The sequence below is a fragment of the Methylobacterium brachythecii genome, from assembly GCF_014196345.1.
GTDB classification, from domain to species: domain Bacteria; phylum Pseudomonadota; class Alphaproteobacteria; order Rhizobiales; family Beijerinckiaceae; genus Methylobacterium; species Methylobacterium brachythecii.
In genome coordinates this window covers 1-110,505 of the sequence record NZ_JACIDN010000010.1, presented here as the reverse complement: position 1 = coordinate 110,505, position 110,505 = coordinate 1, and the positions used below count along the sequence as shown (strand labels likewise).

The following is a 110,505-nucleotide window of genomic DNA, read 5'->3' as shown; positions in this document are numbered from 1 at the left end:
CTTCTGGATCGTCTGGCCGGCCTGGTCCTGGCTCACACGTGGGCCAAGGGCCGAGCGCGCCTGCGAGAGCGCCACGCCTTCCGGCGTCTGCGCGACGCCGGCCTGTGCGGCGGCTTGGACGTCAAAGCCGAGCCCGGTCGGATCGAGGTTCTGCGGCGCGATCTTCTCGAACCCGGCGCCACCGACGTTCTCGATCGAGGCGGGCCGTCCGGCATAGAATTCGTTCATGACCCGGCCGCCCTCGCCGCCGGAATTGGCGACGACGCGGGCGAGCTGCGAGGCGCGCGTGGCCTGGCCGCCTGTGACGGCGTTAAGCGCCTCGTCGAGCGTAAGGTTCACGCCGCCGCCGGGCAGGCTCTTGGCCTGCTCGATCAGGAACTGGGCCGAGGCGAGATCCTTGTCGGAGATCCCTTCGAGCGCCTCGTTCACTGCAGCATTGCCGCGACCGCGCGAGGTGAAGGCGCGGACGCCCGCGCCGACGAGCTTGCCGACAGCAGGACCGGCGACACCTAAGCCTGCGCCGATTGCCGCGCCGGCTCTGGTGGCGGTCCCATCGCCATCCGACCTAACGGCGCTGTCCGCGCCGCCTAGCACACCACCGGAAACCCCGGAGACCAGCATTCGCACTGGCAACGAGCCCGCCCCAGCTCCGAACGCCGCCGGCGCGGCCGCGACGAGCGGCGCAGAGCCCACAACGCCGCCCGCGAGTTCACCTCCGATCGTCGCGCCGGGATGCTCCTTCGCGGTGTTCTCGCCGAAGGCCTCGACCTTGCGCAGCTCGTCCGGGAAGGTCGTGCCGTTCTGCAGGGCGCGGACGGCCGCGACGCCGCGGTTCACGCCGCCGAGAATGTAAGGGCCGACGACCGGCACGCCGTCGATCAGCCCACGGCCGACGGCTGCGACGTCATCACCGGGAACGCCAGCAGCCGCAGCATCGCTGATCTCTCCACGCTCGGCCGCGGCCTTCAGCTTCGGATCGACGGGCTTCTGCTTCTGCCCGGTGATCAGTGCGGTGATGCCGTAGGGCGCCACCCTGTCGCCGCCGGATGACGACTGCACGGGACTCGCCTCAACCGGCGCCTCATCGAGGAGATGGTCGAACAGACCACGCTTCGAGCTGCTGGAGGAGGCCTTCGGGGCAGCGTCAGCCGCCGGCGCGCTCTCTTCCAGGAGATGGTCGAACAAGCCGGGCATCAGTCGAGCCTTGCCGGGTCAATACCGTAGGAACGCAACTGCTCAGAGACCTGCGCCTTGAGCTGCGGGTTTGCCTTCACGAAGGCTTTGGCTTCAGCGAGTGCGGCGCCAGCGCTCATCCCGTCCGGGATAGCGGTACGCTGATCACCCTTTGCCACCACCGCCTTCGGGGAAGCCCCGTCCTTTTTGTAGTACGTCCCGCCGCGCAGATCCTCGGCGCGGGCACGCTCGAACGCCAGTCGCTTCTGCATCGCCAGCTCGGCGCGCTCGTAGATCTTGGCGCGCACCGCGGGCGACTGACTGCTCGATCCCTGGATGTCCAAGAGGATCTTGCGCTCGCCCTCGGTTGGAGCTGCACCGAACGTAGCCTTCAGGCTGTCGAGCGCCTGGGCGGTGATGGTGTTGTCGAGCTCCTGCGTTTTGTTCGCACCGTCGAGACCCACGATGCTGCCGAGATAGCCGCGCGTCGACGCGAAGGGACCGCTGTAGGCCTCCGGGCTGAGTTCCCTTGCCTTCTTCAGCGCCGTCAGGGTGCCCTCGATGCCGAGCACCTTCTCGTCCGCTTCGAGGATCGCCTTCTTGTCGGTCGCGGAGAGGTCCTGGTCGCGGCCGATCTTGCCAGTGCCGACGAAGGATGACCAGGCCGGCGTTCCCTCCTTCAGCCCCAGACCAGCGGCCTGTGCCTTGCGGGCATCGATCTGGGCGGTGATCTTGGCGCCCTCGTCTTTCTCCGCCGCCGGCGCCGTGAACACCGGTTGGCGTGTCTGAGGATCGAACAGCGTGGTGCCGGCGGCGACGCTCTGCAGCTTCGTGTTGTCCCGGTCTGGCGCCTGATAGATCAGCTTGCCGTCGGGGCTCACCAGTGAAGTGCCGGGGGAAACGGTCTGCGCCTTGCCCTGCCCGATGGCGATGTACTTGCCGCTCTTCGTGTCGAGAAGAACCGGCTGATCGCCGATCGCGCTGATCTGAAAGTTCTGGTCTTTGCCCGTCAGCATCGACGAGAACATCGAAGCCGCAATGGATCGGGTCTGCGGATTCTTCCAGGCCGCGTTGAGCGCAGACTGGATTTCCGGCGTCATCCGAGAGGCGCCGGACCCGAAGCCTGCGAAGCCTTGAGCCGTCGTTGGTGCTGGTCCACCATCCTGACCGGGCACGACGAAGCCGGCGGGCTGAGCACCCGGTGCGGGGATGTTGGCGGCATCCGGCTCGGCTGAAGCGACAGCCGTCGGCGCCTGCGCAGCTGACGGCGTGCCACCGAGTTTCTGGACGTAGGCCTGCGTCGAGGCCAACCGCGCCGCGTTCTCACCGCCCGGACGGTTGTACCCGGCAAACTTCCAGGCGTTTGCCATGAGGCTGTTCGCCTCTTCCGGGCTTCTGGCGTTCTGCAGCGCCATCGTGAGCTCGGGATTTTCGGTCAACGCGAACTTGGCCTGAGCCTCGACCGGGTCAGCAGCACCGGCGGTCAATCGGCGCATGTTCGCAAAGCGATCGCCGCGCCAGGACAAAATACCGCCGGACGTGCCGGGCGCACCGCTCTCGCTCGGGTCGGACCACGACCCGTTGATGTTCGAGCCCTTGAAGCCCGACTCGTGGTTGGCATAGGCGGTCATCGCCGCGAGGCCATTCGGGTTGGTCAGGCCGCCAGCCCTAAGCGCATCGACGAACCGAGTTTCCGTCGCTCCACCGCTGCCGGGCGCACGCATGACGGCGCCTCCGCCGGCGAAAGACGGGACCCTCTGGGCTGGACCGGTATCGCCAACGGCAGGCGCAGCCGATTGGCGGATCGAGGCGGTAAAGGGATCAGAACCGCCGCGCGAAGCCGAGAACGCCGTGGCGAGGTCAGCGAGGCGCTGCGGAGCCTCCTCCTCCTGTCGCTGGGCCCGGGCGGTCTTGTAAGCGTCGCTGAACGCGTCGCCGAGGCCGCTGACCATCGCGTAGACTTGCGCGCCGTCCATGTCCGTATCCGTTGTGCGAGCGAAAGTGAGGGGCGGGCGCGATCAGCCGCTGCCCCATCCGCCGCCACCAAAGATGCTGTAGCCACCACCGCTGCCGAAGAGGCTCCCGGCGCCCTTGGAGGCGAGGTTTCCGACGCCGAGGATGCCGCCGAGCAGGCGGCCCGCGCCGTCTTCCTGTGCCTTGGCAGCCTGCATCTGAACGGTGGACTGGTTCTGTGCGGTCGACGATGCGAGTCCGGCTTTGGCCGAGCCCGTGCCAAGGGCGGCCTGCCCGATCGCGCCAATGGTGCCGGCCTGACCCGCAACCGCCTGATCGCGCTTCGTATCGATGTTGCCGAGGTTATTCAGCCAGTTCCCGTATTCCTGGCTCGCGAGTCCGGAAGCGAACTTCATCGCGTCAGTGTCGGCACCGCCGCTTGCTAGCGTGCCATTTACGGCGCGAGCCCGGTCGAGTCCCTGCATGCCCTGATCGAGATTGACCTGATAGGCGGGCGAGAACGTGAATTGGCCTTGTGCCGCTTTCGCCGCGTCGACGCCGTTGGCACCGGACGCGTCGAGATAGAGCTTCGAGCCGCCGGCATACTGCCCGGCGAGGTTGCCGAACAGGTCACCAGCCCTGCCGTACTGGTCTGCGGCAGTGTTGTAGCCGGTGTCCAGATCGGTGTTGCCCTCGGTCTTAGCCTGATCGAGGCGCGCGATGCTGGCTGCGGCGGCCTTCTTGCTCGCCTGCCCTCCGAAGAGGTCGCCGAAAAAGCTCATGGGGCGTTCTCCAGGGCGGTGATGCGTTCATCGAGCGCCTGCAGCGCCGTGAAGAGGAACAGGAAGAACTTGAACCACTCGGGTGAGAGGTTGCCGTTGCCGACGGCGATCGGCGCTTGGGCCGAGGGCATGCCCTGCTTCGTCATTCGGACCTCACATCGGGAGCGACGGCGCCGCCCAGCAGCGCGCAGTAGACCGGGTCCGAGACGTCGATCCGCCACGAGCGCCCCTGTGGCCCGGAGAGCCCGGTGCGCAGCACATTGATGCGGGTGCGGGTCGCGCCCCGGCGGCCGAGCGAGCGGGAGAGCGGGTTCGACCAGGTCGAGCCGCCATCGTCCGACCAGGATACCAGCGCGCGCGGATCCGAGAGGGTCGGATCGCTTGACAGCAGACCGGTGCCGAACGCGAAATCGAGATCGACGCGCGGGAAGGCGATGCGCTGCGGGAAGGCTTGGCCCGGCAGGCTCTCGACACGGAATCGCAGCGGCGCGCCGGCCTCGGTGAAGACGTCCTCGCGGACTTCCAGGAGGCCGGTGCCGGCCGTGTCTCCGACGAGCCAGCGCCCGAAGGCCTTCACACTCTGCGAGGCCCGCCAGCGGGAAGCCTGATGGCTCGCCCGTTCGTGCCACTGGCCTGTGGTCAGGTCGTAGACCCAGGTCCGACCCGGCATCGATACGACCCAGCAGGCATGACCCGCCACCAGGTGGACCGAGGCCTCGATCTGGGTCGCGTCGACCTTCGCGGCCGCGGCGAGATCGCGCTCGACGTCATGGGTCGAGAGGCGGACCGGGGAATAGCCGGACAGCTTGTAGACGACAGCATCGTCGCCCACCCAGATCATCTCGTTCGACCACCCTTCTTCATGGCCGGCGACGGCCCAGGGGCCGATCAGGCCGCGCGGAATGCCGGTGATCCGTGCGAGCGGGAAGCCATTCTGCTGCGCCGTACCGCCGTAGACGCCGATGCCGGACGGTCCGAAGAGAAACAGCTCGTCGCGGAACGGAATCGGCCGCAGGAGGCCGCCGGGGCGGGCCTGCTCGACAGTGTAGTCGAGGGTGTTGAACGTCGTCGCATTCAGCCCGGAGGCGAAGCACGTGCCGTTACCGGCCGTGAAGAACAGGAAGCCGAACAGCTCGCAGCAGGCGTTCGGCGCAGGCAGGGATCCGGGAATCGTCAACGGCATCGGCGCCGTGTCGATGGAGAGCTTGTAGGCTCCGTATTGCGTGACCGCGACGACGTCGGGGGCGGGCTGCCGATTGTTGTGCGCGATCGTGATGCGCTTCGAGCCAGGCAGGGAGCCGAGCGGCGTCACGGTCCGATCCTCGGTGACCTTCACGAGCATGTCGCGATAGGCGCCGAGGACCACCGGGCCGATCGCGCGCAAACCGCGTGGGGTCGACAGCGCCGTATCCGCGAACAGGCCGAGACCGGGCACGCGCCGACGCGAGACCGGCGCACGCGCGCCGTCTCCGAGCTTCTCGACCATCGCGTTGATGAGTCGTCCCGCGCCCTCGGCCTCGGTGAGGCCCGGGCTGGACGACAGAGGCCAGCTGATTGCCGCCATCAGCAGATCCGGCCGCAGCGGCGGCCCCAGAACCGATCCGGTCGCATCGGCGGCCGTGCGTCATAGACGCGGTAGGCGAGCTTCAGATCGGACTTGGCCTTTTCGGCCAGGGCCTCAAGGTCGGACGCCTTCTGACCACCGATACCGAACGGCACCATTGCGGCCTCGGTGACGATCGCGGCGAGCGGCAGGTAGGCCGCATCGTCGATCTCATCACCGGTCAGCTTGGCGACCCCGTCGTCGAAGAGCTTCGCGCAGACGGGATCGATCAGGTCGTCGACTTCCGCGCGGTCCTCGTCCGACGGCGACTGCCCAGCCGCCAACACGCCGAGGTTCTTGAGAACCCGAGCGATGAGCTCCTCGCGGGTCTTCACGTCACTTCGCCTTGGCAGGAGCCTTCGGGGCTTCGGTCGGTGCCGGAGCCGGAGCCGTCGCCTGCTCGAGTGCGGTGTGCGCCTCGACAAGGTCGGTCGTTGCCTTGGCCAGATCTGCCGTCAGGGTCTCGACCTTCGCGAGGGCGTTCGCCTTGTCGGTGGTTTCAGCCGCGAGCAATTCGCGGAGCGAGATCAGCTCGGTCGTTGCGGTTTCGACGGCAGCCTCGGCAGCCTCAATCTCGGTGATGAGCGCATCGTTCTGCGCCTGGCCGCCACGGATGATGTCGGTCAGCCGATCGATCTCGGCCAGGGCGTTGGCGAAAGCATCGGGATCGACGGCCGGAGCGGCGGCGTCGGTCAGGACGTCATGACCGGCATCGGCGGCCGGCTGCAGGTACGTGCGGCCTTCCGCACGAGCAGTCAGCGCGTCGGCTGTGGCAAGCTCGGGATTGGTGATGCAGGTCGGCGAGGTCTCCCAGCCCGCAGGCAGAGTTTCGCCAGCCGAGAGGTCGAAGATCTGGGCCGAGCCGTCGGGCTTGTAGCCCCAGGTCGGAAAGGTGGTTGCGGCGTCCATGACGGCTCCGGCGCGAGAGAGGGTCCAGAACGACGAAGGGCGCCACGAGGGCGCCCTTTCGTCAGATTGCAGCGTGAGAGGCGCTTAGCCGCTGACGCGGGTGCCGAGACGCGGATCGATGGCGGCGACGCCGTACAGGACGTCGAGGCGCCAGTTGGAGATGCGGTTCGTGCCGTCGAAGTACGGGACGAGCATCAGGCTCATACCCTTGTAGGTGTGCATGCCGATCTGGTCGGTCGGCACACCCGCGGGCTTCTCGAAGGGCACGACCACCAGAGCCAGCGCGTTCTTGTGGAACATGAGGTTCTGCTGGAAGGTCGTCGAGGCAGCGCCGTTCCAGGTCACGACTGCACCGGCGGCCGGCGCCGCCGAGACGGTCTGGTAGGCGCCGGTGGTGATGATCGCCGGAGCGATCTGCACCGCCGCATTGCCCGAGCCGTCAGCAGTGGCAGTCGCAGTGGCAACGAACTGCTGCAGGTAGGGCAGAACCTGCTTCGTCACCGGGTTGACGGCAAAGACGCCGGCGATGCTGAACACCTCACCCGCACGAACGGTCGCGGCAGCGCCGAGCCCGGCCACATTGAGGGTCTGGCCCCAGGAGTTCGCCTGCGCGCCGGAGTAGGTCACAGCCTGACCAGCGCCGTTCACGGTGCCGTTGGTGCGCGTGCCCGTGGTCAGGGTCGGCGCGTTCTGGGTCATGAACGGCTCGACGCCGGCGAGACCACCGAGCTTCGCCTTGCGGTAGGCGTCCGAATTCGCGCCGTCGATGTAGAGCTGCGACTGGGCACCGAGCAGGGCGACATGGTCGGCCGGCGACAGGGCGGAGGACCGCTCGTCGGTCGGAACGGCCATCTCGTTGAGGCGCTGCACGCCTGCGAGGAACTTCGTGTAGCTCGAGATCGTGTTGCCGGGCGTACCGACCCAGTTCCAGAAGTTCGTCAGGGCGCAGGCGTGGATATCCTGGTCAATCTGGTTGGCCACCGGCACCATGGCCGGCTTGATCACGCGCTCAGACAGATCCGCGATGTTGAGAGCGAGGTCGGTCGAGGAGAACGAGAAGTCGACGCCGGCGACCTTGTTGACCGTGATGGCGGTCTTACCCTCGATGACGTCCTGGTTGGACGCCACGAGGCCGGTGCGGACGCGAAACTGGGCGGGCTTCCGGATGTTGACGGTGTCACCGACCTTGTAGCCGTTCACGTTTTTCGAGAACTCTTCCTCGTAGCCGCGGTGGACGCGGGAGCCCATTCCGAGCTCGTTGTCGAGGATCTTCACCGCCGCCTTGGCGATGATGCTGGCAGTGTTCAAAGTATTGGGCATGGAGAGATGTCCTTAGATTGATGCGGTCAGCCGTATTTCTTGGCTAGCCACGCATCGAGATCGCTGTCGGGGGACGCCGGCTTGGCCGAACCGGAAACCGGCTTGGCGGGAGCGGGGGCGGTGGTGGCTGTCTTCGGTTTCGCCAGGGTGAGGCGATGCTCGAGCGCGCCGACGGCCCGTGCGGCCTTCAGCGGGCTCATTCGGTTCAGCTCCTCGAGCTTCCCCGGGGTCTTTGCGAGGTAATAGGCGAGCAGAGCGCCCTTCTCGCTTTCGAGCACAAGCTCGCTGACGTGCTTTTCGATCTTCCGATCAGCGGCACTCGCGAGAACCTTGTCGAAGTCCGCGATCTTCTCGCGGGCCGCGTCCTTCTGGTCCTCGAAGGCCTCGATCATCTCCTCCTGGACACGGGCCTGCCGACTGGTGTTGGCGGTCTCCTGGTCCTTGAGGCGCTGGTCGGCGAGGGCCTTGGCGATACGATATTCCGCCTTGGCATCCTCAAAGGCGACGAAGTCGTCGAAGTCGGCCTCTTTCGGAGGCGCACCGATCTCCTTTTCGATCAGGGCTTTCCGATCGGCGCCGGCGGCAGGAGCCGCTCTGCGGGAATCGGAAAGCTCCGCCTCGAGGCGCGAGATCTTGTCCTGCATCCGCTGGATGCCGGAGCGTTTCTTGGGCTTCTCCGGTTCGCCGTCGTCCTCGGCCTCACCCTTCGGGGCATTGGGCTTCGGAGCGTCGCCGGCCAGTTCGTCCTGCTCATTCCCTGGCGTTGCGCCGGTCTCGGTACCCTCGGTCGTTTCGACCTCGAGAACGTTGGCCGCCGCGTGCGAGTCTTCGCCGCCTGCCGCTGGCGTGTCCGCCTGCGCGCCCAGCACGATCAGATCCTCGTCCATATGTCTTTGGTCCATAGAAAAACCCGCCGCGTCGGAGACGGGCGGGCGGTTCATCATCGCGGCCTGCAGCTCATCCGCTGGCCAGCGTGATCGGGGAGGGCGCGAAGAGCGCCGAATGATATTGATGCGGTCCGTAGGTACAGACGATCTGAATGGGTATTGGCTGAAGCCGCAGGGCTCCTGGTCCTACGGAAGTCCCGAGCCCTTTTTCCCGCGCGACCGAGGCCAGCGCACCGCATCAAACTGCTGTTGGTGAAAGTCGGAAGCGGAGCTTTGCTCGCACGCCTGCCGACGCTGGTCCTTTCGCCGGGTTTGCCCGACGGGTCAAGAGTTCGGAGTGTCTGAGGTAGCACCGAAGAGGAAATGACGCCGGACTCGAGCCTGCCTACCGTGAGGGGTCACCTCGGTTGCCTCACGATAGGTATCCGGATGACCGGAGCCGGCAGAACCTTTCCCTCACAAGCGCTCTGCCGGCTCTACGCTCTCAGGTTACCTGAACCCACCCATCGGTCATGTCGTACACGGCCTCGAACGTGCCGCCGGTCAGGATGGAGATCGGCGTTCCGAGGTTGATGTTGAGCACCTGCAACGTGCCGAGGATCGAACCCAAGCTGGTGCGATGTTTCAGCCGGAACGAAGCGCCCGGGAAGGCCAGTGTCGGCGAGAGCGTCAGCTTCCGGGTCGCGCCCAATGCGATGGTGCCGTCAAGGAGAAGCACCGACGGCGTCTTGAGCGCCGTGAGCGTCATGTCGGCCGTGATCGTTTGCTTGGCCGCGTAGACCGGCCGCACCGGCTGCCAGAAGGCGACGCCGTTGACGATCGAGGCGAGCACCAGGTCGCGCTTCACGCCGAACAGGTCCGTGACGCGCGCGTATCGGTCAAGGTTCGCAGCTGGGTCCGGTAGCGTGTCGACCGTGAAGGAGCCGTCCAGGATGGCGGACGAGCTGGCCACAGCCGCAGCGGCAGCCTGGCTCACCTGGGAGACGGTGAGCCCCGTGCTGTAGCCCGACATCAGTCGCCGGTGCCTACAGTGATCTCGACATCGGGCGCGCCCGAGGCGACGGCGAACGAGACGAAGCGCTGGTTCTGCTGGAGCGTCTGGAACTCCACAGCGCCGGGCGCGAACCCTTGGCTGCCAGGTGTGCCGGCGGCCGGGATCACGGCCTGAACGGTCGCTTTGTCCCCGAACTCTATGGAGACGTCGACGGTGCCGCGATTGCGGATGCGCACCTGGGATCCGCGACCATGAGGAAGCGGAAGCGCAACGCCGGCACCGGCCGCAGTGAAGCGGAACGTCGCGAAAGGATCCGCGCGGAAAGGAAGGACTTCGGACATCAGGGTGCGCCCATCATCGGAGCGGCGGGCTGGCCCATCGCGCTCGGGTCAAAAGAAAAGGCGCCCGGAGGCGCCTCGCTGGTCGGACCGGGCATTGCGCCCGGCGGCATGTCGATTGGCCCAGGCGGCCCAGCCTGTGGATCGGGCGGCCCATCCGCAGCGGGAGCGCCGTCGCCGCCGCCCAAGGTCTCCATGATCATCGAGACGACGTGCGCGAGGTCCTGCAGGCCGTTGGCGATCGCGTCGATGCGCGGATCATCACCGCCGGCTGGCGCACCGGCAGGATCGGCCGGACGGTTGGCCTCGGCCATGCGGGCCTGGTGGTCGAGCGCGGCGCGCTGGATCTCGCCTTGGATCTTGGCCATCTCGGCCTGGATCTTCTGCTGCTCGACCTGCAGCTTCTGGCCCTCAAGCTGGTGCTGAGCCTCGGCGAGCTGCTGCTGGCGCTGCTGCGCCGCCATCTGAGCCTGCTGTTCAGGTGATGGCGGCGGCGGTGCCGGCATCGGCTCGCCGCTCTCTTGCGCCTCCTCCGCCTGGATCTGGGGCGGCAGCATGGTGCGGATGCGCTTGGCGATCTTATCCGCCATCGGCCAGTCCTGCGCCTTGGCCAGCAGGTCGAGGATGAGGGGCGCCAGCTGCGGCGCGGCCTGGACGAGGGCGATCATGCCGTCGAGCGCGGCCTCGCGGCGCGTGGTGTAGCTCGGACCCATCTCCATGGCGACGTCGTAGGCGCCGACCGTGACGTCGTTCTGGATCTTGTCGAGCGGCTGATCCTCATCCGCGAGGCCGCCGACCTTGTTGATGTCGACGAGATCGACCTTGCCGTCCTCGCCCACGATCCGGAGCGTGCGGGCCGTGTCGTAGACATGAGGGATCATGCCGGTGACGATCGCGCCGGTGTGGCGGATCGAGCGGCTGAAATTCACGATGTAGACAAAGGAGCCGACGTCGCCTTCCTGTTGGCGGGCCTTGATCGCCTTGCCCGAAGTCTCGTTCGAGCGGGCGCCGAGGCTGGCATCGTAGACGCCGGTCGTCGCCTTGATGTCCTCGGCGGCTTGGCGCGCGCACTGGGCCGAGGCGGCGTTCGGCACCGGCGGCTGGGCGCGCTGCGGAGCACCAGGCGCCTTCGGATCGGGGTTGTAGGGCAGGAACGGGTGATTGGCGGAGTTCGCCGTCTCCCAGATGTGCTCGTAACCCTTGAACTGCGCCTCGGTACCGACGAACCCGGCCTTGGGCTGCAGCGCCTCGGTCTCGACCTCGGTCGAGCGGCTGTAATTGTAGGCGCGCTGGCCGTCCTTCGCCTTGCGCACCAGGCCGCGACGGACGCGCTTCTTACCGATCGTGATCTCGATGCCGATCGCGGGCACCACGGGGATGAAGCGACCGGGAATCTCGTCAGGCCCCTCGAGGACGGCGGTCGCGCTGACCACGAAGCGCTCGACCTTCACGCCCGGACGCTTCTCGACCCGAACTCGACCGCCTTCGCGCTGGACCGCGACGACGCGCGCGAGCTTCTCTGGGTGCTCCTCGTCGCCCTCGTCCGTCAGGTCGAGGATCTCGCCATCGGGCATCAGCGCGAGCGTCTTCTGCACCGGCGTCTTGGTGAAGTACTCGGCGACCCGCACCATGTCGGCGGTTGCCCAACCGCCCATGCCGGTCGCCGAAAGCCGCTCATCACCGATCTCGGCCGCCGGATGATCCGGATAGGTCTCCTCGTAGACGTCGCGGCTCATGTCGACCGGGACGAAGCAGAACTTGCCGTCCTCGCGCGTGGGCAGCACAGCGTCCGGGTCCCAGCGCACGCCGATACCGTCGGGCACTGGTACGATGCGGATCTCCTGCTCGAAGGTGGAATCGGAGCCGTACTCGGTAATCACCTTCCAGTGGCCGATACCGGCGGCGACCTGCTGGTCGGCGGCGGCGAAGTAGGCGGCCGGCGCGTCCGAGCGGTTCTCGACGTAGCGTACCATGCCGGCGATGACGTCGGCAGTGTCGGGATCACCGCGGCTGTCGACCGGCACGACCTTGATCGCGGGCCGCATCTGCCGGATGTCGCCAGTGACCTGCAGGATGGCCGTGCCGAGCCGATCGAACTCGAGGCAGGGCCGGCCGTCGTCTTCGCGGATGGCCTTCGCCTTCGGGTCCCACTGCGCGCCAGGCACCTCGACGAATTCGAGGTCCTCATAGGCCAGCTCGCGGTTCTCGCGGTCGCCCTCGTCCGCGCGACGCCAGCGCTTCATCGCGAGCTCGTGCACCTTCGCGTTGGCGTCCGGCTTCTCGTCGGCCGCGCGTGCGGGCTCGGCGGCTGTCTCGGGAGACGCCGCGCGTTTCTTTCGGGTTTGAGCCATCAGGCGCCCTGCCAACCGCCGCGGCGGCGAGATGAAGTGGAGAGTTTGAGCGGAGCGGTCTCGATGACCGGCTCCGCGAAGGTCAGCGCGACGGCGTCCCAGCAGTCAGGCGACGGGATGCCCATCGAGCGCATCTTCTCTTTCGACCAGAGCTGGATCTGGCCGCGGGAATTGTGCGTGTAGCCGGTCGAGCAGGCATCGGCCTGGATCTCATCTTCGTCCGGCAGGTCGACGCCGGCGGGGTCTTCGAGCCAGTCGAGCGAGTCCATCCAGATCTCGGCGCGACGGTTGAGCGGGCCCGGGAGCGCCTCGCCCGTGGTCGGCGAGTAGCGTTTGTCCTGAATCGGAGCGCCGCCGAAGTTCACCGGCACCACGATGCCGCGACCGGGTGTGCCGTAACCGCGCTCGACGAGAATATCGTAGACGCCGGCGCCGTAGCCGCCCGTGACGTCGATGAAGGCCTTCACCGGGTTGTCCCGGTCGATCTCGCCGGCAAGGTAATTCGCGCTTTGCGGAATCGAGAGCCCGGTCGGACCGCCCGCCGAGAGAACCTTGCGGCCGCGGCGCTTCGCGAGCGCGTGGCGGTCGCCACCCTGATGCGCAGGATCGTATCCGAACACGAGCGGGCCCGAAGGCTCGACCGTGCGCTTGCGAGCCGCCATGACCAGCTTCGCGCTGATCAGGCCGTTCGTATTCGCCATCTGGAAGGCCTCGGCCGCGGTCGCGGGGTATTCCTGGCGGAACAGGCTCTCGCCCAGATCCGCGATCTTCAGCCGGCGCCAGTACATCTGCGCCGAATCGAGGCCATGGACCTCGGCGTAATCGGTCTCGGACTCGCCCTGCTCATCCGGATCGGTGCCGAGCACGAAATCGGCTGGCGCGGGCTTGCGGTATTCGTCCGACCAGAACCAGGGCACGAAGATCGCCTGGAAGGCGCTCTCGCCGCGCTCGGCCTTCCGCCACTGCTCGTGGAAGTAGTTTCCGACCCCGTTGGCCGTGCTCTCGATGATGACCTCGGTCCCGTCCTCGTCCGCGATCGCCTGCAGGATGCCCGAGGCGTGGCTTCGCGCGTGAGGCCAGAACCCGGCCTCGGACCCGTGGAACATCTGCAGCGTGTTGCCGCGCCCGACCGCTTTCGAGCCGGCCGTGCCAACCTTGTAGCCGCTGTCCAGGCGGTCGAAGAGCAGCTCCTTCGCGTTGGCCGCGCCGGTCGATGGCTTCACGAGCGGCGGGCAATGCTCGTGGTACCGCGAGACCATCTCGAACAGCGCGGCCGTCGAATCGTCCTGATGCGTCAGGATGAAGGTCCGCACGCCGCGCCGGTGCGTCGTCTTCCAGAAGAACCGGCCGCCGATATACGTCGATGCGCCCTGCTGCCGGCCCTTCAGGATCAGCGCCCGGACGCTGCCGGTCGTGCGGAGCTGCGCCTCGAGGCGCTCGTGAATGTAGAGCTGAGCCTTGTTCAGCGTGAAGGGGACGATCTTGCCCGACTTCGTCCGGATGCGCAGGCAGCGCGGCGCGTAGTGCTCGAAATCCTCCCGCAGGCGGCGGCGGATCGCGAGCTCGCGATCACTCAAGGGCGCTAAGAGCGTCCTCATGGCTGCGGACGGTGTGGCTTGCATCGATCCGCTGGCGGTTGGTGAAGACGTCGCCGACTTCCTTCGCCGCCTGCATCACGAGCTGCGCCGCGAGACCGATGTTGCCCATCGTCTCGGCGCGCGTGGCCAGGCGGTCGAGCGTGCGCAGACGCGACACACGGTGCGAAATGCCGATCGAAGCCGTGTCCTCGAGGAAGCGCTCGCGGGTCGCCCGGAAAATCTCCCGGTATTCCTCCGAGAGGTTCCGCCCGGCCCGGCGCTCGGGATTGTAGGCCTCGGCCTGCTGCGGCGTGACGACGAGGTCGAACTGATCTTTGACCGCCTTCACGACAGCCGAGGGCGGGTCGAAGCACGCAAGCTGTTGGACGATGAAGGTTTTCACCTCATCGGAAAGCGCGCTCACGGCCTGGTCCTTATCAAATGATGGTCAAACGTCGCCCGCAGGTCCCGCAGGCGCCGGCGATGTCGGCCTCGCAGACGATGGGGGCGCGGTTGGCGGCCTCGACGAGAGCGGCGGTCTGGCCGGCTCCGTTGCCGACGCCGTACCGAGCGACGATCGACACGAACTCCTCGACGTCGTGTCCGCGCATCGAGAAGATCGGCTTGCCGGTCTGCTTCGAGAACCGCGGCTGGCCCCAGACGTCCTTCGCCTGTCCGCAGTGGAGCAGCTCGTGCTCGACGAGCGAACAGAAGCCCGCGTCCGAACACTGGTCGGCGTAATCGGCGTGGAGCGTGATCAGGAAGTCCGGCAGGCGGCCGAACCAGCCTTCGATCTGCATCTCCTGCCGGGCCTTCGACCACTTGCCGCCCTGCAGGGACAGCATCTCGGCCTGGCCGACGACGGCGTTCATTTGCCGGGCGTTCGGGATTGCGCACCATAGGAAGCCGAGCGTGGCGTCTCTCAGGTGCATGTGCTCTTCGTTGAGGAGCGGGGCGTCGTCGTCGATGAACGTTGCGCGAGCCCAGGCTTCGAGCTCGGGCGCGGGCACGAATGGCGTCGGCGTGACGGTGCCTTCCTGGCCGAGCAGGTGCTCCGGCGGGCGAGGGCGCGACAGCATTAGCTCTTCCGCCGCTCACAGATCAGCTTGTGATAGCCGCCGGCGGGCAGATCGAGATGCGTCGCGAGGACCTGCGCGACCTTCGGGCAGTCGGTCTCACCGGCCGGCGCTACCACAATGTCGAGAGCGGTCTCACGCGAGCAGTCCGAGCCTGCGATCGATCCGGAGCAGGCGAGGGCCACTGCGAGCCGAGGCTCAGCCGCGCGGCCGGTGGCGATACCGCCGCCCATCACGGCGAACGGCACGATTAGGAAAGGCAGGGCGATGCGGAGCATCAGTGCCGCGCCTCGGAAGGGCTGCGCATAAGCAGCAGCCGAAACTCGTCCGATGACAGCCGCCTCGGCAGATTCGCAACCTGAGCATCAGGCCTCACGAGGCGACGGGGTTTCCGTGGACGCCGCGCGGAGATCGCGACGCCGAGCAGCACGAGGAGGGCGGCGAGGCGGGGCATCAAGCAGCCACCGCCGTCGGCCGGCCCGGGCCCGTGTCGCCGCGGAGAGGCGCGCGGCCGTAGAGCTGGCGCGCGCCGGCGGTCAGCTCGTCGCGCAGGCGGCGAAGGCGCCGAGCCTCATTCCCGATCTTCATCGGCAAGACGGGTGCGGCCGCGACGCGATCGCGGAACGCGCCGATCTTGCGATCCAGGTCGATGATCTCGCGCAGGATGCCCGGCACGCGGGCGCGTTGCTCGTCGGTCATCACAGGCGGAACCTCTGCAGAAGCGCGCGACGGACCTCGCGCTCGGCCGCCGCGACTTCCTGCGCGGGCGAGGAGACGGGCGCCGGGGTCGCCGGCGGCAGGCTAGGCGTGCTCTTCATCGGGAAGCGGGACCTCGGAGATGCGGGCGCTGCCGCCCGATGTGAATTCGAGACAGAGCCAGCGGCCTGGGACGCGCTCGGCGTTCGCGACGAGCCCGAGGGCATCGACCCATTGCTCGGCAGTCGGGGCGCCGCGCTGGACGTTGAGACCGGCGAGCAGTCGGGCGACCGCGGGGCGGGTCACAGCCGACGCTCCGGGATGACGCGCTCGCCGCCGGCCTTCACCGCATCGAGCAGTGCGCGGACCTTTTCGTGCTCGCGCTGGATCGGGCACATGCCGTTGCGCTTCTCGCGCAGGTAATCGCCATAGGCGGACGCGGCCGGATCCTGGCCGAGGCGGGCGACGGTGCTCACAGGAACTTCTTTCCGGCGTGATCGTCGAAGGCCCGGGCCCGGCGATCGTATTTCTGCAGCGTCGTCACCTGGGTGTGCCGGGTGACGTGCATGACCTTCAGCACGTCGGCGCCAGCAGCGAGCGCCGAGGTGACGAAGCCGGCCCGCAGCGAGTGGCCGGAGAAGAGCGTGGCATCGAGGCCGGCTGCTGCGATGTGGTGCTTCATGATGTCGGCCACCGAGCGATCGGTGAGACGCTCGGACGAGATCGCGCCGCCCTTGTTGATCGACCGGAACACCGGGCCGGTGATGATGCGAGCTGCGGCGAGCCAAGCGTCGAGCGCCTCGCAGACCTTCAGCTTCGAGCCGCGCGGGACCGCGATCTCCTGGCCGGCGCCATCCTGGTCTGTCTTCGACCGGCGGATATGGACGATGATGCCGTCCGGCACCCGTTCGAGATCGGCGACGTCGAGCGCCACGAGTTCGGATCGGCGCAACGCCGCGGCGAATCCGAGCAACAGAAGCGCCCGATCGCGCAACCCGGTGGTGGTGTCCGGGACCTTCCGCAGGACCTTCTTCAGCGTCTCGGCGGTCGCCGGCGCCTTACGGGTCTGCCGCGTGCCAAGCGCCCGGCGAGCGCCCCGTACCGTGGCCTTCACCGCCTCGGCGCCGGTCGGCGGTTCGTGGCCACCGGCCCGGTGCACGGCCGCGATCGCCGCGACATGCAGGTTGATGGTCGCTGCCTTCCGGCCACTGTCCGCGAGGTGCGCGACGTAGGCGGCGACGGTTGGCGCCTCGGCCGGCATCGGGTTGGCACCGACGCTCCGGCACCAATTCACGAAGCCGGTGAAGGCCGACGAGTAGGCCTTGCGGGTCCGCTCGGCTCGAGCCTCCGCCGAATAGGCAATGGCGCGAACCAACGAGACTGGTGTGAAGTTTGCCGGTGCAACCGGCACCGGCAATGGAGACATATTTTGAACTCAGGTTCGCGAAGGGCTGCGGCAGCGCTTCTGGCTCGGTTGAAGCAAGGCGTTGAAGCCGGCAACGACCAGTTCGTGATCCGCCTCAACGAGCTGGCTGAGGCCTACGGGACCGGGGCGAAAAAAGAGATCCTCGAAGATCTCGGCACCGGATGGGAAGCGCGTACTGACGAGGAGGGATTGATCGTTAGTCGCAACATCCCGAAGGAAGTAGCGATCGAACAACTCGGACAACGACTTGGCGATTTGGTAGGCAGCCTTGGATAGGTTCCGACAACACAATTTAGCGGAAGCGCTGCCTATGGCAGATCGACCATAAATCCGGTCTCAGGAGACCGTGGAAAGCGCCGTCGAAAACGGAACTGAAAGACTTGTTGCCGCCTATTTCGAAGACACGCTTTCGACGGGGGGATCCGATGAAGCGCAACTTCGTGGTGACGGTGAAAGAGCGGGACCCGGGACAGCCCTGCTTCCTGGTGTTCGAGGTCTCCGAGGATATCGGCCTCGGCGAGAAGACGATCATGCTCCAGATGCCGGAGCAGACCGATTTCGACGACGCCAGGACGATCGCGCTGGCGATCAATCACGGCGTCGAGAAGGTCGCGCTCATCGACGCTTAGGCGCTTTGCCGGCCTCGGCTGGCGGAACGCTCGGCGAGCTTGCGTGGGATCTTCGCGACGACCTCGAACGAGCGACCGCCGAACGTGCGCCGGCCAGTGCCGAACGACAGCATCTCGGGCACACCGATCTTCGGACGGAGCTGACGGACGAGCGACCGGATGCGCGCGCAATGCGCGTCCTTCGCCTCAAGGTACTCGGCCTGGTCGCGGAACCGCAGATTGCGGAAGGCCGAGACTTCCTGCTCAATCGCGGTGGCGATCGCGTGCGCGCTCATCGAGGACCGATCATATGTGAAATCGTGGCCCACGTCGTCACGCTTCAACGCCAATGCTGTTGAGCGGTTCTTGCGGCTGAAAGGGTGCCGGCTGTTCCGCCCGGCTGCGGGCCCCACGGTTCTTTATGCAGGTCGGGGATCTGTAAGCCTGTCGGCTCCTGCATCAGCGGTCGCAGCGGGCAGGTAGAGGCCACCCCGCCGGTTCCAGAAACGACAACGCCCGCGGCCGGATGGGGCAGCGGGCGTTCGTCTCGCGACGTTGTGGCTATGCAGAGATTTGCCCGACGGGTCAACGGGGCAAGTCGAACATCTCAATGTCGAACAACGGCCGATGAACCATCGGGCGCGCACCCTCACAACCTATCTTAGCCTCAAAAGACGGCACCGGATCCCCCGCTTTGGCGTGCACCGGCATCCAGCCTTGATGTCCGTCGCGCGAGAAGGTCACAGTGATGTTTGCCATATGTCTCTCAGTACCGGGATGAACCACGTCATCGGCGCCCCCGAAAAATGAAATCGTCCCGTCTCTTTCCTGCATCCTCAACGGTTGAGCCGGATCGTGCTCGATCCCATTAGTCGGGTGGCATCCTGACATATTTCTCAATATCAAATAGGGGAACTTTGCAATATAATCAGATGTATTTGATGAATATACTTGCAATACATATCTACGCATAGCGCCAACGCCAAAAACGTAGCCGATTTTTATGTTGATATCTATTGTGGGAACGCCATGCCTCGCAAAAGCATCGGCAAGATCATTATGTTCCATGACGTAGAATGAAGAACCGTGCCGCTTATAGTAAAGCTTCTGCCCTTTGGCCTCGGAACGATGCGGTCGGCGTTCAGATTGCTGGACATAAACAAGAAGATATCCGGAACCTGGTTCACGCCGCGAGTCGATAGCCGCTATCGCGACGCCGTCGAGGCGAGGCTGAATTAGCTGACCGATCTCATTATTTGCGTCTGCTAAAAATCGTTCGATCCCCATGATAGGAAACGGAGCTTGAGCACAGTCGATCTGGTCATCTCCGGGCCTAGCATCGATCCCAATGATGAGAAGACCGCCAGCAGAATTTGCAAAGCCGGATAGCGCCTCGGCAAGCATACGACGATCTTTCGTCGAGAACTCGCCGTTGCGGTCGACCTCCTTACGTTTAAAGTCTAGCTCCAAAAATTCTTGGGTTCGTTCGCCAATAAGGCGATCTATACCTGCCTCGCCCTCTGCCAGAAGTTGGTCGTACAGATCGCGCATGCTCGCCCTCCAAAAGCGAGCGTACAGAACAAGACCGCGATTCCGCTAGGCTTTGCTAGTTATCGCCCGTAACCCGATGCCGCGCGCCGACGATATCCCGAACCCGAGCCGTGCGACCGACGAGCTGCCGAGCCTCGTCGTTCATATGTCGCGCGTACCGCGATTCCTCGCCGCCCCAGACGTGGCCGTGACCTTTGGGAACGACGCGCCCCTTCTCGTCCGTCGGCTCTGAGCTCGGCTCGGCTCGGAAGAACCATTCCCGGGTGACGTCCTTCACGCCCTCGGCAGCGAAGGCCTCGTCCAGGTACTCCATCAGGATCCGGAAGTGGTTGGCGACGCCGGCGGTGCCGCGCTCGCCGCTACGGCCGCGGGCGGCGGCGTATTGCGCAAAGGTTTTTCCTCCGACCAGGACCTCGGCAAGGAAGCGGGCGCCAGGCGTGCCGACCGCTCGGACGATCTTGTCCTTCAGCTTCGCAACGAGCCGGGCGTCCTCGATGGCGTAGATCACGGCGAGCTCGTGCGCGATCGTCTGGTCGCGTGAGCCCGAGATGTCCCATCCGGAGGAGCCGAGCCGGGCGCCGGATGCGCGCTCGAGGATAGCCTGGACCTGTCGGCCGGTCTCGTACTCGGAGACCTGGATCCGGCCGTGACTACGCTCGACCTCGAGGATGTCGACGTTGCGGTTCACCGAGACCTGTAGCCGCCTGGCCGGGTCGAACGGATCGGACACCGCGCACACCGACGTTTGGACGGCTTGGCGCCGCACGGGTTTGCCGACGCCGGCGCCGTGCTTGTAGGCGCCCGAGCGATTGTAGCGATCGCCGCGCGGATCGGCGGCACGGCTGCGGCGCGCATCTTTCGCGCGGGCGGCGGAGATATCGAGGAGGCCTGAAGCGGTACGGGCGGCCGGCGCGGTCACGGGAAAGCCTGTATTCAGATTGCGAGAATTCGCCGATCCGGGGCTATCGCCGTCACCGTCAAGCAAAATCTTTGGCAGGGCTTGCGCCTTGAGGGCGCATGGCTTGGTCTCTTACAAGATCAGACGCGCAACCGGTCCAACTCGGTTCCAATCTCATCTCGGATGACGAGTGTCCAACCTTCGTTTCCGGAAAGTTCGCCTGCATCCCGGAACTCCCTTAGGCAAATTTCGGCTTGCTCGATTGCGGACTCGATATCGGTCGCTTCAACACCATCCATATCCCGGATAATTTCGGCATCCTTTACTAGGTCGAAATGAAATCGCGCAGGCAAAGGCTCCTCCCGATCTTGTTTTTACGCTTTTTGGGCGCATTTGGTTTTATAGACTGAATAAGATGTCGCTCCTAAGGCACATCCAAGTTTTCGCGTTTCAGCGGCCGCCTGCGTAGTCAATGTCCGCTTGCTTTTGCGGGAAATAACGACTTACAACTAAGTCCATCCAGCGGAGTATGACGTCGTGTTTCAGGCAGGCGAAGACGACGTTTTAGACCGGTTGGAGGCAACTCCCCAACCTTCGGATTCGGTGCGGAGCCATATTCGGAAGGTTCTGCAAAAGCTTGTCGCGCATCTTGACGGAAAGCGCCGTGGTGGCGGTAATCGTTCTTAATCTTCATTTTCGAAAGTTACCAAATCGTTAAATTTGCGGGAGCTGCAACGGCACAAAAGCAGTAGCCGCTATTTTCTATTATACCCCCTCGGCTAAATGGTCAGTTGTGTTCGCGGTTTAGCGACTGAGCTCCAGCGCCATCGTTGTTGAGCGCAAGCACAAGGGCCGTCAGCGAGCGATCAACGTTTCGCTCCGCCGTCTTTTCCGACCAGCCGTGCCGCTTGCAGGCCTGCGCGAACGAGAGATCTCGGTCGGCCGGATTGGCCTTGGCGGTGCACCAGGCGCCAAGCTGCCTACGATGGATCGAGTCGGCAACGCAGGTCTGCAGCAACGTCCGGAACGCGACATCTGCCTCCGGCTCGCGCTTCGCCGCCATGATCGGCGAGGCTGGCAGGGCAGGCTTGTAAGCATTCAGCAGCGCAATTGCCCAGGCCGTGACGGCGCGGACCGTGTAGCGAGGCGGGTAGACGGGGACGATGGGTCGTTGGGCGTTCATCGCCGTCGGGGCAGCTCATCCAAATGCGCAGGAACAGGATCGATCGGTTTCGGCTATTCCCCCGGCGCTGAAACAACCGACGAACGAGCAGGACGACATTGCGCCCGGATCACGTCTCGATCATCGAAGCCGCCGCCTTCACTCTCGGCTGTCTCACGATCCACTTCCTGCGCCCGCACGCCGCGAAGGTGACGATGGCACTCGGCGTCGCGCTGATGCTGTTGGCCGGGATGGTCGCCGTCAGCTTCGTGGCGGTCGAAGTCGCTTCCGCCGCAGGACATGCCCCGGCGGGGACGGAGCTTAAGATCGATTGGGGCGATGCGACTGCCATCGGGTACGACTGAGCTCCGCCGCTAGTGCGCCGTTGCGCTGAATTCGGCCAACGACACGCCCTGCTGGGTCGCGACGAGAAGCCGGGCCTCGTCGATGACCTCCTCGGGGATCGTGCAGTCCGGGTGCCCGGGTCGCATCTCGTTCGGCCAGCCATCCGAGAAATGGCCACGAAAGTGCTCCGCCGCAAAGCGGATCTGCACGCGCCGGATCTGGGCGGGGCTGGGCAGCGGGCGGGGCTTCCCACCGATCGTCGGTGCCGGCGGCGAACCGTCCACATCGAGCCGATCCTTCGCGGCGCGCCGAATCCATTTCTCGAAGTCTCCCCAGGCCCTTGGCCGGGTTCGACCACGCTCCACAAAGGCGCGAATCCCCTGCTCGACGTCGTCGAGTTCGAGGCCTTCAGCCAGAAGCTTTCGGATGGGGGTCAGGTCTGGATCGACCGAGACGGGCAGGCTTCCGACCAGGGGGCGCAAACGTGCCCCGAGTTCGTCCGAGCCTGATCGTCCCGCGCTTCGCGCTGCAGCAGTTTCTATTCCCTGTCCCTGTCTATTCCCTTTCGGCAATGCTCCCGGCATGCTCCCGCATTGCTCACGCATCGGTTCAGCATTTTTCGTTTCCAAGGCCTTCGTCCCCAAAGGCTTAGCGTCGCTCGCCGCGGCCTCGTCACCGCCCTGACCCTTGCCCCAGCGTGCTTCAGCAGCTGCACGAGCCTGCTCAGCGCGCGCGTTGCTGCGCTGGCTGAACTCGCTCTTCTTCTCCCAGGCTTCGAGCGCCTTCTCGGCGATCACAGGGTGGTAGAGCCGGCCGTCGGAGCACTCGATCCAGCCGTACAACGCGCCGCCGGCGACCTTCTCCCACTCGGCGATTACGCGCCCGTAGCCCGCGAACTTCGAGAGCTGCTTCGGATCGTTCGGTAGCGAACCAGCCGGCACCTGATGCCAGGACGCGCACCACAGAAGGATCGCGGCCCGGAACTCATCACCGGAGATCTCGTCGACGATCGCGGAATCGCGAAGCCGCGCGACGTCGAGCGGCATGAACGCGAACTCGCGCACGTCGACATGGAGAGGAACAAGTGGCTCACGCATGGCTCTAGGACCCGTGCTGAAGGTTGCGGACAGCGTTGAGAGCCGGGTCGATCCAGGCGCGCACGATGTGGTTCGCGCGCCCGGCCCGGTTCTTTTCGATGATGATTTCGAGGTCGTACTTGCAGCCGTCGTACTCGATGTGCGCCTCGGTCTTGCCGTTACGGAAGGCGCTCGAACGCTCGACGTAATAGGCCGGCCGATAGAGGAACCCGACGACGTCCGAGTTCTCCTCGAACGCACCGGCGCCGCGCAGATCCGCCAGCGTCGGCCGGCGCTCGTCCTGCGCCCGGCTCTCCGTCTTCCGGTTGAGCTGGGCGAGCAGCAGGACCGTCGTGTCGAGGTGCTTGGCGAGTTCGAGGGCGCCGTCGGCGACCTCCTTCAGGCCCTCGTCCTCACGGTTGAAGGACCGGCTCGGCTTCACGATGTGCGCGTGATCGATGATCACGGTCCCGAGCGGGATGCCGCGGCGGGCATACGAGTTCGCCAGCCGATCCGACGCGGCAGCGATGTCGCCGATGGTGCGGCCGCCGCCGTCCTCGATGTGGAAGTGCTCGCCGCGCATCTTGTAGACGGCGTCGCCGACAAGCTGCGCCTGTGCGTCCGACAGCCCGTCCTCGCGCATCATCTGCTCATACGGGATGTCATGGCTACCGTGGGCGAAAAGCCAGCTCGAGGCGCGCCGGGCCGCGATCTGCTCGCGCGACATCTCGAGCGAATGGTAGATCGCGAGCACGCCCTGCCGCCCGACGTTGCTGCCGACTTCGACCCCGACGATCGACTTACCCATCGACGTGCGGGCGCCGAGCGTGATCAGGAACGACTTCTGAAGGCCGCCGCCGATCTCCCGGTCGAGCATGTCGATGCCGGTCTTCGGGCGGCGCTCACCGTTGCCCTGGAGAGACTTCTGGATCCGCTCCATGAGCGCATCGCCGGCCTCACCGGCCGTGGCCGATTTGACCTTCCGGTCGATGAAGGACGCACGGACGGAATCGACGCGCGCATAGACCTGAGAGAGGAGGGGGCCGGGCACGTAGCCCGCGGCCTCGCCGGCGCGTGACGTCGCCGCGTGGAGCGCCCGGAGCTGCCAGTATTGCTGGATCGTCCGGGCGTGCTCGTCGGCGCCGATCGGCGTGCAGCCGCCGCCTGCGCACTGCACCAGGTACACCATGCCGGTCTGGCCGTTGCCGAGATCCCGCTTCGTGAAGGCCGGCCCCAGCGCCGCCGCGACCTTCAGCAGGTTCGGCGTGTCGCCGGCCGCCGTGACCTCGGCCATACCCTCCCAGATCGCCTGGTGGATCGGCTCGGCGAAGTGCTCGCTCGCGACGAGGTGCTGCACGAGCGGGAAGACGTGCGGGTTCGTCAGGATGCAACCCAGCAGGCCCTGCTCGGTCTCGACGCTGGCGATCGGGTAGATGTCGCCCGGGGCAGCGCCCGGACGAGCCTGGACGCCCGCCGGCGGCCGCCGCAGTGGCACGACATCGCTGTAGTCCGGTTCGAAGCGCTCGTTCATGCTGCGGCCTCATCGGAGGCCTCGGCGGGCGTGTGCTTCTCGATCGCCCGGTTCAGCAGGTCGATCACATACTCGTCGCTCGTCAGAGCTGAGAGCGTCGCGAGTCGGTCGAGAGCATCGGCGCTCTCGGCCAGCGCGATATCGCAGTCGAACCACTTGGACTGGTCGTCACCGCGGTAGCGGGTGAACATGTCCCAGTACCGGGACGCGGCCTCGCGCACGACGGTGGCGCGTCGGGACAACGGCACCGGAGAGGACGGACGCTTGATGTCGTAGGAGGAGGGGCCAGACATCGGCCTACTCCGCCGCTACGGCGAGGGGAGCAGGATCGAACTTCGTCGCTTCGTTCCCGAAGGCTTCCCAGCCGTGCCGGGTCTCGCGAGCGAACAGGTCCGCGCGACGGAATAGGCGCGGGCACCGATCATCGACGAGGGAGTAGAATTCGTCAGGCTTGCGCGAATGCTCGCGGCGGATGCCGGAGAACAGGCCAGGGAAGGCTTTGTGCCGAGGCTCGCCGATAGTCGCGAGCAGAACCGGCTCGCACATTGAGCGCACGCGATAGCCGGTGCCGATCGCGGACTTGCCGCTTGCGAACACCTTCTCCCAGACGACAACAGACCGGAACGTGAAACCCCAGGCGCGAATGCACGCGAGCTGCCGGTCAAACAGCGGCCACGTGCCGAAGCAGCCCAGCAGGCAGTTGCCCCCGGCAAGAAGATGGACCGGGAAGAGCTCCCCAATCTCTTCAGGCTGCAGGCAGGAGTACTGCGCGGCAGCACCCTTCTTCTCGCCGCGCTCGCTGTACGCCTCGTACTTCCACGGCGGGTCAGCAACGATAAGATCGTAGGACAGCGGGCGCAGGTCACCGAAGGCCCATGTCATGCCGCCACCTGCTCAGCGGCAGCCGAAACGATCACGGGAACCCACGGCTCGACCGTGACGACGAGCTCGGGCTCGTCCGAATAGTATTTCTCGACCTGGCCGCTCACGACCGCCGCGTCATCGCCCCACACGATGCCGTTCAGCGCGTCGCAGACCTTGCCGAGGTTGTCCCAGTCCGGCTTCGTCACCGGCCGGATGATGCGGTTGCGAGCCTCGCGTTTCTGCGACTTCGACCACGACGCCGGGATCGGCATGAAGGCGAAGACGACGACGCGCAGCGGGCCGGACAGCGGCTCCCGGCCGATCATCTCGGCCTTCGCGACGCCCGACAGCGCAGCCTCATACTGCTTCGTCTTCGGATCTGGGTATTCCTGCGCGAAGGGCGCGCGGCCGGGCATCGCCACCACACGCGTGCGGTGACGGCCCTTGCCGCGGGGCGGACCTTCCAGAACGATCGTGATGCGGTCCGACATGGCGCCCTGCCTCAGTGGACGGATTCGGGCGTGCGGGACGGGGCGTCGGCCGCCTTGGTCTCGGGCAGAGCATTCTTCGAACGCCGCCGAGGCTTCGCAGGCTCGTCGAGCGGCTTGATGCCCTTCGCCAACTCCTCGATCGGGAGGCCGGGCGTGCTGGTCGGCTTGCCCTTGCGCGCGTTCTCGGCGTCCTGGGCGCGCTTTGTCGCCTCAGCGATCTGCTCGCCGATATCGTCGAAGAGATCGGATTGCTTGCCCCAGCCCATCATGTCGTGGGCCATCAGCAACTCGCGGATGAAGTCCGTGCGCTTGATATCGTCCCAGTCGTGGAGCTTCAGAACGAGGCCGAGAACAGGGTTCGAGAACCCGCTCTTCTTCGCATACTCACCGAGCGCTGTAGCCTTATTGGCACCGGCATTCTTGGCCCGCAGCTTAGCGCCGGCAGCATCCCGGATCGCGTCTTGTAGGCCAGAGGATGTGGCCTTAATTACTTTCGGGCTCGCGCCCTTCTTCTTCGTCGCCATGACGATCTCCACGGATGGTTCGAGGGGAGCGGAATTCGCCGCCCGGACCTCGCTTTTGCGGAGGGGGTCCGGGCGGTTCGCGTTTGGGGGCTAGGCGGCCTGCTGCGGCGCCTCGGTCTCGGCGGCAGCAGCGGCGGCCGGCGGCTCGGGCGGAGTGATGCCGAGACCCTTCTCGATCGCGACGATGCGCGCCTCGAACTTCGCCTCGACAGCGTCGACGGCGCTGCGGATCTCGGCCTCAACGTGCTCCTCGACGCCCTTCACGGCATCCTGGACGTGTTCGAGCGGCGCGCCGCTGATCTGCGTGCGAAGGAACGAGAGCAACTTGGACAGGGGATTTGACACGGGAGGTCTCCGGTTTCGCGGGGTGAAGCTCAGGGGTGAGGGCGGCCGGCCGGCAGACGCGGATCGCGGGCCGGCGCATGGCGCGGCACCAGACGGTCGCCGGCTGGGATCGACATGGCCGGCGAGGGTGCCCTCGGATCGCCGACGAACGAGTGCAGCGCCCGAAGCTCGTCCTGCTCGCGCCGCAACTCGGTCAGTTCGGACAGGATTGCGCCGACTCGCTTGCTTTGCCGCTCTTCGAAGCTGCGCAGCTCACCCTGCGTCCGAGCCTCGGAGGCGTGGATCGCCGAACCGACGCCGCGCAGCGAGTCGTGGACCAGCGCAATCGAATAGTGCGCAGCCCAGCGGCCGATCGCGCGGAGGGGGTTGAGCGAGGCGAGCGAGACGCGGCGCATCGGTCAGGCAGCCGCCGAGAGCGTGTTCTTCAGCGCGTAGGCTTCGAGCGCCCAGATCTGACGGAAGGCATCGTCGTAGGCGTAACGCTCGCCGACCGCCTGGTCGTAGTTCTCAGGCGACGCGCAGGCCGACTTGCCGAGGACGTGGAAGCCGTTCCGCATCGTGATGATGCAGATCGTCAGCGTGTCCTTCGCCCGAAAATACTCGACGTCGGCGATCGCGGCCTTGATGCCGTCGAACGTGATGCGCGGCGCCGTCTTCGTCTCGACGATCGCCTGCGCCTCGCCGAGCGAGATGGACGGATCACCGGTGGCGCTAGGGTCGCGCGAGGTCGGAAAATAGGTCTGAGCGAAGACGTCCGGCTTGCACGGATAATAGCCGGACCCATCGAGCTCCTGGATGATCCAATCACCCGGATCGACCCGAACGGCGCCCTGTTTCCCGCGCACGCTCGGAAGCTCGGTTTCGCCCCCGCTCGTCCGCACGGAGACCGCCGGATGGTCGCCGGGCTTGAACCACTGCACCGCATCGATGGTGACCGGCTTCTTCGTGAACTTGCCCATGTGGGCTCCTCTCAGGAACCCGGACGACGCCAACCGCCGCCCGGAAGGTGGCAGGGTCAGCCGATGGCGCGATCGATCGCGCTTAGTGCGCGCTCAAGTCGAGCGAGCGGTCGCGTGCTCTCGTTCGAGCGGTCGAACAGTTCGCCGATGATGGTATTCAGAGCATCGACCGTGGAGCCGGGCTCGCGGGAAGATTTCGTCCCGCCGGTTGCCTGATCGGCGCCCTCCGGAGGATACGGACCACCGAGCTTGAACGCTAAACCCTCGGCGCGCTCGACCATGCCCTCAAGGATCGCGTTGTTCTGGCTGATCTGCCTACCGAGCTCGACTGCGTTCGACATGGCGCCAAGGACCGACAGCCCTCCGTCGCGAGGACCAGTCGTATCCGGACCGATCTGTTTGCTCGCGCCGATCGCCGCAGCGCCACCGTAAAGTCCCATCGCTCTCACTCCTCCGTCAGGCCGCGCCACAGCGGCAGGTCGTTCACGTCTCTCGGGGGCAGCGACGCCCGGCGACGCGCGCGAGCAGTCGTCGGGACCAATGCTGATGCGGCCGGCGCTCCCGCACCTCGAGCAGCTGCCGTTTCAGGCGCCCCCGATCTCTGCGCGAGCGCCACCACCGACTGATCTCGTTGAAGAGCCGCATCGAGATCCCTCCGAAGTGCTTGGTTCTCCGCCTCGACCGCGTCCGCCGCGGCACCGATCCGGTCGCAGAGCCGCGCATAGGCGGCTCGAATATTCAGAGCGTCGTGCAGCCCGACCGATGCGTCCGGCCGGCGCCCAAGGACGCGCTGGACCCACGCCGGTGTCCGCCCGATCTGGGCACCGACCCGCTCGTAGGCGCGCATCCGCGGAGCGCCGCCGTCGACGTGGTGCCGGACGAGAAAGTCGAGAGGAGAACGGATCTCCTCGCGCGCTTGGTCAGCCGTCATCATGGGCTCGCGCCCTCTGACTTTTTCGCGCATTCGCGAAATCCCCTGTGCTTCAAGAAGATCGAAGCAGAGGAGCTGCAGGAATGCGCGGGGTTGCTGGGAAACGCAGGTACACGGTCGCGTCCGTTGCTTTGGCGAGCACGGATAGCGCGAGGCAAAAGGCATGGGCCGAAGGTCGGAAGCGCTTGGCGGCGCTGATCCGTTGGTATGGCGGCCTGTACCAGGACGGTGATGAAGGAAGGAGCCGAGGCCCGAAGGCCCCGGCTAAGTCTCAGGGAGAAATGCCCGAGATGGGCGACGGACGCGCGGGACCCGCGCGAATGGGAGCGCCCAGATCGGTCGCTAACAACACCTGCGGTGGGGCCGCAGACGACCTGGGCGACCGGCCGGTTCATTCCGACCGATGGGAAAGACGATGAGCGCGCCATCACCGGCCGCGCTCCGTAAATGGCCGATCCAAGCCGACGAGCCGGGCGTCTTCGCCGTTCTCGCCCGTTGCGCAGATCGTGCCGGTGACGAAGTGGCTGTGAAACGTGCCGCTGAACCGCGCCGTGAACGGCTCGGAAAGGCCACAGGGCCCGAACAGCCAATCCGCCTGGGACGACACCGTGGGACCGTCGATGCCGCGATCGAGCAGCATGCGCTCGGTCTCGACGCGGTTGAGGGTGCAGCCGGCCAGGGCGAGGACGGCCAGACCAGCGCAAGCACGGGCGAGGTATCGAGCTCGTTCCTCGACAGCCCCGCCCGGCCCGCTACCATCGGAAGTGCGAAGACCGATGGAGCCGAAAATGAACGATGAGCAGCTCGCCGTATTGGCGGCGACGGTGGAAGTGCTGGGCGGAGCAGTCCAACTGATGATGGGCGCGCGCATCAAGGATGCCCCCGAAAATCAGAGGCAGGAGCTCGCGAACCTGATCGAGGGGCATCTGAGCAGCCCGACTGCGCAGCCGGAGCCGCTATCGGATTTCGAAGCCGTAGCCTTTTCAGACTTTGACGTGCACCGCGAACAAATCGCGCAACGACTGATGGACGGTGCGCGGCGGCTAGCAGGTCTAGAACCACCGGCGCGGCCCGAGGCGCACCGTGAATAATCTCGATCATCGTGTCCGAGGGGCGCATCTAGGCTGCCCTCTCGGTGTGGTTGTCGTTGCTCACCCGGCGGCACGTAACCGCGAACACGCTGAGCAGGACGCCCAGCACCGTCTCGGGGTCGAGCTCACCAGGATCGCGCGAGGAAACGAGATGCGTCTCGCGCCCGATGCGATACAGGCTGACACTGCCGAGCCTCCGGAGCAAAGCGCGCGTGGAGGTGCCGAACAGCATCACGCGGCCTCCGGCTGGGAGGGCTCGCTCTCTACGACAGCCGGCTCGCTCTTCGACGGCCGCTCGCCGGCCGCCTCCGGCCACTCTGCATCAGGCCAGTGATCCGAGAACCACTGCATGACGTCGTCGTATTTGCGCGCGGTGAATGACTTGCCGACGCGCATGTCGGTGAAAAAGCGCCAATCGCCTGCCGCCTGTCTCCCGACAGTGGTGAGGCTGAGCTTCTGCAGCGAGGCGTACGCCTCGGCAGCGGTCTTCAGGCGAAGGTTTAGCTCTTGCTCCATGCGTCGGAAATTAGTCGGAGATTTCCGATGTCGTCAATCGGAAAAATACGACTGGTTCCGATTTGGCCGGGATGGGAAAATTCCGACATGACGTCGGCACCCAACCTAGTGACCTCGCAGAAGCAGAACTTGGAGATGCTGATCCGCGTGCGCGCCAGCAACAAGACCAAGCTCGCGACCGATGCCGAACTCGGCAGAACCTACGTCGACGACTTCCTGAAGAAGGCCAAGAAGCCGATGCCGATCGAGCCGGCACGCAAGTTGGCCCGCACCCACAGGATCAGCCTCGTCTACCTGATGGAGATCGCGCCCTTGCCGTCGGACCCGGCGGAAATCCTGCCGTTCGAAGGAGACGACGAGGCGAACGAGACCGAGGCGGCCGCGCCTTCACCGAATGCGGAGATGGCCGGCCGGGTGAAGTTCAGCCGTGATCTGGTCCACATCTACGGCGAGGCCGCCGGCGGCCCGGATGGCCGGTTTCGGATGAACGGGAAAGAGCTGGAGTCTCATCTTAGGCCGCCCTCGCTCGCCGATGTCAGGGACGGCTACGGCGTCTTCGTCCGTGGCACGTCAATGCTCGACCGTTACGAGGATGGCGATACGGTCTACGTCGCTCCGCATCGGCCATTCCGGACCGGCCACTACGTTGTAGCCCAGATCAGGATCGATGAGGACGACGTCCCGAGCGGATACGTAAAACGGTTCGTCAGCCAATCGAAGAAAGAGCTCGTGCTCGAGCAACTGAACCCGGCGCCGGGCGAAGACCGGATCATGCGGTTCCCCGGTGATCGTGTTGTCTCGGTCCATAAGATCGTGGGCTCAAAAAGCGACTAGACGGATAGTGCGGCCTCATCCGCAGGCTTATGCCGTCTCCACCTGCGCCACGGCAGTAGGTGCAGAACAGCCTCCGCTCTAGATCGCGCATAGTGCGCACGCCTCTTTCGAGAAGCTCGGTGATCCGAGCCCTCTCGTATGTTTTGCCCTGTCCGCAGTCCTCGCAGACGACGTCGATACGCACGCATCGGTGGATCTTAAGCTGTTCTGCAGAACGCAACGCCAGGACGCTCCCCTTCAATTTGTTCTCAGTTCGTTCACGGGGCACTAGTGAGTCAACGACAGCAAAATACCGAGCTGTCACGCCATCGTGAGGCTGTGGATTACGGGGGAAACTGGAGGCTGCTAAGATCAGTGGCTCGCCTGCGGTACGACTCGCACCCGCCAAAGCGATCGGAGAAAAATCGTCGGAAGTCTCCGATTTCCGATTGACGACATCGGATATATCCGACTAGCTTAGGCCCATCGCCACCCGCGATGGAGCCCTCCGGTGCACCACCTCGAATTCGCAGCGCTCGAAAGCGCCTCTCTTAATTCCGACGCGGCCTGGGAGCGCTGGGTAGCCCGCGCCGAGCGCGCGTTCGGTCGCGATTTCTCCCTCGACGGCAACCAGGACACGGACGGCTATTCGATCGACGGCGCGCTGGCTGCCTTTGAGGGCGGCAGCACCGTCGCCGAGTATGTCGCCCACGTGCGCGTCAACGTCGCCGCTCTCGCGAAGGCCGCCTGACATGGCCGCGGCGCTGATCTTTTCCGCACCGGCTATGGTGCTCGCGGCGATCTTCAGCGCCGCCTACGTCTTCGGCGGGTCGGCACAATGACCGCCCCCGTCGACCGTCTCACCACTTTCTTCGCCGATCTCGACAAGGTGCTCGCCGTCCTGGCGCGCCCGGATTTCCAGATCGACGAGCTGAAGCTCCGGCTCGCTCACAACAAGCGGTGCAAGGATCAGCTCGTTCGCGGCCGGAACGTGAACGCCAACGCGTTCGACCTCACCGCGATCGAGGCCGGTCTCGTCGCTCGCCTCGTCGACGCTGAGAAGCGGCTGCAGGGCGCTGACGCCGATACGGCCCTGACCTCGGCCAACGTTGATCGCGGCCAGCGCCTCCTCGTCATCACCGCTGATCTTGACCGGGAGGCCGCATAAATGGCCGCCTCTCCCCGCGACGTCCTCGCCGGCTTCGTCGCCCGGCTCCCTGAACCCCAGGGCCAGCCGCTCGCCACCTTCACGGTCCGCGAGCGCGCTCCCGGCTCCTACGTCGTCGAGCGCCGCTTGTCCGGCCCCGGCGTCTCTCGCTGCGAGCTCGGCACCGAGACTTACGAGCCCCTGTCGGACGCCTGCGCCGTGATCCGCTTCGTCTCCGACGCAGTGAGCCACTTCGCCCGGCAGAACCCCGAATTTGCCGTCCTGATCAACGGCTCCGCCCTCCCTCTCCGCAGCATCGAGGCCGCGTGATGAGCAATCGCATCTATGTTGCGAAGACCTGGATCATCCTCAACCTCTGCCACGGGCAAGAGCACGAGATCCCGGTCATCCTCCGCTACCACATGACGCCCGGCTCGCCGGCGACGCGGGAGCAGCCCGAGGATCCCGCCGAAGTCGATATCCTGTCGGCACACATCACGTCGGCGATCGATCCTCGAGGAGTCGAGGCCCCGACCTGGCTCTTCAGCCGGATCGAGGGCGACAGCGAGTTGAAGCGCTACCTGCTCTCCGAGGCCTGCGAGCAGGACCAAGCCGACCGCGACGCCGCCGACGAGCGCCGCGCCAAGGACCTTCGCGACGAGCGGAGGGCGGCGTGAGCACCGTTCCGCCCATCGTCCGCTCTGTCTTGGCTGCCCTCGCTGAGGGACTCCAGTGCGGCTGCATGCCCTGCAGAGGCGAGTGCTGGAGCAAAGATGCACTCCGCTTCGAGCTCGAAGAGCGTTGCGATCTCGCCCAGCAGGCGCTCGACGCCCTCGGTCCCGCGACCGATTCGCAGATCCAGTGTGACGAGCCCCTCGACCCCTTCACCCGCGCCACGCGGGACATGGCGAGGGCGTCATGAGCCCGCTCGCCCACATGCTCTGCCTGCTCGTGATCGTCATCGGTCTCACGATCGCAGCCGCCACCTTCGCGAAGGTCAACGCCTGGTCCCAGGACGAGCACGACGGAGGGGTCCGCCGTGACTGACCGGATCTTCTCTGCCGTCGACAAGGTGAAGTGCGCCGAGCGCGAGCTGCGCCAGCGCAAACGGGTCTACCCGCGCCTGATCGAGGGCGGACGCATGACGCGCACCGAGGCTGAACGCGAGACGGCTCTCATGGAGTCGATCGCGGCAGACTACCGCGCGCAGGTCGTCGGCGAGTGCCTGCCGCTCTTCCCGAAGAAGGAGGCGCGCCGTGTCGGCTGACCGCTCCTTCACCTGTCCGCACTGCGCGCGCGTCCTGGCCGACGAGAACGGCCTGTTCTGCCACATCCAGGGTCGGCACGGCCGCGCCAAAGCGCGTCTGGCGGTCCCGAAGCATCCCTCGGCCATCCGCGAAAACGTCCGCAACGCGAACGCGCGCCACCGCGCGGCCGCCGAGCACGATCGCGAGCCCAGCATGGCCGACCTTCAGATCGAGGCGCTGCAGGCCCGCGCCGCCGGCGAGCCCGTCGAGGACTGGATCGCGGAGATGTTCGATGTCTGATCGCGCCATCGCCAACCTGCTCGGCCAGGTTACCGCCGAGGCGGCCGCCGCCATGCTCCACAAGCGCGGCGTCGGGCTGCTCAGCATCAAGACCGACACCGGCCTCGTCGAGGTGCTGAACGACGTCTTGCGCGAGCACCAGATCCGGCTCGCCCGAGCTCCGACCGACTTCGACGCTGTCCGCGCCGAGCTCGCCCGGCTCATCGACCGCGCGATCGCCGACCCCTTCCACCCGCCGCATCTCGACTGCGTTTCGGCTCAGAGCCGGGCGCTCGGGGAACGGCTCGCCCGAAATCGCCTGAAGGCAGCGGAGTAGCCACCATGGAGATGATCGACCACGCCGGCCGCGGCGGGGGCTCCCGAGTCCGCATCCACTCCGAGCTCTTGCAGGGCACCGACGAGTGGCTCGAAGCCCGCTGCGGCATGCTCACCGCGAGCGAGATGAAGCTCATCGTCACGCCGACCTTCAAGAAGGCGAGCAACGAGAAGGAGAGGGCGCACCTCTACGAGCTGCTCGCCCAGCGGATCACCAACTTCGTCGAGCCGACCTACGTCAGCGACGACATGCTCCGCGGCCGAGACGACGAGGTAGAGGCGCTCCTTCTGTACGACAAGCACTTCGAGCGGGTGGAGCGCGTCGGCTTCATCACGAACGACAAATGGGGTTTCACCCTCGGTTACTCGCCGGATGCGCTCGTCGGCCGCGACGGCCAGGTCGAGTGCAAGTCCCGCCGCCAGAAGTACCAGGTCGAGACCTTCGTCCTTCACGTCATCGAGGAGACGATCCCGGCCGACTTCCTCATCCAGGTACAGACCGGCCTCGCCGTCTCGGAGCGGCTGTGGTGCGACTTCGTCTCGTACTCGGGCGGCATGCCCCTGGCACGTATCCGCGCCTACCCGGACCCGGTCGTCCAGGACGCGATCATCTCCGCCGCCGGCGACTTCGAGAAGCGGCTCCTCGATGCCCGCGACCGATACCTCGACGCCGTCGCGTCCTCCCGAGCCATCCCGACCAAGCGCATCAACCGGGAGATCCTGGTTTGACCGACCTTTCGCAGACCATCGCCCCCAAGAGCGATCAGCTCAACGCCGACGATCTCATCGGCAGGCCCAGGACAATCAGGGTCACCCGCGTTTCGCGCGCGTCCGAGCCCGATCAGCCCATCGCCATCAACTTCGAGGGCGACGGCGGCAAACCCTATAAGCCGTGCAAGTCGATGCGGCGCGTGCTCGTGATGGTGTGGGGCGAAAAGGGCGAGACCTACGCCGGCCGTCGCATGACGCTCTACCGCGACGACTCCGTGATGTTCGGCGGCCAGGCCGTCGGCGGCATCCGGATCAGCCACGTCTCGGACATAGACCGGGCCGTGACGATGGCGCTCACCGTCACCCGGACGAGCCGCAAGCCGTACACGGTCAAGCCGCTGGCGGCCGAGCGGCCGCAGACTCAGGTCGCGACCAGCGCCAGCCCGAGCGAGCGCGGCTCAGACCAGTCGCACCGGTCCGACAACCATGATCGGTCCAAGCCGCCTGCAGGGACCGGCATGTCCGAGAATGGCTGGGCCCGCCTCTGTGGAGATGCGCGCAAAGCCGCAAAAAGCGGGTCGGACGCGCTTCGCAGGTTCCGTGAGGACCTGCATCCCGATCACGACCGGGCACTCGATGCGATCTCCGACGAGCTCGACGATCTCACGCGCCGCGCCGACGACGATGACGGCTTCCGCGGCGACGCACCCCTCGACCATCGCGAAACGGAGCACGCCTGACTATGGCCTCCGCCACTCCACACCGAAACGCCGTCGAGCAGGGCATCCGCGACATGCGGGCTCGCTACGAGGCGATGGGCCCGGCCCCTCATCCCGCGATCGCCGCCGAGCGCGAGCTGACCCTCGCTCTGACCTCCGCCGCAATGGGCTACCTCGGAGACTGCCGCGACAAGCGCATCTCCGATGATGACTTCGGCGGCGGGTTCACGACCGCGCTGGGGAACGTCATTGCCAGCATCTCGGACACGCTCACGCGCGGACAGACGCCCGTCGCAACGATGCTGGTCGGTACCTTCACGCGAGGCGCGTTCGAGCAGGCCATGCGCCGCGTCCTCAACCAGGACCCGGCGGACTGGAACGAAGTCAGCGTCGCCACGCCCGAGCCTCACCCGAACCGCGAACGCGACATGGATTGGGGGTGGTGATGCCGGCTCGTCGCATTTCCGATTCCGATCGCGAGCGCATGGCCGAACTGCGCGAGCAGGGCGTGATGCTCAAGGACATCGCGGCCGAGATCGGCTGCTCCGAGTCGTCCGTGTGGTGGCACTGCCTGCGGATAGGCGCAGAGGCGCCGAAACCTCGGTCGCTCCAGGTCGAATACACCGGCCCCATGGTGATGACGCGCAACGGCTATCCGGTGCGCCGCTTCACGGCCGATGAGGACGCGCGGCTCCTCGCCCTTGAGGCGCAAGGCCTTCGTGAGATCGACATCGCCCGCGCGATCGGGCGCCGCCGCAATGCCGTCGTCGCCCGCCTGATGACGCTCGCCCGGCGCGAGGCTCGGATGGAGGCGTCGGCGTGATGCGGCCTCTCATCATCGACAGCTTCGCCGGCGGCGGCGGCGCATCCGAGGGCATCCGCGCCGCGCTTGGCCGCGATCCCGACTATGCACTGAACCACGACCGCCTCGCGCTCGCGATGCACCGGATCAACCATCCGGACACGCACCACATCGAGGAGGACGTCTGGAACATCGACGCGCGATCGCTGTGCGCGGGCCGTCCAGTCGGGCTTCTCTGGATGTCGCCGGACTGCAAGCACTTCTCGAAGGCGAAGGGCGGCAAGCCCCGCGAGAAGGAGATCCGTGGTCTCGCCTGGGTAGGCGTCCGTTGGATCAAGAGCCTGCCGAAGGCGCAGCGCCCGCGCGTCGTCTTCCTGGAGAATGTCGAGGAGTTTCAGGACTGGGGCCCGCTCCTCGATGACGGGAAGCCATGCCCTCTGCAGCGCGGTGCCACCTTCCGGTCCTTCGTCGCTGCTTTCCGCGCCATGGGCTACGCCGTTGAGTGGCGCGAGCTGCGAGCCTGCGACTATGGCGCGCCCACGATCCGGAAGCGTCTGTTCCTGGTCGCTCGCCGCGATGGCAGGCCGATCGTGTGGCCGGAGCCGACGCATGGCGCGCCGACCTCGGAAGGCGTGCTGTCCGGCCGGCTGAAGCCCTGGCGGACCGCGGCCGAGATCATCGACTGGTCGCTTCCGTGCCCGTCGATCTTCGAGACGTCGGCCGAGATCAAGGCCAAGCACGGAATCCGCGCGAACCGCCCGCTCGCCGACGCGACCATGGCGCGGATCGCGAAGGGCACGATGCGCTACGTCGTCAACTCGCCGAAGCCTTTCCTCGTCAGCGTGAACCACGGCGACAGCCGGGGCCGGCGCGAGTACCCGCTCGACGAGCCGGCCAACACGATGACGGCCAGCCGAGGCGAGGCGATCGTCACGCCGTTCGTGAGCTACGGCCAGCAAGGCGGCGGGAATCGCGATGCAGCCGATCCGCTGCACACGATCACGGCGAGTCCGAAGGATCAGAACGCGGTCGTCGCGCCCTTCGTGACGAAGTTCAATAAGGGCTCGACCGGCCATAGCATCGACGAGCCAGTCCACACCATCACGACGGCCCACTCCGATACGCATCCTGGCGGTTATGCGCCGATGGGTGTCGTCGCCCCCGTCATCGTCAACGTGGCGAACGGGCAGACGACGGGCCGCGCGCCAAATGTCTGGCCTTCCGCGGAACCGCTCCGGACCGTGACGCAGGCTGGCACCCACGCCGTCGTCGCTTCGCACCTGATGACGATGCGGAATGCCGGGAAGTCTTTCAACGGTGCGGACGAGCCGGCGCATACCGTGACAGCCGGAGGGGCCGGGCTCTCGGTAGTCGGTGCCTGCCTAGTGCCTCGGTACGGTGAGCGCCCCGGTCAGGATCCGCGCGCCCGCGCGATCGACGAGCCAGCGCCCGTCATCGTGCCGACCGGAAACGAGGGCAGCCTCGCGGCGGTCCATATGACTCGCCAGTTCGGCGCTTCGGTCGGATCGGCGGTAGAGGAGCCCGTCGGCACAATCACTGCTGGCGGCGCGGGCAAGGCTGGCGTGGTCGCCGCCTTCCTGGCGCAGCACAACACCGAGCGAGGCGACGGCATCAAGGCCGGCAGCGACATCCGCGAGCCCGTCTCGACCATCACATCCGGCGGCGGCCACCAGACGATCATCGCCAGCCACATGCTGAACCTGCGCGGCTCCGACCGCCGTGACGGCCCGATCGACGCTCCGGCTCCGACATCATCGGCCGGCGGCAACCACGCGGCAGCGGTCTACGCCTTCCTGGCGAAATATTATGGCGAGGGCCTGCCGTCGCAGGTGGCTGACGAGCCGCTGCACACCGTCACCGCAAAGCCCAGGCATGGCGTCGTCACAGTGATAGTTCAGGGCCAGCCCTACGCCATCGTCGACATCGGCATGCGGATGCTGACGCCGCGCGAGCGCTTCTCGGCGCAGTGCTTCCGCACCGATTACGTGATCGACCGCGGCGAGCTCGAGGACGGCACCATCGTGCCGCTCACCCTCGAACAGCAGGGCCGGATGTGCGGCAACTCGGTTTGCCCGGACATGGCCGATGCGCTGGTCGCCGCGAACTATCGCGAGGACGAGGCCTTCGCCGCACGCCCGGTGCGCGGCCTGCCGCCAATGACGCTTTTCTCCGATCAACCTCTCGTCGCGGCGGAGTAGGCGATGGCCCCCTTCTGCACCGACTGCGGCACCGAAGCCGGCCTGATGCTGGGCTGGGAGGCTGGCGTCTCCGATCCGAGCCTCGCCGACGCTCGGGTCTGGGCGTGCCCGGTGTGCTCCGACTCCTGGTGCCGGCACGACCCGATCGCGGATCGGCCCGTCGGCGCCCCGGCCGGCGAGGAGACGCGCAACGCCCGCACGCTGCTCACCGAGCGCCAGGTCGAGCGCGTCCTCGCCGAGGCGCTGCACGAGAACCCGAACGCCCGCGCGATCGCCGAGCAGCGGGTCGCGCGTTTCCTTGAGGCGGTGCTCGACGTCCCGGCCGAATTCGCCGCCGTCGACATGCTCAGCATCGAGCAGTGCCGGACGGCTTGGCACGCTCTGCACGGCGTCTCGTATCGCGACGTCGTCAGCCACTCGCAGCGGTACCGCGGTGTGAAGAGGAAGGAAGCGGCGTGATGGCTGAGAACAGCAAGATCGAGTGGACCCACCACACGATGAACTTCTGGCTCGGCTGCACGGCGCTGAGCCCCGCCTGCGATCACTGCTATGCCGAAGGTTGGGCGAAGCGCACCGGCAACGCAGCGCTATGGCAGGGCGAGCGGCGTCGGACGAGCGCGGCGCTCTGGCGCCAGCCGCTGAAATGGAACACCGCCTGCGAGAAAGCCGGCATCCGTCAGCGCGTCTTCACCAACTCGCTCGCTGACTTCTTCGACAATCAGGCCATGTCTGAGTGGCGAGATGCGGCATGGGAGGTCATCGCCAACACGCGGCACCTCGACTGGATGGTGCTAACCAAGCGACCGGAAAACATCGTGAAGATGCTTCCGCTGGTCGAAGCTGCGGACTTCCGGTGGCCATGGCCCAACGTTTGGCTCGGCACGACGATCGAGGACCGCGCGCGCCTGCATCGCCTCGACAAGCTGCGAGCCGTACCGGCGGCCGTGCGCTTCCTATCGATCGAGCCGCTGCTCGAAGACCTCGGCGAGATCGACCTAACCGGCATCCACCTTGTGATCGTCGGCGGAGAGAGCGGCGCTGGCGCACGGCCGATGTACCTGCAGTGGGTGCGATCGATCCGCGACCAATGCCTTACTGCCGGCGTCGCCTTCTTCTTCAAGCAATGGGGCGACTGGCTCGACGAGGGGCTGGCAACGGCGCAGCACTGCGCACCGACCGACAGCATGTTCGACGTCTACGGACGTCCGGCCGGTCCCCGATGGCACTTCTACGATCCCGGTGACCACCTCGGAGGCGGCCTCATCCGCATCGGCAAGAAGGCCGCCGGCCGTCTCCTCGACGGCGTCGAGCACAATGGCATGCCGGAGGCTCGCGCCTGATGGTGGCCTACAGCTTCAAGAAGCGCTTCGCCGAGCCGATCCTCGCCGGCACGAAGGCACAGACGATCCGGGCCGACCGGAAGCGGCATGCTCGCCCTGGCGACCTGACGCATCTCTTCACAGGCATGCGCACGAAATACTGTCGGCGACTTGGCGTATCCGTCTGCATCGAGGCCACGCCCATCCGCATGGATCTGCGACAGGGCGTGGTGTTCTGCAACGACGGCTGGATCCGATCGCAGCAGGACCTCGACGCATTCGCCGTGCGCGATGGCTTCAGTTGCTGGGATGACCTCGTAGCGTTCTGGGCGGCTGAGCACCCCGGCGTCGACGAATTCGACGGCATGCTTATCCGCTGGCAGCCGCTCGTCGCCGCCGACCCGCTCGACATCGCAGGAGCCGCAGCGTGAAGACGCCGAAGCCGCTCCCACCACCGACTGACGACGAGCGCCGCATCGCTGGGGAGGCGGCCCGCGATCTTCGAGCAGCGATCGCCGACCCCTCCACCATGGGGGTGAAGGGCGTCATGCACGTCGACTACAGCCGCCCGCGCCGTTCGGAGTGGCTGACCACGTGGTCGAACCTGCCCGGCTTCTTTCGCTCGGGACGGCACTACACCCACGCCTGCCTGCCCGGCTGGGTCTACGCCCGCCACGAGATCAAGGCCGAGATGATCCCGGATCTTGAGGCGTTGGCGGAGCGCGGCGTGCGGCCGATTGAGGCGACAGGAGCAGCCGCATGACAGTCGATCGGAGCAAGGAATGGTGGATCGCAAAAGCCCGGGCCGAGGGAGACGTTGACGTATCTACCGGCTCGACAGCAGCGGGCACGGTCATGACGACGGCACACGAGCCCGGTCGCACGGCCTACGAAGCCCGGTTTTCCGGCGAGAAGCAGGGTCCGCGCGGCACCGTCGATCCGTGGGAGATGTTGCCGGAGCAGGCGAGGGTGGTCTGGCGGCGGGTCGAGGAGGCGTGTCTCTCGCCGGTCGACAACAGCGAGAACGTGCCGATCTGCCCCTTCTGCGGCTCGAAGCGACACGACAGCGAGTGGCTTCACGACGGCAATCGAATGGAGACCAGCGATCTCGTCGATGCGATGATCACGGTGTTCCTGCGCGAGCCCGACAAGCGCGAGACGGAGATCCAACCGGGCCCGTTCCCAGCATCCTATCCTCGCGCGAACCTCCCCAAGCTTCGCGCCAAGATGCACGCCGCTCTCGGGACCGCGATCCGGAACATGCCCTATCTGGCCGCTCCTACCACGCTGCTGGAGGGCGGTGTCGATGCAGCATAAATCGCTTACTTCGCACAAGCTCGAACGCCTGCGCCTCCTCGCCCAGAAGCCGCGCGCCTACACCGCGCGGGATCAACTCAATCCGATGCTGCAGCGCCTCGGCCTCGTCCAGGAAACCGAACGCTTCGATCCCATCCGGAATCGCCGGGTCTGGAAGATCACCAACGCCGGCCGGCGAGTCTTGGAGAGCCGATCCAATGCGTAGCGCTCGCATTCCGAGTCGCGACGAGGTCAACGACGAGACCATGATGACGTTGAGCGTCGCCGCGGCCGTCGCCCAAGCGCATGGCGTGCTCGCCAACGTCTCGGAAAAATCGTTGCGTGGTGAGGCCCGGCGTGATCGGCTCACCACCTACGAGATCTTCGGCCGGCTGCACACGACGCTCGGCGACATCAAGCGGATGACGAAGCAATGTCCCGTCCGAAGAAAGGCGCCCACCTCTACTGGAAAGAGCGCGACAAGCGCTGGGTCATCCGGGACACCGGAGGCGTCGAACGCGGCACTGGCTGCGCTTTTGACGAGTACGAGAGAGCTGAGAAAAAGCTCCAGGAATACCTCGCCGAAAAGCACCAACCGGACTTCGGCACAGGTGATCCAACTCGGGTCGAGATCCTCGACACCCTGACGTACTACGTGAAGCAGAGGGCGCCCTATACGGAGCGCCCCGACGTCATCGCCAGCGCGGTTCCCCACCTCGCCAAGTTCTTCGCTGGAAAGATGGTCGCCCACGCGACGCCCGGTGTCTGCCAGGGCTACACGACGTGGCGCCTTGCGCAGCCCTCGGCGCGCTGCAAGTTCGGACCTGGCCGGAAATACGCGACTGTCGACGACGTGCCGCGAGTCGGCGTGGAGACCGTCCGACGCGAGCTGAGTGTCCTGTCGGCCGCCATCGGCTACGCCCATGCCGAGCACAAGCTTCTCTATCCCGTCGTCATTTGGATGCCGGAGAAGACACCGGCGCGAGATCGCTGGCTGTCCCGATCGGAGGCCGCACGCCTGATCTGGGCCGCGCTCGGCTTCCGGCACGTCGCGTCGGATCTGATCACGCGCCGCGAAATCTGGCATCGAACCGTCGAGGACCAGCAGGTCAGTAAGAAGGACCGCGCGGCCGGGGTGAAGGCGAAGGGCAAGTCACGCCACGTCGCCCGGTTCATCCTCACCGGCCTCTACACCGGCACCCGACACGAGGCGATCCTACGGCTGAAGTGGTTGCCCACCACAGAGGGCGGCTACGTCGACCTGCGCTCCGGCGTCATCTTCCGCCGCGGCATTCGCGAGGGCGAGAGCAAGAAGCGGCGTACGCCCGTCCCGATGTCGAAGCGGCTGCAGGCCCACATGCAGCGGTGGAGCACCAGGAGCACATCCCACGTCGTCGAGTTCGACGGCGGGCCCATCGACAACGTACGCCGCGCGTGGGTCACGGCCCGGGTCGCCGCCGGCCTCGGCGAGGAGGTCACTCCTCACATCCTGCGCCACACCTTCGCGACCTGGGCGGTTCGGGACGGCATGTCGTTCGGTAAGGTTGCGATGGCGCTGGGCACGACAGAGCGCGTCGTTGAGCAGGTCTACGGCCACCACGCACCCGAGCACGTGCGCGACGTCGTCGAGAGCGTGTCCGGACGGCGTCGTTAGCCGAGAGCGGACCGCACTCAACCTGAGATGGCTCAGTTCTGAACGCTCGGAGGCGGGTCGAGCGCGACGCCCTTGGCCTTGATCTCGACGAGGCGCAGGAGCTTCTCGTCGACGCCTTCCTCACGCCAACCTTCGATGGCGGCCGATAGGAAAGCACAAAAATCCTCTCGACTCATCACGCCCTGCTTCTCGAGAAATGCGATGAGCAGGTTGACGATCGCCAGCGTGGCATTGTCTGCGGCGGCGATCGCCTCGAGCTGTGACGGCTTCATGATCGCTTCCCCGACACCTTCTGCACCTCTGCAAATTGGTACGATGTCGAGAGCCGTCCGTATCCCAGAACGTCGGGCGAACATTCCTCCATTTATTCTCCGAAAACCGGGGAGAAAACGAGACTTTTAAGGCTCGGAATGGTCGATCACAGAGGGGAAGTCCCTCTACAGCGAGGCAGCAATTTTCGTTTACACCGAGAATGTCGGCGGTTCGAGCCCGTCACTGCCCACCATCATCCTCGCACACGATCGTGACGATCCCCCGGAGCCGGTCGCGGCGCTGCCGGGCCTCGGGCGTCGCGAATGCGACGGTCCACTCGACCATCGCCCGGCAAAATAAACCTAGGGTCTGAACGAATTAGTGACGGTTGCGCGGTCACAGTGGCGGTGGATCGAAGGACACCGCGCAGATGCAACCCCGCCCCCATCGGAGCCCGAACGCCGGCTACCACGCCGTCGACCAGGATTTCGATCCGCTCATCCTGCGCATCCGCCGCCTCGTGGCGCATCGCGGCTACGACCGCGAGGCGCTCCTGAGCCCGATGCTGAAGCGGCTCATTCCGGCGGCCAAGCTCTCCGGCGATGCGCTGGCCGATGCCGAGCAACTCCGCAAGCGCCTGACGGGCGCCGCGCTCGACCAGAAGGCAGTGGCCTATCTCACCGAATCCGTCGAGATCGAACTCGACTTCGCGCGGTTGCGGCTGAGCTGACGCTCAGTTGCGGCCGGGCTGAGCGATCTCCGAGGGCGGAGGCGCGTCGGGCCGGGCACTGGCGTGTTTCTCGGGATGCCTGACCTGGCTGTAGGCGATGTTGGCGAAGCTGCCGAGCACCGTCGGCCAGCTCGCATTGTCGTATTGCCGGTCGTCGCGGCCAGCCTTGCAGAACGCCGTGGTGAGACCGTTCACGATCGCCTCGTCGGAGACGCCGCTCGCGGCGGCCTTCACCTGCGGGATGATCCTGGCCAGCGCGGTGGCGAAGTCGCCCTGCTTCAGGTCCTTGAGCTGGTCGGCGATGCCGGCCTTCTGGAACGGCTCCTGCAGCCCGTCGAGATAGGCCTCGGTGCATTCGGCGGTGCCGGATTGCATGGTCCTGGTCTTGGCCTTGGCGTCCGAGACGGCGGTGCCGGCATTCATGACGGGGGCGTTGTTGCCCCATGAGTTTCGGACGTAGTCGGTCACGTCCTTGACCTGCTGCTCGGTCATCTCCTGGCCGATCGCGACCATCGGTGCGTAGCCGTTCTGGGCCGGCAGCCCGCCATAGACGACACGCAGCACGGTCTCGGGTCCCGCCTGCTGAACTGCCGTATTGCCGGCCAGAGCCGGCACGGCGCCCGGGATGCCCTTGCCGTCGGGCTGGTGGCAGGACGAGCAGAAGGTCAGGTAGGTCGCACCGCCCGGAGCATGCGCCGAGTTGAAGGCCTGCAGATCCTTCTCCTTGTAAGTTTGCCGCGCGGCGACGGTCCTGAGATAGGCCACGATGGCCTTCAGATCCTCGTCGGTCATCTTGCTCAGCGACTCGGTGATGGTCTGGCGCATCGGCCCCGCCGCGACGCCGGGCCGGTTGCCGGGCGCGCTGCCGGTCTTGAGGTAGTTGAAGACCTCGTCGTCGCTCCAGGCGCCGATGCCCTGGTGGCCCTCCGGCGTGATGTTGGGCGCGTACCAGCCGTCGATCACGCCGCCGCCGAACTTGCCCGCGAGGCTCGAATTGCCGACGAGCTTGCGCTCGTTGTGGCACATGCCGCAATGCGCCAACCCTTCGACGAGATAGCCGCCGCGGTTGATCTGCTCGCTGGCCTTCGGATCCGGCACGAAGCGGTCGGTGGACAGGAAGGCGGTACGCCAGGTGATCAGCGAGGCGCGCACGCTGAAGGGGAACGGGATCTCGTTGGCCTGGCGCTCCTCCCGGACCGGCGGTACCGAACGCAGATAGGCCCAGATCGCCTTGACGTCGTCGTCGCTGACCTTGGTGAACCAGGAGAAAGGGAAGGCCGGGTAGAGATACTCGCCCTCGTCGCCGATGCCGTGGCGGAAGGCTCGCTCGAAGGTCTCGTAGCTCCACTTGCCGAGGCCCGTCTCCGGATCGGGCGTCAGGTTCGGCGTCATGATCGCGCCGATTGGCGTGTCGAGCTTGTAGTTTCCGGCGAGGAACTTGCCGCCGGAAGAGGTGTGGCAGGCCGTGCAATCGCCGGCCGTGACGAGGTATTGGCCGCGCTTCACCAGATCCTGGTCGGTGCCCTGGGCGACGGCGATGGCAGGGGCGAGGAGGCCGGCCGCGACCAATAGGCCGAATGCCATCGCAATGCGTCGGGCCATGGCGCTTCTCCCTGCGCAGGACAGATTTAAGATGAAATCATTCTAGCCTGTTGCCGACGATTGAACGCCGGCCTCTCCGTCGATGTTCCAGGCTCGCTCGACTGTGAACTGCGACCAAGAGACCGCGACTGATCTTCGCGTAATCTGAATCGGAGGTCGGCCAGATGCGCGACGAGCGAGGCGGCGAGACATCCGGCGATGACGGTCCAATGCGCGCCGGTCAGCGCGGCCCGCAGGGCGATCATCAGGAACGCGCCGGCAGCGATGGTGCCGACTAGCGCGATCGGCGAGGGACCGCGCCCACGTCGCCAGCGCCAGACCAGCAGCGCGCCGGTCTCGAGCGCGACGAAGCCCAGGATGAGGTCGACGATCCTGCCGCTCGCGAACAGCTCGGCCATCGCTAGGCCGTCCGCAGGCGTGGATTGAGCTGGACGATCCGCAGGTTGAGGAATGTCGCGACGCTGACCCAGGCGAGATAAGGCAGGTTCAGGAACGCCGCGGCGGGGCTGGCGCGGCCGCCGACGAAGACCAGGGCGACGATCGACAGCCAGAGCAGCACGACCTCGGCGAGGGCGAGATCCGGCCGGCGCATCCTGAAGAAGATGACGCTCCAGGCCATGTTAAGCACGCCGTTCACGCCGTAAACCGCGATCAGCGCGCCTCGGGCGGTCGGACTCGGATCGGCGTTCCAGGCCAGCACGCCGCCGGTCGCCGTCAGCGCGAAGATCACCGTCCAGACCGGGCCGAACGCCCAGTCCGGCGGCTTCCAGGACGGCTTGCGCAGGGCGCGGTACCAGTCGTCGGTCACCGTCGCAACCCCGCCCACGATGGCGACGAGGACCGCCGCGAGCGCGGCGATCAGGGGAGGCGCCCAGCCGTCTCCAAGCAGTGCGCTCACGGCGAGACCCACCGGAAGAGGTAGGCGAGGTCCTTGAAGAAGATCCGCGCATGCGCCCCCGGCTTGGCGCGGACCAGCTCCTTGTTCATGTAGCTGTCCCAAGTGAGCTGCTGAACATCCTTGTCGCGGCAGATCGAGACGAAGCGCTCGCGTAGGGAATCGTTGCGGTACCAGACCCACTGCATCATCCGCAGGATCCAGAACACGCGGCCATGCAGCTTCATGAACCGGCGCCGCGCCTGCCTCAAAGCCCGCACGTCGCCCGTGTGCAGGAAGGCGTCGGCGGCCTCGGCCGAGAGGCGGCCGCCGAGCATCGCGTAGTAGATGCCTTCGCCTGAGGCGGGCGCGACGATCCCGGCCGCATCGCCGGTAAGCAGCACGTCGCGACCGTTGTCCCAGCGATCGAGGGGCTTGAGCGGCAGCGGCGCGCCCTCGCGGCGCAGGGTCTCGCCGGAAGCGAGGCCGGAGGAGCGTCGCAGGTCCCGGATCGCGCCCCGCAGCGAGAAGCCCTTCCGGGCGCTGCCGGTGCCGATGCTGATCGCCTCACCGTGAGGGAAGACCCAGGCATAGAAGTCCGGCGAGAGCGCACCCTGGTAATAGACGTCGCAGCGAGACGCCTCGTAGTCTCCACCCTCGGGCGGGCGGCGGACGATCTCGTGATAGGCGAAGACCTGGCGCATCGCCGCATGACCCGGAATCTCGGCGCGCCCGACCGGCGAGCAAGCGCCGTCGGCACCGATGACGAGGCGGGTGCGGACGATGGCCTGCCGCCGCTCGGCGCCCTTGCCGGCCGAGTAATGCACCGAGGCAAGGCCGTCCCCCTCGCGGACGATACGTTCGAACACGCCCTCGCGATGCTCGGCACCCGCCAGGGCAGCCCGGTTGCGAAGCCAGGGATCGAAATGCTCCCGGTCGACCATGCCGACGAATCCGTCGCCGACGGGCATGTCGACGCGCGTGTCGCTCGGCGCGATCATCCGTGCCGAGCGGATCTTGGCCACCAGCAACTCGTCGGGGATGGCGAAGTCGCGGATCAGGCGTGGGGGGATCGCGCCGCCGCAGGGCTTGATGCGGCCGGCCTTGTCGAGAAGCAGCACACGACGCCCAGCGCGCGCCAGCTCGGTTGCCGCCGTCGCGCCAGCCGGGCCGCCGCCGACTACGACGACGTCGAACATCTCGGTCTCGGCGGTTTCGGCAGGGGGCTGGGACATCCGCGCTACCTCGTTTCCAAACCGGATTCGAACTGGAAGGCCGCAGCCTGCGTGAGGGGGTTGCCGCGCCGCTCCCGCGACGGCGCATGCTCGATCCGCAGGGCGATGATCGCCGCGCCGACGAAGAGCACCGCCTCGCCCGCGAAGACCGAGGCGTAGGCGGTGGTGGGGTCGGACGTGAAGAGCCGGGCCAGATCCAACGCCATCGTGCCGAGAAAGCCGCCAGCGCCGAACGCGATGCCCTGCGCTGCCCCCCACACGCCCATGCGCGTCCCCCGCTCGGCCTCGCCGCCCCGGCCGGCCAGTCCCATCATCGAGCCGATGGCGGCCACGGCGTAGATGCCGTTGCAGAGCCCGAGGGCGAACACGGCCTCGCGGAGCGGGAACGCGGCGCCGACGGAGCCGCCGGCCGCGATCATCGCCAGGGATACGGCCGAGCCGAGGCACCCGAATGCCGTCCAGAGTTTGAGCGAGCCGAAGACCGGGCCGCCGACGCCCATGGTGATACCCGCCACGAGCAGCATTCCGGTGAGCACGCCGCCATGCTGGAGACCAGAGAGCTTCGTCGTGGCGCCCGGCGTCATCTCGAAGATCAGGCCGGCATAGGGCTCGAGGATCAGTTCCTGAGCGCTATAGGCGAGCATCGAGACGAAGATGAAGATCGTGAAGTGCCGCGAGATCGGCTCCGCCCAGACCCGTGCTAGCACCTCGAAGAATTTCCTGTCCGCGGCCGGCGCCCCCGTTGTCGCTGTAAGTCGCGCCGGCTCGACGCCGGTCACGGCGAGTATGGCGATGACGAACGCAATGGCCGAGACCGCGCCAGACACCGCCATCAGCCGCGTTCCCGAGAACGGATCGAGGAAATGGCCAGCGAGCGGCGCGGTGACCGCGAAGCCGACGATCATCATCACCCAGACCACGGTCGCGGCAGCTCCGCGCCTCCGGTCGTCCACTCCGGTCGCCAGCAGCACGAGCAGCGAGGTCCCGGCCGCTCCCACACCGATGCCGACCGCGAGGAAGGAGAGCACCGCGAGCGTCAGCCCGGCAGCGACACTCGCCTCGCACAAGGCCGTCGCGGCCGCGGCCCCGAAGCCGCCAATCGCCAGCAGAGCCATGCCACCGACGATCCAAGGCGTGCGACGGCGGCCCCTGTCGGAGCCGTACCCCCAGCGCGGCCGCAGGATCTGGACGGCATAGTGAAGGGCGACCAGACCGCCGGGCACCATGGCCGGCAGCGCCAGCTCGACGACCATCACCCGGTTGATCGTCGAGGTCATGATTACCACGACCGCGCCGAGCGCCGTCTGGACGAGGCCGAGACGGCAGATCTGCCACCAGGTGAACGAGAGCGGCGGCATCGTGGGCGCTCTCCAGGCTTGACACTCGGGCGCGAGATTCTCCGCGCGAGCCGGCTTCGACAGGTGTTAAAGCTAGATTTCGAACGGATGGGGTGTCAAGTTGTGTTTACACAATTCCGTGCATTCGGGCGTCACAACCGCTGGGCACAAACCACAATTTGTGCGGCTTAATGCATTATAATACAGGAATCGCGGCTCAGTTGAGCTCGACGTCGCTGGAGTCGAGGTCGCCGATTCCGTAGCGCCGCATCTTCGCATACAGGCCCTGCCGGCTGAGTCCGAGCATCTCGGCCGCCGAGGCGCGGTTGTCGCGCGTGATCCGCAAGGCCGCCTCGATGCATAGTTTCTCAATGAGGTCGGTCGTCTCGCGAACCAGGGTCTTCATCGAGACGCGACCCACCAGCTCGGTCATCTGTTCGACGGAACGCGGCAAGCCCGTTCCGGCCGACGAGGCGACACCGGGACGGCGCGGCATCGAGCGGATGGTGAGCCCGAAGCAGGGCTGCTCGCCGTTGGCGACCGACACGGCGGCCACCTCGACCTCCTCCCTCGAGCCGTACTCTCCGCGAAGCGCCGTGGAGAAATGCCGGACCGAGCCGTGATCCTGCAGCGTCGTGAACAGAGCCTGAGCCTCGGTGCCCTCGCGCCCGAGCCAGCGATCCAGAGGCTCGCCACGCACCTGCTCCTCCGTGGCGAGCTGTACGAGATCGAGGAAGGCGGCGTTGGCCGTGAGGATGCGTCGCGAGGTGTCGGTGACGACGAACCCCTCGGGCAGCTTGGCGATCACGCCGAGCGCATGGGCCGGGTCGTTCCTCGTCTCGGCCGGAGGCGCGTCGGGCGAGAGGCGCAGCAGCACGCTTGTCGTGGCCTCGCCGCGGAACAGCGAGGCGGAAATACGAGTCTCGCCGCGGCCGCCGGCGAGCCGTCCGGTGAAGTCGGCAGCCTGCCCCGTCACACGCAAGCCTGCGAACACCACTTGCAGATCGCGCGCACTCTCCGGATCGAACAGATCCACGACGTCCTGCCCGAGCACCCGCTTGGCTGCGCGGCCGAGTCGCCGGGCCGCCGCGGGATTGACCTCGGTCACGCGCCGCGTGCCCGCATCGACCACGAGCACGGGCTCCCCGGAAATCTGAAACAGAAGTTTGTAGCGGGTCTCGGCAGAACGAAGCCGGGCGTAATCGCGCTCCAGGGCCTGCTGGGTTTCTGCCAGACGAAGCTGCAGGGCCGAGACGGAGCGAAGGTCGCGTCCCAGGACGATGACCGGGCCGCCGGGCTTCGGGCGCATTGTCGAGTAACGGACCGGGAGATCGATCCCGCTCGGAGACGGATGATTGACCTGCCGCCAGCGCGTGATCGAGCCAGGCGCCGCGTCACGCAGGAGGGCCTCGATCTTCGGGCGGCTCTCGACCGTCACGGTATCGATCCACGGACGTCCGAGCCAGGAGTCGACGCCCTCGCCTCCGAACTCCTCGCCGTTGAAGGCTGCGTCGCGGATGACGCCCAACTCGTCAACGACGAGCGACAGATCCGTCGTGGCCGCAATCAGCAGCCCGGTGGCCTCACTGTCGAGGAGCCCGGCAACGTGCTGCATCGCGGCCGAAGGGCGATGCGGAATGGGTCTCGCGAGCGAGGTCAAGTGCACCACTTCGTAACGGCGTCGAACGGGTCCTTTCAGCAGGCTTGCGCCTGCTTTTCAAGCAAGCTTTCCGCAATTCTCGGCGCTATCCGGGCGTCCTCCGCCATGGCGTCGGCGCCCGAGGCATGAAGCTGCTCGGGATGGCGGACGAAGAGCGGGCCGCCGACCATGACGCGGACGCCGCGGTTGCAGGAGACTTTGCGCATGGCGCGGACTGTGTCGGCGAGCCCCGGCAGCAGCACGTCGCAGGACAGGGTCAGGCCGACGACGTCGAACCACTCGGCCCGCAGCAGGTCGAAGCCGGAATCGGCGTCGCCGGTCGTGACGTCCCATCCGGCCTCGCGGAAGAAGCTCGCGACGATCGACAGGCAGAAGATGTGAGTCTCGCCGGGGCAGGGGACCAGCAGGATGCTGCGGCCATGCGGGCCCCAGGCCTCGCTCTCGAGGCGTCCGCAGAGCGTACGCGCGACCGCGTGCAGACGGCCGAGCGCGACCGTCACGTCGACGAAGTCGCACTCGTCCTCTTCCCACAACCGCCCGAGTTCGCGCGCTGCCGGGGTCAGCAGCTCCAGAAGCAGCCCATCGAGGGACAGGCCGCCGTCGAGCAGTCCAAGGACATGGCCGGTCACATCCTCGGCGGCCGGATCCAGCAATAGGGCGCTGAAGGTCGCAATCTGCTCCGGGGTCGGGCGGCGTTCGACGAGGAGCCGGCTCGGTCTCACCGCTTCCTGGTGGACCAGCATCAGCCGCGGCAGGATCTCGCCCTCGATCAGCCGCGAGAGGTCGCCGCGAACGAACGAGACGTCGTCGACGACGAGATCCGGGTTTAGGGCTGTCGCCGGAGAGGGGCCGCACTCCAGAGAAGCGGCGTCCAGCTCGAAGCCCTGGCTAAAATGCCTCCAAGCTCCCACGGCCATCTCCCATCCCAGCGACGATTCTGAACGCTACGGGTCGGTACGCGACTCCAGCTTGTCATGTTTTATTTCATCTTACGATACGCCTCGCCGCTCACTTGGCAATGGTCTAATTTTAGGAAACCCCACCGTTTGTCATGGCATTTTGACGTAAAGTTGGATTGACACTCGACGAAGCTCGGACTTACGTTTCTCGCGTCAGGGCGGCTTCGTGAAGACGAGGTCGAGGGCGAACGAGAGGGCGGAAGCATGGGTCCCCGTCAGGACCGGCCGACACCACCACTCTACACGAGCGCCGAGAGACGGCGCCGTGACGCCTCTTCCTGGACGATCGTCCAGGGCGTCCTCGCTCCCGTGCAATTTCTGGTTTTTTTGGTCAGCCTGACGTTGGTGCTGCGCACACTCGCCACCGGCGACGGATTGTTCGCCGCCAACGTCTCGGTCGTCGTCAAGACGCTCGCGCTCTACGCGATCATGGTGACGGGCTCGATCTGGGAGAAGGAGGTCTTTGGGCGCTACCTGTTCGCTCGGTCCTTCTTCTGGGAGGACGTGTTCAGCATGCTCGTGCTGGCGCTGCACACGGCCTATCTCGTGGCGCTCGCGACCGGCTGGCTCGATGCGCGGGAGCTCTTGCTGCTCGCACTCGCCGCCTATGCGACCTACCTCGTCAATGCCGGACAGTTCCTGCTGAAGCTGCGCGCGGCGCGCCTCCAGGGCTCGTCCGAGCCTGCCTGCGCGACCATGGTCGCGGAGGGCGCACGATGAACGCCCACGCCCCACTCCCGGCAGCAGCGGATTGCGGCGTCGAGGTCCGCCAGGAGCGCGGCCAGCGTGCGGTGTTCTGCGGGCTGACCGGCATCGTCTGGCTGCATCGAAAAATCCAGGACGCGTTCTTCCTCGTCGTCGGCTCGCGCACATGCGCCCACCTGATCCAGTCGGCCGCCGGCGTGATGATCTTTGCCGAGCCGCGCTTCGCCACCGCGATCATCGACGAGCGCGACCTCGCCGGTATCGCCGACATGAACGAGGAGCTCGACCGCATCGTCGGCCGACTGATCGAGCGTCGGCCGGGCATCAAGCTGCTCTTCCTCGTCGGCTCCTGCCCGTCGGAGGTGATCAAGCTCGATCTCAGCCGGGCGGCTTTGCGGCTCTCGAAGAGCCTCGCGCCGGACGTTCGTGTCCTGAACTACTCGGGCTCGGGCATCGAGACGACCTTCACCCAAGGCGAGGACGCCTGCCTCGCTTCGCTCGTGCCGGAACTGCCGCCCGCCCCGGCCGAGGCCGAGGCCGCGCTGATGGTGGTGGGCGCGCTGGCCGACGTCGTCGAGGACCAGTTCGCCCGCATCTTCGCCGAACTCGGCATCCCAGCCCGCTTCCTGCCGGCACGCCGGGCCGGCGAGATGCCGCCGGTTGGGCGCAACACCCGCTACCTGCTTGCGCAGCCCTTCCTGACCGACACGGCGCGGTCGCTCGAAGAGCGTAGCGCCAAGCGGCTCTCCGCGCCGTTCCCGCTCGGCGCCGAGGGCACCACGCGTTGGCTGCGCGCGGCCGCCGACGCGTTCGGCGTCGACGCCCAGCATTTCGAGGCGGTCGTCGCGCCGGGCCAGAAGCGGGCGCGCCGCGCGCTCGCGCAGTACCAGGAGCGTCTCTCGGGCAAGCGGGTGTTCTTCTTCCCCGACTCGCAGCTCGAAGTGCCGCTCGCGCGCTTCCTCTCGCGCGAGATGGAAGCCGAGCTGGTCGAGGTCGGCACGCCCTACCTGCATCGCGCGCACCTCTCCGAAGAACTCGAACTGCTGCCGAGCGGCACGATCGTCAACGAGGGCCAGAGCCTCGACGACCAAATGGACCGCTGCCGCAAGGCGCGTCCCGACCTAACCGTCTGCGGCCTCGGCCTCGCCAATCCGTTGGAGGCTGAGGGCCTCTCGACCAAGTGGTCGATCGAGCTGCTGTTCACGCCGATCCAGGGCTACGACCAGGCCGGTGACCTCGCCGAACTCTTCTGCCGTCCGCTCGTGCGGCGGACGCGGCTGGAGGTCTGAGGCGATGCAGCTCACCGTCTGGACCTACGAGGGACCGCCCCACATCGGCGCCATGCGGATCGCCACCGCTATGAAGGGCCTGCACTACGTCCTGCACGCGCCGCAGGGCGACACCTATGCCGACCTGCTCTTCACGATGATCGAGCGGCGCGACGCCCGCCCGCCCGTCACCTACACGACCTTCCAGGCGCAGGATCTCGGGCGCGACACCGCCGAGATCTTCAAGAACGCGGTGGCGCAAGCCTACGAGCGCTTCCAGCCGCAGGCGATGATCGTCGGCGCGTCTTGCACCGCCGAGCTGATCCAGGACGATCCGGGCGGCCTCGCCAAGGCCCTGGCGCTGCCGATCCCGGTGATCCCGCTGGAGCTGCCGGCCTACCAGAAGAAAGAGAACTGGGGCGCGTCCGAAACCTTCTACCGTCTTGTTCGGGCGCTGGCCGGCCAGCCCGTCGAGCGCGCCCCCCGCGAGGGCCGCCGACCGGTCTGCAACGTGCTCGGCCCGACCGCGCTCGGCTTCCGCCACCGCGACGACATCGTCGAGATACGCAAGCTGCTCGACGCGCTCGGCATCGACGTGAACGTGGTCGCCCCGATGGGCGCGACGCCCGCCGATCTCGGCAGGCTCGGCGCGGCCGCCTTCAACGTCGTGCTCTACCCGGAGATAGCCAGAGCAGCCGCGCAGTACCTGGAAAAGACGTTCAAGCAGCCCTTCACCGACATCGTGCCGATCGGCGTGAAGGCCACCGAGCGCTTCGTCGAGGCGGTCGCCGCGCTCGCCGGCGTCGATCCCGCGCCGGTGCTGGCCGGCGCGCCTTCGCGGCTGCCCTGGTACTCTCGCTCGGTCGACTCGACCTACCTGACCGGCAAGCGCGTCTTCATCTTCGGCGACGCCACCCACGCGCTCGCCGCCGCCCGCATCGCCGCGACCGAACTCGCCTTCAAGGTCGTCGGCATCGGCACCTACAGCCGTGAGTTCGCCCGCGAGCTGCGCGCCGAAGCCGCCGAGCACGGTATCGAGGCGCTCATCACCGACGACTATCTCGACGTCGAAGCCGCGATCCAGGCGGCCGCGCCCGAACTCGTGCTCGGCACGCAGATGGAGCGCCACATCGCCAAGCGCCTCGGCGTGCCCTGTGCGGTGATCTCGGCTCCGATCCACGTCCAGGATTTCCCGGCCCGCCACTCGCCGCAGATGGGCTTCGAGGGCGCGAACGTCCTCTTCGACACTTGGGTCCACCCGCTGATGATGGGCCTCGAAGAGCACCTCCTCGGCATGTTCCGGGAGGACCCCGAATTCCACGATGGCGCCGCGCCCTCGCATCTGACGCGGCATGGCAGCACGGCGATCCCCTCCCCCTTGCGGAGAGGGGAAGAGGTGGGGGTAGTCCCGCCTGCCGCGACCGAGCCCAGCGGCACCACCCCCATCCTCATCGCCCCCTGGGCCCCCGACGCCGAAAAGGAACTGAAAAAGATCCCGTTCTTCGTGCGCGGAAAGGCGCGCGCGAACACCGAGCGCTTCGCCCGCGAGCGGCAGCTCCCGCTCATCACCCTCGAGACCCTGTACGATGCCAAAGCGCATTTCGGCCGCTGAGCGCCCGACGCTCCGCATCGTCCTCGTGACGATGGACAACCACATGGCGAGCGCGCTCGAGCGCGGCCGCATGCGGCTGCGCGACGAGATGCCGGGATTGGTGATCGATTTCCACGCTGCGGCCGAATGGGACACCAACCCATCCGCGCTAGCAGCCTGCAAAGCCGACATTGCCCGAGCCGACATCGTCTTCTCGGCCATGCTGTTCATCGACGAGCACGTGAAGGCGATCCTGCCGACCCTGCTGGCTCGGCGCGATCAGTGCGATGCCATGATCGGCGCGCTCTCGGCCTCCGAAGTGGTCAAGACCACGCGGATGAACCGTCTCAATATGGACGGTACCACGCGCGGCGCGCTCGACTTCCTGAAGAGGCTGCGCGGCAAGCCCGGCGCACAGGGCAACGGCGCCAAGCAGATGGCGCTGATCCGCAAGCTGCCGAAGATCCTCCGCTTCATCCCCGGCAAGGCGCAGGACCTGCGCGCCTATTTCCTGACGCTGCAATACTGGCTGTCAGGCTCGGACGAGAATATCGCGAACCTCGTGCGCTTCCTTGTTGGTCGCTACGCCGCCGGGCCGCGCGAGGTCTGGCGCGAGGCGGCCAATGTCCAGCCGCCGCTGAGCTATCCGGAGACGGGTCTGTACCATCCGCGCCTCAAGGGGCGGATCGGCGAGGATGCCTCGCGCTTGCCCGTGGCGGTTGCCGGTAAGGGGCGGGTTGGCCTGCTGGTGATGCGCTCCTACGTGCTCGCCGGAAACACCACGCATTACGATGGGGTGATCGCGGCCCTCGAAGCCCGCGGCCTGTCGGTGGTGCCGGCCTTCGCCAGCGGCCTCGACAACCGTCCCGCCGTGGACGCCTTCTTCAAACGCGACGGGCGCCCGGTCGTGGATGCGGTGGTCTCGCTCACCGGGTTCTCGCTGGTCGGCGGCCCGGCCTACAACGATGCGGCCGCGGCCGAGGCGACGCTTGCCGGACTCGACGTGCCCTACCTCGCCGCGCACGCCCTCGAATTCCAGACCATCGAGCAATGGGAGGCCTCGGATCGCGGCCTCTCGCCGGTGGAAGCCACCATGATGGTGGCGATACCCGAGCTCGACGGCGCCACCGCGCCGATGGTGTTCGGCGGCCGCTCCAGCGCATCGAGCGGCGAGACGGCCCGTGACATGCGTGCCCATCCCGAGCGGGCCGACCGGCTCGCCGCCCGGGTCGAGCGGCTGGTCGGCCTGCGTCGCAAGGCTCTGGCGGAGCGCAAGATCGCCATCGTGCTGTTCGGCTTCCCGCCGAATGCCGGCTCAATCGGCACGGCGGCCTTCCTCTCGGTCTACCAGTCGCTGCACAACACGCTGAAGGGGCTGAAGGCTGCGGGCTACGACGTCGAGGTTCCGGGCACCGTCGACGACCTGCGGAACGCAGTCCTCGCCGGAAATGCCGCCCGCTTCGGCACGCCTGCCAACGTCCATCACCGGATCCCGGCCGACGATCATGTCCGCCGCGAGCCGCATCTCGCCGAGATCGAGGCGCAATGGGGTCCGGCGCCGGGGCGCCAGAACAGCAACGGCTCCGCGCTCTTCGTCCTCGGTGTGCAACTCGGAAACGTCTTCGTCGGCGTGCAGCCGGGCTTCGGCTACGAGGGCGATCCGATGCGGCTGCTGTTCGAGCGCGGATTCGCGCCAACGCATGCCTTCTCCGCTTTCTATCGCTACGTGCGCGAGGACTTTTGCGCGGATGCCGTGCTGCATTTCGGCACGCATGGCGCGCTCGAATTCATGCCCGGCAAGCAGACCGGGCTCTCCGCCGCCTGCTGGCCGGAGCGGCTGATCGGGCCGCTGCCGAACGTCTACCTCTACGCCGCCAACAACCCCTCCGAGGGCATGATCGCCAAGCGTCGCTCGGCGGCGACCATGGTGAGCTACCTCACGCCGAGCCTCGCCCAGGCCGGCCTCTATCGCGGGCTGATCGACCTCAAGGGCTCGATCGAACGCTGGCGCGCCCTGGAGCCCGAAGCGGAGGGTGAGCGCCAGGATCTCGCCGAACTGATCCAGGTCCAGGCCGCTGCCCTCGATCTCGTCCCGGCCGAGCCGGTCTGGGCGGGCGATCTCGCCGACAAGGTGTTTGCCCTCGGCCGTGCCGTCTCCGAGCTGGAACACACCCTGATCCCCCACGGCATGCACGTAGTCGGAGAGAGCACGCCCGCCGAGGAGCGGATCGACCTGCTGCTCGCGCTGGCCGAGGCCTCGCATGGGCTGGCGCCGGAGCGCGCCGGCATCGCGGCCCTCGTCGGGGGAGAACCCATCGATCAAGCGCTCGCGGCCGCGGGGCTGACCGCCGACGAGACCCAGCGCGCCGCCTTCGCCCAGTTGCGCGAGACCGATGCACTGCTGGCGCGGGACCACGAGCTTCCGGCCCTGCTCAAGGCGCTCGACGGCCGCTTCATCGCCCCCGTGGCGGGTGGCGACCTGCTGAGGAACCCGGCCGTTCTGCCGACCGGGCGCAACATCCACGGTTTCGATCCCTATCGGCTGCCCTCGACCTTCGCAGTGGCCGACGGTCGGCGGCAGGCCGAGCGCATCCTCGCCCGCTACCGCGACGAGGGCGCGCTGCTCCCCGAGAGCATCGCCATCGTGCTCTGGGGGACGGACAATCTGAAGGGCGAGGGCGGCCCGATCGCCCAGGCGCTGGCGCTGATCGGCGCGGAGCCGCGCTTCGACGGCTATGGCCGGCTCTGCGGCGCCACGCTGATCCCGCTGGAGACACTGGGCCGGCCCCGCATCGATGTGGTCGTCACCTTATCCGGCATCTTTCGCGATCTGCTCCCGCTGCAGACGAAGCTGCTCGCGGAAGCGTCCTTCCTCGCCGCCGCCGCCAAGGAGCCGGTGGAGCAGAACTTCGTCCGCAAGCACGCTCTGGCGCACCAGGCCGAGCACGGCGTCGATATCGAGACGGCGGCCTTAAGGGTCTTCTCGAATGCCGAGGGGGCCTATGGCGCCAACGTCAATCAGCTCGTCGAATCCGGCCGCTGGCAGGACGAGGACGAGATCTGCGAGGCCTTCTCGCGCCGCAAGAGCTTCGCCTACGGTCGCGACGGCAAGGCGGCCCCCCAGCGCCAGCTCATGGCGAGCGTGCTGGCCAAGGTCGACTTCGCCTACCAGAACCTCGACTCGGTCGAGGTCGGCGTGACCTCCGTCGACCACTACTTCGACGGTCTCGGCGGCATGGGCCGGGCGGTGGCGCGCGCCAAGGGCGACGCCGTGCCGATCTACATCAGCGACCAGACTCGCGGCGAAGGCGTCGTGCGCTCGCTCTCCGAGCAGGTCTCGCTCGAGACCCGCACCCGCATGCTCAACCCGAAATGGACCGAGGGCATGCTCGGTCACGGCTACGAGGGCGTGCGCCAGATCGAGGCGCATCTCACCAACACGATGGGCTGGTCGGCGACCTCCGGGGCGGTGGCGCCCTGGGTCTACCAGCGCATCACCGAGACCTACGTGCTCGACCCCGAGATGCGCGAGCGCATGGCGGCGCTGAACCCGACCGCCTCCGCCAAAGTCGCGCAGCGCCTGATCGAAGCCCATCGCCGCGGCTTCTGGACCCCCGATTCCGAGACCCGAGACGCCCTCGACCGCGCCGAGGAGGAACTCGAAGACCGCCTCGAAGGCGTCAGCGTCGGCATCACCGCAGGAGTGGCCGCATGAACATCGCGATCCGAAACCCGGTCGTCGCGCGCAAGGAGGAGGGCAGCCTCCAGGTCCAGCTCGATCCGGACGACAAGATCGAGACGGCCAAGGTCTTCGCGATCTACGGCAAGGGCGGCATCGGCAAGTCGACGACCTCGTCGAACCTGTCGGTCGCCTTCTCGAAGCTCGGCAAGCGCGTGCTGCAGATCGGCTGCGACCCGAAGCACGACTCGACCTTCACGCTCACCAAGCGCCTCGCGCCGACGGTGATCGACGCGCTCGAAACCGTGGGCTTCCACTCCGAGGAACTGCGCGTCGAGGACTTCGTGGTCGAGGGCTATAACGGCGTGATGTGCGTCGAGGCGGGCGGTCCGCCAGCCGGCACCGGCTGCGGCGGCTATGTCGTCGGCCAGACGGTGAAGCTCCTCAAAGAGCATCACCTGCTCGAAGACACAGACGTCGTGATCTTCGACGTGCTCGGCGATGTGGTCTGCGGCGGCTTCGCTTCGCCGCTCCAGCATGCCGACCGCGCGCTGATCGTCACCGCCAACGATTTCGACTCGATCTTCGCGATGAACCGCATCGTCGCGGCGATCCACTCGAAGGCCAAGAACTACGACGTGCGGCTTGGCGGCGTCATCGCAAACCGCTCGGCCAAGACGGACGAGATCGACCGCTTCAACGCGGCGGTGGGCCTCAAGCGCGTCGCGCATTTCCCCGACCTCGACATCGTGCGGCGCTCGCGCCTGAAGAAATCGACGCTGTTCGAGATGGAGGACTCGCCGGAGCTGCGGGCGGTGACCGCCGAATACATGCAGCTCGCCGAGACGCTCTGGGCCGGCGGCGAGCCCTGCCTCGCGACGCCGATGAAGGACCGCGACCTCTTCGAGTTCCTCGGGTTCGACTGATGAGCAGCTACGCCGCCCGCCGCGAGGCCCTGACCACCTATTTCGACCGCACCGCGGTCGAGGCCTGGTCGCGGCTGACCTCCGACGCCCCGGTCTCGAAGATCCGGGCGACGGTTCGGGCTGGCCGCGACGCGATGCGCGGGACCTTGCTGGACTGGCTCCCGGCCGACATGACGGGCAAGCGCCTGCTCGATGCCGGCTGCGGCACGGGTGCGCTCGCCGTCGAGGCGGCCCGGCGTGGTGCCGAGGTGGTGGCCATCGACGTCTCGCCGACATTGATCGGCTTGGCGCAGGAGCGGCTGCCGGCGATCGAAGGCCCCGGCTCGATCAATTTCCGCGTCGGCGACATGCTCGATCCGTGGCTCGGCCGCTTCGACCACGTCGTCGCGATGGATTCGCTGATCCACTACCAGACGCCGGACATCGTCCGCGCGCTCGCCGAACTGGCGCTGCGCACGAACGGCTCGGTCTTGTTTACGGTGGCGCCGCGCACCGTGCTGCTCACACTGATGCACGCGGCCGGTCAGCTCTTCCCGAAGAGCGACCGCTCGCCGGCCATCGTGCCGGTGGCCGAGACCGGATTGCGGCGGCGGATCGGGCGGGAGCCGGTGTTGCAAGGTTTCGAAGTCGGCCGGACGCGGCGGATCAATAGCAGGTTCTATCTCTCGCAGGCGTTCGAGCTGGCGCGGGTTGCCCCGCAAGACGAAGGGCGGCGCCCATGAAGCCGACCCGCGCCCTGACCGACGCGCTGCTGCGCCTCGGCCCGTCGATCCTTCCCTTCGCGGATGCGGCGACGGTGGAGCTTCCGCTCGGGCGTTTGCTGCGGCTGGCCTTGTTTCAGGCGACGGTTGGGATGGCCGCGGTGCTGCTGATCGGCACGCTGAACCGGGTGATGATCGTCGAGCTAGAGGTGCCGGCCTGGATCGTCGCGGTGATGCTCTCGCTGCCGCTGATCTTCGCACCGCTGCGCGCCGTCGTCGGCTTCCGCTCGGACACGCATCGCTCGGTGCTGGGCTGGCGGCGAGTGCCGTACATCTGGTTCGGGACGCTGCTGCAGTTCGGTGGCCTCGCGATCATGCCCTTCGCCCTCCTGATCCTGTCCGGCGACACCACTGGGCCGCATTGGGTCGGCCATGTCGCTGCGGCTTTGGCCTTCCTGCTCGTCGGGGCCGGCCTCCACACCACCCAGACGGTGGGGCTGGCGCTGGCCACCGATCTTGCCCCGGCCCACGCCCGCCCGAAGGTGGTCGCGCTGCTCTGCGCAGCTCTTCTCGCCGGCATGGTGGTGAGCGCGCTGCTGTTCGGTGCGCTGCTCGCGAACTTCTCTCCCGTTCGACTGATCCAGGTCATCCAGGGTGCGGCGCTCGTCACCATCGTGCTGAACGGCATCGCCCTCTGGAAGCAGGAGCCGCGCGATCCGCACCGCACCGACAAGCGGGCGCCGCGGGCGAGTTTTTCGCAATCGTGGCGTGCCTATGCGGGCGACGGGACCGCGCGCCGGCGCCTCCTGGCGATCGGCCTCGGCACGGCGGGATTCTCGATGCAGGACATCCTGCTCGAACCCTATGGCGGCCAGATCCTGAAGCTCACAGTCGGACAGACCACGGCGCTGACGGCTATGCTGGCGGCCGGCGGCGGCCTCGGGCTGATGATGGCGGCGCGCTGGCTCAACAGGGGCGGCGACGCCTTCCGTGTGGCCGCGGCCGGAACGGTGATCGGCATCGCGGCCTTCTCGGCGGTGATCTTCGCAGCACCGCTCGACTCGGCCCGGCTCTTCGCGGCCGGCGTGACGCTTATCGGTCTCGGCGGAGGGCTCTTCGCCCATGGCACGCTCACCGCTTCGATGGCCAAGGCCGGCCCGGAGGATACCGGCTTGGCGCTTGGCGCCTGGGGCGCGGTGCAGGCGAGCGCCGCGGGCCTCGCCATCGCCGCCAGCGGCATCCTGCGCGACGTCGGTGGCGCGGTGGCCCAGTCCGGTGTCCTCGGCGAGGGCATGAACGAGCCGGCCATCGGCTACCTCATCGTCTACCACATCGAGATTGCCTTCCTGTTCGCGACGCTTGTCGCGATCGGGCCGCTGGTTCGAGAGGGAACCCGGGTGGCGCGCCCTGACGAGGGACGCGCTCGCCCGCTCACGCCCAAAAGCCTCGTCAACCAGCCAACCTGAACCTTCGGGAGACCCGTCATGCCCAGAGGCGAAATCACCGGCTACATCGACGTCGCGCAGATCACCCTCTACGCGTTCTGGATTTTCTTCGCGGGCCTGGTGTTCTGGCTGCGGCGCGAAGATCGCCGCGAGGGCTACCCGCTGGAGGCCGAGGCCTTTGGGCGCCTGAAGACCACCGATCCGGTCCTGATCCCGCGCGCCAAGGCGTTCCATCTCTCGAACGGCATCACCAAGTTCGCGCCTGCGCCCGACCCGGCCTACGACGCGGACGTCGCGAGCCGGAAGCGCGAGCCTTGGCCCGGCGCACCCTACGACCCGACCGACAACCCGATGACAGACCGCGTCGGCCCCGGCTCGTGGGCGAACCGGGACAACGAGCACGACAAGACCTTCGACGGCCAGAACCGCATCGTGCCTCTGCGCGTCGCCGATCACTTCGTCGTCCACGAGGACGGTCCCAACCCGATCGGCATGACCGTGTTCGGAGCGGACCGGCAGGTAGCCGGCACCGTCAGCGACGTCTGGATCGACCGGGGCGAATGCCTGGTGCGCTACTACGAGGTCGAGCTCGGTGCGGGCGGCAAGCACGTCCTCATGCCGGCCACCTTCTGCAAGGTCGGGCGCCTCTCGAAGACGGTGAAGTCCGAGGCGCTGCTCGCCGAGCAATTCGCCGGCATCCCGGGCATGGCTGATCCGGACTCCGTCACCCTCCAGGAGGAAGAGCGCATCGTCGCCTATTTCGGCGCCGGCACGCTCTACGCCACGCCCTACCGCGCGGAGCCGATGCTGTGACCAAACCAGAGCCCTTCTGCCCCCGCGGCCTGCCGGAGCCGCTTCCGCCCGGCGAGCGCATCCTCTGGCAGGGTGCCCCCACTGTCGCCGGCACAGCGATGCGGATCTTCCACGCCCGCCTCGTAGCGGCGTGGTTCGCACTCGCGGCGCTCGTCTTCGGCGGCCTTGCCGCCTCGGACGGATCGTACCTGTCGGCGCTCGGCGTGGCGTTGCCGACTTTGGCGATCGGCGCAGGCGCCCTGGCGCTGCTTGCCCTGTTCTCGTGGCTCGTCCATCGCACGACGGTCTACACCATCACCGACCGGCGAATCGTGATGCGGGTCGGCATCGCGCTGCCGATCACCCTGAACCTGCCTTTCGCCATGATCGAGGGGGCCGGTTTGCACGTCTTCGCGGACGGCTCGGGCGACATCCCGGTCCAACTGCAGGCGGGCGAGCGTGTCGCCTATCTCCACCTCTGGCCGCATGCCCGTCCGTGGCGCGTCACGCAGCCCGAGCCGATGCTCCGCTCGGTTCCCGAAGCCGAGACGGTCGCAGCCCTGCTGGCACGGACTCTCGCCGCCTATGCCGGGCAGGCCGATGCGGCGATCCCGGTCATCAAGGCGCGACAACGCGCTGCCGATCGCCAGGGCGCGCTCGTCGCGGCCGGCGCGCGGTAACGGGCAGGGGAGGCGGCGATGATCGGATCCGAGACGAGACAGTCCCTGCCGCTGGCGGCGATGATCGGGGCCGGCGCCCTGATGGGATTCTGCCTGCTCGTCGTCTGGGTCGGCCGCAGCGAGAGCCTCGGGCTGACGCAACTTCCGCCCGCGGGCACCGTCTCCAGCGTCGCTTTCCGCGTGGCGGACCAGCCCGACGGCTCGATCGCCATGCGCGATGCCGGGAGCGACCGGCTGCTGCTCACGATCCATCCCGGCGAGGACAACTTCATGCGCGCGACGATGCGAGGGCTCGCCCAGGCACGCCAGCGCGCCGGGCTCGGCCGCGAGACACCGTTCACGCTGACCCGCTACGACAACGGCACGCTCTCCCTCGACGACGACGCCACCGGCCGCAAGATCCCGTTGGAGGCCTTCGGCCGGCCCAACGCGCTGGCCTTCGCCCGCCTCCTGCCCGGCGAGAACGGGGTGACCCCATGAGCTGGATCGAGAAATCCACCGTCGAGGTGCCCTGCACCGTCGAGATCGAGCACACCGCCGAGAGCCTGCACGCGCACGTCACGCTCGATGCCGGCTTCGACATCGAACCGGGCGACGAGGTCCGGGTGCACGACGCGCCGAGCCTGCCGCCCTTCGGCGAGACCATCACAGTGAAGCGGCAAGCTACCGTGACGCGCGCCGGCAAGCTCGAGCGCGCCTGGACCAAGCTGATCGCGCATCTCGAGCTGACCGAACTTTACGAAGTGAGCTTTTCCGAGAGGAGGACGCTGTGAACGCACCTGTCCAGCCCCCGATCGCCGTGGGTCCCGCGCCGAAGCAGCCGGTCAACGACTCGACGCGCTCGGCGCAGGAGACGACCTTCCTGTCCCCGCGCTTCTACACCACCGACTTCGACGAGCTCGACCGCACCAACGTCGAGCCGGTGCGTGCGGAATGGGACAAGCTCATCGCCGAGCTGCGCTCCGACCCGAACAAGCGCCATTTCATCCGCGACGGCGCCTTCGACTGCGACCTCGACGCGATGAACCCGGAACTCCGCAAGGAATTCCTGGACTTCCTGGTCTCCTCGATCACCGCTGAGTTCTCGGGCTGCGTGCTCTACGCCGAGATGAGGAAGCGCGCGAAGAACAAAGACATCAAGGAGTTGTTCGGGTTCATGAGCCGCGACGAAGCTCGCCATGCCGGCTTCATCAACGACTCGCTGAAGGATTTCGGGATCGGCGTCGACTTGGGCTTCCTGACGAAAACCAAGAAATATACGTTCTTCCGGCCGAAGTTCATCTTCTACGCGACGTACTTGTCCGAGAAGATCGGCTACGCGCGATACATCACGATCTTCCGGGAGCTCGAGCGTCACCCGGAGCGGCGCATCCACCCGATCTTCAAGTGGTTCGAGCTGTGGTGCAACGACGAGTTCCGCCACGGTGAGGCCTTCGCGCTGCTGATGCGGGCGAACCCGAAGTTGACCGAGGGCGTGAACGTCTACTGGATCCGCTTCTTCCTGCTCGCGGTCTACGCGACGATGTACGTCCGCGACCATTGCCGGCCAGCCTTCCACAAGGCGCTCGGCGTCACGCCGACCGACTACGACTTCACGGTCTTCCGCATCACCTCGGAGATCTCGAAGCAGACCTTCCCGATCACGCTGGACATCGACAATCCGCGCTTCAAGGAAGGCCTGGACAAGCTGCTCGACTGCTCACGCAAGATCGCCGAGGCGAAGGCGGAAGGCGGAATCGCGGGCAAGCTCAAGCAGGCCGGCCATAGCCTGGTCGCGGCAGCCACCTTCGCACGGCTGTATTTCCTGCCGGTGAAGGGGCACCAGATGCCGGCCGACATCCGCCTGCAGCCGGTCTGGTAGGACGCGGATGGCCTCCTACGCCGCCCCCGCATTCTACGCGGTTCTGCTCTGGTGGTTTTCCACCGGGGTGATCCTGATGCTCGACCATCTGCCGCGGAAGACGCATCCGTGGAGCATGGCCGGCGGAACGCTGGTGCTGTTCGGCGCCCTCTGGGCGATCGGCGCGAGTGCGCGGGAGCCCTCCGAGAGCGGCGTCTACACTGCCTTCACGGCGGCCGTGCTGGTCTGGGGCTGGCAGGAGATGAGCTACTACATGGGTTTCATCTCCGGCCCGCGGCCGGAGGCCTGCCCCCCACGTCTCTCTAAATCCGAAAAATTCTTCGCGGCGCTCGGCACCAGCCTCTGGCACGAATTCGCCATCGTGATCGGCGGGCTCGCCATCCTCGTTCTGGTCTGGGGCCAGCCGAACCATTTCGCGCTCTGCACCTACGCGACACTGGTGCTGATGAACGCCTCGGCCAGGCTCAATCTGTTCCTCGGCGTGCGCAACCTCAATGCCGAGTTGCTGCCGCCGCATCTCGGCTACCTGGCCGGCTACCTCGCCAAGAAGCCGATGAACCTGCTGTTTCCGTTCTCCGTGAGCCTCGGCACCATCGCCGCGGCGCTGATGGCCCGGGCAACGCTTTCGGAAGAGACGCTGCCGCATGAATTCGTGGGCTACACGCTGCTCGCGAGCCTCACGGCGCTCGCCGTGCTGGAGCACTGGTTCCTGATGCTGCCGCTGCCCTCGGCCGCGCTCTGGCAATGGAGCCTGCCGGGCAAAGTGACGCCCATCACGATCGAGACGAAGGACCCTGCGGTGACCCCGCGGGACTGAACATCACAGGCGGGGGCACACCCGCCAAACGGGAGGACGGCCATGGACTACGAAGCCTATTTCGGCGCCGAACTCGCCGGCCTCCATCGCGAGGGCCGCTACCGCGTCTTCACCGATCTCGAGCGCCACCGCGGCGGCTTTCCCCGCGCGACCCACCACACGGCCACCGGCGAGCGCGAGGTCACGGTCTGGTGCTCGAACGACTATCTCGGCATGGGGCAGCACCCCAAGGTGCTCGACGCAATGCACGAGGCGCTCGACCGCTGCGGCGCTGGCGCCGGCGGCACCCGCAACATCTCCGGCACCAACCACTACCACGTGCTCCTGGAGCGCGAACTCGCAGACCTCCACGACAAGGAAGCTGCGCTGATCTTCACCTCCGGTTACGTCTCGAACTGGGCGGCGCTGGGCACGCTCGGCTCTAAGCTGCCGGGCTGCGTGATTTTTTCGGACGCCGAGAACCACGCCTCGATGATCGAGGGCATCCGCTCCTCCCGCGCCGAGCGCCAGATCTTCCGCCACAACGATCCGGAAGACCTGAACCGCAAGCTCGCGCTGATCGAGCCCGGCCGGCCGAAGCTCGTGGCCTTCGAGTCGGTCTACTCGATGGACGGCGACATCGCGCCGATCGACGAGATCTGCGACGTCGCCGAGGCGCATGGCGCGCTAACTTATCTAGACGAGGTCCACGCGGTCGGCCTCTATGGCGCCCGCGGCGGCGGCATCTCCGAGCGGATGGGCCTCGCCCACCGCCTCGACGTGATCGAGGGCACCCTCGGCAAGGCCTTCGCCGTGCATGGCGGCTACATCACCGCGAGCGAAAAACTCTGCGACTTCGTGCGGAGCTTCGCCTCGGGCTTCATCTTCACCACCTCGCTGCCCCCGGCCGTGGCGGCCGGCGCGGCGGCGAGCATCCGCCACCTCAAGCAATCGAGCGCCGAGCGTGCGCGTCACCAGGACCGCGTTGCCCAGACCCGCAGCGCGCTCGACGCGGCCGGCATCCCCTACATGCCAAACACCTCGCACATCGTGCCGGTGATGGTCTGCGATCCGGTGCTCTGCAAGGCGATCTCCGACACCCTGCTCGACGAGTTCGGCATCTATGTGCAGCCGATCAACTACCCGACCGTGCCGCGCGGGACGGAGCGCCTGCGGATCACGCCGAGCCCGCTGCACACGGACGCCGACATTGCGCATCTGGTGGATGCGCTGAGCATGATTTGGGCGCGGATGGACGTGCGGCAGGAGGCGGCGGAGTAGGGCTCGCAGTCTTGCGCGCCGTCTTTCCGGGGCTCGCCGAAGGCGAGAACCCGGAACCCACCAGAGATGCACGGCTTGCTGCCACCGTCGAGACCAGTCGGGAATTCCGAGTTCGCCTTCGGCGCCCCGGAATGACGGGGGATGATCACCAAAGGGACTCGAAGCGCGATGTTCGAAGACCCGCACGTCATTGCGAGCGAAGCGAAGCAATCCAGGGACGTGTCCGGGTCGCCCGAGCGTTCCTGGATGGCTTCGGCTCCGCTTCGCAATGACAGAGCAAAGCGTCCGCAGAGCCCGCTCACCGTGCCCGCCTTCCCCTTCACCGCGATCGTCGGCCAGGACGAGATGCGTCAGGCGCTGCTAATCGCGGCGGTGGACCCGTCCGTTGGCGGTGTGCTGGTCTTCGGAGATCGCGGCACCGGCAAATCGACCGCGATCCGCGCGCTCGCGGCCCTGCTGCCGAAGATGCGCGCCGTGCCCGGCTGTCCCTATGCCTGCGATCCCGATTCTTCTCCGCAGGCCTGCCCGCATTGCGCCGTGAACCAGCGGCCGAAAAAGAGCGTCGAGACCCCGGTGCCGGTGGTCGACCTGCCGCTCGGGGCGACCGAGGACCGCGTCGTCGGCGCGCTCGATCTGGAGCGGGCGCTGAGCCTCGGCGAGAAGGCGTTCGAGCCAGGCCTGCTGGCCCGCGCCAACCGCGGCTTCCTCTACATCGACGAGGTCAATCTGCTGGAGGACCACCTCGTCGACCTGCTGCTCGACGTGGCGGCCTCAGGGATCAACACCGTCGAGCGCGAGGGCCTGAGCCTGCGCCATCCGGCCAAGTTCGTCCTCGTCGGCTCCGGCAACCCCGAAGAGGGCGAGCTGCGCCCGCAGCTCCTCGACCGCTTCGGCCTCGCCTGCGAAGTGACGACCCCGACCGAGATTAAGACCCGCATCGAGGTCGTGCGCCGCCGTGACGCCTTCGAGCGCGATCCCCATGGGTTTTGCGAGGCCTACGCCAAGGCCGAGAAGGCTACGCAGAAACGGATCACCAAGGCGCGCGAGCGACTCGGCGAGGTGGCGGTGCCGGATGCGGCGCTGGAGAGCGCGGCGCGGCTCTGCCTCGCGCTTGGCACGGACGGCCTGCGCGGCGAACTCACCCTGATGCGCACCGCCCGCGCGCTCGCCGCTCTCGACGGCGACATGACGGTCACGGACCACCACATCAAGCGCGTCGCCCCGAGCGCGCTCCGCCACCGCCTGCGCCGCAACCCCCTCGACGAGTCGGGCTCCACTGCGCGTGTGGAGCGAGCGGTAGAAGAGGTGTTTTCGTAGTGGGCGGGGGTAGGGCCACTCCTCGCCCTCTGGGCGAGGAGGACCGCGCGCGGCGCGGTGGAATGGATAGCGCGGGCCCTTTATCGCAAGGCGCGACGCCCCCTCCGTCCGCTTCGCGGCTACCTCCCCCAGGGGGCGAGGGGGACGTTCAGCGTTCCGTCTGGACCGACGCCCTGCGCGCCGCCGCGCTCTTCGCTGCCGATCCGCACAGCAGCGGCGGCATCGTCCTGCGCGCCGGGTCTGGGCCGGTGCGGGAGCGCTGGCTCGACGGCCTGCGCGCCGCTTTGCCCGAGGGCACGCCGCTGCGCCGCATGCCGGCCGCCATCGCCGATGACCGCTTGCTCGGCGGACTCGACCTCGCCGCGACGCTCCGCGCCGGCCGTCCCGTCACGCAGAGCGGGTTGCTGGCCGAGGCGGATGGCGGGATGATCGTGGTGCCGATGGCCGAACGGCTCTCGGCCGGCACCGTCGCACGGCTCTGTGCCGCGCTCGATACCGGGGCGGTCAGCGTCGAGCGCGACGGTATGCACGGACGGCACCCGGCGCGGTTCGGGCTCGTGTTGCTCGACGAAGGCGCGGAGGACGAGCCGGTGGCCGAGGCGCTATCCGACCGGCTGGCGTTCCGGGTCGACCTATCGGCAGTGGGGTTGCGCGAGATCGGGAACGCGACGCTCCGACCCCGTCTCTCCTCCCAACTCCCTCGTCCTCAGGTGCCCGCGTCAGAGGGCCTCGAAGGTAGGCTCCAGCCTGCCGCACGACGCCTGAGGCCCTCCTTCGAGGCTGCTGAAGCAGCATCTCAGGATCAGGGTTTGATTGGGAGTCAGCGTGGGAGTGCGAATAAGCCCGACGGCGATGCCATCTCAACGCTCTGCGCGACAGCTGCCGATCTCGGTATCGTCTCCCTGCGCGCGCCTTTGCTCGCTGCGCGGATTGCGCGTCTCGTGGCCCGGCTCGATGGCCGAGCCGGGCTGACCGAGGCCGATCTCGTCGAGGCGGCGCGGCTCGTCCTCGCGCCCCGCGCGACTCGCCTGCCGGCGAGCGACCCGTCAGAGGCGCCGGAGCCGCGTTTCGAAGAGGGCGCTGGCCCCGCGCCGAACGATTCGCCCATGGATGGCGAAGCTCCAGAGAGCGAGGCGCAGTCCAAAAACCTCGACGAGATCGTCCTGGAGGCGGCCCGCGCAGCGATCCCGCCAAATCTGCTCGCCCAGCTTCTGGCCGGGGGCCCGCGCCTTCGCGGCGGCAAGGCCGGCCGCATGGGCGCTGCGGCCAGCGCCCCGCGCACGGGGCGGCCGATCGGCAGCCGGGCCGGCGATCCCCGGCGGGGGCGGCTCGACCTGATCGCGACGCTTCGCGCGGCGGCGCCGTGGCAGCGGCTGCGGAGGAGGCAAGTTCCCTACGCCGTCATTTCGGGTTCCCCCGGCATTGTCGTCCTCCCCGACGACATTCGCATCAAGACCCTGCGCCAGCGCACCGAGACCACCACGATCTTCTGCGTCGACGCCTCCGGCTCGGCGGCGCTGGAGCGGCTTGCCGAGACCAAGGGCGCGATCGAGCTGCTGCTGGCTGAATCCTACGTGCGGCGCGACCGCGTCGCCCTCGTCGCCTTCCGCGGCGCGGGAGCCGAGGTGATGCTGCCGCCGACGCGCTCGCTGGCGCGGGCGAAACGCGTGCTCGCTGGACTTCCCGGAGGAGGAGGCACGCCGCTCGCCGCGGGGATCGATGCGGCTGCGACGCTGGCACTCGGTATCCGCCGGGGCGGCGGCAGCCCGGTCATCGTGCTGCTCACCGATGGCCGTGCGAACGTCTCCCGCTCGGGAGAGGGAGGACGGGTCCGGGCCGGCGAGGAGGCGCTCGCCGCCGGCCGGATGCTCAGGGCATTCGGTCTTCCGGCGCTGCTGATCGATACCGGAGCACGGCCCGAGGGTGCGCGGCGTCTCGCGGATGTCGCCGAGGCGCGCTACGTTCCGCTGCCCCATGCGGATGCGGGCGCGATGAGTGCCGCGGTGAGGGCCGCGACCGGCTAGATCATGCCGCGTTTCGATTGCTTCGATCAAAACGCGGAAAACATGATCGATTCAGTGAGTTAGAGCATGCTCGGCGCGAAAGACCGTGTCCACTTTTTCGCAGCATGCTCTTGAGGCGAGGGATGGCATCGTTCTTCCAGGAAGACCGCCTCGATTGGGAGCGTGACGGCGCCGATTGGCCGAACCGCGAGGCTAGCCGCTTCGTCGAGGCCGACGGATTGCGCTGGCACGTCCAGGAATTCGGAGATCCGGCCTCGCCGGTGCTGCTGCTGTTGCACGGGACCGGTGCGGCCACGCATTCCTGGCGGGCCTTCGCGCCGCTTCTGGCGCGTGATTTCCGCATCGTCGCGCCGGACCTGCCGGGCCATGGCTTCAGCGATCCATTGCCCGCCAGGGACCTGTCGCTGCCCGGCATGGCGCGGGCCGTGGCCGAGCTTCTGCGCGTGCTCGGCATCTCGCCCGAAATCGCGGCGGGGCATTCGGCGGGAGCGGCGATCCTCTGCCGGATGTGCCTCGACGGGGCGATCGACCCGCGGCTGCTCATCGCCTTCAACGGTGCGCTGAAGCCGTTTCCGGGCGCAGCCTCGTTCCTGTTTCCGACGATGGCGCGGATGCTGTTCCTCAACCCGGTGACGCCGAAGGTCTTCGCCTGGACGGCGGACCGCTCTGCGGTGAAGCGGCTCATCGACGGGACCGGCTCGCGTCTCGATCCACAAGGGCTCGATCTCTACAAGCGGCTGCTCGCCAAATCCGGCCACATCGCCGGCGCGCTCGGCATGATGGCGAACTGGGATCTCGACTCGCTCGACCGCGACCTCCCGAAGCTGCGCCAGCCGATGGTGCTGGTGGTCGGCAGCGAGGACCGCGCGATTCTGCCCGAAACGAGTTTCGCGGTGCAGGACAGGCTCGCCGATTCGCGCGTCGAACTGATGCGCGGGCTCGGCCATCTCGCGCATGAGGAAGCCCCCGAGCGCGTGGCCGAGCTGGTGCTGCGTGAGGCGAGACGGGCTGGGGTGACTGCCGAGGTGGCGGCGGGCGCCTGAGGCGCCACGGTCGGGACCGACGGCCAGCACGAAGCCCATACACTCTGCCACCGGATCCAGCCTATCCCCCTCATCGTTCGAAGCTTCGCTGCGCTCCGCACCTCGGGATGAGGGGCGGGTAGGGGAGAAACGCGGCCTTGTCGGCCAGCTGCAGCGTCCATCCTGGTGGCGATGGCGGCCTACCGGCGATTTCCGCTTGCCTGCCGCGGAAACCTCGCCATAGTGTCACCTTATGTTGACACTCGACGCCAGACTGAGCGCCGTGCCGTCGACCGATCATCGACCCCATGCGGTAGTGATCGGCTCCGGTTTCGGCGGGCTGGCGGCGGCGATCAGACTCGGCGCGCGGGGCTATCGCGTCACCGTGCTGGAGCGGCTGGAGCAGTCGGGTGGCCGCGCCCGGGTTCACCGGCAGGACGGGTTCACCTTCGATGCCGGCCCGACCATCGTCACGGCGCCCTTCCTGTTCGAGGAACTTTGGCAACTCGCCGGCCGCCGTATGGCCGACGACGTCGCACTCGTGCCGATGAAGCCGTTCTACCGCATACGCTTCGAGGACGGCGCCACCTTCGACTACAGCGGCGACGTTGCCGCGATGCGCGAGGAAGTGCGGCGGTTTTCGCCTGCGGATGTCGCGGGTTACGAGCGCTTCATGCAGCGCAGCGAGGCGATCTGCCGAGTCGGCTTCGAGGAACTCGGCCACGTCCCCTTCGAGTCGGTCGGCGACATGCTGCACATCGCACCCGATCTGCTGCGGCTGAGCGGCCACCGCTCGGTCTACAGCGTCGTGGCGAGCTACATCCGCGACGAGCGGCTGCGGACGATCTTCAGCTTCCACCCTCTGCTGATCGGCGGAAACCCGTTTCGTGCCAGCGCGATCTACTGCCTGATCGCCCATCTCGAACGGCGCTGGGGCGTGCACTTCGCCATGGGTGGCACGGGGCGGCTGGTGGAAGGGCTGTGCGACCTGATCCGCGAGCAGGGCAACGTCATTCGTTGTGGCGCTGACGTCGCGCGCATCCGCGTCAAGTGGGGCGCGGCTACGGGGGTCGAGATGACGGATGGCAGCTGGATCGACGCCGACATCGTCGTCTCCAACGCCGATTCCGCCTTCACTTACACGCAGTTGCTCAAGGACCACCCCCGGCGTCGCTGGAGCGACAGGCGGCTCGCCGCGTCACGCTCATCGATGGGGCTCTTCGTCTGGTATTTCGGCACTAACCAGAAGTATCCGGAGGTCGCCCACCACACGATCATGATGGGGCCGCGCTACCGCGAACTCCTGGCCGACATCTTCGATCACAAGATCCTCGCCGAGGATTTCAGCCTCTACCTCCACCGCCCGACTGCCACCGATCCGCTCCTCGCCCCGCCGGGCCACGACGGGTTCTACGTGCTCGCGCCGGTGCCGAATCTCGCCGGCGGGCAGGATTGGGCGAGCCTCGGCGAACCCTATCGCCAGCGGATCGAGCGATACCTCGAAGCCTCGGTGCTGCCCGGCGTGAGCACGGCCATCGTCACCTCGAAGTTCACGACGCCGCAGGACTTCGCCGACGATTTCCTGAGCTATCGCGGCTCCGGATTCGGGCTTGAGCCGGTGCTAACCCAGTCGGCCTGGTTCCGGCCGCATAACCGGTCCGAAGACGTCAAGAACCTCTTTCTCGTCGGCGCGGGGACTCATCCCGGCGCCGGACTTCCCGGCGTGCTGTCCTCGGCGCGCGTGCTCGACAGCGTGGTGCCGGATGCTCACGTCTTCGCCTGACGCCCCGCTGGCCACCGCCGCCGACCACGCGGCCTGCCGAGCCGCGATCTGCACCGGCTCCAAGAGCTTCTTCGCAGCCTCGATGCTGCTGCCGCCCTCCGTCAGGATCCCGTCCTTCGGCCTCTACGCCTTCTGCCGCCTGTCCGACGACGCGGTGGACGAAGCCGGCAGCCGGCGCTGCCGCAAGGCGGCGGCCGAGTCTCTGTCGCAGCGGCTGACTCTCGCCTATGCCGGCCGCCCCGCGAACACCGCCGCCGATCGGGCGCTCGCCGACATCGTCGCCCGCCATGCGATCCCCGAGGCGCTTCCCCGGGCGCTTCTCGAAGGTCTCGCCTGGGATGCCAGAGACCGGCGCTACGGCACCCTCTCGGAACTCACGGATTACGCTGCCCGCGTCGCCGGCGCGGTGGGCGCGATGATGACGCTGATCATGGGGGTTCGCGATCCCGCCGTGCTAGCGCGCGCCTGCGATCTCGGCGTCGCCATGCAGTTCACCAACATCGCCCGCGACGTCGGCGAGGACGCTCGCGCCGGCCGGCTCTATCTGCCGCTCGACTGGCTCGCGGAGGCCGGAATCGATCCAGATGCTTTCCTCGCCGCGCCGGTGGCGAGCCCCGCCCTCCGCGCCGTCGTGGCGCGTCTGCTCGATACGGCTGAGGTTCTATACCGGCGTTCCGAAAGCGGCATTGTTGGCCTGCCGGTTGCTTGCCGCCCGGCCATCCGCGCGGCCCGGCTGATCTATGCCGAGATCGGACGCGCCATCGCGGCGAACGGCCTCGACTCGGTCAGCCAGCGTGCCCGGGTCTCCGGTTCGCGCAAAGCGGTGCTGCTTGCCCGCGCGGCGTTGCCGAAGCTGGCCCTTACCCCATCGGAGGCGTCAGCGCTGACCGAGACAGCCTATCTCATCGAAGGCGTCCGGCACCATCCGCTGCCGACCGCCGCGCTGGTGCGCCGGTTGCCGCCCTGGTGGGACGTCTCGGGCCGGATCGTGCACGTGCTCGACCTGATCGAGCAGTGGGAAGAGCGCGATCTGTTCCAGCGTTCCGCGCCGATCAATATCCTTCCCCGGCATTCTAGGGTGGCATAGCGAATTCAGCGCCGAGCTGGCCGAGCAGGTCGCGGACTCGGCGTTGAGGCATGCCATTCCTCACGGCCGCGGCATCCGGAACGGCAGCATCAGCCGCACGATCGGATTGGTGAATCGATCGAGAACGAGGCTCTCGTGGACCGGCTGTGCCGCTTCGCCGGCCAATGTCGCGGAGAGCAGCGAGCGCGCATAGAACGGCGTATCCTCGAAAGTCCGCAGCACGCTTGCCCTACCGTCGTCGCTGCGTGTCGGCCTCGGGATGCGCCAGAACCGCGTCGCCGGCAGGGTGGCGGCGAGCGGCGGCCGCATGTCGCGCCGGCTGCCGTCGCGGCCGAAGCGAAGCGACAGGTTCTGGCCGCTGCCGTCACGGCGCTCGACATCGTAGAGGATTGCTGCGCCGTCGCTGAGGTCGGCGCGGCACCAGTTCCAGCGCGAAAAGGATTCGGCGAGCGGGCGGTCGCCGTCGTTGGTATCGAAATAGCCGTTGCCGGCCCAAGCGGCCGACGGCTCCTCGAGGGCGATTTCGACCCGGGAGGAGGGCGCCAGTGGCCACCAGCGGTGCTCGCCCGAACCGTCGAGGGTAAAGGCGCCCTTGGTGATCCCGTTCGGCCGCACCCGAATGGTTCCGCGTATCGCCCGCGGGATCGGCGCGCAGCGCTCATCGACGCGGATCGTCAGCTCGTTGCCGTCCCAGGTCAGCGAACTCGGGCCGATTGCGATGCCGTGTGCATCACGGGACAGCGCTGATTTGCGCCGTTCCGTCATGGCGAAGCGGTTGGTGCGCTCTCCGTAGAGCACGACATTCACCGCGCAGTGATCGAAGGGGTCCTGCTTCCTGTCCCAGGCGTAGTAGGGCGAAAAAACGCTGCCGATGAAAGCGATGACGGTGAGGCCTTGCCGTCCATCTTCGCTCAGCGCGTCGACGTACCACCAGACATAGCCGCCCTCGGCGACCGGACCGTCGAAGCGAGGTCCGAGAGGACTGCCTCCGCTGCCAGTCTTCCGGACTGGGCCGCCATCGGCACGCCCGGACCCGGATGCACGCTGCCCCCCGCCAGATAGAGGCCCGGCAGCCGCGTACGTGAGCCCAGCCGCTTGAACGAGGCCATCCAGCCGTGCGCCGCTCTGCCGTAGAGGGCGCCCCCCGTCGCCGGAAACAGCGCCTCGAAGCCCTCCGGCGTCGTGATTGCGGCCGGCTCCGACGTCGTCAGGGACAGGCCACAGGCCGCCAGCCGTCGGCGCAGATTCGTCTCGCATGATTCGATCTCCGAAGGCGAAAAGGCTCGCTCGCGTCCGTCGGCGGGAGCGTTGACGAGAAGAAGGAGGCGCTCGGGCCCGTCGGGAGCAGGGCCGCTATCGCCGCGATCCTGCGCGCAGACGTAGACGGTGGGGTCCGACGGCAACCGGCGGCGCGTGAGGATCTCGGAGAACTCCGCACGATAGTCGCCGGAGAAGAAGACGGTGTGGTGGGCAAGGGGAAATCCCTCGGTCCGGACGTTGGCGCAGAACGTCACGGCCGAGAGCGAGCGCTGCGAGGCGGCGATGCGGTCTCCGGCTCCTGCCGCCTCCGGTCCGAAGAGGCCGTGTCCGAGGGCGGCGACGTCGGCATTGGCGACGATCGCGTCGGCGGGGATGCGCTCGCCATCGACCAGCATGACTCCGGTGACGCGGGAGCGATCGGTTTCGATCTGGGCAACCTCGGCGCCGTAGCGGATGGATGCTCCGCGTTCCTCGGCGAGGCTCGCGAGCGCCTGGCCGAGGCGGTTCAAGCCGCCCTGCACGTACCAGACGCCGGCCTGCTCGACATGGGCGACGAGCATGAGCGTGGCCGGCGCCGCAAAGGGCGACGCACCGCAATAGGTCGCGTAGCGCCCGAAGAGCTGGCGCAGGCGCGGGTCCTGAAAATAATCGCCGAGCGCCTGCCAGAGCGTGGTGAAGGGCCGGATGCGCCAGAGATCACCGAGGCCCGAAAGGCCGACCCGGCGGCCAAGATCCAGGGGGCTCGGCCGCTCGCCGCGGATGAAGGAGCCTTCGAGCGTTCGGTAGACTTCCGCTGCCCGCGCACAGAAGCGCCGATAGCCGTCCGCCTCACGGGGACCGGCGAAGGCGGCGATCGCCTCGGCCGAGGTATCGACATCGGCGAACAGATCGAGCCGCTCGTCGGCACTCCAGGCATGTCGCGCGAGAAGCGAGGCGGGCCGGAGCGCCACGTGGTCGTCGAGCGCCGTCCCGCATTCCCGGAAGATCTCGTCGAAGACCCAGCGCATCGTAAAGACGGTGGGGCCGGCCTCGATCGATCGGCCGCCGACGGGGAGCGCGCGCATCTTGCCGCCCGGTGCCGCCGCGCGCTCGAGCAGCGTCACCTTCAATCCGGCATGGGCGAGCTTCAGGGCCGCGACGAGGCCGGCCACCCCCGCTCCGATGACGACGATGCGGTTTCTCGGCACGAAGGCGTGAATCGCACTCTCCCAGCGTTGACCTGCATCGTAATGTGTCAATAAATAATGACACATGTAAACGACAACAATGAGAGACATCAGGGAGTCGCACGATGGATGCCGGCAGACGGATCGAAACGGCTCTCGATGCAGCGGTCGCTCACTGCGAGGCCCCCGGCGCGCCGCCGCGTCTGGCAGAGGCGATCCGCTACGCGGTGTTTCCCGGCGGCCACCGCATCCGGCCGCGGCTGTGCCTGTCCGTCGCGCGAGCCTGCGGCGATGACGACGAAGCCGCCTCCAACGCTGCCGCTGCCGCGATCGAACTCCTCCATTGCGCTTCGCTCGTGCATGACGATCTGCCGTGCTTCGACGATGCGCCGATGCGCCGACAGAAGCCCTCCGTGCATGTCGCCTTCGGGGAGCCACTGGCCGTACTGACCGGGGACGCACTGATCGTCGCCGCCTTCGAGACGCTGGCGCGGGGCGCGGTTCGCCACCCCTCACGGCTCGCCTCGCTGGTCGGGCTGGTGGCACGCGCGGTGGGCTCGCCGGCCGGCATCGTGGCCGGGCAGGCCTGGGAATCGGAGCCCTACGTCGCCCTGTCCGATTACCAGCAGGCCAAGACCGGCGCGCTCTTCGCGGCCTGCACCGTCGCCGGCGCGGCGGCGGCGGGAGCGCAGCCGCTGGCCTGGCGGCTTCTCGGGGAATGCCTCGGCGAGGCGTACCAGGTCGCCGACGACTTGCGCGACGTCGCCTGCCGACAGGAGGAGATCGGTAAGCCGGCCGGCCGCGACGCGACCCTCGGACGCCCCAATGCCGCCGCCCTGCTCGGGACGGACGGCGCTCTCGATCGGCTGAAGAAGCTCGCACGGGAGGCCATCGAGGTCGTGCCGGACTGTCCCGGCGCCGACACCCTGCGCGAAGAAATCGAGGCGCAGACGCGTCTCTTCCTGCCGAAGAGCCTCGCGCATCTGGTTGCGGCCTGAGCACCGATGCCCGCGCTCGCCGCCGCACCGCCGATGCCGGCACGGCGATCCTGGCGTGAGCGCTGGCTCAGCTTTCGCAACGGCCGCATCGCGAGCCCGGCCTTCCAGCGCTGGGCTGCCGGTTTTCCGCTGACCCGCGGCATCGCGCTGCGCAACACGCGGGCGCTGTTCGATCTCTGTGCCGGCTTCGTCTACTCGCAGGTGCTGTTCGCCTGCGTGCGGCTCGATCTGTTTTCCATCCTGCGGCCGGGACCGCAGAGCATCGAGGATCTGAGCCAACCGCTGGGCCTTAGCCGAGAGTGCGCCGAGCGGCTGCTAAAAGCGGCCGCGTCGCTGAACCTCGTGACGGCGCTTCCGGATGGCCGCTACGCGCTCGCCGATCTCGGCGCCGCTCTGATTGGTAACCCGTCGGTGGCGGCGATGATCGAGCATCACGCCATGCTCTATGCCGACCTCGCCGATCCGGTGGCCCTCCTACGCGGCCGGTCCGAGCCGACGCGGCTCGGCCAGTATTGGCGATACGCCGATCACGCGAGCCTCGGCGGAACCAGCGATGAGCACGTCGCCGGCTACAGCGAATTGATGTCGGCCTCCCAGGCGCTGATCGCGGAGGACATTCTCGACGCCTATCCCTTCGACCGTCACGCCCATCTGATGGATGTCGGCGGCGGCGAGGGCGCCTTCATCGCCGCCGCAGGCCGCCGCCATGCGGCGCTCCGGCTGACGCTGTTCGACCTGCCGCCTGTCGCCGAGCGCGCCGCGACAAGGCTTGCGGACCACGGGCTCGGCGCCCGGGTCGATTGCCTCAGCGGCAGCTTCCACGCCGACATCCTGCCCCGCGGCGCGGATGCGATCTCACTCGTTCGCATCCTGCACGATCACGACGATGCGCATGCCGCTGCCCTGGTGCGATCGGTCCATGACGCTCTGTCTCCGGGTGGAACGATCCTCGTCGCCGAGCCGCTGGCTGACACTCCGGGCGCCGAACCGATCGGCGATGCGTATTTCGGCTTCTACCTGCTCGCCATGGGCAGTGGCCGCGCCCGAACGGTCGATGAACTCCGCGCGATGCTTGCGGCGGCCGGCTTCAGCGCGATCCGGGAATTTTCGACCCGCAGACCGCTCCTGACGCGATTAATCACGGCAAAGCGATCTTAGAATGTGTAAACTCTACTTGACGCTTAAATATGCCTATCTAGGATGACATCAAGCGACCCCGCTTCTGACGGAGTCGCAACCCCTGGGACGAAACCAAGCGAGTCATGGACGCTCTCGCCGTCATCCTCGAACGACCGGAGCAGTTGGCGCTCCAACGCCTTCCGCTGACGCAGGCGGGCGAAGACGACGCGGTGGTGGCGGTCTCCTGGAGCGGGATCAGCACTGGCACCGAGCGACTGCTCTGGTCGGGCCGGATGCCGTCCTTCCCCGGCATGGGTTATCCGCTGGTTCCCGGATACGAATCCGTCGGCACGGTCGTTCAAGCGCCGAAGGGTGCCCCCGTCCGCGCCGGCGACACCGTCTTCGTTCCCGGCGCGCGCTGCTTCGGTGAGGTGCGCGGGCTGTTCGGGGGCGCCGCCTCTCGCCTCATCGCTCCGGCCTCAAGGCTGGTACTGGTCGATGCCGCTCTTGGCGACAAGGCCGTCCTCATCGCGCTCGCTGCAACGGCCTATCGAGCGCTCGGCAGTATCGGGCCCGGTACCAAGCCGCTGATCGTCGGCCACGGCGTGCTCGGGCGCCTGCTCGCGCGTCTCAGCATGGCTGCGGGCGCCGAGCCAACCGTGTGGGAAACCAACCCGGCACGGGCACAGGGCGAATTCGGCTACCCGGTTCTCGCGCCCGAGGCCGATCCGAGGCGCGACTACACTGTCATCACCGACGTCAGTGGAGATGCCTCCGGTCTCGACGGGCTGATCGCGCGGCTCGCGCCCGGCGGCGAGATCGTGCTCGCCGGCTTCTACGAGGCGCCGATCGCCTTCGCCTTCCCGCCTGCCTTCATGCGCGAGGCACGCATCCGTATCTCCGCGGAGTTCAAGCCCGACGATCTCGCAGCCGTCTCGGCTCTGATCGTGGGCGGGCGTCTCTCGCTCGACGGTCTCGTCACGCACCGCGTGCCCGCGTCCAAAGCGGAAGAGGCATACCGCACGGCATTCGGCGACCCCGCATGCCTGAAGATGGTCCTCGATTGGAGAGCCTGTTCATGAATGTCCAGCTGAACAAGGCGGCCCTCAGCCAAACCCAGGTTCTTCGAGACGAGGCGGCGATCGAGCCGGATCCCGTCTCGACCGCGCCGGTGAAGAAAGAGACGCAGATCATTGCGATCTACGGCAAGGGCGGCATCGGCAAGTCGTTCACGCTGGCAAACCTCTCATACATGATGGCCCAGCAGGGCAAGAAGGTGCTGCTGATCGGCTGCGACCCGAAGAGCGACACCACCTCGCTGCTCTTCGGCGGCAAGGCCTGCCCGACCATCATCGAGACCTCGACCAAGAAGAAGCTCGCCGGCGAGCAGGTCGCGATCGGCGACGTCTGCTTCAAGCGCGACGGTGTCTACGCGATGGAGCTCGGCGGCCCTGAGGTCGGGCGCGGCTGCGGCGGCCGCGGCATCATCCACGGCTTCGAGCTGTTGGAAAAGCTCGGCTTCCACGAATGGGGCTTCGACTACGTCCTGCTCGACTTCCTCGGCGACGTGGTCTGCGGCGGCTTCGGCCTGCCGATCGCCCGAGACATGTGCCAGAAGGTCATCGTCGTCGGCTCGAACGACCTGCAATCGCTCTACGTCGCCAACAACGTCTGCTCGGCGGTCGAATATTTTCGGAAGCTCGGCGGCAACGTCGGGGTCGGCGGCCTCGTCATCAACAAGGACGACGGCACCGGCGAGGCCCAGGCCTTCGCCGAGGCCGTCGGCATCCCGGTGCTGGCCTCGATCCCGGCCGACGACGACATCCGCAAGAAGAGCGCGAATTACGAGATCATCGGCCGCCCCGACGGGCGCTGGGGCTCGCTGTTCGAGACCCTCGCCTCTAGCGTCGCCGAGGCAAAGCCGAACCACCCGACCCCGCTCAGCCAAGACGGCCTGCTCGGCCTGTTCTCCAGCGAGACGACCGGCCGCGACGTCGTGCTGGTGCCTGCCACCTTCGAGGACATGTGCGGCTCGACCCCGCTCGTGAAGCCGTCCCTCGAAGTCGTCTACGACGAGGTCTGAGCGGATGGCCGTCACCCTCGACATCGCAGACCTTCGCGCCCGCCGGGACAAGCCGGCCTCGGCCGTCGCGGCCGCGCAAGGCGCCGAGGTGATCAACCTCGCGGCGACCAAGGGCGATGGCCTCGGCTGCCACGCCGGCAAGGACGCGATGCGGGCCTCCGCCGAGGCCGCGGGCATGTCCGAGACGCTGGAGCAGCTCCGAAAAGATTACCCGGCCGGCCCCCATGATCAGCCGCAGAGCATGTGCCCGGCCTTCGGCTCGCTGCGCGTGGGCCTGCGCATGCGCCGCACCGCCACGATCCTCTCGGGCTCGGCCTGCTGTGTCTACGGGCTGACCTTCACCTCGCATTTCTACGGCGCGCGCCGGACCGTCGGCTATGTGCCATTCAACTCCGAGACGCTCGTTACCGGCAAGCTGTTCGAGGACATCCGCGAGGCCGTGTTCAATACGGCGAAGCCTGAGGATTACGACGCCGTCGTCGTCATCAATCTCTGCGTTCCGACGGCCTCGGGCGTGCCGCTGCGGCTGCTGCCGAAGGAGATCGACGGCGTCCGCATCATCGGGATCGACGTGCCCGGCTTCGGCGTCCCGACGCATGCGGAAGCCAAGGACGTGCTCGCCGGCGCCATGCTGAAATTCGCCCGCACCGAGGCTGAACAGGGCCCGGTCCAGGCGCCGCGCGGCGGCCGCAACGAGCGGCCCACCGTGACGCTGCTCGGCGAGATGTTCCCGGCCGATCCCGTGGTGATCGGCGCGCTGCTGGCGCCGCTCGGCCTCGCCGCCGGCCCGGTCGTGCCGACCCGCGAATGGCGCGAACTCTACGCCGCCCTCGACGGCGCGGCGGTGGCGGCGATCCACCCGTTCTACACCGCCAGCATCCGCGAGTTCGAGGCGGCCGGCCGTCCGATCGTCGGCTCGGCGCCGGTCGGGCACGACGGCACTGCCGACTGGCTCGACCGGATCGGCGAGGCCTGCGGCGTTGCCCGCGACGTGGTCGAGGCCGCGAAGAACCGGCTGCTGCCGGGCATCCGCGGCGCGCTCTCGGCCATGCCGATTAAGGGCCGCATCACGCTCTCGGGCTACGAAGGTTCGGAGTTGCTGGTCGGGCGCCTGCTCGTCGAAAGCGGCGCGGATCTGCGCTACGTCGGCACGGCCTGTCCGCGCACACCCTGGTCGGATGCCGACCGCGAATGGCTGGAGGCCAAAGGCGTCAAGGTCCAGTTCCGCGCCTCGCTCGAGAACGACCTCGAGGCGATGCACGAGTATCGGCCGGACCTCGCCATCGGCACGACGCCGGTGGTGCAGAAGGCCAAGGAGTTGGGCGTCCCGGCCCTCTACTTCACCAACCTGATCTCGGCGCGGCCGCTGATGGGTGCGGCCGGCGCCGGCTCGCTCGCCAAGGTGATCAACGCGGCGCTCGCCAACAAGCCGCGCTTCGACGCGATGCGCGATTTCTTCGAAGGGGTCGGCACCGGCTTCGCGGCCGGCGTCTGGCAGGAGACGCCCCAAGCCAAGCAAGGCCCGAAGGTCCAGGTCGCGAAAAAACACGATCCGATCGGGGAGATGGCCTGATGCTCGTCCTCGATCACGACAGGGCTGGCGGTTACTGGGGCGCGGTCTACGTCTTCACCGCGATCAAGGGATTGCAGGTCGTCATCGACGGCCCGGTGGGCTGCGAGAACCTGCCGGTCACCTCGGTCCTGCACTACACCGACGCGCTGCCGCCGCACGAGCTGCCCATCGTCGTCACGGGCCTCGCCGAGGAAGAGCTCGGCCGCCACGGCACGGAGGGCGCGATGAAGCGGGCGCATGCCACGCTCGATCCGGGCTTGCCCAGCGTCGTCGTCACGGGCTCGATCGCCGAGATGATCGGCGGCGGCGTCACCCCCGAGGGAACCGGCCTGCAGCGCTTCCTGCCGCGCACGATCGACGAGGACCAGTGGCAGGCCGCCGACCGGGCGATCTCGTGGCTCTGGCAGGAATACGGCGCCAAGAAGTTCGCCAAGAAGGGCATTCCCGTCCGGCCTGAGCGCAAGCCCGGCGAGAAGCCGCGGGTCAACATCATCGGGCCAGCCTACGGCACCTTCAACATGCCCTCCGACCTCGCCGAGATCCGGCGGCTGGTCGAAGGCATCGGCGCCGAGATCAACCTGACCTTCCCGCTCGGCTCGCACCTCGCCGACGTGCCGAAGCTCGTCAACGCCAACGCGAACATCTGCCTCTACCGCGAGTTCGGGCGGCTGCTCTGCGAGAGCCTGGAGCGGCCTTACCTGCAAGCGCCGATCGGCGTGCTCTCGACCACAAAGTTTCTGCGCTCTTTAGGCGAGATCCTCGGCGTCGATCCCGAGCCGTTCATCGAGCGCGAGAAGCACACCACGATCAAGCCGGTCTGGGACCTGTGGCGCTCGGTGACCCAGGACTTCTTCGGCACCGCGAGCTTCGGCATCGTGGCGACCGAGACCTACGCGCGCGGCGTGCGGCACTTCCTCGAAGACGAGATGGGCCTGCCCTGCACCTTCGCCTTCTCGCGCACGGCGGGCACGAAGCCCGACAACGCGGCGGTGCGCGAGGCCATCAAGACGAACCCGCCGCTGGTGCTTTTCGGCTCCTACAACGAGCGCATGTACCTCGCCGAAGCGGGAGGGCGCGCTGTCTACGTGCCGGCCTCCTTCCCCGGCGCGGTCATCCGCCGGCACACCGGCACGCCCTTCATGGGCTACGCGGGCGCGACCTACCTGATCCAGGAGGTCTGCAACGCGCTGTTCGACATGCTCTTCCACATCCTGCCGCTGGCGCGGGACATGGATGCGGCGGTCGAGGCGACGCCGGCGCGGCTGCATCGCGAGCTCGCCTGGGCCGAAGAGGCCCGCAGGCTCCTCGACGACATCGTCGAATCCCATCCCGTCCTGGTGCGCATCTCCGCCGCCAAGCGCCTACGCGATGCCGCCGAGCGCCGCGCCCGGCGCGACAACGCAGAGGCGGTCGGCCTCGGCCATGTCGAGGGCGCACGGGCCGACCTGTCCATGGGAGCCGCCGCATGAGCGCCAGCTCTCCGCTCACCCTCGTCTCGAACCGTCATTCCCGGATGCGCAGCACGGAGTCCACCGTCATGCAACGTTCGATGTCCTCGCCGTCCCGGCAGCACGCGGAAGCCTTGCAGTTCCGCCTGATCTTCGCGGCGACCTACCCCTTCTTCCTGGTGGCGGCGCTGGTCCAGCGGCTGCTGCCGGGTACGTCCCTCGCGCGGCCCGGCCTGCCGGTCGCTCGTCGCTCCGTCTTCGGCGAAGCCAAGGCCATGGCCGTCTCGGCCATTCCTTTCGCCTTCATGGGTTGAGCCGGGCCTCCGGGCCCGGTCTCGCAGACGCTTCCGTCCGGTGAACGGGGGAAGTCGCCGTGATCGCTTCGAGTCACGGCAAGACCCGTCGCGCTTCTGAAAGGCGCGGCCAAGACAAACGGAGGTTCGACCGATGGTCAACGGAGTACCCGAGAGACCGAGCAGCCTATCCGGGCTGACGGAACCTGAAGCCAAGGAGTTCCACGCGATCTTCTTGACGAGCTTCATCATCTTCACGGCGATCGCCGTGGTCGCGCACATCCTGGTGTGGATGTGGCGCCCCTGGCTTCCAGGGCCGAAGGGCTACGCGGCGCTCGACGGCGTCACGACGGCCGCTCACGGCCTCGTGTCGATGATCAGCTGAGGAGAGCCGGACCATGCACAAGATCTGGCTTCTCTTCGATCCGCGGCGGACCCTCGTCGCGCTCTTCACCTTCCTGTTCATCCTGGCCCTGCTGATCCACTTCATCCTGCTCAGCACCGACCGGTTCAACTGGCTGGAGGGTGGCAAGAAGTCCGCGGCCAACGAGCATTCGCTCGTCCTGCAGACGATGCCCTCCTGAGGGGCGCCACCTTGCGGCGGCGCCATACGCCGTTGCCAACCCGCGGACGGGCCTCGCCGGCCTGACGGTGCCCGCCCGCGGTCGAAGATCTCCCCGAGACGGCCGGTTCCGGGCCGAGTTGGGAGACGGCTTTTTCACGAGACGTTGACGCGGCGCGAGCGCCCGATGCGGCCGTTCCCCAGCGTCAACGACCCCGACGGTCCAACCCGAAGGTGTCCGCCATGGCGATGCTGAGTTTCGAGAGGAAATACCGGGTCCGCGGCGGCACGCTCGTCGGCGGAGACCTGTTCGATTTCTGGGTCGGGCCGTTCTTTGTCGGCTTCTTCGGCGTGACGACCCTGTTCTTCGCGATCCTCGGGACCGCGCTGATCGTCTACGGTGCGGCGATCGGGCCGACCTGGAACATCTGGCAGATTAACATCGCGCCGCCCGATCTCAAATACGGGCTCGCCCTGGCGCCCCTGAAGGAGGGCGGCCTCTGGCAGATCATCACCTTCTGCGCGATCGGCTCCTTCGTCTCCTGGGCCCTGCGCGAGGTCGAGATCTGCCGAAAGCTCGGCATCGGCTACCACGTGCCCTTCGCGTTCGGGGTGGCGATCTTCGCCTATGTCTCGCTGGTGGTGATCCGGCCCTTCCTGATGGGCGCCTGGGGCTATGGCTTCCCCTACGGCATCCTCAGTCACCTCGATTGGGTATCGAACACCGGCTACCAGTACCTGCACTTCCACTACAATCCGGCGCACATGCTGGCGGTGTCGTTCTTCTTCACGACGACCTTCGCGCTCGCCCTGCACGGCTCCCTGATCCTGGCCTCCACCAATCCGCCCAAGGGCGAGGTGGTGAAGACCCCGGAGCACGAGGACACCTACTTCCGCGACACCATCGGCTACTCGATCGGCACGCTCGGCATCCACCGGCTCGGTCTGTTCCTGGCGCTCTCGGCGGGGTTCTGGAGCGCGGTCTGCATCATCATCAGCGGACCGTTCTGGACGCGCGGCTGGCCCGAATGGTGGGGCTGGTGGCTCAATCTTCCGGTCTGGCGCTGAGGGGGCTCGAAGACGATGGCCTACTACCAGAACATCTTCACGCAGGTCCAAGTCCGGCCGATCCATCCGGAACAGGGAGTGCCGGTCGCGGTCGACCACCGCGTCGGAAAGCCCTTCACAAGCTACATTGCCGGCCTCTTCGGCAACAGCCAGGTCGGTCCGATCTACGGCGGCTATCTCGGCATTCTCTCGGCGGTCTGCTTCCTGATCGCCTTCGAGATCATCGGCCTCAACATGCTGGCCTCGGTGAACTGGGATCCAATCCAGTTCGTGCGCCAGCTGCCCTGGCTGGCCCTGGAGCCGCCGCGCCCGGAATACGGGCTCAAGATCCTGCCGCCGCTGGCAAAGGGCGGCTGGTGGCTGATCACTGGCTTCTTCCTGACCTCGTCGATCCTGCTCTGGTGGCTTCGGATGTACCGACGCGCCCGGGCGCTCGGCATCGGCACCCACGTGCCCTGGGCCTTCGCTTCGGCGATCTGGCTCTACCTAGTCCTCGGCTTCATCCGGCCGCTGCTGATGGGCTCGTGGAGCGAGGCGGTACCCTTCGGAATCTTCCCGCATCTCGATTGGACCGCCGCGTTCTCGCTCCGCTACGGCAACCTCTTCTACAACCCGTTCCACATGCTCTCGATCGCGTTCCTGTACGGGTCGACGTTGCTCTTCGCCATGCACGGCGCGACGATTCTGGCCACGAGCCGCTACGGCTCGGAGCGTGAGATCGACCAGATCGTCAGCCGTGGCACGGCCTCCGAGCGGGCTGCCCTGTTCTGGCGCTGGACCATGGGCTGGAACGCCACGATGGAGTCGATCCATCGCTGGGCCTGGTGGTTCGCCGTGCTCACCACACTGACTGGCGGCATCGGCATCCTGCTCACCGGCACGGTCGTCGACAATTGGTACCTCTGGGCCGTGAAGCACGGCGTCGCGCCGGCCTACCCGCAGGTCTTCGGACCGGTCGTCGATCCGCTCAATGCCGGGGGGAACGTGCCATGAAGAGCCTCGTCGTCGTCGCGGGCGTCACCGTCGCGGCCTTCCTCACCATCGCCATGCTCGGTACGGCAGGCTGGAGCCTTCCTCCGATCGCGGCCCAGCAGCACGGCTTCCGCGGCACCGGGATGGACCAGATCCAGACCAAGCGGGAAGCCGCCGCCGACCAGGCGGCCAACCAGGCCCCCGCGGCCGCCGATCCGGCGAGCGCGGACGGCGACAAGGCCGGGACTACCTATCATAACGTCCAGGTCCTGAAGGATCTTTCGACCGAACAGTTCAACCGGGTGATGACCTCGATCACCGAATGGGTCGCGCCCGAGCAGGGCTGCACCTATTGCCACAACACCGAGAACATGGCCTCGGACGACCTCTATCAGAAGAAGGTCGCCCGGCGGATGCTGCAGATGACCCAGGCCATCAACGGCGAGTGGAAGGAGAAGCACGTCCACGAGGCCGGCGTGACCTGCTTCACCTGCCATCGCGGCCAGCCGGTGCCGAAGAACGTCTGGTTCGAGAATCCGGGCCTGACGGCGAAGGGACTGACCGAGCCGCGTAACAACGGGCAGAACATGGCCTCGCCCGAAGTCGGCCTCGCCTCGCTGCCCTACGACACGCTGACGGAGTTCCTCGGCAAGAAGGGCCTCGACGACAATGCCATCCGCGTGAACGCCACCACGGCGTTGCCGGAGGGCAAGGGCAAATCGATCCAGGACGCGGAAAAGACCTACGGACTGATGATGCACATGTCGCAGTCGCTCGGCGTGAACTGCACCTACTGCCACAACACCCGGGCCATGTCGCAATGGCCCCAAAGCACCCCGCAGCGGGTGAACGCCTGGCACGGCATCCGGATGGTGCGCGCGCTCAACGGCGACTACCTCGAGCCGCTCAAAGGCACCTTCCCGGAAAACCGGCTCGGGCCGAACGGTGACGTGCCGAAAATCGGCTGCGGCACCTGCCACAACGGCCAGCCCAAGCCGCTCAACGGTGCCCATGTGATCGAGAGCTATCCGGAACTGGCCAAGGCGACCGCTTCTGCAGCAGATGCAAAGCCGCAACCGGCCTCGCCTCCCGCCGACGCCCCGAAATAGGGCAGCGCCCGAATTGGGCCGCGATCGAATCCACGGCGGCCGCCAGGAGCCTCTGGTGGCCGCCGTGGATTGGCGCGTGCGGGCACGATGGTTTCGATAGCAAGATCGAGACGCCCGACGGGGGCGGGAGCGACCTCCGTCTTCGATTTGTCGAACCGACGAGCCTTGCCTGTGCAGCCTGGTCTCTGATAAGGGCACCGTCTTTCCGCGATGCGTGATCTGCCATCGCCGGGGCGCCTTTGCGGCATCCCGTCCCTCACGATACCCAAACGACAGGCGGCCGGGCAGCCCGCGCCGAGTGGACAAAGATGAAGATCCGTAACTCACTCAAGTCGCTGCGTGGCCGTCACCGCGACAACCAGCTCGTGCGCCGCAAGGGCCGCGTCTACGTCATCAACAAGACCCAGAAGCGCTTCAAGGCTCGCCAGGGCTGAGCCGCGAGGCCAACCGCGCGCCCTCATCTTCATGAGGGCGCGTTGACGGCAGGACCCGCGGCGTGACAGCTTCGGGCAGATGATGCTCGCGCGAACCAGCCTCTCGGCGCTCTCCCGCATCCTGCTCGCCGTCGGGGTGATGGCGATGCCGGCTGGGCAGGTTCTCGCCGCCGCCCCCAAGCCGGAGCAGGAGCGCAAGGCGCACCCTCCGGTCACGCTCGACGACCTTTATGCCCGTCTCAAGGAGGCGGATGATCCCGCCGAGGCCAAGGGCATCGCGGGTTTGATCGAGCGGCGACTCTCGCGCTCTGGCAGCGCCACCGCCGACGTCCTGACCGAGCGCGCCCGTCAGGCGATGTCCGGCAACGACGTGCCGCTGGCCGTCGAGTTGATGGACCGTGCCCTGGCGCTGGAGCCCGCGTGGTCCGAGGGCTGGAATCGGCGCGCGACCCTGTTCTGGCGCCTCTCAGACTCGAGGAGCGCCATCACCGATCTCGAGCGAGCCCTGGTGTTGGAGCCGCGCCATTTCGAAGCCTGGGCAGCGCTCGGCAAGCTCTACCTCGCTGCCGACGACAACCGCCGCGCTCTCGATGCGTTTCGCCGGGCAGAGGCGATCTATCCTCAATGGGACGAGCTGAAGAAGGCGATCGAGCGACTGGCGCCCGACGTCGACGGGCGCGATCTCTGAGCCGGCGTCGCCTCATCGATCCTAAACCGTCATTGCGAGGCGACGCCGAAGCAATCCAGGGCCGACACGCGGACGTCGCGGGTGTTATCCTGGATTGCTTCGCTGCGCTCGCAATGACGGAGAAAGCGCTAAACGCGCGTCAAACCTGCGCTGCGTGCTCGCGGGTCACGTGGGCGATCCGCACCATGTTCGTGGCGCCCGGCGTCCCGAAGGGCACGCCGGCCACGACGATGACCTGATCGCCGACGGCGGCGAATTCCTCGCGGATCGCGAATTTGGCGGCGCGGAACGCCATGTCGTCGACGTCGCTGGCGTCCTTGGTGACGATGGGATGGGTTCCCCAGACCATGGCCAGCCGCCGGGCAGTTTCTCGCTTCGGCGTCAGCGCGATGATGCTGGCATTGGGCCGTGAGCGGGCGAGTCGCTGGACGGTCGAGCCCGAGCTCGTCCAGGCCATCACGGCGCGGAGGTTCAACGCCTCGACGATCTGATGGGTTGCTGCGGCGATGGCATCGGGGTCGGTCGCCTCGGGCTCCGAGCGCTGTGCGGTCAGGATCGTCCAGTACAGAGCGTCGCGCTCGACCTGTTCGGCGATGCGGCTCATCATTTGGATCGCCTCGACCGGATAGGCACCGGCCGCGCTCTCGGCAGAGAGCATCACTGCATCAGCGCCTTCGTAGACGGCGGTCGCCACGTCCGAAACCTCGGCGCGGGTCGGCACTGGGGCCGTGATCATCGATTCGAGCATCTGCGTCGCGACGACGACCGGCTTTCCGAGACGGCGCGCACCGCGGGTGATGCGCTTCTGGACGCCCGGCACCTGCTCCAGCGGCATCTCGACGCCGAGATCGCCGCGGGCGACCATGATGCCATCCGAGACCTCGATGATTTCGTCGAGGCGTGTCAGCGCCTGTGGCTTCTCGATCTTGGCCATGATCAAGGCTCGGCCGGCCGCGATTTCCTTCACCTCGGCGATGTCCTCGGGACGCTGCACGAAGGAGACGGCGATCCAGTCGGCGCCGGCGTTCAGTCCGGCTTCGAGATCCGCACGGTCCTTGTCTGTCATTGCCGGAACCGGCAGCACGGTATGGGGAAGCGAGACGCCCTTGCGGTTCGAGATCCGGCCACCGACGTCGACCCGCGTCACGACGCGGCCCTCGCTGACCTCGACCACATGCAGCCTGAGCTTGCCGTCATCGATGATCACGGCATGACCCGGCTCGACTGCGGCGAGGATCTCGGGATGGGGGAGGTAGACGCGGTCGACGTCGCCCGGCGTGGGATCGCTGTCGAGGACGAAGCTTGCGCCTCGTTCGAGATGCGCCGAGCCCTCAGCGAAGGCACCGACGCGCAGCTTCGGTCCCTGCAGGTCGACCAGAATCGCGATCGGCCGCTTGGCCTCGCGCTCGATGGTGCGGATGACCTCGACCTTCTCCGGCAACTTCTCCTTGGGAAGATGGCTCATGTTGAGGCGAAAGACGTCTGCTCCAGCATGGAACAGCTTGGTGATCATCTCCGGCGTATCGGAGGCCGGCCCGAGGGTGGCGACGATTTTGGTACGGCGTGCGCGCTTCACTCTACTGTCCCTCCATGCCCGTTTAGGACCCGGCGGAGATCGTTGTGACCGCGGGAACGGCCCGGCGATGATCCAGCGCAATGGCGCCGATGGCCGGACGAGAACGTCGCGCGCCACAACACCTTTCGCCGGTCGTGCGTCAAGGCCCGGACTGCGGGCGCTCCAATCGCTGCCCGCAGCCGACTGAACACCCTCGATTCGTGCTGCGTCGCAGCAATGATCGTCGTTGGTTGCGAATGGCGACAAGAAGCCGCCGCGCGCCGACGGCCGCGAAGCCGGAAAATGACGTCGACTGGACCGCGTTTGGATGGTTGGCGCCTCACTGTGGCTGCAGAGCCATATCTGAGGTGAAAGCTTCGCCATATGGTGGCGGCAGATTCCATCCCTTAGGGGCTATTCCGATGAAGAAGCTTCTGCTGGCGACTGCTGCTCTGGCGCTCGCGACCGGCACCGCATCCGCCGCCGACCTGCCGCGCCGCGCCGCGCCGCCGCCCGTCTTCACGCCGGTTCCGGTCTTCACCTGGACCGGCTTCTATGCAGGACTTGAGACGACCTACGTGTGGAACGACCGCTCGCGGGCTACTACGACCTCGCCGAGCGCGGTGCTCGACGCTGGCGTCGCCGACGGCAGTCAGCGCACGCGGAACGTTGCTCTGCGGAGCTACGACGGCCTCGCCAACATCGGCGGTGGCGGTGGATATAACTACCAGTTCACCCCTGGATCCGGCATCGTCGTCGGTGCTGCAGTGAACATCGACTGGGTCGACCAGCACCGCAACTCTTTCTCCACGAGCACCGCCGGCAACGTCAGCCGGTACGGCCAGGGCCTCGAGTATCTCGGCACCGTGACCGGCCGCGTCGGTTATGCCTGGGACCGCTTCCTGGTTTACGGCACCGGTGGTCTTGCCTTCGGTAGCGTCGACAACTCGGCCGACTTCTACGGCCCCGGCGTTGGCGCGGCCCTCCGCTACACCGGCGGCGAGCGCTCGTTCCGCACCGGCTTCGCCTATGGCGGTGGTGTGGAATACGCGATCCCCGAGGACAGCTTCCTGAACTATCTGAGCGTCGGCAAGTATCTCGGAATCAAGTCCAATGCCGTGACCTTGAAGGCCGAATACCTGCACTACGATCTCGGCAGCCACAGCATCTTCGCCGCCAATCAGCCGGGCTTCACGGCGCCTGGGTACCGCGTTCGCTTCCGCGACGAAGGCAATCTCGTGCGCGTCGGCTTCAACTACAAGTTCGGCGGCTGATCTCCGCCACGAACGTCGAGACGAGGGCGGCTCTCCTGCGAGAGCCGCCTTTTCTTTTTGGATCTACGGATGGCCGCCGAGACGCTGGCCGGGATCGGTCAGCTGGATCGTCCAGCTCTTCTGCTCGCCGGTATCGACCTCGATGAAACCGTTTCGGTCGTAGCCCCGGGCGAGGCAGTCCTCGACGCCGCGGATGGTGAAGGCGGTGTCCCGCGTGCACATCATGGCGCGACCGCTCCACTCTCCGCCTCGCGTGAAGTCCACGGCGTAGACGTAGTAGAATCGCGCCGAGAGCGTGCCTTTGAGCAGCGTGCCGCAATCCTTCGGCTTGAGATCCCACCAGCCCTCGGTGACCCAGCCCTGCGGATCACGGTAGCCGAGCGTGACGCCGATCTTGCTGCCGGTGAGGTTGCACATACGCAGGTCGGCCCGAGCCGGGCCGGCCGTGGCGAGCGATGACACGGCGAGGATGCCGGCCAAGGCCAGCCCTCGGCTCGACCGGGAAACGCTGATCCTCGCGGTTTCGGGCAAAGGCTCAGCCGACGAGGATGATGCGGCAGTCGTTGACATTGGTACGCGTCGGGCCCGGCTGAACGAGGTCTCCGATCATCGCGAAGAATCGCGTCGAATCGTTGTCCGTCAGCATCGCAGCCGGATCGAGCCCTTGCTCTCGCGCCCGCGCTAGCGTGGTGGAATCGATCAGGCCACCGGCCGGGTCCGTCGCCTTGCCACGCCCACCGTCGGTGCCGTCGGTATCCGCGGAGATGGCGGCGATGCCCTCCTCACCATCGAGAGCGATGGCGAGCGCCAGCGCGTATTCCTGGTTCGGACCTCCATCGCCCTCGCCGCGGATCGTCACGGTGAGTTCACCGCCGGAGATCAGTGCAACCTTACGGGCCGCCGCCTTAGCGTCCCGAGCGAGCCGGGCGTGCTCGGCTGCAACCTCGCGTGCCTCGCCTTCGAGGTCGGAGCCCAGCATCACCGGCTCGTAGCCAGCGGCACGGGCGGCGGCAGCGGCGGCTTCTAGGGCGTCGATCGGCCGAGCGACGATGCGATACTCGGCCCGCGCGAAGGCCGGGTCGCCGGCCTTCGGTGTCTCGTTGGTGGGGTCGGTGAGGAGCGCCCGCGCGGAAGCCGGCAGGGCGATGCCGCGGCGCTCGCAGATCGCCAGGGCCTCGGCCAGCGTCGAAGGATCGGGCACGGTCGGGCCAGACGCGATCACAGAAGGATCGTCGTGCGGCACGTCGGAGATCGCGAGCGTCAGGATGCGGCGGGCGTTCTTGGCCGCGACCGCAAGGCGGCCGCCCTTGATCCGCGAGAGATGCTTACGAACGCAGTTGATCTCGTTGATCGGCGCGCCCGAGCGCAGCAGCGCCTTGGTGATGGCCTGCTTCTCTTCGAGCGTCAGGTCACCGGCGGGCGCGATCCAGTTCGCCGAGCCTCCGCCCGAGAGCAGCACCAGCACCTCGTCGTCCGGTCCCGCCAGCGACGCGATGCGCAGGGCCTCCTTCGTTGCCTCGATGCCGGCGGCGTCGGGCACCGGGTGACCTGCCTCGACCATACGGATGCCCGGTGCGTCCTCGCCATAGCCGTGACGCGCCACGGCGAGACCGAGAATGCGCTCCTCCGGAACCCCGTGCTCCTGGCGATAGAAACGGCTCGCCATTGCGGCCATGCTGCCGCCTGCCTTGCCGGCACCCAGGATGATCAGTCGCCCCGGCACCGGCGGCGGCAGGTGACCGACCAGGCACTTGCGAGGATGCGCGGCCGCGATGCCCGCGTCGAGCAGGCTCCCGAGCAACTCACGGATGGCGGACGCGTCGGGGGAGGGAGCGGTCATGCAGGCGTCCTCGCAGCGGCTTCTTCGAAAACCTTTTCTGATCGTGCCATGCCCGAGCCGGCCGGCCACGGCAAGATTTCGGCTCGACATTCGACCGGCACCGGTCACGCATGGCTTCGGGGACTACTGAAGACGCGCGGCCGGCCCAGATAAGCCTCATGCCGACATCCGCAGCCCTCCGCGCTCCATTCCCCAACGCCGCCCAAACGCTCGAACGCCCCGAGCAGCCCGTCGAGGTCATTCCCGGTGACGCGCGGCGCGGCCTGCTGATCCTGTGCGACCACGCCTCGAACGCAGTGCCGGACGACCTCGACCGCCTGGGCGTCGCCGAGCACGAGTTCGGGCGTCACATCGCCTACGACATAGGCGCGGCAGCGGTAACGCGCCGATTGGCCGGCCTCCTCGGCGTGCCGGCCGTCCTCACCATGTTCTCGCGGCTGGTGATCGATCCGAACCGCGGCCGTGCCGACCCGACCCTGGTGATGCGGCTCTCGGACGGCGCTATCGTGCCCGGCAACGCCCGCATCGATGCAGACGGTGTCGCCGAGCGGATCCGCCGGTTTTATGCACCCTACGATCGGGCGATCGACTCGGCCGTCGGCCAGGCGCAGGCGGCTGGCAAGCCGCCGATGATCCTGACCATGCACAGCTTCACCCGCTATTGGCGCGGCATCGAGCGGCCCTGGCAGGTCGGCATCCTCTACGATCGCGACGAACGCCTGAGTCGGCCGCTGATCGAGGCATTGCAGGCCGATCCGGCCGGACTCACGGTAGGCGATAACGCGCCCTACGGTGGCGGCCTCCCCGGCGACACCGTCGACCGACACGCCACTGCGCGCAAGCTCCCGAACGCGCTCGTCGAAATCCGACAGGATCTCCTGCTGGACGAGCCCGGCATCGAGGAATGGGCGCAACGGTTCGCCGGGTTGATGCGGCCAATGCTCGCCTGATCCTCACCGCGCCAAAGAAAATTTGCCGAGATTTCTGCGCTGAAACGCGCGCTGGCGGAGGCCTGGCAGATTAGGTGACTCATCGTTGGCGCTGCGGCCGCCAAAAATTCGAGCCGCCAGTTGCCGCATCGAGACCGCTTGGCAGCGCGCCCGAGACGCGCCACATGCGCTCGATCGAAGAGGCGCCCATCCATGAACGACATATCATCCCAGACCCAGACCGAACTCGAGGCCGCAGTGTTCCGGCGCCTGGTGGCGCATCTGCAGGGGAGGCCGGACGCGCAGAACATCGACCTGATGAACCTCGCGGGATTCTGCCGGAATTGCCTGTCGAACTGGCTGAAGGAAGCCGCCGACGAGCGCGGCCTAGCGATCAGCAAGGATGCCAGCCGCGAGCATGTCTACGGAATGCCGTACGAAGACTGGAAGCGGCAGCATCAGACGGAGGCGACTGCGGAACAGCAGGCGAAATTCGCCGACGGGCATACAAAGGAGAATTGACGGGAGTAGCGGCCTGAGCACCTTCTTCGCGGCATCCCAGGCCCTGGCACGCAAGTCTTGCAAAGGAGAAGGAAGATCGACGCTCGCGTGCCTTCGACGCTCCTGCGCAAGTCGGAAGAGTGGACCGCCCACCTAGCCGCGACCTACGGATACGTCGGCACGCGTGAGGTCCGCCTCCACCTCGTTTCAAACGCGTTCGTCACGCGGACTACATACCCGTTGCCCGGGCGGTTCACGGGAGCCGTCTACGATACAGATCGCCGGCTCATCCGCTCGTCCCTTCGGCTCGATCCGGACGCCGATCAGCCGATCGATCCGGAGACTCTGCCAGAGTCCCGCTGTGCGGGCGCACGACGCGTGCCTCGGGCCATCTACGGCGGGATGTTGTTCCTAATCCTGGGACACTTCCTGTTTGAGTCGGCTGCTCGGCTATGGCTGCAGATCGATTTTCCTCGGAACTTCGACAAAGGCGAGCCTGTCCCGGTCATCTTTCATCCGTCGCGCGACTTCGATCTCGGCGTATTCGGCACGTATCCGATATTTCGCGACTCGCTTGCGGCTCTCAGTGTCCGCCGACGCAACCTTCTTCTCGCGGATGAGGATTTTAAAGTCGACCTGCTCTATTACCCGGAGCCTTTGTCGATCTATCACGAATACGTTCATCCCCTGATGGGCCGGGTGATCGATCACTTGATCACCGAACTGAAGCGGCCGCGCACGCTCGCGGCACGCTGGACCTCCAAGCTTAAGACAGCCGCACCACCGCGTATTTATGTCTCGCGCAGTCGCTGGCACGAGAATCGACGCATCGCCAACGAGCACGAATTGGAAGACGTGTTCCGGGAGCACGGTTTCGCGATCGTGCATCCGCAGGACCTCGCGCCCCACGATGTGATCCGACTGATGCAGGGAGCCGATCTCGTCGCGTCGAGCGATGGCTCGCACGCCCATCTGCTCGCGTTCGCAAAACGCGGCACGCGCAGCCTCCTTCTGGACACCCGTCCGGTTCCCACCCAGACCGCCATCGAGATACTACGAGAGCTTCGCGCCCTTCATGTGCCGCTTTGGCAGGATCCCGACGGAATCTGGGATCAAGAAGGCCAGAAGGTGAAAACGAGCGAGCTTTCAACTTTTCTGGATGTCTACCTCTCAAGCATCGCAGCCTGACGATCGAGCCATCGCGAGCGACACGGTGGTACGGGAACGCTCGCACGCGTCGGAGCTTCACGGCAGCGAGAGAGATTGATCGGTCGCCGCCTCCAAAACGAAGCGACACGGCCGCCGGATGCGCCGTGCGCGGTGCACATGTCCGGGTTGCGACCGTTTTGCCGCGGTCAGGGACTTGGCAGGCGCCTTGCTAGGCTCTATAGACCCCCCTCCACGAATTCACCTTTTTGAAGGAGTTCGGCCGATCGGCCGATTTCCATTCGAGATGTCGCCCGGGAAACTAGGCGGCGATGGCCGGAAGGACTTCGGGGCATCCGCCTCGGAAGCCTCATCCGGCCATGTCCTGTCCGAGACTGCAGGGGCCGGCTCGCCGGCTTAATCCTTAAAGCGCCTGCACAGACGGGGAAGACCGAGTTTTCGACACGCTCCACCTTACGCGGTTTCCGCGGAGGAGGGGCATCGGTTTGAACCATCTCGCCCATGGCGAAGCGCTTTCGGCGCGGCGTTAGGGGACAGGGCCGTGAAGCGTCGTTCGGACGGTTCCGGCTTTTAGCCGAAACCGTTTCCGGGCGGCATGTTGCAACCGGCGGATCCTCCCCGAGGTTCCGCCAGAACCGGAGAGAGCCCAGGTGGACAGGACAGCTAAAGCTGATCTCGTCTCGACGCTCAACGGCGTGTTCTCCAAGAACGCCGTCGTCGTCGTGGCCCACTACAAAGGCCTCACGGTCGCCGACATGCAGAAGCTGCGCTCGCAGATGAAGCAGGCCGGCGCCACCGTGAAAGTCGCCAAGAACCGCCTCGCCAGCATCGCTCTCGATGGCACTGACGTCGCTTCCATCAAGCCCCTCCTGAAGGGCCCGACCTTGCTTGCTTATTCGAGCGATCCGGTCGCGGCTGCCAAGGTGGCGGTGGATTTCGCCAAGGCCAACGACAAGCTCGTGATCCTCGGCGGCGCCATGGGAACGACTGCCCTGAACCCGGATGGTGTGAAGGCCCTCGCCTCGCTCCCGTCCCTCGACGAACTGCGCGCCAAGATCGTGGGCCTCATCCAGGCTCCCGCGACCAAGATCGCCCAGGTCGTCAATGCGCCGGCGTCCAAGCTCGCCCGCGTGTTCGGGGCCTATGCCACCAAGGACGAGGCTGCCTGAGGCAGTCGCCCTTTAAAATCAAACCGTTCAAACCGATCTATAAGGAAATCTCACATGGCTGATCTTGCCAAGCTCGTCGACGACCTGTCGTCGCTGACCGTCCTCGAGGCCGCTGACCTCGCCAAGATGCTCGAAGAGAAGTGGGGCGTCTCCGCCGCTGCTGCCGTTGCCGTCGCCGCCGGCCCGGCTGCTGGTGGCGCTGCCGCTGCTGCGGAAGAGCAGACCGAGTTCACGGTCGTTCTCGCCGCCGCCGGCGACAAGAAGATCGAGGTCATCAAGGAGGTCCGCGCGATCACCGGCCTCGGCCTCAAGGAAGCCAAGGACCTCGTCGAAGGCGCTCCGAAGCCCGTCAAGGAAGGCGTCAACAAGGAAGAGGCCGACAAGCTCAAGGCCGCTCTCGAGAAGGCCGGCGCCAAGGTCGAGCTCAAGTAAGAACCGGGTGGGCTGCATCAGGCCCATCATTTCCGGACTTCCCTCGGGACGTCCGGCACCAGATGCCCGCGAGCCCTACCGGCTCGCGGGCTGACGCCGCTTCCGGCGGCCTGCGGATCGGGGTGGTTCGGCGGGCGACAGAAGACCGAGATTGAAGTTTGGGTGGGGCGGTCCGGCGGGGCACGTCTCACGGCCCGGAGCGGGAAGGGCACTTTCCCCGGGCACCTTTACGCGGGTTAGGTGGAGCGAGATCACATGGCCAACACGCTGGTCGGTCGGAAGCGCATTCGCAAGTTCTTCGGCAAGATCAAGGAAGTGGCAGAGATGCCGAACCTCATCGAGGTTCAGAAGGCGTCCTACGACCAGTTCCTGATGGTAGACGAGCCCGAGGGCGGCCGCGGCGACGAAGGCCTGCAGAGCGTCTTCAAGTCGGTCTTCCCGATCTCCGACTTCTCGGCCACCGCGCTCCTCGAGTTCGTGCGCTACACCTTCGAGCAGCCGAAATACGACGTCGACGAGTGCCGCCAGCGCGGCATCACCTTCGCGGCACCCCTCAAGGTGACGCTGCGCCTGATCGTATTCGATGTCGATCCGGATACGGGCGCCAAGTCCGTCAAGGACATCAAGGAGCAGGACGTCTACATGGGCGACATGCCGCTCATGACGGATAACGGCACCTTCATCGTCAACGGCACCGAGCGCGTCATCGTCTCGCAGATGCACCGCTCGCCGGGCGTGTTCTTCGACCACGACAAGGGCAAGACCCACTCGTCGGGCAAGCTGCTCTTCGCCGCGCGTATCATCCCGTATCGCGGTTCCTGGCTCGACGCCGAGTTCGACGCCAAGGACATCGTCTACGTCCGCATCGACCGTAAGCGTAAGATCCCGGCGACCTCGTTGCTCTTCGCACTCGGTCTCGACGGCGAAGAGATCCTCTCGACCTTCTACGACCGTGTCACGTATGCCCGTGACAAGGCCGATTGGCGCGTGCCGTTCGACCCCGAGCGCCTGAAGGGCTTCAAGGCCACCGTCGACCTGATCGACGCCGATTCCGGCGAGGTCGTGCTCGAGGCCGGCAAGAAGATGAACGTGCGCAACGCGCGCCTCATCTCCGAGAAGGGCACCAAGTTCCTCAAGCAGACCAACGAAGACCTCGTCGGCCAGTACATCGCCGAGGATCTCGTCAACCTGAAAACCGGCGAGATCTACGCCGAGGCGGGTGACGAAATCTCCGAGAAACTGCTCGACGGTCTCGATGAGGTTGGCATCCAAGACCTGCCGGTGCTCGACATCGACCACGTCAATGTCGGCCCCTACATCCGCAACACGCTCGCCGTGGACAAGAATTCGGCTCGCGAGGGCGCGCTGTTCGACATCTATCGTGTCATGCGCCCCGGCGAGCCGCCGACGCTGGAGACGGCGGAAGCGATGTTCCACTCGCTGTTCTTCGATCCGGAGCGCTACGACCTCTCGGCCGTCGGCCGCGTGAAGATGAACATGCGCCTCGACCTCGACGCCGAGGACACCGTGCGCACCCTTCGCAAAGAGGACATGCTCGCGGTCGTCAAGGCACTCGTGGACCTGCGCGACGGCAAGGGCGAGATCGACGACATCGACCATCTCGGCAACCGCCGTGTGCGCTCGGTCGGCGAGCTCATGGAGAACCAGTACCGCCTGGGCCTCCTACGCATGGAGCGCGCCATCAAGGAGAGGATGTCGTCCGTCGACATCGACACCGTGATGCCGCAGGACTTGATCAACGCGAAGCCGGCAGCTGCCGCCGTGCGCGAGTTCTTCGGCTCGTCGCAGCTCTCGCAGTTCATGGACCAGACCAACCCGCTTTCGGAAGTCACCCACAAGCGCCGTCTCTCTGCGCTTGGCCCGGGCGGTCTGACCCGCGAGCGCGCCGGCTTCGAGGTGCGCGACGTGCACCCGACCCATTACGGCCGTATCTGCCCCATCGAGACGCCGGAAGGCCCGAATATCGGCCTCATCAACTCGCTCGCGACCTTCGCGCGCGTGAACAAATACGGCTTCATCGAGACGCCCTTCCGCAAGGTGAAGGACGGCGTGGTGACAAACGAGGTCTCGTATCTCTCCGCAATGGAAGAGGCGAAGTATCACGTCGCCCAGGCCAACGCGCAGATGGACGCGAACCGCAAGCTCACCGAGGACCTCGTGGTCTGCCGTCGCGCAGGCGAGGTCATGGTGGTCACGCCCGATCGCGTCGACCTCATGGACGTGTCGCCGAAGCAGCTCGTTTCGGTCGCGGCCGCGCTGATCCCGTTCCTCGAGAACGACGACGCCAACCGCGCGCTGATGGGCTCGAACATGCAGCGCCAGGCGGTGCCGCTGGTCCGCTCTGACGCTCCATTCGTCGGCACCGGCATGGAGGCCGTGGTCGCCCGCGATTCCGGCGCCGCCATCGCCGCGCGCCGTTCCGGCATCGTCGATCAGGTGGATGCCACCCGTATCGTCATCCGCGCCACGGAAGAGGCCGACGCAACCAAGCCCGGCGTCGACATCTACCGCCTGCAGAAGTTCCAGCGCTCCAACCAGTCGACCTGCATCACGCAGAAGCCGCTGGTGCGTGTCGGAGAGCCGGTGAAGAAGGGCGAGATCATCGCCGACGGTCCCTCGACCGAGTTCGGCGAGCTCGCGCTCGGCCGCAACGTGCTCGTCGCGTTCATGCCGTGGAACGGCTACAACTTTGAGGATTCGATCCTGCTCTCCGAGCGGATCGTGAAGGATGACGTGTTCACCTCGATCCACATCGAGGAATTCGAGGTGATGGCCCGCGACACCAAGCTCGGTCCGGAGGAGATCACACGCGACATCCCGAACGTCTCGGAAGAGGCTCTCAAGAACCTCGACGAAGCCGGCATCGTCTATATCGGCGCCGAGGTTCACGCTGGCGACATCCTCTGCGGCAAGATCACGCCGAAGGGCGAGAGCCCGATGACGCCGGAGGAGAAGCTGCTCCGCGCCATCTTCGGCGAGAAGGCCTCGGACGTTCGCGACACGTCGCTGCGGGTTCCGCCGGGTGTCACCGGCACGATCGTCGAAGTCCGCGTGTTCAATCGCCACGGCGTCGACAAAGACGAGCGTGCTCAGGCGATCGAGCGCGAGGAGATCGAGCGTCTCGCCAAGGACCGCGACGACGAGCAGACCATCCTCGACCGCAACACCTACGCCCGTCTGTCGGACGTCCTGATCGGCCAGTCGCCGATCGCTGGCCCGAAGGGCTTCAAGAAGGACACCAAGCTGACCCGCGAGGAGATCAGCGAGTATCCGCGTTCGCAATGGTGGCAGTTCGCCGTCGTCGAGGACCGTCTGATGACGGAAATCGAGGCGATGCAGAAGCAGTACGACGAGTCGAAGAAGCGCCTCGAACAGCGCTTCCTCGACAAGGTCGAGAAGTTGCAGCGCGGCGACGAGTTGCCCCCCGGCGTCATGAAGATGGTCAAGGTCTTCGTGGCGGTGAAGCGCAAGATCCAGCCGGGCGACAAGATGGCCGGCCGTCACGGCAACAAGGGTGTCGTGTCGCGGATTGTGCCGATCGAGGACATGCCGTTCCTCGAGGACGGTACGCATGCCGACATCGTGCTGAACCCGCTGGGCGTGCCCTCGCGCATGAACGTCGGTCAGATCCTGGAGACCCACCTCGGATGGGCCGCCGCGGGCCTCGGCCGGAAGGTCTCCAAGGCGGTCGACGCCTATCTCAAGACGCAGGACATCAAGCCCCTACGGACCGAGATGGAGGCGATCTACTCGCCGTCCGAGCTCGAAGGGCTGTCCGACGAGGACCTCGCCGAGGCTGGCAACAACGTGCGCCGCGGCGTGCCGATGGCGACCCCGGTCTTCAACGGCGCGAAGGAAGCCGACATCGAGCAGATGCTGGAAATGGCCGGTCTCGACCGGTCGGCCCAGTCGACGCTCTATGACGGACGCACCGGCGAGGCCTTCGACCGCAAGGTGACGATGGGCTACATCTACATGCTCAAGCTTCACCACCTCGTGGACGACAAGATCCACGCGCGGTCAATCGGCCCGTACTCGCTTGTCACCCAGCAGCCGCTGGGCGGCAAGGCGCAGTTCGGCGGCCAGCGCTTCGGCGAGATGGAGGTCTGGGCGTTGGAGGCCTACGGCGCGGCCTACACCTTGCAGGAGATGCTCACGGTGAAGTCGGACGACGTGGCCGGCCGTACCAAGGTGTACGAGGCCATCGTGCGCGGCGACGACACCTTCGAGGCGGGCATCCCCGAGTCCTTCAACGTGCTCGTCAAGGAAATGCGTTCTCTCGGCCTCAACGTGGAGCTCACCTCCACCAAGAAGAACGCGAACGATCAGCTCGAGCCGCCGGCCGAGGCAGCCGAGTAAGCTAGCGACGGCAGCTCCCGTGCCGGGTCACATGACCCGGCACGGTCTGAGCGGGGAGGGGAAGAGCCTTCCACACTGACGGCCAGCGGCGTCCGGGCGGACGCGGCGCCACATGATTTCAGTCGTGACACCCAGGCGCGGGGTCTCACGCGAACAAGGAGCGGATCATGAACCAAGAGGTCATGAACCTTTTCAACCAACAGTCTCAGCCGCAGAGCTTCGACCAGATCAAGATCTCGATCTCGTCTCCCGAGAAGATCCTCTCGTGGTCGTTCGGTGAGATCAAGAAACCCGAGACGATCAACTATCGGACGTTCAAGCCCGAGCGCGACGGCCTGTTCTGCGCGCGCATCTTCGGACCGATCAAGGACTACGAGTGCTTGTGCGGCAAGTACAAGCGCATGAAGTACAAGGGCGTCATCTGTGAGAAATGCGGCGTCGAGGTCACCCTGGCGCGCGTCCGTCGCGACCGCATGGGCCATATCGAGCTAGCCGCTCCCGTCGCCCACATCTGGTTCCTAAAGTCGCTCCCGAGCCGCATCGGCCTGTTGCTCGACATGGCCCTCAAGGACCTCGAGCGCATCCTGTACTTCGAGTCCTACTGCGTCATCGAGCCGGGCCTCACCCCCCTCAAGGAGCGTCAGCTCCTGACGGAAGAAGAGTACCTGCGCGCACAGGAGGAATACGGCGAGGACAGCTTCACGGCGATGATCGGCGCCGAGGCGATCCGGCGCATCCTGCAGGAACTCGACCTCGAAGGCATCGCGGCCTCGCTCAAGGAGGAGATCGCGACGACGACCTCCGAGCTGAAGCCGAAGAAGCTGATGAAGCGCCTCAAGATCATCGAGGCGTTCCAGCTCTCGGGCAACAAGCCCGAGTGGATGATCCTGACGGTTGTTCCCGTCATTCCGCCGGACCTGCGCCCGCTGGTTCCGCTTGACGGCGGCCGCTTCGCCACGTCGGACCTCAACGACCTCTACCGTCGCGTCATCAACCGCAACAACCGCCTGAAGCGGCTGATCGAACTCCGCGCGCCGGACATCATCATCCGCAACGAGAAGCGCATGCTTCAGGAGGCCGTCGACGCGCTGTTCGACAACGGCCGCCGTGGTCGCGTCATCACGGGCGCCAACAAGCGCCCGCTGAAGTCGCTCGCCGACATGCTGAAGGGCAAGCAGGGCCGCTTCCGCCAGAACCTGCTCGGCAAGCGCGTCGACTATTCGGGCCGCTCGGTCATCGTGGTGGGTCCGGAGCTGAAGCTGCACCAGTGCGGTCTGCCGAAGAAGATGGCGCTGGAGCTGTTCAAGCCCTTCATCTATGCGCGCCTCGACGCCAAAGGCTTCTCGGCCACAGTCAAGCAAGCCAAGAAGCTCGTCGAGAAGGAGAAGCCCGAGGTCTGGGACATCCTTGACGAGGTGATCCGCGAGCATCCCGTGATGCTCAACCGCGCTCCGACGCTCCACCGCCTCGGCATCCAGGCCTTCGAGCCGAAGCTGATCGAAGGCAAGGCGATCCAGCTGCATCCGCTCGTCTGCGCGGCGTTCAACGCGGACTTCGACGGCGACCAGATGGCCGTGCACGTCCCGCTGTCGCTCGAGGCGCAGCTGGAAGCGCGCGTCCTCATGATGTCGACGAACAATATCCTGCACCCGGCCAACGGTCAGCCGATCATCGTGCCCTCGCAGGACATCGTTCTCGGCCTCTACTACCTCTCCATCGTCGGCGAAGGCCTGATCGGCGCGTTCCAGCCGGACAATAAGCAGAACCCGATGCAGGGCGTGTTCGGCGACGTCGGCGAGCTGGAGCATGCGCTGGCGGCCAAGACCGTGAAGCTGCATTCGAAGATCAAGTGGCGCTGGAGCGGAATTGGTCCGGACGGCGAGCCGCTGACCAAGACCTACGACACCACTCCGGGCCGCGTGATCCTGTCCGGCGCGCTGCCGAAGCACGCCAAGGTGCCCTTCGACGTCGTCAACAAGCTGATGACCAAGAAGGAAATCTCGGGAATGATCGACACCGTCTACCGCCACTGCGGTCAGAAGGAGTCGGTGATCTTCTGCGATCGCATCATGGCGCTCGGCTTCACCCACGCGTTCAAGGCCGGCATCTCGTTCGGCAAGGACGACATGGTCATCCCCGAGAACAAGTGGTCGATCGTCGACACCACGCGCTCGCTAGTGAAGGATTACGAGCAGCAGTACAATGACGGCCTGATCACTCAGGGCGAGAAGTACAACAAGGTCGTCGATGCCTGGGCCAAGTGCTCGGACAAGCTCGCCGCCGAGATGATGCTGCGCATTTCCTCCGTTCAGAAGGACGAGGACGGTGCCGACAAGCAGGTCAACTCGATCTACATGATGAGCCACTCCGGTGCCCGTGGTTCGCCGGCGCAGATGAAGCAGCTCGCCGCGATGCGCGGACTCATGGCCAAGCCCTCGGGCGAGATCATCGAGACCCCGATCATCTCGAACTTCAAGGAAGGCCTCGACGTTCTCGAGTACTTCAACTCCACCCACGGCGCCCGTAAGGGCCTGGCGGACACGGCGTTGAAGACCGCCAACTCCGGCTACCTGACGCGCCGCCTCGTCGACGTGGCGCAGGACGCGGTCATCCGTGAGGTAGATTGCGGCACGACCAACGGCATCAAGATGCGCGCCATCATCGATGCCGGCCAGGTCGTGGCACCGCTGTCGAGCCGCATCTTGGGTCGCGCCTCGGCCGATCCGCTGACCGCTGCCGACGGAAGCGTCATCGTTGCCGCCGGCGAGACCATCGAGGAGAAGCACCTTCCGGCCATCACGGCGGCCGGCATCCAGGAGGTGAAGATCCGCTCGGTTCTGGTCTGCCAGACCAAGAGCGGCGTTTGCGCCACCTGCTACGGGCGCGACCTCGCCCGCGGTACGCCCGTCAATATGGGCGAGGCCGTCGGCGTCATCGCCGCACAGTCGATCGGCGAGCCGGGCACCCAGCTCACCATGCGTACCTTCCATATCGGTGGCGCGGCCCAGATCGCCGACTCGTCCTTCGTCGAATCCAGCTTCGAAGGCACGATCACGATCCGCAATCGCTCGATCGCCAAGAACTCGGATGGCGACCTCATCGCCACCGGGCGCAACGTGGCGGTCGTCGTGCTCGGTGCCGACGGGGCCGAGCGGGCGGTTCACCGTCTGCAATACGGCGCCAAGCTGCGCGTCGACGAGGGTGACAAGATCAAGCGCGGGCAGCGGATCGCCGAATGGGATCCCTATACTCGTCCGATCGTCTCCGAAATCGATGGCATCGTCGCCTACGAGGACCTCTACGACGGTCAGTCGATCACTGAGACCACCGATGAGTCGACCGGCATCTCAAAGCGCGTCGTCATCGACTGGCGTGGTTCGCCGAGGACCTCCGACCTCAAGCCGGCGATGGTCATCGTCGACTCGGAGGGCAAGCCCCTGAAGCTGCCGCGTGGCTCCGAGGCTCGCTACCTGCTGCCGGTCGAGGCCATCATCGGCGTCGATCCCGACACCAAGATCAAGGCGGGCGACATCCTGGCGCGTGTCTCGTCGGAATCGGCCAAGACCCGCGACATCACCGGCGGTCTGCCGCGGGTGGCGGAGCTTTTCGAGGCACGTCGTCCGAAGGATGCGGCGATCATCGCCGAGAAGTCGGGCACCATCGCCTTCGGGCGCGACTACAAGAACAAGCGCCGCCTCTCGCTGACGCCGCATGACGGCAGCGAGAACGTCGAGTACCTGATCCCGAAGGGCAAGCACATACACTTGCAGGACGGGGACGTGGTCGAGCTCGGCGACTACATCGTCGACGGCAACCCGGCGCCGCACGACATCCTGGCGATCAAGGGCGTGGAGGAGCTCGCTGCCTACCTCGTCAACGAGATCCAGGAGGTCTACCGGCTCCAGGGCGTGCTCATCAACGACAAGCACATCGAGGTGATCGTCCGGCAAATGCTGCAGAAGGTGGAGATCACCGACGGCGGCGACTCGGACATCATCCCGGGCGACCAGATCGACCGGACCGAGTTTGCGGAGTTCAACGAGAAGCTTCTCGCCGAGGGCAAGAAGCCGATCCAAGGCGTGCCGGTTCTGCTCGGCATCACCAAGGCCTCGCTGCAGACGAAGTCGTTCATCTCGGCGGCCTCGTTCCAGGAGACCACCCGCGTCCTCACCGAGGCGGCGGTCAACGGCAAGGTCGATACGCTCGAAGGCCTGAAGGAGAACGTGATCGTCGGCTCGCTCATCCCGGCGGGCACCGGTTCACTGGTGGCCGACATTAAGTCGATCGCTCGCCGTCGCGACAGCCTGATCCTGAAGCAGCGCGCCGATGAGCACGCGGCCCGCAATCCGGCGCCGGTCGGCGAGCTGCCGCCGGCCGCGGCCGAGTAGAGTTGAGCCTGATCGATAGAAGAAAGGGCGGCCTTCGGGTCGCCCTTTTTCGTTTCGTTGACCTTCGAAGGACCGTCGACGGGCACGTTCGTCCGAAGTCTCGGCCCCTTTGAGAAGAATATCTTGCCGAGCCGTTGACGTCCTACGAATCCCCGCGTAGAGACGCGTCACTTCGGTTGGCCAAGAGTCTCCGACGGTGCGAAGCATTGCTTCGAATGACCGTCGCCGGGCCACCGCCGAGGCTCACATAACCTGACTTCTGTCAGATCCGTGGGTACGAACGCGCCCTCATACGGCGTGATCCTCTGCCTCAAATACGCCAAAGGCCGGCATCGGCCTCTGGCGTTGTTCGTTTTGCCGTCGGCTCCGCGAGGGGTCGAGAGTTCGAAGATCAGGGGCGCCACCGAGCGACCCGAGGGATGAGGGCAGAGAATGCCGACGATCAACCAGCTGATCGCCCAGCCGCGTAAGGCCCAGAAGGCCCGCAACAAGGTGCCAGCGCTCGACGCCTGCCCGCAGAAGCGTGGCGTGTGCACCCGCGTCTACACGACGACCCCGAAGAAGCCGAACTCGGCTCTGCGTAAGGTCGCCAAAGTCCGTCTTACCAACGGCTTCGAGGTGATCGGCTATATCCCGGGCGAGGGCCACAACCTTCAGGAGCACTCCGTGGTGATGATCCGCGGCGGTCGCGTGAAGGACCTTCCGGGCGTGCGCTACCACATCCTGCGCGGCGTGCTCGACACTCAGGGCGTCAAGAACCGCAAGCAGCGTCGTTCGAAGTACGGTGCCAAGCGTCCGAAGTAAGATCCGGATCCAATATTTCCACGGCCTCGTAAGGATGCTGCCGGCTCTCGAGCTGAGGCGGCCTGCGCGGGGTGCTTAAGACGATTTTACGAATACAAGGCTCGACCCCATGTCTCGTCGTCACTCTGCCGAGAAGCGCGAAATCATCCCGGACGCCAAGTACGGCGACATCGTCCTGACCAAGTTCATGAATTCGATCATGTACGAGGGCAAGAAGTCTGTCGCCGAGAGCATCGTCTACGGTGCCTTTGAGATCGTCGAGAACCGCGCCCGCGCTAACCCGATCGAGGTCTTCCGGGCTGCTCTCGAAAACGTCGCTCCGGCAATCGAGGTGCGTTCCCGCCGCGTCGGCGGCGCGACTTACCAGGTTCCCGTCGAGGTTCGCACCGAGCGCCGCCAGGCTCTCGCGATCCGTTGGCTGATCCAGGCTGCCCGTGGCCGCAACGACCGCACCATGGTCGAGCGCCTGTCGGCAGAGCTGCTCGATGCCGCCAACAATCGCGGCAACGCCGTCAAGAAGCGCGAAGACACGCACCGGATGGCGGAAGCCAACCGCGCCTTCTCGCACTACCGCTGGTAACTGGCCTAAGCCCCCTTTTTCGGAGAGACCCCGATGGCCCGCAGCCATAAGATCGAGGACTACCGTAACTTCGGCATCATGGCCCACATTGATGCCGGCAAGACGACGACGACCGAGCGCGTCCTCTACTACACCGGAAAGTCCCATAAGATCGGCGAAGTCCACGAGGGCGCCGCCACGATGGACTGGATGGCGCAGGAGCAGGAGCGTGGCATCACGATCACGTCTGCCGCGACGACGTGCTTCTGGCGTGAGAAGCGTCTGAACATCATCGACACCCCCGGCCACGTCGACTTCACCATCGAAGTCGAGCGCAGCTTGCGCGTGCTCGACGGTGCCGTGTGCGTTCTCGACGGAAACCAGGGCGTCGAGCCGCAGACCGAGACCGTCTGGCGTCAGGCCGACAAGTACGACGTGCCGCGTATCGTGTTCGTCAACAAGATGGACAAGATCGGCGCCGACTTCTTCAAATGCGTCGACGACATTATCAAGCGCGTGGCCGGCAAGCCGGTCTGCCTGCAGCTGCCGATCGGTGCCGAGAACACCTTCCGTGGCGTCGTCGACCTCATCAAGATGAAGGCGATCGTCTGGTCAGGTGAAGCCCTCGGCGCGAATTTCGACGAGGAAGAAATCCCGGCCGATCTCGCCGATCAGGCCGTCGAGTACCGCACCAAGCTGATCGAGGCTTGCGTCGAGCTCGATGACGACGCGATGGCCGCCTATCTCGACGGCACGGAGCCGGACGCCGATACGCTGCGCAAGCTCGTGCGCCGCGCCGTGCAGCTGCGCGCCTTCCATCCGGTGCTCTGCGGCTCGGCCTTCAAGAACAAGGGCGTCCAGCCGCTGCTCGACGCGGTCGTCGATTATCTGCCGTCTCCCGCCGATCGCGGTGAGATCAAGGGCCTCGATTTCAAAACCGAGGAAGAAGTCGTCCGTCACCCGACCGACGAAGATCCCTTCTCCATGCTCGCCTTCAAGATCATGGATGACCCCCACGTTGGCACAATCACCTTCTGCCGCGTCTATTCAGGCAAGGTCGAGGCTGGCGCCAACGTCATCAACTCGTCGCGCGACAAGAAAGAGCGCGTCGGCCGCATGCTCCTGATGCATGCGAACAACCGCGAGGACATCAAGGAGGCTTTTGCTGGCGACATCGTCGCTCTGGCCGGTCTCAAGGATACCCGCACCGGCGATACGCTCTGCGATCCGGTCAAGGCCGTGATCCTCGAGAAGATGGAGTTCCCCGAGCCCGTCATCGAGATCGCCGTCGAGCCGAAGTCGAAGGCCGACCAGGAGAAGCTCGGTATCGCGCTCCAGAAGCTCGCCGCCGAGGATCCGTCCTTCCGCGTCTCGACCGACCAGGAATCCGGCCAGACCATCCTTCGCGGGATGGGCGAGCTCCACCTCGACATCAAGGTCGACATTCTGCGCCGCACCTACAAGGTCGATGCGAATATCGGTCAGCCGCAAGTGGCCTACCGTGAGAAGCTGACCCGTCGCCAGGAGATCGACTACACGCACAAGAAGCAGACCGGCGGTACCGGTCAGTTTGCTCGCGTGAAGTTCGTGGTCGAGCCGAACGAGCCGGGTGCCGGCTTCGCCTTCGAGTCGAAGATCATCGGCGGCGCGGTGCCGAAGGAGTACATCCCCGGCGTCGAAAAGGGCCTGAACTCGGTCCTCGGCGCTGGCGTGCTCGCCGGCTTCCCCGTGGTCGACATCAAGGTCGAGCTGATCGACGGCGCGTACCATGACGTCGACTCCTCGGCACTGGCCTTCGAAATCGCTTCTCGCGCTGCTCTGCGCGAAGCGCTCCAGAAGGGCGGTTCGGTGCTGCTCGAGCCGGTGATGAAGGTCGAGGTGGTCTCGCCGGAAGAATATACTGGTTCGGTCATCGGCGATCTCAACTCCCGCCGTGGCCAGATCCAGGGCCAGGACATGCGCGGCAATGCGAACGTCATCAATGCGATGGTGCCGCTCGCCAACATGTTCGGCTACGTGAACCAACTGCGCTCCTTCTCGCAGGGTCGCGCCAGCTTCACGATGCAATTCGATCACTACGAGGAAGTGCCGCGCGGCGAGGCCGACAAGGTTATCGCCAAGTACGCCTAAGGCTCAGGCCTGAAGCACTTCTTCTTCCGCAATAGACATTCGACTTTCAGGAGGCTCCGATGGGCAAGGAAAAATTCAACCGCAGCAAGCCGCACTGCAACATCGGCACGATCGGCCACGTCGACCATGGCAAGACGTCGCTGACGGCGGCGATCACGAAGGTTCTGGCGGAGTCGGGCGGCGCGTCGTTCACGGCGTATGACCAGATCGACAAGGCTCCCGAGGAGAAGGCACGCGGCATCACGATCTCGACGGCTCACGTCGAGTACGAGACGGCCAACCGCCACTACGCCCACGTCGACTGCCCCGGCCACGCCGACTACGTGAAGAACATGATCACGGGCGCGGCGCAGATGGACGGCGCGATCCTGGTGGTGTCGGCGGCCGACGGCCCGATGCCGCAGACCCGCGAGCACATCCTGCTCGCCCGCCAGGTCGGCGTGCCGGCGCTGGTGGTGTTCCTGAACAAGGTCGACCT

The 110,505-nt window shown here is 66.7% G+C and carries 124 protein-coding genes and 1 tRNA gene (1 of these 125 only partly in view); 73 read left to right on the top strand and 52 right to left on the bottom strand.

The features are described from left to right. From GGR33_RS22760 to GGR33_RS22665, 20 genes are all read right to left on the bottom strand, one after another. On the bottom strand, positions 1–1,194 hold the start of the coding sequence (locus tag GGR33_RS22760) for a hypothetical protein (protein ID WP_183511286.1). It extends 2,226 nt beyond the left edge of the window; 1,194 of the gene's 3,420 nt are visible here — the first part of the coding sequence; it begins with the start codon at positions 1,192–1,194; its stop codon lies beyond the left edge, outside the window. Then, on the bottom strand, positions 1,194–3,149 hold the full coding sequence (locus GGR33_RS26075) for a hypothetical protein (protein ID WP_246413403.1): 1,956 nt from the start codon (positions 3,147–3,149) through the stop codon (positions 1,194–1,196). Before GGR33_RS26075 ends, GGR33_RS22760 begins: the two co-directional genes overlap by 1 nt. A gap of 42 nt (positions 3,150–3,191) precedes the next feature. Further along, positions 3,192–3,908 carry a hypothetical protein gene (locus tag GGR33_RS22750; RefSeq protein ID WP_183511282.1) on the bottom strand — a complete coding sequence of 239 codons (717 nt, stop codon included), beginning with the start codon at positions 3,906–3,908 and terminating at the stop codon, positions 3,192–3,194. Continuing rightward, positions 3,905–4,054: a hypothetical protein gene (locus tag GGR33_RS22745; RefSeq protein ID WP_183511278.1), complete on the bottom strand. Its 150-nt coding sequence runs from the start codon at positions 4,052–4,054 to the stop codon at positions 3,905–3,907. Before GGR33_RS22745 ends, GGR33_RS22750 begins: the two co-directional genes overlap by 4 nt. Next, positions 4,051–5,472, bottom strand: coding sequence for a hypothetical protein (locus GGR33_RS22740; RefSeq protein ID WP_183511271.1), 1,422 nt, complete (start codon positions 5,470–5,472; stop codon positions 4,051–4,053). The genes GGR33_RS22745 and GGR33_RS22740 overlap by 4 nt, the downstream gene beginning before the upstream one ends. After that, the gene (locus GGR33_RS22735) at positions 5,472–5,846 is read right to left on the bottom strand and encodes a hypothetical protein (RefSeq protein ID WP_183511266.1); all 375 of its coding nucleotides are present in this window, start codon (positions 5,844–5,846) and stop codon (positions 5,472–5,474) included. The genes GGR33_RS22740 and GGR33_RS22735 overlap by 1 nt, the downstream gene beginning before the upstream one ends. Before the next feature lies 1 nt (position 5,847). Next, complete coding sequence (locus GGR33_RS22730; RefSeq protein ID WP_183511258.1) at positions 5,848–6,420, bottom strand: hypothetical protein; 573 nt, start codon at positions 6,418–6,420, stop codon at positions 5,848–5,850. An 84-nt stretch (positions 6,421–6,504) separates the two neighbouring features. Further along, complete coding sequence (locus GGR33_RS22725) at positions 6,505–7,740, bottom strand: P22 phage major capsid protein family protein (RefSeq protein WP_183511249.1); 1,236 nt, start codon at positions 7,738–7,740, stop codon at positions 6,505–6,507. 26 nt (positions 7,741–7,766) lie between these two features. Next, entirely contained in the window at positions 7,767–8,627 is an 861-nt protein-coding gene (locus tag GGR33_RS22720) for a hypothetical protein (RefSeq protein ID WP_183511244.1), read from the bottom strand. 484 nt (positions 8,628–9,111) lie between these two features. After that, positions 9,112–9,639 (bottom strand): hypothetical protein, encoded by a 528-nt coding sequence (locus tag GGR33_RS22715; protein WP_183511237.1) that lies wholly within the window; start codon positions 9,637–9,639, stop codon positions 9,112–9,114. Next, positions 9,639–9,962: a hypothetical protein gene (locus tag GGR33_RS22710; protein WP_183511230.1), complete on the bottom strand. Its 324-nt coding sequence runs from the start codon at positions 9,960–9,962 to the stop codon at positions 9,639–9,641. Before GGR33_RS22710 ends, GGR33_RS22715 begins: the two co-directional genes overlap by 1 nt. Then, positions 9,962–12,310, bottom strand: coding sequence for a portal protein (locus GGR33_RS22705; protein WP_183511223.1), 2,349 nt, complete (start codon positions 12,308–12,310; stop codon positions 9,962–9,964). The genes GGR33_RS22710 and GGR33_RS22705 overlap by 1 nt, the downstream gene beginning before the upstream one ends. Continuing rightward, positions 12,310–13,887 (bottom strand): terminase large subunit, encoded by a 1,578-nt coding sequence (locus tag GGR33_RS22700; RefSeq protein WP_183511216.1) that lies wholly within the window; start codon positions 13,885–13,887, stop codon positions 12,310–12,312. Before GGR33_RS22700 ends, GGR33_RS22705 begins: the two co-directional genes overlap by 1 nt. Then, positions 13,880–14,311, bottom strand: a complete 432-nt coding sequence (locus tag GGR33_RS22695) for a DUF2280 domain-containing protein (protein ID WP_183511212.1) — start codon at positions 14,309–14,311, stop codon at positions 13,880–13,882. Before GGR33_RS22695 ends, GGR33_RS22700 begins: the two co-directional genes overlap by 8 nt. Positions 14,312–14,324: 13 nt before the next feature. Next, entirely contained in the window at positions 14,325–14,966 is a 642-nt protein-coding gene (locus tag GGR33_RS22690; protein WP_246413401.1) for a putative metallopeptidase, read from the bottom strand. After that, positions 14,966–15,241 (bottom strand): hypothetical protein, encoded by a 276-nt coding sequence (locus tag GGR33_RS22685; RefSeq protein ID WP_246413399.1) that lies wholly within the window; start codon positions 15,239–15,241, stop codon positions 14,966–14,968. Before GGR33_RS22685 ends, GGR33_RS22690 begins: the two co-directional genes overlap by 1 nt. Before the next feature lie 175 nt (positions 15,242–15,416). Further along, positions 15,417–15,662: a hypothetical protein gene (locus GGR33_RS22680; protein WP_210302168.1), complete on the bottom strand. Its 246-nt coding sequence runs from the start codon at positions 15,660–15,662 to the stop codon at positions 15,417–15,419. Positions 15,663–15,764: 102 nt separating this feature from the next. Continuing rightward, positions 15,765–15,965, bottom strand: coding sequence for a hypothetical protein (locus GGR33_RS22675; protein ID WP_183511203.1), 201 nt, complete (start codon positions 15,963–15,965; stop codon positions 15,765–15,767). Next, positions 15,962–16,135: a hypothetical protein gene (locus tag GGR33_RS22670; protein WP_183511197.1), complete on the bottom strand. Its 174-nt coding sequence runs from the start codon at positions 16,133–16,135 to the stop codon at positions 15,962–15,964. Before GGR33_RS22670 ends, GGR33_RS22675 begins: the two co-directional genes overlap by 4 nt. Then, the gene (locus GGR33_RS22665) at positions 16,132–17,034 is read right to left on the bottom strand and encodes a site-specific integrase (protein WP_246413397.1); all 903 of its coding nucleotides are present in this window, start codon (positions 17,032–17,034) and stop codon (positions 16,132–16,134) included. The genes GGR33_RS22670 and GGR33_RS22665 overlap by 4 nt, the downstream gene beginning before the upstream one ends. Positions 17,035–17,088: 54 nt before the next feature. Between GGR33_RS22665 and GGR33_RS22660 the strand changes: the two genes are divergently transcribed. Both GGR33_RS22660 and GGR33_RS22655 read left to right on the top strand, forming a co-directional pair. Continuing rightward, the gene (locus GGR33_RS22660; protein ID WP_183511176.1) at positions 17,089–17,361 is read left to right on the top strand and encodes a hypothetical protein; all 273 of its coding nucleotides are present in this window, start codon (positions 17,089–17,091) and stop codon (positions 17,359–17,361) included. A 149-nt stretch (positions 17,362–17,510) separates the two neighbouring features. Continuing rightward, on the top strand, positions 17,511–17,714 hold the full coding sequence (locus GGR33_RS22655) for a hypothetical protein (RefSeq protein WP_183511170.1): 204 nt from the start codon (positions 17,511–17,513) through the stop codon (positions 17,712–17,714). On the opposite strand, the gene GGR33_RS22650 is transcribed toward GGR33_RS22655, so the two are convergent. From GGR33_RS22650 to GGR33_RS22630, 5 genes are all read right to left on the bottom strand, one after another. Next, positions 17,711–18,037 (bottom strand): hypothetical protein, encoded by a 327-nt coding sequence (locus tag GGR33_RS22650; RefSeq protein WP_210302167.1) that lies wholly within the window; start codon positions 18,035–18,037, stop codon positions 17,711–17,713. The genes GGR33_RS22655 and GGR33_RS22650 overlap by 4 nt on opposite strands. 241 nt (positions 18,038–18,278) lie before the next feature. Beyond that, the gene (locus tag GGR33_RS22645; protein ID WP_183511165.1) at positions 18,279–19,244 is read right to left on the bottom strand and encodes an AlbA family DNA-binding domain-containing protein; all 966 of its coding nucleotides are present in this window, start codon (positions 19,242–19,244) and stop codon (positions 18,279–18,281) included. 55 nt (positions 19,245–19,299) lie between these two features. Continuing rightward, a complete protein-coding gene (locus GGR33_RS22640) occupies positions 19,300–20,163 on the bottom strand; it encodes a hypothetical protein (protein WP_183511160.1) in 864 nt (287 codons plus the stop codon). Positions 20,164–20,282: 119 nt separating this feature from the next. Further along, positions 20,283–20,495 (bottom strand): DUF6894 family protein, encoded by a 213-nt coding sequence (locus tag GGR33_RS22635; RefSeq protein WP_183511156.1) that lies wholly within the window; start codon positions 20,493–20,495, stop codon positions 20,283–20,285. 434 nt (positions 20,496–20,929) lie between these two features. Continuing rightward, positions 20,930–21,325, bottom strand: a complete 396-nt coding sequence (locus tag GGR33_RS22630) for a hypothetical protein (RefSeq protein ID WP_183511154.1) — start codon at positions 21,323–21,325, stop codon at positions 20,930–20,932. 98 nt (positions 21,326–21,423) lie between these two features. Here GGR33_RS22630 and GGR33_RS22625 point away from each other — a divergent pair, with 98 nt between their 5' ends. Then, positions 21,424–21,669: a hypothetical protein gene (locus tag GGR33_RS22625; RefSeq protein ID WP_183511142.1), complete on the top strand. Its 246-nt coding sequence runs from the start codon at positions 21,424–21,426 to the stop codon at positions 21,667–21,669. A gap of 9 nt (positions 21,670–21,678) precedes the next feature. Here the strand turns inward: GGR33_RS22625 and GGR33_RS22620 are convergent, their stop codons facing one another. The 12 genes from GGR33_RS22620 to GGR33_RS22565 form a co-directional block, all read right to left on the bottom strand. Continuing rightward, positions 21,679–22,695 carry a DUF1376 domain-containing protein gene (locus GGR33_RS22620; RefSeq protein ID WP_210302166.1) on the bottom strand — a complete coding sequence of 339 codons (1,017 nt, stop codon included), beginning with the start codon at positions 22,693–22,695 and terminating at the stop codon, positions 21,679–21,681. A 55-nt stretch (positions 22,696–22,750) separates the two neighbouring features. Then, positions 22,751–24,256 (bottom strand): replicative DNA helicase, encoded by a 1,506-nt coding sequence (locus tag GGR33_RS22615; RefSeq protein ID WP_183511122.1) that lies wholly within the window; start codon positions 24,254–24,256, stop codon positions 22,751–22,753. Continuing rightward, entirely contained in the window at positions 24,253–24,549 is a 297-nt protein-coding gene (locus GGR33_RS22610; RefSeq protein ID WP_183511106.1) for a hypothetical protein, read from the bottom strand. The genes GGR33_RS22615 and GGR33_RS22610 overlap by 4 nt, the downstream gene beginning before the upstream one ends. Positions 24,550–24,553: 4 nt before the next feature. Further along, positions 24,554–25,138, bottom strand: a complete 585-nt coding sequence (locus tag GGR33_RS22605) for an MT-A70 family methyltransferase (protein WP_183511100.1) — start codon at positions 25,136–25,138, stop codon at positions 24,554–24,556. Further along, a complete protein-coding gene (locus GGR33_RS22600) occupies positions 25,135–25,611 on the bottom strand; it encodes a RusA family crossover junction endodeoxyribonuclease (protein WP_183511091.1) in 477 nt (158 codons plus the stop codon). The genes GGR33_RS22605 and GGR33_RS22600 overlap by 4 nt, the downstream gene beginning before the upstream one ends. 11 nt (positions 25,612–25,622) lie before the next feature. Then, positions 25,623–26,135: a hypothetical protein gene (locus GGR33_RS22595; RefSeq protein WP_183511083.1), complete on the bottom strand. Its 513-nt coding sequence runs from the start codon at positions 26,133–26,135 to the stop codon at positions 25,623–25,625. Positions 26,136–26,225: 90 nt separating this feature from the next. Beyond that, a complete protein-coding gene (locus GGR33_RS22590) occupies positions 26,226–26,480 on the bottom strand; it encodes a hypothetical protein (protein WP_183511077.1) in 255 nt (84 codons plus the stop codon). Between the two features lie 29 nt (positions 26,481–26,509). Next, complete coding sequence (locus GGR33_RS22585; RefSeq protein ID WP_183511072.1) at positions 26,510–26,875, bottom strand: hypothetical protein; 366 nt, start codon at positions 26,873–26,875, stop codon at positions 26,510–26,512. A 3-nt stretch (positions 26,876–26,878) separates the two neighbouring features. Then, positions 26,879–27,439: a Gp49 family protein gene (locus GGR33_RS25765; RefSeq protein ID WP_210302165.1), complete on the bottom strand. Its 561-nt coding sequence runs from the start codon at positions 27,437–27,439 to the stop codon at positions 26,879–26,881. 56 nt (positions 27,440–27,495) lie between these two features. Then, on the bottom strand, positions 27,496–27,879 hold the full coding sequence (locus GGR33_RS22575) for a hypothetical protein (RefSeq protein WP_183511064.1): 384 nt from the start codon (positions 27,877–27,879) through the stop codon (positions 27,496–27,498). Between the two features lie 5 nt (positions 27,880–27,884). After that, on the bottom strand, positions 27,885–28,373 hold the full coding sequence (locus tag GGR33_RS22570) for a hypothetical protein (RefSeq protein WP_183511052.1): 489 nt from the start codon (positions 28,371–28,373) through the stop codon (positions 27,885–27,887). Positions 28,374–28,797: 424 nt separating this feature from the next. Beyond that, the gene (locus GGR33_RS22565) at positions 28,798–29,010 is read right to left on the bottom strand and encodes a hypothetical protein (RefSeq protein ID WP_183511038.1); all 213 of its coding nucleotides are present in this window, start codon (positions 29,008–29,010) and stop codon (positions 28,798–28,800) included. Between the two features lie 148 nt (positions 29,011–29,158). On the opposite strand from GGR33_RS22565, the gene GGR33_RS22560 reads away from it, so the two are divergent. After that, positions 29,159–29,461 carry a hypothetical protein gene (locus GGR33_RS22560; RefSeq protein ID WP_183511021.1) on the top strand — a complete coding sequence of 101 codons (303 nt, stop codon included), beginning with the start codon at positions 29,159–29,161 and terminating at the stop codon, positions 29,459–29,461. A 28-nt stretch (positions 29,462–29,489) separates the two neighbouring features. Here the strand turns inward: GGR33_RS22560 and GGR33_RS22555 are convergent, their stop codons facing one another. Beyond that, complete coding sequence (locus GGR33_RS22555; RefSeq protein WP_183511001.1) at positions 29,490–29,693, bottom strand: hypothetical protein; 204 nt, start codon at positions 29,691–29,693, stop codon at positions 29,490–29,492. Further along, a complete protein-coding gene (locus tag GGR33_RS22550; protein WP_183510993.1) occupies positions 29,693–29,977 on the bottom strand; it encodes a hypothetical protein in 285 nt (94 codons plus the stop codon). The genes GGR33_RS22555 and GGR33_RS22550 overlap by 1 nt, the downstream gene beginning before the upstream one ends. Before the next feature lie 87 nt (positions 29,978–30,064). Between GGR33_RS22550 and GGR33_RS22545 the strand changes: the two genes are divergently transcribed. From GGR33_RS22545 to GGR33_RS22445, 22 genes are all read left to right on the top strand, one after another. Then, positions 30,065–30,811, top strand: coding sequence for a S24 family peptidase (locus GGR33_RS22545; protein ID WP_183510982.1), 747 nt, complete (start codon positions 30,065–30,067; stop codon positions 30,809–30,811). 490 nt (positions 30,812–31,301) lie between these two features. Further along, positions 31,302–31,541, top strand: a complete 240-nt coding sequence (locus GGR33_RS22540) for a hypothetical protein (protein WP_183510970.1) — start codon at positions 31,302–31,304, stop codon at positions 31,539–31,541. 87 nt (positions 31,542–31,628) lie between these two features. Continuing rightward, positions 31,629–31,958 carry a hypothetical protein gene (locus GGR33_RS22535; protein WP_183510953.1) on the top strand — a complete coding sequence of 110 codons (330 nt, stop codon included), beginning with the start codon at positions 31,629–31,631 and terminating at the stop codon, positions 31,956–31,958. Next, positions 31,959–32,267: a hypothetical protein gene (locus GGR33_RS22530; protein WP_183510945.1), complete on the top strand. Its 309-nt coding sequence runs from the start codon at positions 31,959–31,961 to the stop codon at positions 32,265–32,267. After that, a complete protein-coding gene (locus tag GGR33_RS22525) occupies positions 32,267–32,614 on the top strand; it encodes a hypothetical protein (protein WP_183510935.1) in 348 nt (115 codons plus the stop codon). Before GGR33_RS22530 ends, GGR33_RS22525 begins: the two co-directional genes overlap by 1 nt. Further along, positions 32,611–32,859, top strand: coding sequence for a hypothetical protein (locus tag GGR33_RS22520; protein ID WP_183510923.1), 249 nt, complete (start codon positions 32,611–32,613; stop codon positions 32,857–32,859). The genes GGR33_RS22525 and GGR33_RS22520 overlap by 4 nt, the downstream gene beginning before the upstream one ends. Then, positions 32,856–32,984: a hypothetical protein gene (locus tag GGR33_RS26310; protein WP_281381201.1), complete on the top strand. Its 129-nt coding sequence runs from the start codon at positions 32,856–32,858 to the stop codon at positions 32,982–32,984. The genes GGR33_RS22520 and GGR33_RS26310 overlap by 4 nt, the downstream gene beginning before the upstream one ends. After that, positions 32,977–33,204 (top strand): hypothetical protein, encoded by a 228-nt coding sequence (locus GGR33_RS22515; protein ID WP_210302180.1) that lies wholly within the window; start codon positions 32,977–32,979, stop codon positions 33,202–33,204. The genes GGR33_RS26310 and GGR33_RS22515 overlap by 8 nt, the downstream gene beginning before the upstream one ends. Further along, positions 33,194–33,484, top strand: coding sequence for a hypothetical protein (locus GGR33_RS22510; RefSeq protein ID WP_183510914.1), 291 nt, complete (start codon positions 33,194–33,196; stop codon positions 33,482–33,484). Before GGR33_RS22515 ends, GGR33_RS22510 begins: the two co-directional genes overlap by 11 nt. Continuing rightward, the gene (locus tag GGR33_RS22505) at positions 33,477–33,800 is read left to right on the top strand and encodes a hypothetical protein (protein WP_183510909.1); all 324 of its coding nucleotides are present in this window, start codon (positions 33,477–33,479) and stop codon (positions 33,798–33,800) included. The genes GGR33_RS22510 and GGR33_RS22505 overlap by 8 nt, the downstream gene beginning before the upstream one ends. A 5-nt stretch (positions 33,801–33,805) precedes the next feature. Continuing rightward, positions 33,806–34,528, top strand: coding sequence for a YqaJ viral recombinase family protein (locus GGR33_RS22500; RefSeq protein WP_183510898.1), 723 nt, complete (start codon positions 33,806–33,808; stop codon positions 34,526–34,528). Next, positions 34,525–35,250, top strand: coding sequence for a hypothetical protein (locus GGR33_RS22495; protein WP_183510884.1), 726 nt, complete (start codon positions 34,525–34,527; stop codon positions 35,248–35,250). Before GGR33_RS22500 ends, GGR33_RS22495 begins: the two co-directional genes overlap by 4 nt. Positions 35,251–35,252: 2 nt before the next feature. Then, positions 35,253–35,675, top strand: coding sequence for a hypothetical protein (locus tag GGR33_RS22490; protein ID WP_183510871.1), 423 nt, complete (start codon positions 35,253–35,255; stop codon positions 35,673–35,675). Further along, a complete protein-coding gene (locus tag GGR33_RS22485; protein ID WP_183510849.1) occupies positions 35,675–36,052 on the top strand; it encodes a helix-turn-helix domain-containing protein in 378 nt (125 codons plus the stop codon). Before GGR33_RS22490 ends, GGR33_RS22485 begins: the two co-directional genes overlap by 1 nt. Beyond that, on the top strand, positions 36,052–38,250 hold the full coding sequence (locus GGR33_RS22480) for a DNA cytosine methyltransferase (protein WP_183511929.1): 2,199 nt from the start codon (positions 36,052–36,054) through the stop codon (positions 38,248–38,250). Before GGR33_RS22485 ends, GGR33_RS22480 begins: the two co-directional genes overlap by 1 nt. Positions 38,251–38,253: 3 nt before the next feature. Beyond that, complete coding sequence (locus GGR33_RS22475) at positions 38,254–38,709, top strand: hypothetical protein (RefSeq protein ID WP_183510839.1); 456 nt, start codon at positions 38,254–38,256, stop codon at positions 38,707–38,709. Then, on the top strand, positions 38,709–39,590 hold the full coding sequence (locus tag GGR33_RS22470; protein ID WP_183510831.1) for a DUF5131 family protein: 882 nt from the start codon (positions 38,709–38,711) through the stop codon (positions 39,588–39,590). Before GGR33_RS22475 ends, GGR33_RS22470 begins: the two co-directional genes overlap by 1 nt. After that, positions 39,590–40,000 (top strand): ASCH domain-containing protein, encoded by a 411-nt coding sequence (locus GGR33_RS22465; protein WP_183510807.1) that lies wholly within the window; start codon positions 39,590–39,592, stop codon positions 39,998–40,000. Before GGR33_RS22470 ends, GGR33_RS22465 begins: the two co-directional genes overlap by 1 nt. Beyond that, complete coding sequence (locus GGR33_RS22460; protein WP_183510790.1) at positions 39,997–40,332, top strand: hypothetical protein; 336 nt, start codon at positions 39,997–39,999, stop codon at positions 40,330–40,332. Before GGR33_RS22465 ends, GGR33_RS22460 begins: the two co-directional genes overlap by 4 nt. Positions 40,333–40,424: 92 nt before the next feature. Continuing rightward, positions 40,425–40,886, top strand: coding sequence for a hypothetical protein (locus GGR33_RS22455; RefSeq protein WP_183510785.1), 462 nt, complete (start codon positions 40,425–40,427; stop codon positions 40,884–40,886). Then, entirely contained in the window at positions 40,876–41,091 is a 216-nt protein-coding gene (locus GGR33_RS22450; protein ID WP_183510758.1) for a hypothetical protein, read from the top strand. The genes GGR33_RS22455 and GGR33_RS22450 overlap by 11 nt, the downstream gene beginning before the upstream one ends. Positions 41,092–41,298: 207 nt before the next feature. Then, positions 41,299–42,519, top strand: a complete 1,221-nt coding sequence (locus GGR33_RS22445; RefSeq protein ID WP_183510707.1) for a tyrosine-type recombinase/integrase — start codon at positions 41,299–41,301, stop codon at positions 42,517–42,519. A 32-nt stretch (positions 42,520–42,551) separates the two neighbouring features. Here GGR33_RS22445 and GGR33_RS22440 read toward each other — a convergent pair whose 3' ends face one another. Beyond that, positions 42,552–42,791, bottom strand: a complete 240-nt coding sequence (locus GGR33_RS22440) for a hypothetical protein (protein ID WP_183510694.1) — start codon at positions 42,789–42,791, stop codon at positions 42,552–42,554. 154 nt (positions 42,792–42,945) lie between these two features. Here GGR33_RS22440 and GGR33_RS22435 point away from each other — a divergent pair. Together GGR33_RS22435 and GGR33_RS22430 are read left to right on the top strand one after the other, a co-directional pair. Continuing rightward, a tRNA-Ser gene (locus GGR33_RS22435) sits at positions 42,946–43,024 on the top strand. 177 nt (positions 43,025–43,201) lie between these two features. Continuing rightward, a complete protein-coding gene (locus GGR33_RS22430) occupies positions 43,202–43,501 on the top strand; it encodes a hypothetical protein (RefSeq protein ID WP_183510664.1) in 300 nt (99 codons plus the stop codon). A gap of 3 nt (positions 43,502–43,504) precedes the next feature. Here the strand turns inward: GGR33_RS22430 and GGR33_RS22425 are convergent, their stop codons facing one another. From GGR33_RS22425 to GGR33_RS22395, 7 genes are all read right to left on the bottom strand, one after another. After that, positions 43,505–45,103, bottom strand: coding sequence for a cytochrome c (locus GGR33_RS22425; protein ID WP_183510639.1), 1,599 nt, complete (start codon positions 45,101–45,103; stop codon positions 43,505–43,507). Positions 45,104–45,129: 26 nt separating this feature from the next. Then, positions 45,130–45,501 (bottom strand): hypothetical protein, encoded by a 372-nt coding sequence (locus GGR33_RS22420; RefSeq protein ID WP_183510622.1) that lies wholly within the window; start codon positions 45,499–45,501, stop codon positions 45,130–45,132. A 2-nt stretch (positions 45,502–45,503) separates the two neighbouring features. Then, positions 45,504–46,001 carry a TspO/MBR family protein gene (locus GGR33_RS22415; RefSeq protein ID WP_183510582.1) on the bottom strand — a complete coding sequence of 166 codons (498 nt, stop codon included), beginning with the start codon at positions 45,999–46,001 and terminating at the stop codon, positions 45,504–45,506. Continuing rightward, a complete protein-coding gene (locus tag GGR33_RS22410) occupies positions 45,998–47,212 on the bottom strand; it encodes a geranylgeranyl diphosphate reductase (protein WP_183510483.1) in 1,215 nt (404 codons plus the stop codon). Before GGR33_RS22410 ends, GGR33_RS22415 begins: the two co-directional genes overlap by 4 nt. A 5-nt stretch (positions 47,213–47,217) precedes the next feature. Further along, entirely contained in the window at positions 47,218–48,570 is a 1,353-nt protein-coding gene (locus GGR33_RS22405; protein ID WP_183510434.1) for a BCD family MFS transporter, read from the bottom strand. 196 nt (positions 48,571–48,766) lie between these two features. Next, entirely contained in the window at positions 48,767–50,164 is a 1,398-nt protein-coding gene (gene ppsR / locus GGR33_RS22400; RefSeq protein WP_183510407.1) for a transcriptional regulator PpsR, read from the bottom strand. Positions 50,165–50,244: 80 nt separating this feature from the next. Continuing rightward, a complete protein-coding gene (locus GGR33_RS22395; protein WP_210302164.1) occupies positions 50,245–51,126 on the bottom strand; it encodes a cobalamin B12-binding domain-containing protein in 882 nt (293 codons plus the stop codon). A gap of 246 nt (positions 51,127–51,372) precedes the next feature. Between GGR33_RS22395 and bchF the strand changes: the two genes are divergently transcribed. The 19 genes from bchF (at position 51,373) to GGR33_RS22300 (ending at position 74,126) form a co-directional block, all read left to right on the top strand. Then, a complete protein-coding gene (bchF, locus tag GGR33_RS22390) occupies positions 51,373–51,888 on the top strand; it encodes a 2-vinyl bacteriochlorophyllide hydratase (RefSeq protein WP_183510389.1) in 516 nt (171 codons plus the stop codon). Then, positions 51,885–53,162 (top strand): ferredoxin:protochlorophyllide reductase (ATP-dependent) subunit N, encoded by a 1,278-nt coding sequence (locus GGR33_RS22385; RefSeq protein ID WP_183510375.1) that lies wholly within the window; start codon positions 51,885–51,887, stop codon positions 53,160–53,162. Before bchF ends, GGR33_RS22385 begins: the two co-directional genes overlap by 4 nt. Before the next feature lie 4 nt (positions 53,163–53,166). Then, the gene (gene bchB / locus GGR33_RS22380) at positions 53,167–54,753 is read left to right on the top strand and encodes a ferredoxin:protochlorophyllide reductase (ATP-dependent) subunit B (protein ID WP_183510369.1); all 1,587 of its coding nucleotides are present in this window, start codon (positions 53,167–53,169) and stop codon (positions 54,751–54,753) included. Then, positions 54,728–58,447 carry a magnesium chelatase subunit H gene (locus tag GGR33_RS22375; RefSeq protein WP_183510367.1) on the top strand — a complete coding sequence of 1,240 codons (3,720 nt, stop codon included), beginning with the start codon at positions 54,728–54,730 and terminating at the stop codon, positions 58,445–58,447. Before bchB ends, GGR33_RS22375 begins: the two co-directional genes overlap by 26 nt. Next, positions 58,444–59,337, top strand: coding sequence for a ferredoxin:protochlorophyllide reductase (ATP-dependent) iron-sulfur ATP-binding protein (bchL, locus tag GGR33_RS22370; protein ID WP_183510355.1), 894 nt, complete (start codon positions 58,444–58,446; stop codon positions 59,335–59,337). Before GGR33_RS22375 ends, bchL begins: the two co-directional genes overlap by 4 nt. Continuing rightward, complete coding sequence (gene bchM, locus GGR33_RS22365; protein ID WP_183510350.1) at positions 59,337–60,059, top strand: magnesium protoporphyrin IX methyltransferase; 723 nt, start codon at positions 59,337–59,339, stop codon at positions 60,057–60,059. Before bchL ends, bchM begins: the two co-directional genes overlap by 1 nt. Then, complete coding sequence (locus GGR33_RS22360; protein ID WP_183510346.1) at positions 60,056–61,504, top strand: BCD family MFS transporter; 1,449 nt, start codon at positions 60,056–60,058, stop codon at positions 61,502–61,504. Before bchM ends, GGR33_RS22360 begins: the two co-directional genes overlap by 4 nt. 18 nt (positions 61,505–61,522) lie before the next feature. After that, complete coding sequence (gene puhA / locus GGR33_RS22355) at positions 61,523–62,296, top strand: photosynthetic reaction center subunit H (protein ID WP_183510342.1); 774 nt, start codon at positions 61,523–61,525, stop codon at positions 62,294–62,296. Continuing rightward, positions 62,293–62,955 carry a photosynthetic complex putative assembly protein PuhB gene (puhB, locus tag GGR33_RS22350; protein WP_284211428.1) on the top strand — a complete coding sequence of 221 codons (663 nt, stop codon included), beginning with the start codon at positions 62,293–62,295 and terminating at the stop codon, positions 62,953–62,955. The genes puhA and puhB overlap by 4 nt, the downstream gene beginning before the upstream one ends. 18 nt (positions 62,956–62,973) lie before the next feature. Next, positions 62,974–63,435, top strand: coding sequence for a photosynthetic complex assembly protein PuhC (puhC, locus tag GGR33_RS22345; protein WP_183510309.1), 462 nt, complete (start codon positions 62,974–62,976; stop codon positions 63,433–63,435). After that, positions 63,432–63,728 (top strand): hypothetical protein, encoded by a 297-nt coding sequence (locus GGR33_RS22340; protein WP_183510304.1) that lies wholly within the window; start codon positions 63,432–63,434, stop codon positions 63,726–63,728. Before puhC ends, GGR33_RS22340 begins: the two co-directional genes overlap by 4 nt. Continuing rightward, a complete protein-coding gene (gene acsF, locus GGR33_RS22335) occupies positions 63,725–64,816 on the top strand; it encodes a magnesium-protoporphyrin IX monomethyl ester (oxidative) cyclase (RefSeq protein ID WP_183510297.1) in 1,092 nt (363 codons plus the stop codon). Before GGR33_RS22340 ends, acsF begins: the two co-directional genes overlap by 4 nt. Positions 64,817–64,823: 7 nt before the next feature. Next, a complete protein-coding gene (gene puhE, locus GGR33_RS22330) occupies positions 64,824–65,633 on the top strand; it encodes a putative photosynthetic complex assembly protein PuhE (RefSeq protein ID WP_183510283.1) in 810 nt (269 codons plus the stop codon). A gap of 42 nt (positions 65,634–65,675) precedes the next feature. Beyond that, the gene (gene hemA, locus GGR33_RS22325) at positions 65,676–66,893 is read left to right on the top strand and encodes a 5-aminolevulinate synthase (protein ID WP_183510280.1); all 1,218 of its coding nucleotides are present in this window, start codon (positions 65,676–65,678) and stop codon (positions 66,891–66,893) included. Between the two features lie 303 nt (positions 66,894–67,196). Next, positions 67,197–68,210, top strand: coding sequence for a magnesium chelatase ATPase subunit I (gene bchI / locus GGR33_RS22320; protein ID WP_183510276.1), 1,014 nt, complete (start codon positions 67,197–67,199; stop codon positions 68,208–68,210). 62 nt (positions 68,211–68,272) lie between these two features. Then, positions 68,273–70,234: a magnesium chelatase subunit D gene (locus tag GGR33_RS22315; RefSeq protein ID WP_183510260.1), complete on the top strand. Its 1,962-nt coding sequence runs from the start codon at positions 68,273–68,275 to the stop codon at positions 70,232–70,234. A 122-nt stretch (positions 70,235–70,356) separates the two neighbouring features. Next, complete coding sequence (gene bchO, locus GGR33_RS22310) at positions 70,357–71,277, top strand: alpha/beta fold hydrolase BchO (protein WP_183510249.1); 921 nt, start codon at positions 70,357–70,359, stop codon at positions 71,275–71,277. A gap of 232 nt (positions 71,278–71,509) precedes the next feature. Next, positions 71,510–73,039 carry a phytoene desaturase gene (locus tag GGR33_RS22305; RefSeq protein WP_183510244.1) on the top strand — a complete coding sequence of 510 codons (1,530 nt, stop codon included), beginning with the start codon at positions 71,510–71,512 and terminating at the stop codon, positions 73,037–73,039. Next, on the top strand, positions 73,020–74,126 hold the full coding sequence (locus GGR33_RS22300; RefSeq protein ID WP_183510241.1) for a phytoene/squalene synthase family protein: 1,107 nt from the start codon (positions 73,020–73,022) through the stop codon (positions 74,124–74,126). Before GGR33_RS22305 ends, GGR33_RS22300 begins: the two co-directional genes overlap by 20 nt. 60 nt (positions 74,127–74,186) lie before the next feature. Here GGR33_RS22300 and GGR33_RS22295 read toward each other — a convergent pair whose 3' ends face one another. Continuing rightward, on the bottom strand, positions 74,187–75,041 hold the full coding sequence (locus tag GGR33_RS22295; RefSeq protein ID WP_183511917.1) for a carotenoid 1,2-hydratase: 855 nt from the start codon (positions 75,039–75,041) through the stop codon (positions 74,187–74,189). Beyond that, positions 75,038–76,639 carry a 1-hydroxycarotenoid 3,4-desaturase CrtD gene (gene crtD / locus GGR33_RS22290; protein ID WP_183511912.1) on the bottom strand — a complete coding sequence of 534 codons (1,602 nt, stop codon included), beginning with the start codon at positions 76,637–76,639 and terminating at the stop codon, positions 75,038–75,040. The genes GGR33_RS22295 and crtD overlap by 4 nt, the downstream gene beginning before the upstream one ends. A 38-nt stretch (positions 76,640–76,677) precedes the next feature. On the opposite strand from crtD, the gene GGR33_RS22285 reads away from it, so the two are divergent. From GGR33_RS22285 to GGR33_RS22220, 14 genes are all read left to right on the top strand, one after another. Beyond that, a complete protein-coding gene (locus GGR33_RS22285) occupies positions 76,678–77,550 on the top strand; it encodes a polyprenyl synthetase family protein (RefSeq protein ID WP_183510236.1) in 873 nt (290 codons plus the stop codon). 6 nt (positions 77,551–77,556) lie between these two features. Continuing rightward, entirely contained in the window at positions 77,557–78,708 is a 1,152-nt protein-coding gene (locus GGR33_RS22280) for a methyltransferase (protein WP_183510231.1), read from the top strand. A 104-nt stretch (positions 78,709–78,812) separates the two neighbouring features. Beyond that, complete coding sequence (gene bchC, locus GGR33_RS22275; RefSeq protein WP_183510225.1) at positions 78,813–79,751, top strand: chlorophyll synthesis pathway protein BchC; 939 nt, start codon at positions 78,813–78,815, stop codon at positions 79,749–79,751. Then, positions 79,748–80,752 carry a chlorophyllide a reductase iron protein subunit X gene (locus tag GGR33_RS22270; RefSeq protein WP_183510211.1) on the top strand — a complete coding sequence of 335 codons (1,005 nt, stop codon included), beginning with the start codon at positions 79,748–79,750 and terminating at the stop codon, positions 80,750–80,752. Before bchC ends, GGR33_RS22270 begins: the two co-directional genes overlap by 4 nt. Positions 80,753–80,756: 4 nt before the next feature. Continuing rightward, complete coding sequence (gene bchY / locus GGR33_RS22265; RefSeq protein ID WP_183510197.1) at positions 80,757–82,325, top strand: chlorophyllide a reductase subunit Y; 1,569 nt, start codon at positions 80,757–80,759, stop codon at positions 82,323–82,325. Beyond that, entirely contained in the window at positions 82,325–83,794 is a 1,470-nt protein-coding gene (gene bchZ / locus GGR33_RS22260; protein ID WP_183510184.1) for a chlorophyllide a reductase subunit Z, read from the top strand. Before bchY ends, bchZ begins: the two co-directional genes overlap by 1 nt. A gap of 80 nt (positions 83,795–83,874) precedes the next feature. Beyond that, entirely contained in the window at positions 83,875–84,087 is a 213-nt protein-coding gene (locus GGR33_RS22255) for a hypothetical protein (RefSeq protein ID WP_183511907.1), read from the top strand. A 133-nt stretch (positions 84,088–84,220) separates the two neighbouring features. Beyond that, a complete protein-coding gene (pufB, locus tag GGR33_RS22250) occupies positions 84,221–84,451 on the top strand; it encodes a light-harvesting antenna LH1, beta subunit (RefSeq protein ID WP_183510173.1) in 231 nt (76 codons plus the stop codon). A gap of 13 nt (positions 84,452–84,464) precedes the next feature. Then, positions 84,465–84,650: a light-harvesting antenna LH1, alpha subunit gene (pufA, locus tag GGR33_RS22245; RefSeq protein ID WP_183510168.1), complete on the top strand. Its 186-nt coding sequence runs from the start codon at positions 84,465–84,467 to the stop codon at positions 84,648–84,650. 221 nt (positions 84,651–84,871) lie between these two features. Then, positions 84,872–85,696 carry a photosynthetic reaction center subunit L gene (gene pufL, locus GGR33_RS22240; protein WP_183510162.1) on the top strand — a complete coding sequence of 275 codons (825 nt, stop codon included), beginning with the start codon at positions 84,872–84,874 and terminating at the stop codon, positions 85,694–85,696. 15 nt (positions 85,697–85,711) lie between these two features. Beyond that, positions 85,712–86,689 (top strand): photosynthetic reaction center subunit M, encoded by a 978-nt coding sequence (gene pufM, locus GGR33_RS22235; RefSeq protein ID WP_183510157.1) that lies wholly within the window; start codon positions 85,712–85,714, stop codon positions 86,687–86,689. Further along, on the top strand, positions 86,686–87,777 hold the full coding sequence (gene pufC, locus GGR33_RS22230; protein ID WP_183510151.1) for a photosynthetic reaction center cytochrome PufC: 1,092 nt from the start codon (positions 86,686–86,688) through the stop codon (positions 87,775–87,777). Before pufM ends, pufC begins: the two co-directional genes overlap by 4 nt. Positions 87,778–88,085: 308 nt before the next feature. Further along, positions 88,086–88,211, top strand: a complete 126-nt coding sequence (gene ykgO / locus GGR33_RS22225) for a type B 50S ribosomal protein L36 (RefSeq protein ID WP_003601867.1) — start codon at positions 88,086–88,088, stop codon at positions 88,209–88,211. 79 nt (positions 88,212–88,290) lie between these two features. Further along, on the top strand, positions 88,291–88,899 hold the full coding sequence (locus tag GGR33_RS22220) for a tetratricopeptide repeat protein (RefSeq protein WP_183510146.1): 609 nt from the start codon (positions 88,291–88,293) through the stop codon (positions 88,897–88,899). Between the two features lie 139 nt (positions 88,900–89,038). On the opposite strand, the gene pyk is transcribed toward GGR33_RS22220, so the two are convergent. Continuing rightward, the gene (pyk, locus tag GGR33_RS22215) at positions 89,039–90,475 is read right to left on the bottom strand and encodes a pyruvate kinase (protein WP_183510143.1); all 1,437 of its coding nucleotides are present in this window, start codon (positions 90,473–90,475) and stop codon (positions 89,039–89,041) included. 401 nt (positions 90,476–90,876) lie between these two features. Between pyk and GGR33_RS22210 the strand changes: the two genes are divergently transcribed. After that, the gene (locus GGR33_RS22210; RefSeq protein WP_183510130.1) at positions 90,877–91,728 is read left to right on the top strand and encodes an outer membrane protein; all 852 of its coding nucleotides are present in this window, start codon (positions 90,877–90,879) and stop codon (positions 91,726–91,728) included. 63 nt (positions 91,729–91,791) lie between these two features. Here the strand turns inward: GGR33_RS22210 and GGR33_RS22205 are convergent, their stop codons facing one another. Together GGR33_RS22205 and GGR33_RS22200 are read right to left on the bottom strand one after the other, a co-directional pair. Then, entirely contained in the window at positions 91,792–92,298 is a 507-nt protein-coding gene (locus GGR33_RS22205) for a DUF1036 domain-containing protein (protein WP_183510123.1), read from the bottom strand. Next, positions 92,264–93,568: a glycerate kinase type-2 family protein gene (locus GGR33_RS22200; RefSeq protein ID WP_183510118.1), complete on the bottom strand. Its 1,305-nt coding sequence runs from the start codon at positions 93,566–93,568 to the stop codon at positions 92,264–92,266. Before GGR33_RS22200 ends, GGR33_RS22205 begins: the two co-directional genes overlap by 35 nt. Before the next feature lie 158 nt (positions 93,569–93,726). Here GGR33_RS22200 and GGR33_RS22195 point away from each other — a divergent pair, with 158 nt between their 5' ends. The 11 genes from GGR33_RS22195 to GGR33_RS22145 all read left to right on the top strand — a co-directional run. After that, positions 93,727–94,518, top strand: coding sequence for an N-formylglutamate amidohydrolase (locus GGR33_RS22195; protein WP_183510117.1), 792 nt, complete (start codon positions 93,727–93,729; stop codon positions 94,516–94,518). Between the two features lie 192 nt (positions 94,519–94,710). Then, positions 94,711–95,019 carry a DUF1244 domain-containing protein gene (locus GGR33_RS22190; protein WP_183510112.1) on the top strand — a complete coding sequence of 103 codons (309 nt, stop codon included), beginning with the start codon at positions 94,711–94,713 and terminating at the stop codon, positions 95,017–95,019. Between the two features lie 87 nt (positions 95,020–95,106). After that, positions 95,107–96,186, top strand: coding sequence for a glycosyltransferase family 61 protein (locus tag GGR33_RS22185; RefSeq protein WP_183510105.1), 1,080 nt, complete (start codon positions 95,107–95,109; stop codon positions 96,184–96,186). Between the two features lie 629 nt (positions 96,187–96,815). Continuing rightward, positions 96,816–97,334, top strand: coding sequence for a 50S ribosomal protein L10 (gene rplJ / locus GGR33_RS22180; RefSeq protein ID WP_183510098.1), 519 nt, complete (start codon positions 96,816–96,818; stop codon positions 97,332–97,334). A 54-nt stretch (positions 97,335–97,388) separates the two neighbouring features. Continuing rightward, complete coding sequence (gene rplL / locus GGR33_RS22175; protein ID WP_183510092.1) at positions 97,389–97,766, top strand: 50S ribosomal protein L7/L12; 378 nt, start codon at positions 97,389–97,391, stop codon at positions 97,764–97,766. A gap of 255 nt (positions 97,767–98,021) precedes the next feature. Beyond that, entirely contained in the window at positions 98,022–102,146 is a 4,125-nt protein-coding gene (gene rpoB, locus GGR33_RS22170) for a DNA-directed RNA polymerase subunit beta (RefSeq protein WP_183510088.1), read from the top strand. Positions 102,147–102,313: 167 nt separating this feature from the next. Continuing rightward, on the top strand, positions 102,314–106,534 hold the full coding sequence (rpoC, locus tag GGR33_RS22165) for a DNA-directed RNA polymerase subunit beta' (RefSeq protein ID WP_183510079.1): 4,221 nt from the start codon (positions 102,314–102,316) through the stop codon (positions 106,532–106,534). 432 nt (positions 106,535–106,966) lie between these two features. Further along, complete coding sequence (gene rpsL / locus GGR33_RS22160) at positions 106,967–107,338, top strand: 30S ribosomal protein S12 (protein WP_109895591.1); 372 nt, start codon at positions 106,967–106,969, stop codon at positions 107,336–107,338. Between the two features lie 109 nt (positions 107,339–107,447). Continuing rightward, the gene (gene rpsG / locus GGR33_RS22155) at positions 107,448–107,918 is read left to right on the top strand and encodes a 30S ribosomal protein S7 (protein WP_183510072.1); all 471 of its coding nucleotides are present in this window, start codon (positions 107,448–107,450) and stop codon (positions 107,916–107,918) included. A 33-nt stretch (positions 107,919–107,951) separates the two neighbouring features. Continuing rightward, positions 107,952–110,027, top strand: a complete 2,076-nt coding sequence (fusA, locus tag GGR33_RS22150) for an elongation factor G (protein WP_183510058.1) — start codon at positions 107,952–107,954, stop codon at positions 110,025–110,027. 59 nt (positions 110,028–110,086) lie between these two features. Continuing rightward, positions 110,087–110,505: GTP-binding protein (locus GGR33_RS22145; RefSeq protein WP_183510054.1), on the top strand; the 419-nt coding region annotated here is incomplete at its 3' end.

Bases quoted from the DNA above. Each gene is read 5' to 3' on its own strand.
- GGR33_RS26075 (WP_246413403.1), bottom strand. From the start codon at position 3,149: ATGGACGGCGCGCAAGTCTACGCGATGGTCAGCGGCCTCGGCGACGCG.
- GGR33_RS22750 (WP_183511282.1), bottom strand. From the start codon at position 3,908: ATGAGCTTTTTCGGCGACCTCTTCGGAGGGCAGGCGAGCAAGAAGGCC.
- GGR33_RS22745 (WP_183511278.1), bottom strand. From the start codon at position 4,054: ATGACGAAGCAGGGCATGCCCTCGGCCCAAGCGCCGATCGCCGTCGGC.
- GGR33_RS22740 (WP_183511271.1), bottom strand. From the start codon at position 5,472: ATGGCGGCAATCAGCTGGCCTCTGTCGTCCAGCCCGGGCCTCACCGAG.
- GGR33_RS22730 (WP_183511258.1), bottom strand. From the start codon at position 6,420: ATGGACGCCGCAACCACCTTTCCGACCTGGGGCTACAAGCCCGACGGC.
- GGR33_RS22725 (WP_183511249.1), bottom strand. From the start codon at position 7,740: ATGCCCAATACTTTGAACACTGCCAGCATCATCGCCAAGGCGGCGGTG.
- GGR33_RS22720 (WP_183511244.1), bottom strand. From the start codon at position 8,627: ATGGACGAGGATCTGATCGTGCTGGGCGCGCAGGCGGACACGCCAGCG.
- GGR33_RS22715 (WP_183511237.1), bottom strand. From the start codon at position 9,639: ATGTCGGGCTACAGCACGGGGCTCACCGTCTCCCAGGTGAGCCAGGCT.
- GGR33_RS22710 (WP_183511230.1), bottom strand. From the start codon at position 9,962: ATGTCCGAAGTCCTTCCTTTCCGCGCGGATCCTTTCGCGACGTTCCGC.
- GGR33_RS22705 (WP_183511223.1), bottom strand. From the start codon at position 12,310: ATGGCTCAAACCCGAAAGAAACGCGCGGCGTCTCCCGAGACAGCCGCC.
- GGR33_RS22690 (WP_246413401.1), bottom strand. From the start codon at position 14,966: ATGCTGTCGCGCCCTCGCCCGCCGGAGCACCTGCTCGGCCAGGAAGGC.
- GGR33_RS22685 (WP_246413399.1), bottom strand. From the start codon at position 15,241: ATGCTCCGCATCGCCCTGCCTTTCCTAATCGTGCCGTTCGCCGTGATG.
- GGR33_RS22680 (WP_210302168.1), bottom strand. From the start codon at position 15,662: ATGACCGACGAGCAACGCGCCCGCGTGCCGGGCATCCTGCGCGAGATC.
- GGR33_RS22655 (WP_183511170.1), top strand. From the start codon at position 17,511: ATGAAGCGCAACTTCGTGGTGACGGTGAAAGAGCGGGACCCGGGACAG.
- GGR33_RS22645 (WP_183511165.1), bottom strand. From the start codon at position 19,244: ATGCGCGATCTGTACGACCAACTTCTGGCAGAGGGCGAGGCAGGTATA.
- GGR33_RS22630 (WP_183511154.1), bottom strand. From the start codon at position 21,325: ATGAACGCCCAACGACCCATCGTCCCCGTCTACCCGCCTCGCTACACG.
- GGR33_RS22620 (WP_210302166.1), bottom strand. From the start codon at position 22,695: ATGCCGCTCGACGTCGCGCGGCTTCGCGATTCCGCGATCGTCGACGAG.
- GGR33_RS22615 (WP_183511122.1), bottom strand. From the start codon at position 24,256: ATGAACGAGCGCTTCGAACCGGACTACAGCGATGTCGTGCCACTGCGG.
- GGR33_RS22610 (WP_183511106.1), bottom strand. From the start codon at position 24,549: ATGTCTGGCCCCTCCTCCTACGACATCAAGCGTCCGTCCTCTCCGGTG.
- GGR33_RS22605 (WP_183511100.1), bottom strand. From the start codon at position 25,138: ATGACATGGGCCTTCGGTGACCTGCGCCCGCTGTCCTACGATCTTATC.
- GGR33_RS22600 (WP_183511091.1), bottom strand. From the start codon at position 25,611: ATGTCGGACCGCATCACGATCGTTCTGGAAGGTCCGCCCCGCGGCAAG.
- GGR33_RS22595 (WP_183511083.1), bottom strand. From the start codon at position 26,135: ATGGCGACGAAGAAGAAGGGCGCGAGCCCGAAAGTAATTAAGGCCACA.
- GGR33_RS22585 (WP_183511072.1), bottom strand. From the start codon at position 26,875: ATGCGCCGCGTCTCGCTCGCCTCGCTCAACCCCCTCCGCGCGATCGGC.
- GGR33_RS25765 (WP_210302165.1), bottom strand. From the start codon at position 27,439: ATGGGCAAGTTCACGAAGAAGCCGGTCACCATCGATGCGGTGCAGTGG.
- GGR33_RS22575 (WP_183511064.1), bottom strand. From the start codon at position 27,879: ATGGGACTTTACGGTGGCGCTGCGGCGATCGGCGCGAGCAAACAGATC.
- GGR33_RS22570 (WP_183511052.1), bottom strand. From the start codon at position 28,373: ATGATGACGGCTGACCAAGCGCGCGAGGAGATCCGTTCTCCTCTCGAC.
- GGR33_RS22565 (WP_183511038.1), bottom strand. From the start codon at position 29,010: ATGCTGCTCGATCGCGGCATCGACGGTCCCACGGTGTCGTCCCAGGCG.
- GGR33_RS22560 (WP_183511021.1), top strand. From the start codon at position 29,159: ATGAACGATGAGCAGCTCGCCGTATTGGCGGCGACGGTGGAAGTGCTG.
- GGR33_RS22555 (WP_183511001.1), bottom strand. From the start codon at position 29,693: ATGCTGTTCGGCACCTCCACGCGCGCTTTGCTCCGGAGGCTCGGCAGT.
- GGR33_RS22550 (WP_183510993.1), bottom strand. From the start codon at position 29,977: ATGGAGCAAGAGCTAAACCTTCGCCTGAAGACCGCTGCCGAGGCGTAC.
- GGR33_RS22545 (WP_183510982.1), top strand. From the start codon at position 30,065: ATGACGTCGGCACCCAACCTAGTGACCTCGCAGAAGCAGAACTTGGAG.
- GGR33_RS22535 (WP_183510953.1), top strand. From the start codon at position 31,629: ATGACCGCCCCCGTCGACCGTCTCACCACTTTCTTCGCCGATCTCGAC.
- GGR33_RS22530 (WP_183510945.1), top strand. From the start codon at position 31,959: ATGGCCGCCTCTCCCCGCGACGTCCTCGCCGGCTTCGTCGCCCGGCTC.
- GGR33_RS22525 (WP_183510935.1), top strand. From the start codon at position 32,267: ATGAGCAATCGCATCTATGTTGCGAAGACCTGGATCATCCTCAACCTC.
- GGR33_RS26310 (WP_281381201.1), top strand. From the start codon at position 32,856: ATGAGCCCGCTCGCCCACATGCTCTGCCTGCTCGTGATCGTCATCGGT.
- GGR33_RS22505 (WP_183510909.1), top strand. From the start codon at position 33,477: ATGTCTGATCGCGCCATCGCCAACCTGCTCGGCCAGGTTACCGCCGAG.
- GGR33_RS22500 (WP_183510898.1), top strand. From the start codon at position 33,806: ATGGAGATGATCGACCACGCCGGCCGCGGCGGGGGCTCCCGAGTCCGC.
- GGR33_RS22490 (WP_183510871.1), top strand. From the start codon at position 35,253: ATGGCCTCCGCCACTCCACACCGAAACGCCGTCGAGCAGGGCATCCGC.
- GGR33_RS22485 (WP_183510849.1), top strand. From the start codon at position 35,675: ATGCCGGCTCGTCGCATTTCCGATTCCGATCGCGAGCGCATGGCCGAA.
- GGR33_RS22480 (WP_183511929.1), top strand. From the start codon at position 36,052: ATGCGGCCTCTCATCATCGACAGCTTCGCCGGCGGCGGCGGCGCATCC.
- GGR33_RS22475 (WP_183510839.1), top strand. From the start codon at position 38,254: ATGGCCCCCTTCTGCACCGACTGCGGCACCGAAGCCGGCCTGATGCTG.
- GGR33_RS22470 (WP_183510831.1), top strand. From the start codon at position 38,709: ATGGCTGAGAACAGCAAGATCGAGTGGACCCACCACACGATGAACTTC.
- GGR33_RS22465 (WP_183510807.1), top strand. From the start codon at position 39,590: ATGGTGGCCTACAGCTTCAAGAAGCGCTTCGCCGAGCCGATCCTCGCC.
- GGR33_RS22455 (WP_183510785.1), top strand. From the start codon at position 40,425: ATGACGACGGCACACGAGCCCGGTCGCACGGCCTACGAAGCCCGGTTT.
- GGR33_RS22450 (WP_183510758.1), top strand. From the start codon at position 40,876: ATGCAGCATAAATCGCTTACTTCGCACAAGCTCGAACGCCTGCGCCTC.
- GGR33_RS22445 (WP_183510707.1), top strand. From the start codon at position 41,299: ATGTCCCGTCCGAAGAAAGGCGCCCACCTCTACTGGAAAGAGCGCGAC.
- GGR33_RS22440 (WP_183510694.1), bottom strand. From the start codon at position 42,791: ATGAAGCCGTCACAGCTCGAGGCGATCGCCGCCGCAGACAATGCCACG.
- GGR33_RS22430 (WP_183510664.1), top strand. From the start codon at position 43,202: ATGCAACCCCGCCCCCATCGGAGCCCGAACGCCGGCTACCACGCCGTC.
- GGR33_RS22425 (WP_183510639.1), bottom strand. From the start codon at position 45,103: ATGGCCCGACGCATTGCGATGGCATTCGGCCTATTGGTCGCGGCCGGC.
- GGR33_RS22420 (WP_183510622.1), bottom strand. From the start codon at position 45,501: ATGGCCGAGCTGTTCGCGAGCGGCAGGATCGTCGACCTCATCCTGGGC.
- GGR33_RS22410 (WP_183510483.1), bottom strand. From the start codon at position 47,212: ATGTCCCAGCCCCCTGCCGAAACCGCCGAGACCGAGATGTTCGACGTC.
- GGR33_RS22405 (WP_183510434.1), bottom strand. From the start codon at position 48,570: ATGCCGCCGCTCTCGTTCACCTGGTGGCAGATCTGCCGTCTCGGCCTC.
- ppsR (WP_183510407.1), bottom strand. From the start codon at position 50,164: ATGCAGCACGTTGCCGGGCTCCTCGACAGTGAGGCCACCGGGCTGCTG.
- GGR33_RS22395 (WP_210302164.1), bottom strand. From the start codon at position 51,126: ATGGCCGTGGGAGCTTGGAGGCATTTTAGCCAGGGCTTCGAGCTGGAC.
- bchF (WP_183510389.1), top strand. From the start codon at position 51,373: ATGGGTCCCCGTCAGGACCGGCCGACACCACCACTCTACACGAGCGCC.
- GGR33_RS22385 (WP_183510375.1), top strand. From the start codon at position 51,885: ATGAACGCCCACGCCCCACTCCCGGCAGCAGCGGATTGCGGCGTCGAG.
- bchB (WP_183510369.1), top strand. From the start codon at position 53,167: ATGCAGCTCACCGTCTGGACCTACGAGGGACCGCCCCACATCGGCGCC.
- GGR33_RS22375 (WP_183510367.1), top strand. From the start codon at position 54,728: ATGCCAAAGCGCATTTCGGCCGCTGAGCGCCCGACGCTCCGCATCGTC.
- bchL (WP_183510355.1), top strand. From the start codon at position 58,444: ATGAACATCGCGATCCGAAACCCGGTCGTCGCGCGCAAGGAGGAGGGC.
- bchM (WP_183510350.1), top strand. From the start codon at position 59,337: ATGAGCAGCTACGCCGCCCGCCGCGAGGCCCTGACCACCTATTTCGAC.
- GGR33_RS22360 (WP_183510346.1), top strand. From the start codon at position 60,056: ATGAAGCCGACCCGCGCCCTGACCGACGCGCTGCTGCGCCTCGGCCCG.
- puhA (WP_183510342.1), top strand. From the start codon at position 61,523: ATGCCCAGAGGCGAAATCACCGGCTACATCGACGTCGCGCAGATCACC.
- puhC (WP_183510309.1), top strand. From the start codon at position 62,974: ATGATCGGATCCGAGACGAGACAGTCCCTGCCGCTGGCGGCGATGATC.
- GGR33_RS22340 (WP_183510304.1), top strand. From the start codon at position 63,432: ATGAGCTGGATCGAGAAATCCACCGTCGAGGTGCCCTGCACCGTCGAG.
- puhE (WP_183510283.1), top strand. From the start codon at position 64,824: ATGGCCTCCTACGCCGCCCCCGCATTCTACGCGGTTCTGCTCTGGTGG.
- hemA (WP_183510280.1), top strand. From the start codon at position 65,676: ATGGACTACGAAGCCTATTTCGGCGCCGAACTCGCCGGCCTCCATCGC.
- GGR33_RS22315 (WP_183510260.1), top strand. From the start codon at position 68,273: ATGGATAGCGCGGGCCCTTTATCGCAAGGCGCGACGCCCCCTCCGTCC.
- bchO (WP_183510249.1), top strand. From the start codon at position 70,357: ATGGCATCGTTCTTCCAGGAAGACCGCCTCGATTGGGAGCGTGACGGC.
- GGR33_RS22305 (WP_183510244.1), top strand. From the start codon at position 71,510: ATGTTGACACTCGACGCCAGACTGAGCGCCGTGCCGTCGACCGATCAT.
- GGR33_RS22300 (WP_183510241.1), top strand. From the start codon at position 73,020: ATGCTCACGTCTTCGCCTGACGCCCCGCTGGCCACCGCCGCCGACCAC.
- crtD (WP_183511912.1), bottom strand. From the start codon at position 76,639: ATGTGTCATTATTTATTGACACATTACGATGCAGGTCAACGCTGGGAG.
- GGR33_RS22285 (WP_183510236.1), top strand. From the start codon at position 76,678: ATGGATGCCGGCAGACGGATCGAAACGGCTCTCGATGCAGCGGTCGCT.
- GGR33_RS22280 (WP_183510231.1), top strand. From the start codon at position 77,557: ATGCCCGCGCTCGCCGCCGCACCGCCGATGCCGGCACGGCGATCCTGG.
- bchC (WP_183510225.1), top strand. From the start codon at position 78,813: ATGGACGCTCTCGCCGTCATCCTCGAACGACCGGAGCAGTTGGCGCTC.
- GGR33_RS22270 (WP_183510211.1), top strand. From the start codon at position 79,748: ATGAATGTCCAGCTGAACAAGGCGGCCCTCAGCCAAACCCAGGTTCTT.
- bchY (WP_183510197.1), top strand. From the start codon at position 80,757: ATGGCCGTCACCCTCGACATCGCAGACCTTCGCGCCCGCCGGGACAAG.
- bchZ (WP_183510184.1), top strand. From the start codon at position 82,325: ATGCTCGTCCTCGATCACGACAGGGCTGGCGGTTACTGGGGCGCGGTC.
- GGR33_RS22255 (WP_183511907.1), top strand. From the start codon at position 83,875: ATGTCCTCGCCGTCCCGGCAGCACGCGGAAGCCTTGCAGTTCCGCCTG.
- pufB (WP_183510173.1), top strand. From the start codon at position 84,221: ATGGTCAACGGAGTACCCGAGAGACCGAGCAGCCTATCCGGGCTGACG.
- pufA (WP_183510168.1), top strand. From the start codon at position 84,465: ATGCACAAGATCTGGCTTCTCTTCGATCCGCGGCGGACCCTCGTCGCG.
- pufL (WP_183510162.1), top strand. From the start codon at position 84,872: ATGGCGATGCTGAGTTTCGAGAGGAAATACCGGGTCCGCGGCGGCACG.
- pufM (WP_183510157.1), top strand. From the start codon at position 85,712: ATGGCCTACTACCAGAACATCTTCACGCAGGTCCAAGTCCGGCCGATC.
- pufC (WP_183510151.1), top strand. From the start codon at position 86,686: ATGAAGAGCCTCGTCGTCGTCGCGGGCGTCACCGTCGCGGCCTTCCTC.
- ykgO (WP_003601867.1), top strand. From the start codon at position 88,086: ATGAAGATCCGTAACTCACTCAAGTCGCTGCGTGGCCGTCACCGCGAC.
- GGR33_RS22220 (WP_183510146.1), top strand. From the start codon at position 88,291: ATGATGCTCGCGCGAACCAGCCTCTCGGCGCTCTCCCGCATCCTGCTC.
- GGR33_RS22210 (WP_183510130.1), top strand. From the start codon at position 90,877: ATGAAGAAGCTTCTGCTGGCGACTGCTGCTCTGGCGCTCGCGACCGGC.
- GGR33_RS22205 (WP_183510123.1), bottom strand. From the start codon at position 92,298: ATGTCAACGACTGCCGCATCATCCTCGTCGGCTGAGCCTTTGCCCGAA.
- GGR33_RS22200 (WP_183510118.1), bottom strand. From the start codon at position 93,568: ATGACCGCTCCCTCCCCCGACGCGTCCGCCATCCGTGAGTTGCTCGGG.
- GGR33_RS22195 (WP_183510117.1), top strand. From the start codon at position 93,727: ATGCCGACATCCGCAGCCCTCCGCGCTCCATTCCCCAACGCCGCCCAA.
- GGR33_RS22190 (WP_183510112.1), top strand. From the start codon at position 94,711: ATGAACGACATATCATCCCAGACCCAGACCGAACTCGAGGCCGCAGTG.
- rplL (WP_183510092.1), top strand. From the start codon at position 97,389: ATGGCTGATCTTGCCAAGCTCGTCGACGACCTGTCGTCGCTGACCGTC.
- rpoB (WP_183510088.1), top strand. From the start codon at position 98,022: ATGGCCAACACGCTGGTCGGTCGGAAGCGCATTCGCAAGTTCTTCGGC.
- rpoC (WP_183510079.1), top strand. From the start codon at position 102,314: ATGAACCAAGAGGTCATGAACCTTTTCAACCAACAGTCTCAGCCGCAG.
- rpsL (WP_109895591.1), top strand. From the start codon at position 106,967: ATGCCGACGATCAACCAGCTGATCGCCCAGCCGCGTAAGGCCCAGAAG.
- rpsG (WP_183510072.1), top strand. From the start codon at position 107,448: ATGTCTCGTCGTCACTCTGCCGAGAAGCGCGAAATCATCCCGGACGCC.
- fusA (WP_183510058.1), top strand. From the start codon at position 107,952: ATGGCCCGCAGCCATAAGATCGAGGACTACCGTAACTTCGGCATCATG.